General features: G+C 72.5%; 101 protein-coding genes, 3 tRNA genes and 2 pseudogenes (1 of these 106 cut by a window edge). 32 read left to right on the top strand and 74 right to left on the bottom strand.

Translation table 11 applies throughout. From position 1 onward, the window contains the following. Nucleotides 1-148 carry the 3' portion of a DUF3626 domain-containing protein gene (locus tag ACFV1W_RS07925; protein ID WP_380414135.1) on the top strand. Its footprint begins 713 nt before the window's first position, so the window shows 148 of its 861 coding nt (coding positions 714-861); its start codon lies beyond the left edge, outside the window; the stop codon is at nt 146-148. Nucleotides 149-275: 127 nt separating this feature from the next. Here the strand turns inward: ACFV1W_RS07925 and ACFV1W_RS07920 are convergent, their stop codons facing one another. The 4 genes from ACFV1W_RS07920 to ACFV1W_RS07905 all read right to left on the bottom strand — a co-directional run bounded on the left by ACFV1W_RS07920 (nt 276) and on the right by ACFV1W_RS07905 (nt 4,819). After that, nucleotides 276-1,691, bottom strand: coding sequence for a transglycosylase family protein (locus tag ACFV1W_RS07920; RefSeq protein ID WP_380414133.1), 1,416 nt, complete (start codon nt 1,689-1,691; stop codon nt 276-278). Nucleotides 1,692-1,814: 123 nt separating this feature from the next. Further along, entirely contained in the window at nt 1,815-3,926 is a 2,112-nt protein-coding gene (locus tag ACFV1W_RS07915; protein WP_380414131.1) for a hypothetical protein, read from the bottom strand. A 207-nt stretch (nt 3,927-4,133) separates the two neighbouring features. Next, entirely contained in the window at nt 4,134-4,316 is a 183-nt protein-coding gene (locus tag ACFV1W_RS07910; protein ID WP_380414130.1) for a hypothetical protein, read from the bottom strand. Nucleotides 4,317-4,462: 146 nt separating this feature from the next. Next, nucleotides 4,463-4,819 carry a hypothetical protein gene (locus tag ACFV1W_RS07905; RefSeq protein WP_380414129.1) on the bottom strand — a complete coding sequence of 119 codons (357 nt, stop codon included), beginning with the start codon at nt 4,817-4,819 and terminating at the stop codon, nt 4,463-4,465. Nucleotides 4,820-4,981: 162 nt separating this feature from the next. Between ACFV1W_RS07905 and ACFV1W_RS07900 the strand changes: the two genes are divergently transcribed. The 4 genes from ACFV1W_RS07900 (at nt 4,982) to ACFV1W_RS07885 (ending at nt 9,197) form a co-directional block, all read left to right on the top strand. Next, entirely contained in the window at nt 4,982-5,983 is a 1,002-nt protein-coding gene (locus tag ACFV1W_RS07900) for a LuxR C-terminal-related transcriptional regulator (protein ID WP_380414127.1), read from the top strand. Between the two features lie 98 nt (nt 5,984-6,081). Then, a complete protein-coding gene (locus ACFV1W_RS07895; RefSeq protein WP_380414126.1) occupies nt 6,082-7,212 on the top strand; it encodes a threonine aldolase family protein in 1,131 nt (376 codons plus the stop codon). Between the two features lie 73 nt (nt 7,213-7,285). Continuing rightward, nucleotides 7,286-7,864 (top strand): NADAR family protein, encoded by a 579-nt coding sequence (locus tag ACFV1W_RS07890; RefSeq protein ID WP_380414125.1) that lies wholly within the window; start codon nt 7,286-7,288, stop codon nt 7,862-7,864. A gap of 226 nt (nt 7,865-8,090) precedes the next feature. Then, complete coding sequence (locus tag ACFV1W_RS07885; protein WP_380414124.1) at nt 8,091-9,197, top strand: hypothetical protein; 1,107 nt, start codon at nt 8,091-8,093, stop codon at nt 9,195-9,197. Between the two features lie 90 nt (nt 9,198-9,287). Here the strand turns inward: ACFV1W_RS07885 and ACFV1W_RS07880 are convergent, their stop codons facing one another. After that, complete coding sequence (locus ACFV1W_RS07880) at nt 9,288-10,670, bottom strand: glycine--tRNA ligase (protein ID WP_380414122.1); 1,383 nt, start codon at nt 10,668-10,670, stop codon at nt 9,288-9,290. Between the two features lie 194 nt (nt 10,671-10,864). Between ACFV1W_RS07880 and ACFV1W_RS07875 the strand changes: the two genes are divergently transcribed. Genes ACFV1W_RS07875 through ACFV1W_RS07860 form a run of 4 tightly spaced genes read left to right on the top strand, consistent with a single transcriptional unit; the run spans nt 10,865 to nt 14,035 of the window. Further along, a complete protein-coding gene (locus tag ACFV1W_RS07875; protein WP_380414219.1) occupies nt 10,865-11,842 on the top strand; it encodes a metal ABC transporter substrate-binding protein in 978 nt (325 codons plus the stop codon). 14 nt (nt 11,843-11,856) lie between these two features. Continuing rightward, complete coding sequence (locus ACFV1W_RS07870; protein ID WP_380414120.1) at nt 11,857-12,621, top strand: metal ABC transporter ATP-binding protein; 765 nt, start codon at nt 11,857-11,859, stop codon at nt 12,619-12,621. Continuing rightward, nucleotides 12,618-13,589: a metal ABC transporter permease gene (locus tag ACFV1W_RS07865; protein ID WP_380414118.1), complete on the top strand. Its 972-nt coding sequence runs from the start codon at nt 12,618-12,620 to the stop codon at nt 13,587-13,589. Before ACFV1W_RS07870 ends, ACFV1W_RS07865 begins: the two co-directional genes overlap by 4 nt. A 35-nt stretch (nt 13,590-13,624) precedes the next feature. Next, on the top strand, nt 13,625-14,035 hold the full coding sequence (locus ACFV1W_RS07860) for a Fur family transcriptional regulator (RefSeq protein WP_030290780.1): 411 nt from the start codon (nt 13,625-13,627) through the stop codon (nt 14,033-14,035). Between the two features lie 88 nt (nt 14,036-14,123). Here the strand turns inward: ACFV1W_RS07860 and ACFV1W_RS07855 are convergent, their stop codons facing one another. From ACFV1W_RS07855 to leuA, 4 genes are all read right to left on the bottom strand, one after another. Beyond that, entirely contained in the window at nt 14,124-14,963 is an 840-nt protein-coding gene (locus ACFV1W_RS07855) for an isoprenyl transferase (protein ID WP_380414116.1), read from the bottom strand. 4 nt (nt 14,964-14,967) lie between these two features. Next, nucleotides 14,968-15,714 carry a DNA repair protein RecO gene (gene recO / locus ACFV1W_RS07850; protein ID WP_380414114.1) on the bottom strand — a complete coding sequence of 249 codons (747 nt, stop codon included), beginning with the start codon at nt 15,712-15,714 and terminating at the stop codon, nt 14,968-14,970. A 194-nt stretch (nt 15,715-15,908) separates the two neighbouring features. Next, the gene (locus ACFV1W_RS07845) at nt 15,909-16,610 is read right to left on the bottom strand and encodes a TerB family tellurite resistance protein (RefSeq protein ID WP_380414112.1); all 702 of its coding nucleotides are present in this window, start codon (nt 16,608-16,610) and stop codon (nt 15,909-15,911) included. Between the two features lie 238 nt (nt 16,611-16,848). Continuing rightward, on the bottom strand, nt 16,849-18,645 hold the full coding sequence (gene leuA, locus ACFV1W_RS07840; RefSeq protein ID WP_380414110.1) for a 2-isopropylmalate synthase: 1,797 nt from the start codon (nt 18,643-18,645) through the stop codon (nt 16,849-16,851). A gap of 330 nt (nt 18,646-18,975) precedes the next feature. Between leuA and ACFV1W_RS07835 the strand changes: the two genes are divergently transcribed. Beyond that, entirely contained in the window at nt 18,976-19,998 is a 1,023-nt protein-coding gene (locus ACFV1W_RS07835; RefSeq protein ID WP_380414108.1) for a M4 family metallopeptidase, read from the top strand. A gap of 79 nt (nt 19,999-20,077) precedes the next feature. Further along, a complete protein-coding gene (locus ACFV1W_RS07830; protein WP_030290773.1) occupies nt 20,078-20,344 on the top strand; it encodes a protealysin inhibitor emfourin in 267 nt (88 codons plus the stop codon). A 101-nt stretch (nt 20,345-20,445) separates the two neighbouring features. Here ACFV1W_RS07830 and era read toward each other — a convergent pair whose 3' ends face one another. The 15 genes from era to hrcA all read right to left on the bottom strand — a co-directional run bounded on the left by era (nt 20,446) and on the right by hrcA (nt 34,686). Beyond that, nucleotides 20,446-21,375: a GTPase Era gene (gene era, locus ACFV1W_RS07825; protein WP_380414106.1), complete on the bottom strand. Its 930-nt coding sequence runs from the start codon at nt 21,373-21,375 to the stop codon at nt 20,446-20,448. 60 nt (nt 21,376-21,435) lie between these two features. Further along, nucleotides 21,436-21,618: a hypothetical protein gene (locus ACFV1W_RS07820; RefSeq protein ID WP_380414104.1), complete on the bottom strand. Its 183-nt coding sequence runs from the start codon at nt 21,616-21,618 to the stop codon at nt 21,436-21,438. A gap of 54 nt (nt 21,619-21,672) precedes the next feature. Continuing rightward, nucleotides 21,673-22,026, bottom strand: coding sequence for a cytidine deaminase (locus tag ACFV1W_RS07815; RefSeq protein WP_380414102.1), 354 nt, complete (start codon nt 22,024-22,026; stop codon nt 21,673-21,675). Nucleotides 22,027-22,084: 58 nt separating this feature from the next. Then, on the bottom strand, nt 22,085-22,636 hold the full coding sequence (locus ACFV1W_RS07810) for a DUF4383 domain-containing protein (protein ID WP_380414100.1): 552 nt from the start codon (nt 22,634-22,636) through the stop codon (nt 22,085-22,087). A gap of 27 nt (nt 22,637-22,663) precedes the next feature. Then, nucleotides 22,664-22,900 (bottom strand): hypothetical protein, encoded by a 237-nt coding sequence (locus tag ACFV1W_RS07805; protein ID WP_380414098.1) that lies wholly within the window; start codon nt 22,898-22,900, stop codon nt 22,664-22,666. A 33-nt stretch (nt 22,901-22,933) separates the two neighbouring features. Then, nucleotides 22,934-24,259, bottom strand: coding sequence for a hemolysin family protein (locus ACFV1W_RS07800; RefSeq protein ID WP_380414096.1), 1,326 nt, complete (start codon nt 24,257-24,259; stop codon nt 22,934-22,936). A 19-nt stretch (nt 24,260-24,278) separates the two neighbouring features. Beyond that, nucleotides 24,279-24,773 (bottom strand): rRNA maturation RNase YbeY, encoded by a 495-nt coding sequence (ybeY, locus tag ACFV1W_RS07795; protein ID WP_189917985.1) that lies wholly within the window; start codon nt 24,771-24,773, stop codon nt 24,279-24,281. Between the two features lie 14 nt (nt 24,774-24,787). Then, complete coding sequence (locus ACFV1W_RS07790) at nt 24,788-25,915, bottom strand: PhoH family protein (protein ID WP_380414094.1); 1,128 nt, start codon at nt 25,913-25,915, stop codon at nt 24,788-24,790. Between the two features lie 198 nt (nt 25,916-26,113). Continuing rightward, on the bottom strand, nt 26,114-27,037 hold the full coding sequence (locus tag ACFV1W_RS07785) for a ribonuclease Z (RefSeq protein ID WP_380414093.1): 924 nt from the start codon (nt 27,035-27,037) through the stop codon (nt 26,114-26,116). Between the two features lie 6 nt (nt 27,038-27,043). Then, the gene (locus tag ACFV1W_RS07780; RefSeq protein ID WP_380414091.1) at nt 27,044-27,397 is read right to left on the bottom strand and encodes a histidine triad nucleotide-binding protein; all 354 of its coding nucleotides are present in this window, start codon (nt 27,395-27,397) and stop codon (nt 27,044-27,046) included. 54 nt (nt 27,398-27,451) lie between these two features. After that, nucleotides 27,452-28,147 carry an RDD family protein gene (locus tag ACFV1W_RS07775; protein ID WP_380414090.1) on the bottom strand — a complete coding sequence of 232 codons (696 nt, stop codon included), beginning with the start codon at nt 28,145-28,147 and terminating at the stop codon, nt 27,452-27,454. Between the two features lie 118 nt (nt 28,148-28,265). Beyond that, on the bottom strand, nt 28,266-31,520 hold the full coding sequence (locus ACFV1W_RS07770; protein WP_380414089.1) for a PDZ domain-containing protein: 3,255 nt from the start codon (nt 31,518-31,520) through the stop codon (nt 28,266-28,268). Nucleotides 31,521-31,591: 71 nt separating this feature from the next. Beyond that, nucleotides 31,592-32,341 carry a 16S rRNA (uracil(1498)-N(3))-methyltransferase gene (locus ACFV1W_RS07765; RefSeq protein ID WP_380414087.1) on the bottom strand — a complete coding sequence of 250 codons (750 nt, stop codon included), beginning with the start codon at nt 32,339-32,341 and terminating at the stop codon, nt 31,592-31,594. Between the two features lie 93 nt (nt 32,342-32,434). Beyond that, entirely contained in the window at nt 32,435-33,577 is a 1,143-nt protein-coding gene (gene dnaJ / locus ACFV1W_RS07760; protein ID WP_270147029.1) for a molecular chaperone DnaJ, read from the bottom strand. 74 nt (nt 33,578-33,651) lie between these two features. After that, nucleotides 33,652-34,686, bottom strand: coding sequence for a heat-inducible transcriptional repressor HrcA (gene hrcA, locus ACFV1W_RS07755; protein ID WP_380414085.1), 1,035 nt, complete (start codon nt 34,684-34,686; stop codon nt 33,652-33,654). Nucleotides 34,687-34,953: 267 nt separating this feature from the next. On the opposite strand from hrcA, the gene htpX reads away from it, so the two are divergent. From htpX to ACFV1W_RS07740, 3 genes are read left to right on the top strand one after another with little or no spacing between them, the layout of a single operon-like run. Continuing rightward, on the top strand, nt 34,954-35,874 hold the full coding sequence (htpX, locus tag ACFV1W_RS07750) for a zinc metalloprotease HtpX (protein WP_380414083.1): 921 nt from the start codon (nt 34,954-34,956) through the stop codon (nt 35,872-35,874). A 33-nt stretch (nt 35,875-35,907) separates the two neighbouring features. Further along, nucleotides 35,908-36,492: a hypothetical protein gene (locus ACFV1W_RS07745; RefSeq protein WP_380414081.1), complete on the top strand. Its 585-nt coding sequence runs from the start codon at nt 35,908-35,910 to the stop codon at nt 36,490-36,492. Between the two features lie 24 nt (nt 36,493-36,516). Next, nucleotides 36,517-37,350, top strand: a complete 834-nt coding sequence (locus tag ACFV1W_RS07740) for a DUF3097 domain-containing protein (RefSeq protein ID WP_380414080.1) — start codon at nt 36,517-36,519, stop codon at nt 37,348-37,350. Here ACFV1W_RS07740 and ACFV1W_RS07735 read toward each other — a convergent pair. From ACFV1W_RS07735 to ACFV1W_RS07725, 3 genes are read right to left on the bottom strand one after another with little or no spacing between them, the layout of a single operon-like run. Continuing rightward, complete coding sequence (locus ACFV1W_RS07735; RefSeq protein ID WP_033348982.1) at nt 37,341-37,898, bottom strand: Uma2 family endonuclease; 558 nt, start codon at nt 37,896-37,898, stop codon at nt 37,341-37,343. The genes ACFV1W_RS07740 and ACFV1W_RS07735 overlap by 10 nt on opposite strands. A gap of 41 nt (nt 37,899-37,939) precedes the next feature. Further along, nucleotides 37,940-39,169 carry a radical SAM family heme chaperone HemW gene (gene hemW, locus ACFV1W_RS07730; protein WP_380414077.1) on the bottom strand — a complete coding sequence of 410 codons (1,230 nt, stop codon included), beginning with the start codon at nt 39,167-39,169 and terminating at the stop codon, nt 37,940-37,942. Between the two features lie 56 nt (nt 39,170-39,225). After that, complete coding sequence (locus ACFV1W_RS07725) at nt 39,226-41,148, bottom strand: AMP-dependent synthetase/ligase (protein WP_380414075.1); 1,923 nt, start codon at nt 41,146-41,148, stop codon at nt 39,226-39,228. A 311-nt stretch (nt 41,149-41,459) separates the two neighbouring features. Between ACFV1W_RS07725 and ACFV1W_RS07720 the strand changes: the two genes are divergently transcribed. Both ACFV1W_RS07720 and ACFV1W_RS07715 read left to right on the top strand, forming a co-directional pair. Further along, the gene (locus tag ACFV1W_RS07720) at nt 41,460-43,193 is read left to right on the top strand and encodes an ABC transporter ATP-binding protein (RefSeq protein ID WP_380414073.1); all 1,734 of its coding nucleotides are present in this window, start codon (nt 41,460-41,462) and stop codon (nt 43,191-43,193) included. Continuing rightward, on the top strand, nt 43,190-45,214 hold the full coding sequence (locus ACFV1W_RS07715; RefSeq protein ID WP_380414071.1) for an ABC transporter ATP-binding protein: 2,025 nt from the start codon (nt 43,190-43,192) through the stop codon (nt 45,212-45,214). Before ACFV1W_RS07720 ends, ACFV1W_RS07715 begins: the two co-directional genes overlap by 4 nt. A 58-nt stretch (nt 45,215-45,272) precedes the next feature. Here ACFV1W_RS07715 and lepA read toward each other — a convergent pair whose 3' ends face one another. Next, entirely contained in the window at nt 45,273-47,141 is a 1,869-nt protein-coding gene (lepA, locus tag ACFV1W_RS07710; RefSeq protein WP_380414069.1) for a translation elongation factor 4, read from the bottom strand. A 190-nt stretch (nt 47,142-47,331) separates the two neighbouring features. Between lepA and ACFV1W_RS07705 the strand changes: the two genes are divergently transcribed. The 3 genes from ACFV1W_RS07705 (at nt 47,332) to ACFV1W_RS07695 (ending at nt 49,184) form a co-directional block, all read left to right on the top strand. After that, on the top strand, nt 47,332-47,637 hold the full coding sequence (locus ACFV1W_RS07705) for an antibiotic biosynthesis monooxygenase family protein (protein ID WP_380414067.1): 306 nt from the start codon (nt 47,332-47,334) through the stop codon (nt 47,635-47,637). Nucleotides 47,638-47,808: 171 nt separating this feature from the next. Beyond that, complete coding sequence (gene rpsT / locus ACFV1W_RS07700; protein ID WP_030283880.1) at nt 47,809-48,078, top strand: 30S ribosomal protein S20; 270 nt, start codon at nt 47,809-47,811, stop codon at nt 48,076-48,078. Between the two features lie 269 nt (nt 48,079-48,347). Beyond that, nucleotides 48,348-49,184, top strand: a complete 837-nt coding sequence (locus tag ACFV1W_RS07695; RefSeq protein WP_380414065.1) for a hypothetical protein — start codon at nt 48,348-48,350, stop codon at nt 49,182-49,184. A 97-nt stretch (nt 49,185-49,281) separates the two neighbouring features. Here the strand turns inward: ACFV1W_RS07695 and holA are convergent, their stop codons facing one another. Further along, nucleotides 49,282-50,280 (bottom strand): DNA polymerase III subunit delta, encoded by a 999-nt coding sequence (holA, locus tag ACFV1W_RS07690; protein ID WP_380414063.1) that lies wholly within the window; start codon nt 50,278-50,280, stop codon nt 49,282-49,284. 171 nt (nt 50,281-50,451) lie between these two features. On the opposite strand from holA, the gene ACFV1W_RS07685 reads away from it, so the two are divergent. After that, nucleotides 50,452-50,745, top strand: coding sequence for a hypothetical protein (locus ACFV1W_RS07685; RefSeq protein WP_380414061.1), 294 nt, complete (start codon nt 50,452-50,454; stop codon nt 50,743-50,745). A gap of 96 nt (nt 50,746-50,841) precedes the next feature. On the opposite strand, the gene ACFV1W_RS07680 is transcribed toward ACFV1W_RS07685, so the two are convergent. Continuing rightward, the gene (locus tag ACFV1W_RS07680) at nt 50,842-51,777 is read right to left on the bottom strand and encodes a LysR family transcriptional regulator (protein WP_380414059.1); all 936 of its coding nucleotides are present in this window, start codon (nt 51,775-51,777) and stop codon (nt 50,842-50,844) included. Between the two features lie 139 nt (nt 51,778-51,916). Here ACFV1W_RS07680 and ACFV1W_RS07675 point away from each other — a divergent pair, with 139 nt between their 5' ends. After that, nucleotides 51,917-53,215 (top strand): MFS transporter, encoded by a 1,299-nt coding sequence (locus ACFV1W_RS07675; protein WP_380414057.1) that lies wholly within the window; start codon nt 51,917-51,919, stop codon nt 53,213-53,215. Between the two features lie 56 nt (nt 53,216-53,271). Continuing rightward, nucleotides 53,272-53,871: a cysteine hydrolase gene (locus tag ACFV1W_RS07670; protein ID WP_380414055.1), complete on the top strand. Its 600-nt coding sequence runs from the start codon at nt 53,272-53,274 to the stop codon at nt 53,869-53,871. A 157-nt stretch (nt 53,872-54,028) separates the two neighbouring features. Here ACFV1W_RS07670 and ACFV1W_RS07665 read toward each other — a convergent pair whose 3' ends face one another. Beyond that, complete coding sequence (locus ACFV1W_RS07665) at nt 54,029-54,289, bottom strand: hypothetical protein (protein WP_380414054.1); 261 nt, start codon at nt 54,287-54,289, stop codon at nt 54,029-54,031. Nucleotides 54,290-54,436: 147 nt separating this feature from the next. Between ACFV1W_RS07665 and ACFV1W_RS07660 the strand changes: the two genes are divergently transcribed. Next, nucleotides 54,437-55,018, top strand: a complete 582-nt coding sequence (locus ACFV1W_RS07660; protein ID WP_380414052.1) for an Ig-like domain repeat protein — start codon at nt 54,437-54,439, stop codon at nt 55,016-55,018. A 232-nt stretch (nt 55,019-55,250) separates the two neighbouring features. On the opposite strand, the gene ACFV1W_RS07655 is transcribed toward ACFV1W_RS07660, so the two are convergent. The 8 genes from ACFV1W_RS07655 to ACFV1W_RS07620 all read right to left on the bottom strand — a co-directional run bounded on the left by ACFV1W_RS07655 (nt 55,251) and on the right by ACFV1W_RS07620 (nt 67,466). Continuing rightward, nucleotides 55,251-57,848: a ComEC/Rec2 family competence protein gene (locus ACFV1W_RS07655; RefSeq protein ID WP_380414050.1), complete on the bottom strand. Its 2,598-nt coding sequence runs from the start codon at nt 57,846-57,848 to the stop codon at nt 55,251-55,253. Between the two features lie 46 nt (nt 57,849-57,894). After that, nucleotides 57,895-58,644: a helix-hairpin-helix domain-containing protein gene (locus ACFV1W_RS07650; RefSeq protein WP_380414048.1), complete on the bottom strand. Its 750-nt coding sequence runs from the start codon at nt 58,642-58,644 to the stop codon at nt 57,895-57,897. Nucleotides 58,645-59,032: 388 nt separating this feature from the next. Beyond that, a complete protein-coding gene (locus ACFV1W_RS07645) occupies nt 59,033-59,878 on the bottom strand; it encodes a DegV family protein (RefSeq protein ID WP_380414046.1) in 846 nt (281 codons plus the stop codon). A gap of 123 nt (nt 59,879-60,001) precedes the next feature. Further along, complete coding sequence (locus tag ACFV1W_RS07640) at nt 60,002-60,784, bottom strand: hypothetical protein (RefSeq protein WP_380414045.1); 783 nt, start codon at nt 60,782-60,784, stop codon at nt 60,002-60,004. Nucleotides 60,785-61,080: 296 nt separating this feature from the next. Next, complete coding sequence (gene leuS / locus ACFV1W_RS07635) at nt 61,081-63,966, bottom strand: leucine--tRNA ligase (RefSeq protein ID WP_380414043.1); 2,886 nt, start codon at nt 63,964-63,966, stop codon at nt 61,081-61,083. Between the two features lie 391 nt (nt 63,967-64,357). After that, nucleotides 64,358-65,653, bottom strand: a complete 1,296-nt coding sequence (locus ACFV1W_RS07630; RefSeq protein ID WP_380414041.1) for a hypothetical protein — start codon at nt 65,651-65,653, stop codon at nt 64,358-64,360. Between the two features lie 97 nt (nt 65,654-65,750). After that, nucleotides 65,751-65,823: transfer RNA gene (locus ACFV1W_RS07625), tRNA-Ala, on the bottom strand. A gap of 203 nt (nt 65,824-66,026) precedes the next feature. Further along, nucleotides 66,027-67,466 carry an MFS transporter gene (locus tag ACFV1W_RS07620; protein ID WP_380414039.1) on the bottom strand — a complete coding sequence of 480 codons (1,440 nt, stop codon included), beginning with the start codon at nt 67,464-67,466 and terminating at the stop codon, nt 66,027-66,029. Between the two features lie 103 nt (nt 67,467-67,569). On the opposite strand from ACFV1W_RS07620, the gene ACFV1W_RS07615 reads away from it, so the two are divergent. Continuing rightward, on the top strand, nt 67,570-68,469 hold the full coding sequence (locus ACFV1W_RS07615; RefSeq protein WP_380414037.1) for a helix-turn-helix transcriptional regulator: 900 nt from the start codon (nt 67,570-67,572) through the stop codon (nt 68,467-68,469). 60 nt (nt 68,470-68,529) lie between these two features. Here ACFV1W_RS07615 and ACFV1W_RS07610 read toward each other — a convergent pair. The 8 genes from ACFV1W_RS07610 to ACFV1W_RS07575 all read right to left on the bottom strand — a co-directional run bounded on the left by ACFV1W_RS07610 (nt 68,530) and on the right by ACFV1W_RS07575 (nt 73,220). Then, nucleotides 68,530-68,602, bottom strand: a tRNA-Ala gene (locus ACFV1W_RS07610). Between the two features lie 57 nt (nt 68,603-68,659). Continuing rightward, nucleotides 68,660-68,732: transfer RNA gene (locus ACFV1W_RS07605), tRNA-Ala, on the bottom strand. 134 nt (nt 68,733-68,866) lie between these two features. After that, nucleotides 68,867-69,517, bottom strand: coding sequence for a histidine phosphatase family protein (locus ACFV1W_RS07600; protein WP_380414218.1), 651 nt, complete (start codon nt 69,515-69,517; stop codon nt 68,867-68,869). After that, nucleotides 69,514-69,972 carry a ribosome silencing factor gene (gene rsfS / locus ACFV1W_RS07595; RefSeq protein WP_380414036.1) on the bottom strand — a complete coding sequence of 153 codons (459 nt, stop codon included), beginning with the start codon at nt 69,970-69,972 and terminating at the stop codon, nt 69,514-69,516. The genes ACFV1W_RS07600 and rsfS overlap by 4 nt, the downstream gene beginning before the upstream one ends. Before the next feature lie 171 nt (nt 69,973-70,143). Next, entirely contained in the window at nt 70,144-71,994 is a 1,851-nt protein-coding gene (locus ACFV1W_RS07590; RefSeq protein WP_380414035.1) for a LytR C-terminal domain-containing protein, read from the bottom strand. Nucleotides 71,995-72,007: 13 nt separating this feature from the next. After that, on the bottom strand, nt 72,008-72,640 hold the full coding sequence (gene nadD, locus ACFV1W_RS07585; protein ID WP_380414033.1) for a nicotinate-nucleotide adenylyltransferase: 633 nt from the start codon (nt 72,638-72,640) through the stop codon (nt 72,008-72,010). 124 nt (nt 72,641-72,764) lie between these two features. Further along, nucleotides 72,765-72,920 (bottom strand): hypothetical protein, encoded by a 156-nt coding sequence (locus ACFV1W_RS07580; RefSeq protein ID WP_167344932.1) that lies wholly within the window; start codon nt 72,918-72,920, stop codon nt 72,765-72,767. Nucleotides 72,921-73,073: 153 nt separating this feature from the next. Then, nucleotides 73,074-73,220, bottom strand: a complete 147-nt coding sequence (locus ACFV1W_RS07575; RefSeq protein ID WP_380414032.1) for a hypothetical protein — start codon at nt 73,218-73,220, stop codon at nt 73,074-73,076. Between the two features lie 262 nt (nt 73,221-73,482). Here ACFV1W_RS07575 and ACFV1W_RS07570 point away from each other — a divergent pair, with 262 nt between their 5' ends. Continuing rightward, on the top strand, nt 73,483-74,553 hold the full coding sequence (locus ACFV1W_RS07570) for a M48 family metallopeptidase (RefSeq protein WP_380414031.1): 1,071 nt from the start codon (nt 73,483-73,485) through the stop codon (nt 74,551-74,553). Nucleotides 74,554-74,635: 82 nt separating this feature from the next. On the opposite strand, the gene ACFV1W_RS07565 is transcribed toward ACFV1W_RS07570, so the two are convergent. From ACFV1W_RS07565 to proB, 5 genes are all read right to left on the bottom strand, one after another. Continuing rightward, complete coding sequence (locus tag ACFV1W_RS07565) at nt 74,636-75,697, bottom strand: hypothetical protein (RefSeq protein ID WP_380414030.1); 1,062 nt, start codon at nt 75,695-75,697, stop codon at nt 74,636-74,638. Nucleotides 75,698-75,799: 102 nt separating this feature from the next. Further along, a complete protein-coding gene (locus ACFV1W_RS07560) occupies nt 75,800-76,381 on the bottom strand; it encodes a hypothetical protein (protein WP_380414028.1) in 582 nt (193 codons plus the stop codon). An 88-nt stretch (nt 76,382-76,469) separates the two neighbouring features. Continuing rightward, complete coding sequence (locus tag ACFV1W_RS07555; RefSeq protein WP_380414027.1) at nt 76,470-77,792, bottom strand: glutamate-5-semialdehyde dehydrogenase; 1,323 nt, start codon at nt 77,790-77,792, stop codon at nt 76,470-76,472. A gap of 64 nt (nt 77,793-77,856) precedes the next feature. Beyond that, entirely contained in the window at nt 77,857-78,381 is a 525-nt protein-coding gene (locus ACFV1W_RS07550) for a hypothetical protein (RefSeq protein WP_380414026.1), read from the bottom strand. A gap of 163 nt (nt 78,382-78,544) precedes the next feature. After that, the gene (proB, locus tag ACFV1W_RS07545; protein WP_380414024.1) at nt 78,545-79,681 is read right to left on the bottom strand and encodes a glutamate 5-kinase; all 1,137 of its coding nucleotides are present in this window, start codon (nt 79,679-79,681) and stop codon (nt 78,545-78,547) included. A gap of 309 nt (nt 79,682-79,990) precedes the next feature. Here proB and ACFV1W_RS07540 point away from each other — a divergent pair, with 309 nt between their 5' ends. Continuing rightward, entirely contained in the window at nt 79,991-80,758 is a 768-nt protein-coding gene (locus ACFV1W_RS07540) for a hypothetical protein (RefSeq protein WP_380414022.1), read from the top strand. Nucleotides 80,759-80,836: 78 nt separating this feature from the next. On the opposite strand, the gene obgE is transcribed toward ACFV1W_RS07540, so the two are convergent. From obgE to ACFV1W_RS07515, 5 genes are all read right to left on the bottom strand, one after another. Beyond that, on the bottom strand, nt 80,837-82,315 hold the full coding sequence (gene obgE, locus ACFV1W_RS07535) for a GTPase ObgE (RefSeq protein ID WP_380414021.1): 1,479 nt from the start codon (nt 82,313-82,315) through the stop codon (nt 80,837-80,839). 119 nt (nt 82,316-82,434) lie between these two features. Further along, nucleotides 82,435-82,692, bottom strand: a complete 258-nt coding sequence (gene rpmA / locus ACFV1W_RS07530; RefSeq protein ID WP_030058248.1) for a 50S ribosomal protein L27 — start codon at nt 82,690-82,692, stop codon at nt 82,435-82,437. Between the two features lie 14 nt (nt 82,693-82,706). Further along, nucleotides 82,707-83,024, bottom strand: coding sequence for a 50S ribosomal protein L21 (rplU, locus tag ACFV1W_RS07525; RefSeq protein ID WP_030233759.1), 318 nt, complete (start codon nt 83,022-83,024; stop codon nt 82,707-82,709). 230 nt (nt 83,025-83,254) lie between these two features. Next, on the bottom strand, nt 83,255-86,746 hold the full coding sequence (locus ACFV1W_RS07520; RefSeq protein ID WP_380414019.1) for a ribonuclease E/G: 3,492 nt from the start codon (nt 86,744-86,746) through the stop codon (nt 83,255-83,257). Nucleotides 86,747-87,181: 435 nt separating this feature from the next. Then, entirely contained in the window at nt 87,182-87,943 is a 762-nt protein-coding gene (locus ACFV1W_RS07515; RefSeq protein WP_380414017.1) for a TIGR03936 family radical SAM-associated protein, read from the bottom strand. Nucleotides 87,944-88,346: 403 nt separating this feature from the next. Here ACFV1W_RS07515 and ACFV1W_RS07510 point away from each other — a divergent pair, with 403 nt between their 5' ends. Next, nucleotides 88,347-89,960 carry a recombinase family protein gene (locus ACFV1W_RS07510; RefSeq protein ID WP_380414015.1) on the top strand — a complete coding sequence of 538 codons (1,614 nt, stop codon included), beginning with the start codon at nt 88,347-88,349 and terminating at the stop codon, nt 89,958-89,960. A gap of 172 nt (nt 89,961-90,132) precedes the next feature. On the opposite strand, the pseudogene ACFV1W_RS07505 reads toward ACFV1W_RS07510, so the two are convergent. The 6 genes and pseudogenes from ACFV1W_RS07505 to ACFV1W_RS07480 form a co-directional block, all read right to left on the bottom strand. Continuing rightward, a pseudogene (locus ACFV1W_RS07505) lies at nt 90,133-90,447 on the bottom strand (replication initiator); the annotation flags it as partial. Nucleotides 90,448-90,528: 81 nt separating this feature from the next. Then, the gene (locus ACFV1W_RS07500; RefSeq protein ID WP_380414013.1) at nt 90,529-90,792 is read right to left on the bottom strand and encodes a hypothetical protein; all 264 of its coding nucleotides are present in this window, start codon (nt 90,790-90,792) and stop codon (nt 90,529-90,531) included. Nucleotides 90,793-90,814: 22 nt separating this feature from the next. Continuing rightward, nucleotides 90,815-91,054 (bottom strand): annotated as a pseudogene (locus ACFV1W_RS07495) (transposase); the annotation flags it as partial. Between the two features lie 184 nt (nt 91,055-91,238). Continuing rightward, nucleotides 91,239-91,823, bottom strand: coding sequence for a hypothetical protein (locus tag ACFV1W_RS07490; protein WP_380414011.1), 585 nt, complete (start codon nt 91,821-91,823; stop codon nt 91,239-91,241). After that, nucleotides 91,820-93,580, bottom strand: coding sequence for an alpha/beta hydrolase (locus ACFV1W_RS07485; RefSeq protein ID WP_380414009.1), 1,761 nt, complete (start codon nt 93,578-93,580; stop codon nt 91,820-91,822). Before ACFV1W_RS07485 ends, ACFV1W_RS07490 begins: the two co-directional genes overlap by 4 nt. Continuing rightward, nucleotides 93,581-93,898 carry a hypothetical protein gene (locus ACFV1W_RS07480; protein ID WP_380414007.1) on the bottom strand — a complete coding sequence of 106 codons (318 nt, stop codon included), beginning with the start codon at nt 93,896-93,898 and terminating at the stop codon, nt 93,581-93,583. It lies immediately after the preceding gene. 334 nt (nt 93,899-94,232) lie between these two features. Between ACFV1W_RS07480 and ACFV1W_RS07475 the strand changes: the two genes are divergently transcribed. Together ACFV1W_RS07475 and ACFV1W_RS07470 are read left to right on the top strand one after the other, a co-directional pair. Then, nucleotides 94,233-94,946 carry a creatininase family protein gene (locus tag ACFV1W_RS07475; protein WP_380414005.1) on the top strand — a complete coding sequence of 238 codons (714 nt, stop codon included), beginning with the start codon at nt 94,233-94,235 and terminating at the stop codon, nt 94,944-94,946. Nucleotides 94,947-95,013: 67 nt separating this feature from the next. Further along, a complete protein-coding gene (locus ACFV1W_RS07470; RefSeq protein WP_380414003.1) occupies nt 95,014-95,583 on the top strand; it encodes a hypothetical protein in 570 nt (189 codons plus the stop codon). A gap of 344 nt (nt 95,584-95,927) precedes the next feature. Here the strand turns inward: ACFV1W_RS07470 and ACFV1W_RS07465 are convergent, their stop codons facing one another. Further along, a complete protein-coding gene (locus ACFV1W_RS07465) occupies nt 95,928-97,871 on the bottom strand; it encodes a TIGR03960 family B12-binding radical SAM protein (protein WP_380414002.1) in 1,944 nt (647 codons plus the stop codon). A gap of 451 nt (nt 97,872-98,322) precedes the next feature. On the opposite strand from ACFV1W_RS07465, the gene ACFV1W_RS07460 reads away from it, so the two are divergent. Beyond that, nucleotides 98,323-99,630 carry a M14 family zinc carboxypeptidase gene (locus ACFV1W_RS07460; RefSeq protein ID WP_380414000.1) on the top strand — a complete coding sequence of 436 codons (1,308 nt, stop codon included), beginning with the start codon at nt 98,323-98,325 and terminating at the stop codon, nt 99,628-99,630. A 79-nt stretch (nt 99,631-99,709) separates the two neighbouring features. Here ACFV1W_RS07460 and rodA read toward each other — a convergent pair whose 3' ends face one another. The 10 genes from rodA to ACFV1W_RS07410 all read right to left on the bottom strand — a co-directional run bounded on the left by rodA (nt 99,710) and on the right by ACFV1W_RS07410 (nt 112,178). After that, nucleotides 99,710-100,909, bottom strand: coding sequence for a rod shape-determining protein RodA (gene rodA, locus ACFV1W_RS07455; protein WP_380413999.1), 1,200 nt, complete (start codon nt 100,907-100,909; stop codon nt 99,710-99,712). Next, nucleotides 100,906-103,233: a penicillin-binding protein 2 gene (gene mrdA, locus ACFV1W_RS07450; RefSeq protein ID WP_380413997.1), complete on the bottom strand. Its 2,328-nt coding sequence runs from the start codon at nt 103,231-103,233 to the stop codon at nt 100,906-100,908. Before mrdA ends, rodA begins: the two co-directional genes overlap by 4 nt. Nucleotides 103,234-103,289: 56 nt before the next feature. Further along, a complete protein-coding gene (gene mreD / locus ACFV1W_RS07445) occupies nt 103,290-103,928 on the bottom strand; it encodes a rod shape-determining protein MreD (protein ID WP_380413995.1) in 639 nt (212 codons plus the stop codon). A 3-nt stretch (nt 103,929-103,931) separates the two neighbouring features. After that, nucleotides 103,932-104,876, bottom strand: coding sequence for a rod shape-determining protein MreC (gene mreC, locus ACFV1W_RS07440; RefSeq protein ID WP_380413993.1), 945 nt, complete (start codon nt 104,874-104,876; stop codon nt 103,932-103,934). Nucleotides 104,877-104,973: 97 nt separating this feature from the next. Continuing rightward, on the bottom strand, nt 104,974-105,999 hold the full coding sequence (locus tag ACFV1W_RS07435) for a rod shape-determining protein (RefSeq protein WP_030283777.1): 1,026 nt from the start codon (nt 105,997-105,999) through the stop codon (nt 104,974-104,976). 319 nt (nt 106,000-106,318) lie between these two features. Further along, entirely contained in the window at nt 106,319-106,732 is a 414-nt protein-coding gene (ndk, locus tag ACFV1W_RS07430; protein ID WP_030283775.1) for a nucleoside-diphosphate kinase, read from the bottom strand. A gap of 106 nt (nt 106,733-106,838) precedes the next feature. Continuing rightward, entirely contained in the window at nt 106,839-107,189 is a 351-nt protein-coding gene (locus ACFV1W_RS07425; RefSeq protein WP_380413991.1) for a DUF4233 domain-containing protein, read from the bottom strand. 1 nt (nt 107,190) lies between these two features. Next, a complete protein-coding gene (locus ACFV1W_RS07420) occupies nt 107,191-108,582 on the bottom strand; it encodes a bifunctional folylpolyglutamate synthase/dihydrofolate synthase (protein WP_380413989.1) in 1,392 nt (463 codons plus the stop codon). 117 nt (nt 108,583-108,699) lie between these two features. Further along, entirely contained in the window at nt 108,700-109,224 is a 525-nt protein-coding gene (locus ACFV1W_RS07415; RefSeq protein WP_380413987.1) for a hypothetical protein, read from the bottom strand. Nucleotides 109,225-109,541: 317 nt separating this feature from the next. Next, entirely contained in the window at nt 109,542-112,178 is a 2,637-nt protein-coding gene (locus tag ACFV1W_RS07410) for a valine--tRNA ligase (protein ID WP_380413985.1), read from the bottom strand. 189 nt (nt 112,179-112,367) lie between these two features. Here ACFV1W_RS07410 and ACFV1W_RS07405 point away from each other — a divergent pair, with 189 nt between their 5' ends. Then, complete coding sequence (locus ACFV1W_RS07405; RefSeq protein WP_380413983.1) at nt 112,368-113,186, top strand: hypothetical protein; 819 nt, start codon at nt 112,368-112,370, stop codon at nt 113,184-113,186. Nucleotides 113,187-113,277: 91 nt separating this feature from the next. Next, nucleotides 113,278-114,078: a hypothetical protein gene (locus tag ACFV1W_RS07400; RefSeq protein WP_380413981.1), complete on the top strand. Its 801-nt coding sequence runs from the start codon at nt 113,278-113,280 to the stop codon at nt 114,076-114,078. Nucleotides 114,079-114,130: the final 52 nt, after the last annotated feature.

Below are 114,130 nucleotides of genomic sequence, written 5' to 3'. Positions count from 1 at the left end.
GGAGATCGCCGTGGACGGTCTGCTCGATCCGCGCATCGTCGGCGCCGCTGCCGAGACCGGCCGGCACGACCCGCAGGCGGTCAAGAAGGTGTGGCACTACCTCGCCCGCTTCGGCGCACCCGCGGCGAGCGCCGTCGCGGGATCCTGACGGCCGCCCGCGACCACCCCGTGCCCCACCCGCCGCCCCGACGCGGCCACGGCCGCGCGGCCGGAACACCGCGTGCCCGGTACGGAAGGTCCGTACCGGGCACGCGTCACGGGCGGGCGGCGGATGGTCAGCCGGTGACGGTGGGGAGCTTGGCGGTCAGCGCGGCGGGGACCTTCACCACCTCGGCGGCGTTGTAGCTGCCGGCCGCGGCCGCCTGCTTGCCACCACCGACGACCCGCCACACGGTGGGGGCGTCGGGCGAGAGCAGCAGGGTGCCGTCGGCGGGGACGGTCTTGGCCGCGGCGGCGCCGAGCCAGCCGCCGGGCACGCCCATCAGGGACTGGGTGTCGTAGCCGAGGCCGGTGTAGTCGGCGCCGGTGAGCGGGACGGCCGTGCCGCCGGCCATCACGTAGACCGTGGCGTCCGCGCCGGAGGCGTCCTTGACGACGGTGCCGTTGCGCAGTGGCTTGGCGGCGGCTCCCTGCAGCCAGGCCTCGGGGACTCCCATCAGGGACCGCTTGTCGTAACCGTCGGCGGTCCACTCGTCGGCGGAGATGTGCAGGGCGGTGCCGTTGACCATGACGTAGATCGCGGGATCGGTGCCGCCCTGGCCGGTGACGACGGTGCCGGTGGGCAGGGTGGCGCTCACGGCGGTGGCCAGCCAGCCGCCCGGCACGCCCATGTCGGCACGGGTGTTGTAGCCGTCGGCGGTCCACTCGGCGCCGGAGATCGGCAGGGCGGCGCCGTCGACGATGACGTAGCGGGCGGCGCCGCCGGCCTGGTCGTGGACGACGAGCCCGGTCGGGAGGGTGGCTCCGGCGGCGCCCTGCAGCCAGGCGCTGGGCACCCCGAGGTCGGCCCGGGTGTCGTAACCGGCGGCCGTCCAGTCCGCGGCGGAGATCCGCAGCGCGACTCCGGCCACCACCACGTAGCGGGCGGCGCCGCCGGCCTGGTCGTGCACCACGGTGCCCGGCGGCGGGGTGGTGGGCAGGGCGTTGAAGCGGGCGTCGTCGACGGTGACGACCTTGCCGAGGTCGTAGCCGTCGGGCGCGACGTCGGAACCGGCGACCGGCACGCCCGCGCCGTTGATCAGGACCCTGACGTCCGGGCCGGCCGGGGACTTGACCAGGGTGCCGGTGGGCAGCGAGGCCGGGTCGGGGTAGGAGCTGGTGGCCGGGTACGGGTCGGCGTGGTCGTTGAGCAGCGGCCCGCGGCACTTGGCGGCCCAGGCGGTGGGGCCCTGGCCGGCCAGGACCTTCTCGCCGATCAGGATCTGCTGCTGCTTGGTGGCCTGGTTGGCGTAGGGCGCGTACTGGGCGCCGCCATAGGCGAGCCAGGTGCTCGGCGTGAACTGGAGGCCGCCGTAGTAGCCGTTGTGGGTGTTGATGCTCCAGTTGCCGCTGCTCTCGCACTGGGCGACCTGGTCCCAGCTGGCCACGGAGGCCGCGGAGGCCTGGCCGGTGCCGGGGACGAGCGGGGCGGCGAGGCCGAGCAGGACGGTGGCGGCTGCGAGTACGGGCTTCTTGCGGGCGGCGGCGGTCATGGTGGCGGAACCCCCTGGAGTGCGGGCGCGGGTCGGTGGTCGAGGAGGGCCGGGCGGCCCGGCCGGAGCGGCTCGGCCGGGCCGCCCGGGTGGCGGCGGAGTGGATCAGGTGGTCACGGCGGCTCAGGCGGTGACGGTGGGGAGCTTCGCGGTCAGCGCGGTGGGGACCTTCACCACGTCGGCGGCGTTGTAGCTGCCGGCCGCGGCTGCCTTCTTGCTGCCGCCGACGACCTGCCAGACGGTGGCGCTGTCGGAGGACTGGATCAGGGTGCCGTCGGCCGGGGCGGCCTTGGCGGCGGCGGCCTGCTCCCAGGTGCCGGGGACGGCGCGCAGCGGGAGCTTGTCGTAGCCGTAGCCGGTGTAGTCGGCGCCGCTGAGGAGGACGGCCATGCCGCCGGCCATGACGTAGACGTTCGGGTCGGTGCCGTTGACGTTCTTGACCACGGTCCCGTTGGCGAGCGGGCGGGCGACCTGGGCGGCCTCCCACTCCTCCGGGGCGCCCTGCACGGGCTGGTTGGCGTAGGAGGTGGTGAACTCGGCGCCGGTCAGGGGCAGGGCGGAGTTGTTGACGACGACGTAGACGCTGGGGTCGTTGCCGGCCTGGCCCTTGATCAGGGTGCCGTCGGCGACGCTCTTCCTGCTGAGGGGGCCGAGCAGGCTGCCGGGGGCCGCGGCGAGCGGCTTGCCGTTGTATCCGTCGGCGGTCCACTCGGCGCCGGAGATGTGGACGGCGGCGCCGCCGACCATCACGTAGCGGCCCGGGTCGGTGCCCGCGGCGTCCGCCAGGACGGTGCCGTCGGCGGGGCTCTTGGCGGCGGCGGTGCCCAGCCAGGCGCCGGGCACGCCCAGGACGGGCTGCTTGTCGTAGCCGTCGGCGGTCCACTCGTCGGCGGAGATCTGCACGGCGGCGCCGCCGACCACGACGTAGCGGGCCGGGCCGCCGGCCTCGTCCTTGACGACGGTGCCGTTGAGGGGGGCCTTGCCGGCGGCGGCGTTCAGCCACTGGCCGGGCACGCCCATCAGGGGCCGGAGGTTGTAGCCGTCGGCGGTCCACTCGTCGGCGGAGATGTGCAGGGCGGCGCCGTTGACCATCACGTAGCGGGCCGGGTCGCCGCCGGACTGGTCCATCACCACGGTGCCGGAGGCCAGCGAGCCGGCGGCGGCGTTCTTCAGCCAGTCACCGGGCACGCCCATCAGGGTCTGCTTGTCGTAGCCGTCGGCGGTCCACTCGTCGGCGGAGATGTGCAGGGCGATGCCGTTGACCATCACGTACCGGCCCGGGTCGGCACCGGACTGGTCCATCACCACGAGCCCGGTGGACAGGGTGCTGCCGACGGCGCCCTGCAGCCAGGAGGTGGGCACGCCCATGTCGGAGCGGGTGTTGTAGCCGTCGGCGGTCCAGTCGTTGCCGGAGATCGGCAGGGCCGCGCCGCCCACCACGACGTACCGGGCGGAGCCGCCGGCCTGGTCGTGCACCACGGTGCCCGGCGGCGGGACGGTGGGCAGGGCATTGAACGCGCCGTCGTCCACGGTCACGATCTTGTTGAGGTCGTAGCCGTCGGCCGCGACGTCGGAGCCGGCCACCGGCACGCCCGCGCCGTTGATGATGACCTTGACGGACGGGCCGTTCGGGGACTTGACCAGGGTGCCGGCGGGCAGCGAGGACGGGGAGACGCTGACGTCCTCGACGACGTTCCGGTAACGGCGGGCGTGGTACTCGCTGTTGGGGTGCGAGTCGAGGGCGCCGTTGATGGAGACGCCGGTGCGGTGCTTCACCGGGGTGGAGCCGAAGGAGTAGTAGGAGAAGGTGGTGCGGGCGTCGTCGTCCCACTTCTCGAACAGGATGACGTGGTTGTAGTAGCTGTCGAGGATGTCGCCCGGGCGCAGGTCACTGCGCGGGATCTCGTAGCTCTCGCTGTCCCAGAGCGACTGGGTGTTGGCGCTGTAGCCCAGGTGCCAGGCCATGGAGACGTAACCGGAGCAGTCCGTGCGGTAGCTGCGGCCGCTGGAGTCGCGGAACGTCCCGCCCTGGTTGTACGTCAGGCCGGGGTTCTGGTTGAACCAGTACTGGGCGCGGGAGAGGATCTCGGACCGGCTGATCTGGCCGCCCACGGTGGACGTGGTGGCCGCGCTGGCGACGGTGGTGGTGAAGGCGGTCGCGGCTATCGCGCCGGAGGCGGCGATGGAGGCGGCGAGGGCGATACGGGTGAGCTTGGACAGCTTGGACGAAGGCATGGCGGAGTGAGTCCTGACGGCGCGGAGGGTCCGGGGGTGGTGCTCGCGCGGACACCGGTGGTCGGCGCGGAAGTCGGTGGGGCGGGCGCCCGGCGGGACGGCTGCCCTGCAGGAGCAGCGGTCGGGTGGCCTGGGCGGCGCGGGGTGGAGCGGGCGGGCCTGGGGCCGCGCGGTGGGAACAGCGGCGGGTCTGCGGGACCCGGGCCGTCAGTCCCAGATGGTGTTCGCCGGGGCGGAAGCGCTGGGGGCGTCCCAGATGGTGTTCGCCGGGGCGGAAGCGCTGGGGGCGTCCCAGATGGTGTTGGCGGACGCCTGGCCCGCGAGCGGGAGCAGGGCGGTGAGGGCGAGGGCGGTGACCGCGGCGGCCTTGGCGAGGGAGGTGCGCAGCATGGTGGGGAAACCTTTCGGGAGCTGGAACGAAGGGCGGGTACGGCCGGTCTCGCGTCCCGCGGTTGACGCTCCACCGTGTCCTCCGGGTCGTGCTCCCGGCTGACGGGTACTACTTTCGTCGCAGCTCAGGGCGGGTGGAAGGGCTTTCAGATGGACGGAAACGGCAGTGACCGATTCCGTCCAGCCGGGCCGCTTCCGGACAGCAGGCGCTCGTAGAACGGCGCCACCAGCGGAGCCCCGACGCGCCCGACCGTCCACCCCCCGGAGGCCGGGAGGGTCGGCAGCGCGCGGCGGCAGAAGCCCGTGACGGCGGATTCGGCCTCGGCGAGCCGCTCGGCGACCACGTAGACCCCGAGCACGGCGCCGGGGCCGGTGTCCTCGTGCACGACGATGTGCTCGATGCGCTCGGCGGGCAGGGCAGCGGCCAGCAGGGCCCGGGCGAGGTCCGCCCCCAGGGCTGCGCCGCGGGCGGGGGCTCGGAGTTCGGCATGGATCAGGTACATGGGACGGACTCTGCCGAACCGGCGGCATCCCAGCATAGGGGGGCAACGCGGACGGTTCCGGCCGCTGTCCGGAACCGTCCACCGGCCGTCCTGGCCCGGTCGAACACCGTGTGGAATGATCGCGTGCGCAGTGGTCACGCTTTACACACAGGGGGAACGGGCATGCTCGCGGCGCTTGGGCTGGATGCCGTCTCGGAGTCCGTTTACCGCACCATGCTGGCGCATCCCGGCGACGGGGTACGGGCGCTGGCCCAGCGGCTCGGACACGGCGAGGACGAGATCCGCCGCAGCCTCGACCTGCTGAGCCAGCTCTCCCTGCTGCGCGCCTCCTACGAGCGCGAGGGCGAACTGCGGGCCGTGCCGCCCGAGGTGGGCATGGAGCTGTTGATGGCCCGGCAGCAGGCCGAACTCGCGGCCCAGCAGCTGCGGATCGAGGCCTCCCGCGCGGCGGCGGCCCAACTGATCGCGGAGTACGCGGACCTGAAGCCGGCCACCGCGCACGCCGGGGTGGAGCAGCTGGTCGGACTCGACCAGATCAGGGACCGGATCGCCTCGCTGGCGGGCGGGTTGACGACCGAGATCATGACCTTCGCGCCCGGCGGCGGACACAGCCCGGCCAGCATCGAGGCATCGCGCCCACACGACCGGGCGCTGCTGGCCCGGGGCGTACGGATGCGGACGGTGTACCAGGACAGCGTGCGCAACAGCCTGCCGACGGTGGCGTACGTGGAGTGGCTGGCGGAGCTGGGCGGGCAGGTGCGCACGATGCCGGAGCTGCCCACCCGGATGATCATCTTCGACCGGAAGGCCGCGCTGATCCCGGTCAGCGGGGAGGACACCCGCGCCGGCGCCGTGGTGCTGACCGGACACGGCACCCTGATGGCGCTGTGCGCCCTGTTCGAACACGTCTGGGTGCAGGCGCAGCCGCTGGGCGGAGCGACGGCCGCGACGAAGGAGGACGGCGCCCTCAGCGCTCAGGAGACCACCGTGGTACGGCTGTTGGCCCAGGGCCTGACGGACGACGCGATCGCCAAGCGGCTGGGGGTGTCGCCGCGCACGGCCCGGCGGGTGGCGACGGAGCTGATGGACCGGCTCGGGGCGCGCAGCCGCTTCGAGTTCGGGGTGCGGGCGGTCCAGAGCGGCTGGCTGCCGGCCCGGCCCTGACGGCCCGACGGTTCCGGGAGGCGATCTGCCGGGTGAGGGACAGCCCGCCGTAGGAAATGCGGTGGCCCGCGGTCCCTTCCGAGCCCGACAATCACCGGATGACCGATGACCAGATCGACTGGGACCGCTTCCGGGCCGCCCGCCGGGCCTGCACCCGCCTGCTCTCCGGCAGCCGCCCCCTCACCGTCCACGAGCGGCTCACCGCCCTCATCGCCGCGATCGAGCCGGACGTCCGCCCCGACTTCTACGGCGACGGCGGCCCGGTCGGCGAGCTGGAGGAGCGCACCGCCGCGCTCCTCGGCACGGAGGACGCGGTTCTCTTCCCCACCGGCACCATGGCCCAGCAGGTGGCCCTGCGCTACCACGCCGAGCGGACCGGCAACCGGGCCGTCGCCCTCCACCCGCTCAGCCACATCGAGCGGCACGAGCGCCACGCCCACACCCAGCTCACCGGCCTGCGCGGCCTCTGGCCCACCACCGAACAGCGCCAGCCGACGCCGGAGGAACTCCGCGCCCTCGGCGAGCCCTTCGGCACCCTGGTGGTCGAACTCCCCCTGCGGGACCCGGGCTACCTGCTCCCCACCTGGGACGAGCTGACGGAACTCACCGCCGCGGCCCGGGACTTCGGCGCCCGGGTGCACTTCGACGGCGCCCGGCTCTGGAACACCACGGCCCACTTCGGCAAACGGCTCGACGAGATCGCCGCGCTCGCCGACAGCGTCTACGTCTCCTTCTACAAGGACCTCGGCGGCATCAGCGGCGCCGCCCTGGCCGGGGACAAGGCCCTCACCGCCTACGCCCGCACCTGGCGCCACCGCTACGGCGGGCAGCTCTACCAGCAGTGGCCGGCCGCCCTCTCCGCGCTCTCCGGGCTGGACACCGAACTCCCCCGGCTCGCCGGCTACACCGCCCACGCCGCGGCACTCATACCCGCCCTGGCCGCCCTCCCCGGCGCCCGCGTCCACCCGGCCGCGCCGCCCACCCACGAGTTCCAGCTCTGGCTGCCGCACTCCGCGAAGGCCCTGAACGCCGCCGCCCTCGCCCTCGCCGAGCAGGAGAGGACCTGGTTCCTGGAGTGGACCGACACCGCCCCCGGCCTCGCCATGGCCGAGGTGAGCCTGCAAGGGCCGGCGCAGGACTGGACACCGCAGGAGGTGACCGAACTCGGGCTTCGCTTCCTGGAGTTGGTCGCGGCCGAGAACGGGAGCCCCGCCGCCCCGCAGACCTGAGCGGCGACATCACCGGAACCCCCGCCGGCAAAGGGTTGGCGGGCGTCCGACCCTTTGTGTCAGAATGACGATTATGAGCGAGCAGCATGTGGGGGACTTCGCCGACGTCCGCGACCGCGAGGAGCTGGCGGCCCTGATGGCCACCGGGGCGCGGCCGAAGTGGGTGATGTTCTGGGGGCACACCGTCCGCAGGGGCGGCGCGGTGCGGCACGAGTGCCTGAGCCAGTGGTGGCCCGGGCAGTTCACCGTCGACGGGGTGACGTACGCCTCCGCCGAGCACTGGATGATGGCCGGGAAGGCCCGGATGTTCGGCGACGAGGACATCGAGCAGCGGGTGCTGGGGGCCCGCACGCCCGCCGAGGCGAAGAAGCTGGGCCGACTGGTCAGGGGCTTCGACGACGAGACCTGGGTGGCGGGCCGGTTCGACCTGGTGGTCGAGGGGAACGTCGCCAAGTTCGGCCAGGACGAGGCCCTGCGGGAGTACCTGCTGAGCACTGGCGGGCGCGTCCTGGTCGAGGCCAGCCCGCTGGACCGGATCTGGGGCATCGGGCTCGCCGCGGACGACATCCGGGCCGAACGCCCGCTGGAGTGGCGGGGATCGAACCTGCTCGGCTTCGCCCTGATGGAGGCGCGGGCACGGCTGGCCGGCTGAGGCCGGTCACCGTGCCGTGCCGCAGTGCCGTGCCGCGACGCGCCACGGGGGCGACCCTGCCGAGGAGCGCGCAACCGGCGCACTTCACGCAACGGCCGCCCCCCTGCAAGCTCCTTGACACCACTCGGGCCCGACTGGTCGTGCTGCCGTAACTCCTTCGCCACATTCCGACGCCAGGATGGCCCGCAGTCAGGGTTCAGATGGACAGGTTGGGGCGATCATGCGCATGCGGTCGACGGAAGAATCCGCAGGCCAGCAGCCGGAGGGCGAGCAACGGTCCGCCGAACTCCGCGCAGAACTGGATGAGTTGCTCAGTGCGAGCCGCTACGCGGGCCAACGCGAACGGCGGCTGAACGAGGCGATACGGGCGGCCCCCGGGCGCCGGCGCCCGGACGGCGACCTGCTGCGGCAACTCGCCCAGGCCCGCACCCTCCGCGAGGGCCTGGGCGCACGATGCCTCCAACTGAGCGACGAGCTGAACGAGTTGGAGGCCGGCCTCAGACAGCGGCAGCACCCCCATCCCCCACCGCACCCCCAACCGCCGTACCCGCACCCCCGCCACACCCCGCCGCCCCCACCACCGCCGCCCGCCCGGCCCGACCTCGGCACGCTCACCGAGCGGATCGCCGGCCTCCACCGGCGCGGTGCCATCCCCGAAGCCGAGGAGCTGCTGGACCAGGCCGCCGCCCGCCTCGACCCCGCCGACGCGGCGTTACTGGCCGGGTTGCTCTCCCGGCACGGCCCGACCGGCGCCTCGCTCCACCTGGCCCGCACCGCCGCCGACGGCACCCCGGACCACGCGGTCGCCGTGCTGACGGAGCTGCGCGAACTGGGCCTGGCCGAGGAGGCCGCCGAACTGTTCCACGCGTTCTGGACCTACCCGGCACCCGCCGTCCCGGCCCTGCTCACCGCGCTGGAGCGGGCCGGCCAGCACGCCGACTGCGCCACCCTGCTCTGGGAGTGGGGCTCGGCCCCGACGCCGGAGCTGACCTCCCTCACCGCCCACCTCCAGCAGCACGGCCGCCCCGCCGACGTCCGGGCCCTGCTGCGACAGGCCGCCGGGCGCCCGACCGGCGACCTCGCCGACCTCGCCACGGAGCTGCCGCCCGCGCTGGCCAGCCTGCTGCTGCACGAGCTGGCCACCCTGCGCCCGCCGCTCGAACTGGTGCGGCTGGCTTCCGCGTTGGACGGCCGCCCGGACCTCTACGGGCAGCTGCTGGGCGCGCTGCTCGCCGACGGCTCCCGCCACCGCACCACCCTGGCCGCCCTGCGCAGCGCCGGACTGCCGACCACCCCGCCGGGCGCCCAGCGGTCCCGCTGGGGCCGACGCTGAAGCCCGCCGAGCACAGGGAGCCCGCCGAAAGCAGGGAGCCCCCGGCCGCCTCCACGGAAGAGGCGGCCGGGGGCTCCCGGAGCTCCGGACTCAGCAGCCGATCAGGCGGGCCGCCAGGTAGCCCTTCACCTGGTCCAGCGACACGCGCTCCTGCGACATGGAGTCGCGGTCGCGAACGGTCACCGCGTTGTCCTCAAGGGTGTCGAAGTCGACCGTCACGCAGAACGGCGTGCCGATCTCGTCCTGGCGGCGGTAGCGCTTGCCGATCGCGCCCGCGTCGTCGAACTCGACGTTCCACGCGGCGCGCAGGTCGGCGGCCAGGCCGCGGGCCTTCGGGGAGAGGTCGGCGTTGCGCGACAGGGGCAGGACGGCGACCTTGACCGGGGCCAGGCGCGGGTCGAGCCGCATGCCGACGCGCTTCTCCATGACGCCCTTGGCGTTCGGCGCCTCGTCCTCGAAGTAGGCGTCGAGCAGGAAGGCCAGCATGGCGCGGTTGAGGCCGGCCGCCGGCTCGATGACGTACGGGAAGTACTTCTCGCCGGACTCCTGGTCGAAGTACTTCAGGTCCTGGCCGGAGGCCTCGCTGTGCACCCGCAGGTCGTAGTCGGTGCGGTTGGCGACGCCCTCCAGCTCGGAGAACTCGGAGCCGCCGAAGTTGAAGCGGTACTCGATGTCCACCGTGCGCTTGGCGTAGTGGGACAGCTTCTCCTTCGGGTGCTCGAAGAAGCGCATGTTCTCGGTGCGCAGGCCCAGGTCGACGTACCAGTCCCAGCGCTGCTGGAGCCAGTACTCGTGCCACTGCTCGTCCTCGCCCGGCTTGACGAAGAACTCCATCTCCATCTGCTCGAACTCGCGGGTGCGGAAGATGAAGTTGCCGGGGGTGATCTCGTTGCGGAAGCTCTTGCCGGTCTGGGCGATGCCGAACGGCGGCTTCCTGCGCGAAGTGCTCTGGACGGACTTGAAGTTGGTGAAGATGCCCTGGGCGGTCTCCGGGCGCAGGTACGCCAGGCCGGCGGCCTCCTCGGTGACGCCGAGGTGGGTCTTCAGCATGCCCGAGAAGTCCTTGGGCTCGGTGAACTGGCCCTTGGTGCCGCAGTCGGGGCAGTTGACGTCCTTGAGGCCGTTCGGCGGCGGGAAGCCGTGCTTGGCCTCGTACTTCTCCTCCAGGTGGTCGGCCCGGTGGCGCTTGTGGCAGGACATGCACTCGGTCAGCGGGTCGTTGAAGGTGGCGACGTGGCCGGAGGCCTCCCAGACCTCGCGGGCCAGGATCACCGACGAGTCGAGTCCGACGACGTCCTCACGGGCCTGGACCATCGCGCGCCACCACTGGCGCTTGATGTTCTCCTTGAGCTCGACGCCCAGCGGCCCGTAGTCCCAGGCGGCACGCGTGCCGCCGTAGATCTCGCTGCAGGGGTAGACGAAGCCACGGCGCTTGCTCAGGCTGACGATCGTGTCGATCTTGTCGGCGGCCACAGTGCTCTCTTCAGTACGTACGGCACGGTCAGGGCACGGCTGGTTGCGCGTACCCGAATACCTCAGGTTACCGGCCAGACGGGTACGGGGTTCAAATCGGTATCGCCCGGCCCCCTCCGACCGCGACCGCCCTCCGTTCATCCGTCCGAGTGATTTGACAATCATTTCCAATTCAGATGAGAATGATTGTCATGATGATCGGACTGTCTGGACGCCGGACCCGCACCACCATCGCCCTGACCACCACCGCCCTCGCGGCCTCTCTGGCACTCACGGCCTGCGGCGGAAGCACCAGCGCCAAGGGCACGGACGGCAAGCTGAACGTCGTCGCCTCCTTCTACCCGATGGAGTACCTGGCCCAGCAGATCGGCAAGGACCACGTCTCGGTCACCGACCTCACCGCGCCCGGCGTCGAGCCGCACGACCTGGAGCTCACCGCCAAGCAGGTCGCCGGCGTCCAGAAGGCCGACGCGATCGTCTACCTCAAGGGCCTGCAGCCCACCGTCGACCAGGCCGTCGACCAGTCGTCCGCCAAGGCGAAGGTCGACGCCACCGCCGCCAGTCCGCTGGTCGACCACCACCTGGACGAGGGCACCGGGGGCGGGGACGGCCACCAGGACAAGGGCCCGGCCGGCGACCCGCACATCTGGCTCGACCCGGCCCGCTACGCCGCGATCGCCAAGAGCGTCGGCGACGGCTTCGCCAAGGCCGACCCGTCCCACGCCGAGGACTACAGGAAGAACACCGACGAGCTGGTCACCAGGCTCACCGCCCTGGACCAGGAGTTCCGGGCCGGGCTGAAGGACACCAGGACCAGGACCTTCGTCACCAGCCACGCCGCCTTCGGCTACCTCGCCGACCACTACGGCCTCACCCAGGTCGCGATCAACGGCGTCGACCCGGAGTCCGAGCCGACCCCGGCCCGCCTCGCCGAGGTGCAGAAGGCCGCCAAGGACCACGGCGTCACCACGATCTTCTTCGAGACCCTGGTCAGCCCCAAGCTCGCCGACACCGTCGCCAAGGACCTCGGCCTCCAAACCGCCGTCCTGGACCCGCTGGAGGGCGTCAAGGACCCCGCCAAGGACGACTACCTCACCGTCATGAAGCAGAACCTGGCCAACCTCCGGGCCGCCCTCGGCGCGCCGGGCACCACCCCCACCCCCGCGAGCTGACGGGACACGCCACCATGACCGACCCGATCCCCCCGGCCGTCCGCCTCCGTGGCGCCGTCGCCTCGCGCGGCGGCCGACCGGTGCTGCGCGGCGTCGACCTCACCGTCCGACCGGGTGAGGTCGTCGCCCTGCTCGGCGCCAACGGCTCCGGCAAGTCGACCACCGTCAAGGCCGTGATCGGCTCCGTGCCGCTGGAGCAGGGCACCCTGGAGCTGTTCGGCACCCTGTACGACTCCTTCCGCGCCTGGCACCGGATCGGGTACGTCCCGCAGCGCACCACCGCCGCCTCCGGCGTCCCGGCCACCGTGCGCGAGGTGGTCTCCACCGGGCGGCTGGCGCAGCACCGGCTGCTGCCCTTCCGCCGCAGGGACCGCGCCGCGGTCGACCGCGCACTGGACGCCGTCGGCATGCTGGACCGGGCCGGGGACGGCGTCGCCGACCTGTCCGGCGGCCAGCAGCAGCGGGTGCTGATCGCCCGCGCCCTGGTCGGCACCCCCGACCTGCTGATCATGGACGAGCCGATGGCCGGCGTGGACGCCGCCAGCCAGCAGGTGCTCGCCGACACCCTGCGCACCGAGGTCGGGCGCGGCGCCTCCGTCCTGCTGGTCCTGCACGAACTCGGGCCGCTGGAGCCGCTGATCGACCGCGCCGTGGTGCTGCGGGACGGCTGCGTCGCGCACGACGGGCCGCCCGTGCCCGACACCGGCCTGCACGCGCTGCCCGGCCACGACCACGTCCACCCCCACGCCGACCTCACCCCGCCGAGGCTGCTCGCATGACCGAGATGCTCTCCTACGACTTCATGCAGCGCGCCCTGCTCGCCGCCGTGCTGGTCGGGATCACCGCCCCCGCCGTCGGCATCTACCTGGTGCAGCGCCGCCAGGCCCTGATGGGCGACGGCATGGGCCACGTCGCGATGACCGGCGTCGGCCTCGGCTTCGTCTTCCGGACCAGCCCGATCTGGATGGCCGTGCTGGTCTGCGTGCTCGGCGCGGTCACCATGGAACTCGTCCGCTCGCGCGGCAACCAGCGCGGCGACATCGCCCTCGCGATGCTCTTCTACGGCGGCATGGCCTGCGGCAAACTGCTGGTCTCGATGTCCGCCCAGGCCGGAGCCGGCTCGCTGGAGAGCTACCTGTGGGGCTCGATCCTCACCGTCGCCCCGGAGGACCTGGTCACCATCGCGGTGCTCGGCACCGTGGTCATCGCGGTGACCGTCGGCCTGCGCCGCCAGCTCTTCGCGATCTGCCAGGACGAGGACTTCGCCAGGGTCACCGGCGTGCCGGTGCGCACGCTCAACCTGCTGCTCGCCGTGATGGCCGCGGTCACCGTCACCGTCGCCATGCGGGTGGTCGGGCTGCTGCTGGTCAGCGCCCTGATGGTGGTCCCGGTGGTCGCCGCCCAGCAGCTCACCCGCTCCTTCGCCGCCACCCAGGCCGCCTCGATCGCGCTCGGCGTGGTGGTCTCGCTGGCCGGCGTCACCGGCTCCTACCAGCTCGACGTGCCCTCCGGCCCGGCCATCGTGCTGCTCGCCATCGCGGTCTTCGCGGTGTTCGGCGTGATCGCCGCCCCGCTCGCCCGCCGCCGCCACCGCCACCGCCACCGCCACGGCGACACCGAGCCGGGACCGCAGGTCTGCGACGTCCGGCTCCCGGATGACGCCCGGAGCCGGATCCCCGGCCAGGCCCCGGGAAGGACTTCCTCCGACGCGACCAACCCGGAGCGGCGGGCCGGGCTGGCACAATGAGGTGCGTGACGCCCACGACCCCAGGAGGACCCACGGTGACCACCGCAGGCCCGTCGCCGCGCGCCCGCTCGACCCGGCAGCGTGCCGCCGTCTCGGCGGCCCTGGACGAGATCGCGGACTTCCGCAGCGCGCAGGAGCTCCACGACCTGCTCAAGCACCGCGGGGACTCCGTCGGTCTGACCACGGTCTACCGCACCCTGCAGTCGCTCGCCGACGCCGGTGAGGTGGACGTGCTGCGCACCGCCGACGGCGAGGCCGTCTACCGCCGGTGCAGCAGCGGGCACCACCACCACCTGGTCTGCCGGCACTGCGGTGCCACCGTCGAGGTCGAGGGCCCGGCGGTCGAGCGCTGGGCCAACGCGGTCGCCGCCGAGCACGGGTTCAGCGACATCGCCCACACCCTGGAGATCTTCGGCACCTGCGCGGACTGCGCGAAGAAGGACTGACACCCGCCCCGGGGCAACCGGTACGGACGAACGGAAGGGGCCCGCAGGAATCGTTCCTGCGGGCCCCTTCCTGGTGCCTGGACGGCCGTCAGCGCTGGGCGGGCAGCACGCCGGGCGCGGGGAGCTCGTTCGGGATCGCCCCGCCGAAGCGGCGGTCGCGCATCGCGAACTGCTCGCAGGCGCGCCACAGGTCGCGGCGGTCGAAGTCCGGCCAGAGCACGTCCTGGAACACGAACTCGGCGTACGCGGACTGCCAGAGCAGGAAGTTGGAGGTGCGCTGCTCGCCGCTGGGGCGCAGGAACAGGTCCACGTCCGGCATGTCCGGGTGGTACATGTAGCGGGCGAGGGTCTTCTCGTTGACCTTCTTCGGGTCCAGCTTCCCGGCGGCGACGTCCCGGGCGATCGCCTGTGCGGCGTCGGCGAGTTCGGCCCGGCCGCCGTAGTTGACGCACATGTAGAGCGTCACGGCGTCGTTGCCCTTGGTCTGCTCCTCGGCGACCTGCAGCTCCTGGACGACGCTCTTCCACAGCTTGGGCATCCGGCCCGCCCAGCGGATCCGCACGCCCATCGCGTCCATCTCGTCCCGGCGGCGGGCGATGACGTCCCGGTTGAAGTTCATCAGGAACTTCACCTCGTCGGGCGAACGCTTCCAGTTCTCGGTGGAGAACGCGTACAGCGAGATGTTCTTGACGCCGAGCTCGATCGCGCCCTTGAGGACGTCCAGCACGACGGACTCGCCCACCTTGTGGCCCTCGGTGCGCGGCAGCCCGCGCTCCTTGGCCCAGCGGCCGTTGCCGTCCATCACGATGGCGACGTGCTCGGGGACCAGCTCACCGGGGATCTTCGGCGGCTGTGCGCCGCTGGGGTGCGGGGTCGGGGGAACGTAGTTCCGCTGCTTGCCGCCGCCGAAGAGCCGTCGCGCTGCCATGTGCTCACTTCTCCACGTATCTCATCGAGCGGATGCCCCGCTCCAGGTGCCACTGCAGATAGGCCGCGACCAGGCCGCTGCCCTCCCGCCAGTACCGCGGCTCGCAGGCGTCGGCCGTCCGCCAGTCCCCTGACAACAGCGCCCCGAGCAGTACCAGTGTCTCAGGGGAGGGTACGGCACATCCGGGCACTCGGCAGTCCGAGCACAGCACCCCCCCTGCGGGGAGCGAGAAGAAACGGTTCGGGCCGTCCAGGCCGCACTTGGCGCAGTCGGTGAAGCTCGCGCCGTACCCGTTCACCGCGAGCGAGCGCAGCAGGAAGGCGTCCAGCACCAGGTGAGACTCGTGCAGCCCGGCCGCCAGCGTGCGCAGCCCGCCCACCAGCAGCAGGTACTGCTGGACGGCCGGCTCGCCCTCGTTCTCGGCGAAGCGCTCGGCCGTCTCCAGCATCGCCGTGCCGGCGGTGTAGCGGCCGTAGTCGGTGACGATCGAACCCCCGTACGGGGCGATGGTCTCCACCTGGGTGCACAGCGGCAGCCCGCGGCCGACCAGCTCGCTCCCCCGGCTGAAGAACTGCACGTCGACGTGCGAGAACGGCTCCAGTCGGGCGCCGAACTTGGACTTGGTCTTGCGCACCCCGCGCGCCACCGCGCGCACCTTGCCGTGCTGGCGGGTCAGCAGGGTGATGATCCGATCGGCCTCGCCGAGCTTCTGCGCCCGCAACACGACGCCGTCGTCCCGGAAAAGACTCATGGGAACCATTGTCCCCCAGCCACCGACACCCACGGACAGCCGCGGACGGCCCCGGACGGCCACGGACAGCCGTGTTGCCCGCACCGGGGGCCGTGGGGGAGACCACTGCGGTGCGGGTCACGGCGGGCCCGGAGGGGGGATCGGGCCCGTTTGTGGGGGATGCGGAAAGTCCGCGGGCGCCCGGCGCCCGGTCCTTACAGGTTCTCGTACGGGGCCCGGGTCGCCGCCTCCAGCAGCGCCGGCACCTGGCTCTTCGGCAGGCCCAGGCAGTTCCCGACCGCGGCCAGCGCCTCGCGCTCCTGCGGCAGGTAGCGCCCGTCCGCCAGGGCGATCGCGGCGCCCTGCAGCAGCAGCCGCTCCCGGCCCTGCTGGGCCAGGTGCGGGGCGAGCGGTTCGAGCACCGCGTGCAGCTCCACGGCCAGGCCGTCGGCCTCCCCCAGCCGTTGTTTGGGAGGTGCCCCCAGTTCGTGGGCGTCGTGGAGCTCGCCGCCGAGCCCGGACAGCGCGGCGAGCGCGGCCAGCACCTGGGCCTCGCCGCAGTCCTCGAACCCGGCCTCGCGCACCGCCGCGCAGGCCGCCTCGCGGGCCGCACGGTGGGCCGTGCCGCCGGCCGCCAGCAGGGCCAGCGCGATGGTGTACTGGGCGTCCCGCAGCATCACGCCGAGGCGCACGCTGGTGGGCTGCTCCAGCGCTTCGACGCCGTAGCGCCCGTGGCAGCCGGTGCACTGCACGCTGCCGATCACCGGCCCGAGCGGGAGGACGGGCGCCCCCAGCAGCCGCAGCCACCGCCGGCCGTGCTGCCGCCGGTAGTTGCGGTCCCCGCCGCAGCCCGGGCAGAAGAAGTCACCGAGAACGTCAGTCCGCCACCTCGGGCGAACACCCCACAACCTGGTCACGGCGCCACTCCCCAGACATGGCAGGCGGCCTGCACAACTATGGACAGGTCACGCGTCCGGACACCGGGCCGTCCCACCGACCCCGGCTCTCCGGTGGATCGATGTTGCCATGGTTACCGGCACGTGTCAGTACCTCGAACGGCTTCCGATCCGAAAAAGTGTGGCGCAGGCCACAATCGGCGTCGCGCACGGCGAAGGGCCGCCGCGGGGACGGCCCTTCGCGTACCACCCGTACGAGTCAGCCGCGCTGCGAGCGGTTGACGGCACTGATCATCGCCTTCAGCGAGGCCAGCACGGTGTTGCCGTCGATGCCCACGCCCCACAGCACCTTGCCGTCCACCGCGCACTCCACGTACGCGGCGGCCTGGGCGTCGCCGCCCTCGCTCAGCGCGTGCTCGGCGTAGTCCAGCACCCGTACGTCCACGCCGATCCGGGCCAGCGCGTCCGCGAAGGCCGAGACCGGGCCGTTGCCGGTGCCGGACAGGGTCACCGGGGCGCCGTCCACCACGGCCTCGGCGGTCAGCGCGTCCCGGCCGTCCTCGGTGGTCAGGCTGCGGGAGCCGGCCAGCGACAGCCGGCCCCACGGGTTGTCCGGGGTGGGCAGGTACTCGTCCTCGAAGACGCGCCAGATCTCGGCCGGGGTGACCTCGCCGCCCTCGGCGTCGGTCTTGGCCTGGATGATCCGGGAGAACTCGATCTGCATCCGGCGCGGCAGGTCCAGCTTGTGGTCGTTCTTCAGGACGTACGCGACCCCGCCCTTGCCGGACTGGCTGTTGACCCGGATGACCGCCTCGTAGGTGCGGCCGACGTCCTTCGGGTCGATCGGCAGGTACGGCACGCCCCAGGTGTGCTCCTCCACCGGGACCCCGGCCGCCCTCGCGTCCGCCTCCAGGACCTCGAAGCCCTTCTTGATCGCGTCCTGGTGCGAGCCGGAGAAGGAGGTGTACACCAGGTCGCCGGCGTAGGGGTGGCGCGGGTGCACCTCCATCTGGTTGCAGTACTCGGCGGTGCGGCGCACCTCGTCGATGTCGGAGAAGTCGATCTGGGGGTCGATGCCCTGGGAGAACAGGTTCATCCCCAGCGTCACCAGGTCGACGTTGCCGGTCCGCTCGCCCTGCCCGAACAGGCAGCCCTCGATGCGGTCGGCGCCCGCCATGTACGCCAGTTCGGCGGAGGCGACGGCGGTGCCGCGGTCGTTGTGCGGGTGCACCGACAGGCAGACGAACTCGCGGCGGGACAGGTTGCGCGACATCCACTCGAACTGGTCGGCCTGTACGTTCGGAGTGGCCCGCTCGATGGTGGCCGGCAGGTTCAGGATGATCTCACGGCCCTCGCCCGGCTGCCAGACGTCCATCACCGCCTCGCAGACCTCCAGCGCGAAGTCCAGCTCGGTGTCCACGAAGATCTCCGGCGAGTACTGGTAGCCGAAGACGGTGTCGTCGCCCAGCAGCTTCTCCGCGTACTCCATCACCAGCCGGGTGCCGTCCACGGCGATGGCCTTGGTGGCCGCCCTGTCGTTGCGGAACACCACCCGGCGGAACAGCGGCGCGGTCGCGTTGTACAGGTGGACGGTCGCCCGCGGGGCGCCGACCAGCGCCTCCACGGTCTTCTCGATCAGCTCCTCGCGGGCCTGGGTCAGCACCGAGATGGTGACGTCCTCCGGGATCGCCCCCTCCTCGATCAGCGACCGCACGAAGGCGTGGTCGGTGGCGCCGGAGGACGGGAAGCCGACCTCGATCTCCTTGTAGCCCATGGCGACCAGCAGGTCGAACATCTTCCGCTTGCGGGCCGGGGACATCGGGTCGATCAGCGCCTGGTTGCCGTCCCGCAGGTCGGTGGAGAGCCAGCGCGGCGCCTTGGTGATCACCTTGTCCGGCCAGGTGCGGTCCGGCAGGTCGACGGTGCCGAACGGCAGGTAGCGCCCGTGCCGCATGCCCGAGGGCCGCTGGCGGACGGAGGCGGCGGTGATCGGGGTCGGCCGGTCGACGAAGGCGCGAGCGGCGGGAACGGACGCGGCGGAGGTCTGCTCGGTCATGGAGGTGACTCTCGGCTTCCTGTGGATGCTTAGGCGGGTCGGGAGGGATCAACACCGACTGGCCGGCCTCTGCTGCCGCTCGCGATACGCCCTTGGATCGCCGATTCCGCGCACAGCTCGTTCCCCGCGGCGAGGGAGCCGGCCCCAGTGGACTACAGGCCCTCGACGCGGCAGCTAAGAAGAAGCAGTCCGTTGCGCATGATGGGACCCAGCGTAACCCAGCGCCGCGCGCCCCCGAAGTGATCCGGGCTTCCGTTCCACTCCTTGAGACGTCGACCGGTCACGCCGAACCTGGTGACAAAGGGTCATCTAAGCCTCACCCTGGGCAACATGACTGGAGCAGTACCGATCTGCGCGATCGTCCCGCCGTACGTCCTGGACCGCCTCGCCGAGGCCGGTCACGAGCCCGCCGTCCACTCCCTCGCCCTCGACACCGCACACCGCGCGGCCCGCCTCGCCGCTCCCCCGCCGACCGCCGGCGCCCCCGGGCTGAACCGGGTGATCTCCGACGCCGGGCACGGCCAGCGGCTGCCCGGGCGCACCGTCCGCACCGAGGGCCACGCCCCGGTCGCCGACGCCTCCGTCAACCACGCCTACGACGGCCTCGGCGACACCTTCGCGCTGTACTCCGAGGTCTTCGGCCGCGACTCGATCGACGGCCGCGGGCTGCGCCTGGACGCCAGCGTCCACTACGGCCGGAACTACGACAACGCCTTCTGGAACGGCCAACGGATGGTCTTCGGCGACGGCGACGGCGAGATCTTCGGCGACTTCACCGCCTGCGTCGACGTCATCGGCCACGAACTCACCCACGGCGTCACCCAGTTCACCGCCAACCTGGACTACCGGGACCAGCCCGGCGCGCTGAACGAGTCCGTCTCGGACGTCTTCGGCTCGCTGGTCAAGCAGTACGCGCTGCACCAGAGCGCCGCGGACGCCGACTGGCTGATCGGCGCCGGGCTGCTCGCCCCCGGCATCCAGGGCGCGGCGCTGCGGTCGATGAAGGCCCCCGGCACCGCCTACGACGACCCCCGGCTCGGCAAGGATCCGCAGCCCGCGCACATGCGGGACTACGTGAACACCACCGGGGACAACGGCGGGGTGCACATCAACTCCGGCATCCCCAACCACGCGTTCTACCTGCTGGCCACCGCCCTCGGCGGCCAGGCCTGGGACCGCGCCGGACGGATCTGGTACGACGCCCTGACCGGCGGCGGACTGTCCGCCGGCGCCGACTTCACCGCCTTCGCCCGGGCCACCGTGGCCGCGGCCAAGGCCCGTTACCCCGACCAGTCCTCGATCGCGGACACCGTGACGGCCTCGTGGGCCCAGGTCGGCGTCAGTCCCGGTTGAGAGCGGGTTGAGTCGCACTTAAGGTCACGGTCCGGGAAAAGTGCCGCAAAAGCCTTCCCTGCGTAGCACCATGGACACCATGCGCATCCAGGTGACCCGGACCGGCGGCCTTGCCGGAATCGTCCGCCACGCGGAGCTCGACACCGTCGACCGCACGGACGCCCCGCACGTCCACGCGCTCGCCCGCGAAGCCGTCGCGGGCGGGCTGCGCGCCCCCTCGTACGGCGTGCCGGACGGCTTCCACTACGAGATCACCGTCGACGGGCGGACGGTGCACTGCGCCGACCCCAAGCTCACGGACTCCCAGCGGGAGTTGGTTTCACTGGTGCTGCGCGAGGGCGCCTAGGTGCGTGTCCTTCGGACCACGCCCCGGCCCCCGCGCCGCACCGGCGACTCCGCCCCGGGGCGGCCCGGGGCTTCCCGACTCCCCTGCGGAGGCGGAACCCGTCAGAAGCCGAGCTTGCGCAGCTGCTTGGGGTCGCGCTGCCAGTCCTTGGCCACCTTGACGTGCAGGTCCAGGTAGACCGGCGTGCCGAGCAGCGCCTCGATGTGCTTGCGGGCGGTGGTGCCGACGTGCTTGAGCCGCGCGCCCTTGGCGCCGATCACGATCGCCTTCTGGCTCTGCCGCTCGATGTAGACGTTGGCGTGGATGTCCAGGAGGGGGCGGTCGGCGGGTCGGCCCTCGCGGGGCAGCATCTCCTCGACCACGACGGCCAGCGAGTGCGGCAGTTCGTCCCGCACGCCCTCCAGGGCCGCCTCGCGGATCAGCTCGGCGACCATGATCTGCTCGGGCTCGTCGGTGAGGTCGCCCTCGGGGTAGAGCTGGTCGCCCTCGGGCAGCAGCTTGGTGAGCAGGTCGGCGACCAGCTCGACCTGCTTGTCGCCGACGGCGGAGACCGGGATGATCTCGGCCCACTCGAAGCCCAGCTCGGCGCCGAGCTGCTGGATGGCGATGAGCTGCTCGGCCAGCCGCTTGGAGTCGACCAGGTCGGTCTTGGTGACGATGGCGACCTTGGGGGTCTTCTTGATCCCGGCGATCTCCTTGGCGATGAACTTGTCGCCGGGGCCGATCTTCTGGTCGGCGGGCAGGCAGAAGCCGATCACGTCGACCTCGGCCCAGGTGGTGCGCACCAGGTCGTTGAGGCGCTCGCCGAGCAGGGTGCGCGGCTTGTGCAGACCGGGGGTGTCGACCAGTACGAGCTGGGCGTCCGGGCGGTGCACGATGCCGCGTACGGTGTGCCGGGTGGTCTGCGGGCGGTCGGAGGTGATCGCGACCTTCGTCCCCACCAGGGCGTTGGTCAGGGTCGACTTGCCCGCGTTGGGACGGCCGACGAAGCACGCGAACCCGGAGCGGTACGAGGAGGAAGGGGCATTCATGGGCTCCATTCTCCCTGATCACCGGAGCCCCGCCGTCCCGGCCCGGTCGTCACGCTCCGCTCACGCCTTGCGGCCGCCCCGGCCGACCAGGGAGAACAGCACCAGCAGCACCAGGAAGGCGAGCGAGCCCCAGAGCCAGTAGACCGTGCCGGTCTCCTGCCACTTCCCCATCCCCATCACGAACAGCACCAGCCCGGCGACGAACGCCAACGCCCCCATGCCCCAGCCCCTCACCGAGTCCACTCCCCAGGTGAGATTATCGGCTGAATGCATGGGGGCAAGCGCCGCAGCGGCCCCTCAGCGGGCCTCGGCCGACACCCGCAGCGCCCCGTCGGGACCGGCCAGCAGCACCGGCGTCCCGGCCCCGCCCAGGTCCCGCACGGCCGCCAGGTCGGCCTCGGCCGGCTGCTCGGCCTCGCTCACCACGGCGGCCGCCTCCAGCGACTTCGCGCCGCTGGCCACCGCCATCGCCACCGCCGTCTGCAGGGCGCTCAGCCTCAGCGACTGCAGCGCGACCGTCCCGGCCACATAGGTGCGGCCCGTCTCGTCACGCACCGCGGCCCCCTCGGCCACGCCGTTGCGGGCGCGGGCCGAGCGGGCCAGGGTGATGATCTTCTTGTCTTCGGGGTCCAGTTCGACGATGTCACTCATGCCGCCGAGCATAGGCGGCCCGTCCACCCGCCCCGGAGGCGAGCGGGCGAGTCACGGCTCAGTGGCCGACCGGGTGGGTGCGCCCGCGGTTCGGGTTGATCACCTTGACGAAGGTCTTCGCGGCCCCGGACGGCAGCGCCTCCTCGTCCGAGATCCGCTTGCGCCAGAACGGGTTGTCGTGCGGCAGGTGGCTGCTCACCCGGCCGTACATCCCGAAGGTGGTCAGGACGATCCCGAAGACGAACGCGAACAGCACGTTCGACATCCGGAAGTTGAGGATGTTCGCCTCCGGCCGGCCGAGCACCGTCAGTCCGTAGAAGCCGGACAGGACGAACAGCACGCCGACCACCATGTTGAGGTTGGACGCGAAGTTGCCGCCGATCACCGCCCCGAGCACCAGGATCGCGCCCGCCACGATGGACAGGATGCTCAGCGCCCCGTTGGTGGACAGCCCGGAGATCCGGTCACCGTGGGTGGCCAGGAAACCAGGGTGGTCCGCCAGCCCCAGGATCCCGAACACGATCAGGAAGATCCCCCCCGCAGCCGCCCCGACCCGCCACACCAGGGCGAGACGGCGATCGACGGTCGGCAGTTCGTCGTGCAGCTTCATGGCGACCTCCAGAGCTCCGGGAGCTCCCTAGCTGTACGGATGGCTCCCCTGCAGGTGCGGCGTCTCGTGCATGTAGAGCGAACCACACTGCTGGCAGCAGCGCAGCCCGGTGCCCCACTCCTGCTCGGGCCGCGTCTCGGCGTCGTCGGGCATCGTCCGGCCGCAGAGCGCCGTCGACGGGTCCTCGTCCCGCACCACGTGCCAGGACCTGACCCCGCCGGCCGGCCCCTGCGGGCCGTACTCCGCGCGCAGTTTGTGCGTCATGCCCTCCATGGTCGCGCGGCGACCGCCCACCCGCTACTCGCCCGGTGCCTGCGCCGCCGCCTCCGCCCCGCGCACCGGCGAGGCGACCATCGAGCCGATCCGGTTGCGGCGCCCGGCCGAGGACTCGGCGGTCAGCAGGATGCCGGTCAGGCCGTCCGCGACCGGCTCGGGCAGCGGGATCTCGCAGGAGGAGCCGGGGATCGGCACCCGGCCGAGGTGCTTGGCCAGCAGCCCGCCGACGGTCTCGACGTCCTCGTCCTCCAGCTCGATGCCGAACAGCTCGCCCAGGTCCTCCACCAGCAGGCGGGCGGTGATCCGGTACGAGCCGTCGCCGAGGTCCTCGATCGGCGCGATCTCCCGGTCGTACTCGTCGGTGATCTCGCCGACGATCTCCTCCAGGATGTCCTCGATGGTGACCAGGCCCGCCGTGCCCCCGTACTCGTCGATCACGATCGCGACGTGCGAGCGGCGCTGCTGCATCTCGCGCAGCAGGTCGCCGGCCGGCTTGGAGTCCGGGACGAACACCGCCGGGCGCATCACCGCGCCGACCTCCTCGGACTCCGCCTCGCGGTTGATGTGCGTGCGGCGCACCAGGTCCTTGAGGTAGACGATGCCGACCACGTCGTCCTCGTTGTCGCCGACCACCGGGATCCGCGAGAAGCCCGAGCGCAGCGCCAGGGTCAGCGCCTGCCGGACGGTCTTGTGCCTCTCGATCATCACCAGGTCGGTGCGCGGCACCATCACCTCGCGCACGATGGTGTCGCCCAGCTCGAAGACCGAGTGCACCATCCGGCGCTCCTCGTCCTCGATCAGGTCGTCCTTCTCGGCGAGGTCGACCAGCGCCCGCAGTTCCGCCTCGGAGGCGAACGGCCCCTCGCGGTAGCCCTTGCCCGGGGTCAGCGCGTTGCCCAGCAGGATCAGCAGCCGCGGGATCGGGCCGAGCACCGCGGCCAACGGCAGCAGCACGAAGGAGGCCGCGGTCGCGGTGGAGATCGGGTGCTGGCGCCCGATCGTGCGCGGCGAGACGCCCACCGCGACGAAGGACACCAGCACCATCACGCCGAAGGCCAGCAGCACGGCCTGCCAGGTCGGGTGGATGTTGCGCACGCACACCGCGGTGACCAGCACCGCGGCCGCCATCTCGCTGGCGACCCGGATCAGGGTGGCCAGATTGAGGTAGCGGAACGGGTCGGAGGCGACGGCCAGCAGCCGCGCGGAACCGCGCCGCCCGTTGCGCACGGCCTCCTCCGCCCGGAACCGGGAGACCCGGGAGATGCCCGCCTCGGCGCACGCTGCCAGCCAGCCGAGCACGACCAGGGCCACGGCGCCGAGGATGAAGCTCGTACTCTCACCACTCACAGGGGTTCGGGCTCCGCGCTCAGTGGGTGGTGGGGGCCGGCGAGATGCCGCCGAGGCCGCGGCCCGCCCGCCAGTCGTCCAGGATGCGCTTCTGGAGGGCGAACATCTCCTCCTCCTCGTCCGGCTCCTCGTGGTCGTAGCCGAGGACGTGCAGCACGCCGTGGACGGTGAGCAGCTGCAGCTCCTCGTCCATCGAGTGCTTGGAGGGGGCGGCCTTGCCCTGCTGCTCGGCGACCTCGGGGCAGAGCACGATGTCGCCGAGCAGGCCCTGCGGCAGCTCCTCGCCCTCCTTGCCGGGACGCAGCTCGTCCATCGGGAACGACATCACGTCGGTCGGGCCGGGCAGGTCCATCCACTGGATGTGCAGCTCCTCCATCGCCGCACCGTCCACCAGGATCACGGACAGTTCGGACTGCGGGTGGATCCGCATCTTGTCCAGGGCGAAGCGGGCGACGTCGAGGATGGCTTCCTCGTCGGCGTCCCAGCCGGACTCGTTGGCGATGTCGATCGACATGACGGGCTGTGTGCTCAGCTTTCGGTGCGATGGGACTGTCGGGGTGCGCGCCCCGCGGCGGTCTTGCCGGGGCGCCGCTGGGCGGGCTTGCGGGCGGCCGGGGCGTTCTCCTCGGCCTCCTGCCGGGCGTCCCAGCGCTCGTAGGCGTCCACGATCCGGCCGACCAGCTTGTGGCGGACCACGTCGGTGCTGGTGAGGACGGAGAAGTGGATGTCCGGGACGTCGGCCAGGATCTCCTGGACGACCTTGAGGCCGCTGCGGGTGCCGCCCGGGAGGTCGATCTGGCTGGTGTCGCCGGTGACCACCACCCGGGAGTTGAACCCGAGGCGGGTGAGGAACATCTTCATCTGCTCGGGCGAGGTGTTCTGGGCCTCGTCGAGGATGATGAAGGCGTCGTTGAGGGTGCGGCCGCGCATGTACGCGAGCGGGGCGACCTCGATGGTGCCGGCCGCCATCAGTCGCGGGATGGAGTCCGGGTCCATCATGTCGTGCAGCGCGTCGTACAGCGGGCGCAGGTACGGGTCGATCTTCTCGTAGAGGGTGCCGGGCAGGAAGCCCAGCCGCTCGCCCGCCTCGACCGCCGGGCGGGTCAGGATGATCCGGTTGACCTCCTTGGCCTGGAGGGCCTGGACGGCCTTGGCCATCGCCAGGTAGGTCTTGCCGGTGCCGGCCGGGCCGAGGCCGAAGACGATCGTGTGCTTGTCGATCGCCTCGACGTAGCGCTGCTGGTTGAGCGTCTTGGGGCGGATCGTGCGGCCCCGGTTGGACAGGATGTTCGCGGTGAACACCTGGGACGGCGCCGGGCTGTCCGGGTCCTCCTCACGGAGCATGGCGATGGAGCGCTCCACGGAGTCCTCCGTCAGGGGCTGACCGGTGCGCAGCACCAGCATCATCTCGTTGAAGAGCTTCTGCACCAGGGCGACCTCGGCGCGCTCCCCGGTGGCGGTCACCTCGTTGCCGCGGACGTGGATGTCGGCGGCGGGGAAGCCCTGCTCGATCACGCGCAGCAGCGAGTCCGCCGTGCCGAGCAGGGTGACCATCGGGTGCTTCTCGGGGATCACGATCCGGGCGCTCACCCGGCCGTCGTCGGCCGGTTCGGGGCGCGACTGCCCGTCGGTACGGGTCTGCGATGTGTCACTCATAGGTCGGCGCTGGGGCCTGCCTCATCCCATCCGTGGTCTCGTGTGCCGCTCGGTCTCCGGGGCACCAGGGTACGCCGCGAGCGTGATCGCTGCGGCGGGCGGCGGGGCCGCACCCGACGATGCTGCGGCAGATCGCGGGGCGGCGCGAACCCTTTTTCCGTCGGCCCCGGGCACCGGTCCCGGGTGGTGGCGCGCCGGTCACGGGTGGCGGCGGGCCGGGACGGGAACCCGGGCGAGGTCCTCGGCGAGCACCAGATCCCCGTCGAAGTGCTTGCGGGCGTCGGCCAGGTGCTGGCCCAGGTCCGGGTAGCGCTGGGAGAAGTGGGTCAGCACCAGGGTGCGCACCCCGGCCTCGGCGGCGGCCTTGGCGGCCTGGCCGGCGGTGAGGTGGCCGTGGTCCTCGGCGAGCTGGGCGTCGGCGTCGGCGAAGGTGGCCTCGACCACCAGCAGGTCGGCGCCTTCGGCGAGTAGGTGCACCCCCTCGCACAGCCGGGTGTCCATCACGAAGGCGAACCTCTGGCCCGGCCTCGGCTCGCTGACCTCGTCCAGGGTGACGGTGCGGCCGTCCACCTCGATCGCGCCCTCGTGCTGGAGCCGGCCGACGGCCGGGCCGTGCACGCCGTACGCGGCGAGCCGCTCGGGCACCAGGCGGCGGCCGTCCGGCTCGGACAGCCGGTAGCCGAAGGACTCCACCGGGTGGTCCAGCCGGACGGCGTCCAGTGCGAAGCGGGCGCCGGGCGCGGGCAGCGGGCCCGGCTCGTCGATCGGGCGGGGCCGCAGCACGGCGGTCTCGTGGTAGGCGGTGGCGTGCCGCAGCCGCTCGAAGTAGACCTCGCCGGAGGCCGGGAAGTAGACGTCGACCGGGTGCGGGACCCGGTCAAGGTTGATCCGCTGGATCACCCCGGCGAGGCCCAGGCAGTGGTCGCCGTGGAAGTGGGTCACCGCGATCCGGGTGATCTGGGTGGCCGAGACCCCGGCGTGCAGCATCTGCCGCTGGGTGCCCTCGCCGGGGTCGAACAGCAGGCCCTCGCCGTCCCAGCGGAGCAGGTAGCCGTTGTGGTTGCGGTGCCGGGTGGGCACCTGGCTGGCGGTGCCCAGGACGACGAGTTCGCGCTGCGACACCTGGGATCAGACCATGCTCTCGGTCATGTGCCTGCCGCCGAGCACGTGCACGTGGGCGTGGAAGACGGTCTGTCCGGCGCCCGCGCCGGTGTTGAAGATCAGCCGGTAGTCCTCGATGCCCTCGTCCCGCGCCACCGCGCCCGCCTCGGCGAGCAGTTCGCCGGCGAGCGCCGGCTCGGCGGCGGCCAGCTCCGCGGCGTTCGGGTAGTGGGCGTGCGGGATGACCAGGACGTGCACCGGGGCCTTGGGGGCGATGTCGCGGAAGGCGAGGGTGCGCTCGGTCTTGCGCACCACGGTCGCCGGGACCTCGCCCGCCACGATCTTGCAGAACAGGCAGTCGGACTGCGGCTCGCCGGCCATCGGCTTCTCCTCGGGTCGCTGGACTTCGTTGACGTGGGGCCGTACGGGCGCAGCCTAGCCGAGCCGCCCGACCGCCTGCTGGTACTCCCGCAGGTGCTTCCAGCGCACCGCCCGCATCCCGACGATGTCCCCTTCGGACACCTCGACGTCCTCGGAGATGAACATCACCGCCAGGTAGACGAAGCCCAGCAGCCAGCGCCGGGTCAGCCGCCACGTGTTGGGCCGCATCACCCGCTTGCGGCGCACCACCCGCATCGCCATGATCCCCTTGCCCACGCTGAAGCCGGTCAGCCGGGCCAGCACCACCTGGTTGAGGAACGAGGCCAGCAGGCCGACGCCCAGCAGGGTCACGAAGTACGGCACCGGGCCGCCGCCCTGCTGGACGGCGTGGCCTGCCGCGCGGGCCGCCGCGTGCGCGACCGGCTTCGGGCGGCTCGCGGCCTCGGCGGCGCGCGCGGCGGCGAAGCCGAGGCCGACGGCGAGGACGAAGTCCAGCACGATCGCCAGGAACCGCCGTCCGCCGCCCGCCTCCTTGGGGCACGGCGGCAGCGCGGGCCGCGCCTGCGGGGACGGGGCCCGGTCGTAGGGCTGCGGCGGTTGGGCGTACTGCTGGGCCGGCGGCTGGGCGTACGGCTGCGGCTGGGCGTACGGCTGCTGCGCCTGCGGCGGCTGCGCGTACGGTGCCCGGGCGTACGGGTTCGCCCCGTAGCCGTTCTGCGGGTACTGCGGCGATGGATAGCCCTGAGCCATGGTGCGCTCCCCCGTGAGCTGTCGATCAGACCAAGATCGCGATCAAGAACAGCCCCGCATCCTACCCACGCCCCGGGGCGGGAGGCCGGCCCCGGCCACCCGCCCCGGACGCCGGCCGCTACGCCCAGGGCAGCCGCGGCCCCGAGCGGGCCGGGGTGCCGGCCAGGGTCTCCAGGGCGATCCGCACGCCCTCGGCCAGCTGGGGGTCCTCGCCGGCCGCCCAGTGGTGCGGGGCGAACGGCACCTCGACGTCCGGGTCGACGCCGTGGTTCTCCACGCCCCAGCCGTAGTTCTCCAGCCACATCGCGTACTTGGGCTGGGTGACCAGGGTGCCGTCGACCAGCTGGTACTTGCTGTCGATGCCGATCACCCCGCCCCAGGTGCGGGTGCCGACCACCGGGCCGATCCCGAGCGCCTGGATGGCGGCGTTGACCACGTCGCCGTCCGAGCCGGACAGCTCGTTGGCGAGCGCGACCACCGGCCCGCGCGGGGCGTCCATCGGATAGGGCACCGGGTGGTCGGCGTCCCGGATCGCGTACCAGCCGACGATCCGCCGGGCCAGCTTCTCGATCACCAGCTGCGAGGTGTGGCCGCCGCGGTTCTCCCGGACGTCCACGATCAGGCCCTCCCGGGCCATCTCGGTGGACAGGTCCCGGTGCAGCTGGGCCCAGCCGGCCGTCTGCATGTCGGGGATGTGCAGGTAGCCCAGCCGGCCGCCGGACAGCTCCCGCACCGCGGCCCGCCGCCCGGCCACCCAGTCGTGGTAGCGCAGCGCCTCCTCGTCGGCGAGCGGGACGACCACGGGGTGGCGCTGGTCGGTGCCGTCCTTGCCGGCCACCGTCAGCTCGACCGGCTGCCCGGCCGTGCCGGCCAGCAGCGGGGCCGGGCCGGTGACCGGGTCCACCGGGCGGCCGTTGACGGCCAGCACGGCGTCGCCCGGGCGGATCGCGGCGCCGGGCGCGGCCAGCGGCGAGCGGGCCCGGGGGTCGGAGGACTCGCCGGGCAGGATCCGGGCGATCCGCCACCGCTCGCCGTCCTTGACCAGGTCGGCGCCGAGCAGGCCCTGGCGCCGGGCCGGCTCGGTGTAGCGGCCGTAGGGGACGACGTAGGCGTGCGAGGTGCCGAGTTCGCCGTGCACCTCCCAGAGCAGGTCGACCAGTTCGTCGTGCGAGCCGACCCGCTCGACCAGCGGCCGGTAGCGGTCCAGGATCCCGGCCCAGTCGAGGCCGCCGAGGTCCGGGCGCCAGAAGTTGTCCCGCATCAGGCGGCCGTTCTCGGCGTACATCTGCCGCCACTCGGCGGCCGGGTCGACGGTCACCCGCAGCCTGGTGAGGTCGACGGCGGTCTCGTCGTCCTCGCCGCCCGCCTTGTGGTCCGCCGGGACGATCCGCAGCTCGCTCCCGTCCAGCACCGCCACCCGGGTGCCGTCCCCGCTGATCGCGAACCCGTCGACCCCGTGCACCAGCTGCTCGGCCCGGCGCTTCCTGAGGTCGAAGCGCTCCAGCACCGGGCGGGGCCGCTCGTCGTCCAACGAGGCCGCCTCGTCGCCGAGTTCGCCCAGCAGCGGCGCCCTGGTCCACAGCACCCCGTCCTTGGCGGCGTGCAGCGCGTGGAAACGGCCGCCCTCGACCGGGAACGGCAGGATCCGGTCGGCGATGCCGTCCAGGTCCACCCTGGTGGCCGGCGCGGCCCCGTCCGCACCCTCCTCGCCGTCCGCCTTCCGGGCCCTGGGCTCGTCCTCCTCCCCGCCCGGCGGGCGCCCGGCCCGCTGCGGCCCGAACGGGGACGGCGTGTCGGCGGCGAGGGTGACGAGGTACGGGCGGCAGCCGTTCGGGAAGGACAGGTCGAAGGCGTGCGCGTCGTAGACCGGGTCGAAGTCGCGCACCGACAGGAAGGCCAGGTAGCGGCCGTCCGCGGTGAAGGCGGGCGAGGTGTCGACGAAGCGCTGCTGGGTGACCTCGCTGACGGTGCGGGTGGCCAGGTTCGCCAGCACGATCTGGCGCAGCGAGTACGGGCCCATCCGGTGCACCGGGCGGGACCACGCCAGCCAGGCCGAGTCCGGGCTGAACGCCAGCCCGCTGACCTCGCCGTCGGTGCTGCGCTCCAGCTCGTGCACGGCGCCGTCGGCCAGCGCGACCAGCAGCACCCGGCCGTCGTGCACGCCGAGCGCCGCCTGCTTGCCGTCCGGGGAGACCACCAGCGAGTTGACCCGGCCCAGCTGCCCGGCGGCCAGCCGGCGCCGCTCGGGGTCGTGGACGGCGGGGGCGTACTCCAGGGCGTCCTCGCCCTCGGCGTCGGACACCCAGAGCACGCCCTGGGCGCCGTCCTCCCCCGGCACCACCCGGACCAGCCGGGCGCGTACGCCCGGGGCCTCGTCCATCACCCGGGCCGGGCCCTCCCGGTGGGTCAGCCAGTGCACGCTGCCGCGCACCACCACGGCGCTGGCCCGGCCGGTGCGGTCGGGGGCGGCGGACTCCAGCCAGTGCGCGGCGGGCACCGGGTGGGGGCGGCGGCCGGCGCGCGGCCCGGCCAGCCGGATGTCCAGGCGGCGGGGCGCGGCGGTGTCCAGGTCGTCCAGCAGCCAGAGGTCGCCGGCCCGGTGGAAGACGACCCTGGTGCCGTCGGTGGCGGCGTTGCGGGCGTAGAAGCCGTCCGGGTCGGTGCTGTGGCGGCGCAGGTCGGAGCCGTCCGGGCGGCTGGACCACAGCTCGCCGACGCCCTCGTGGTCGGACAGGAAGGCGATCCGGCCGTCCCGCGCACCCTCACCGGCCACCCACAGCGGGGAGTCGAGCTGCCCGTCCAACTCCTCGTGGATGCGCGTGAACCGGTCCTGCCCGATCCACAACTTGCCCGCCCGGCCGCCCCGGTAGCGCTTCCACCAGGCCGGCTCGCGGTTGTTGACGGTCACCAGCAGCGCCCGCCCGCCGTCCGGCTCGAAGGCCAGTCCGCCGACCGGCCCGTACGGCAGCCGCACCGCCTCGCCGCCGTCCAGCGGGACGGCGTGCGCCCAGGTGCGCCGCACACCGGACTCGCCCGCGCCGGTGGTCGCGATCGGGTGCCCGTCGGCGGTCCAGCCCTGCACCCGGGTCTCGCCGTTGCCCCAGTACGTCAGCCGCCGGGACGGCCCGCCGTCCACCGGCACCACGTGCACCTCGGGGGCGCCGTCCCGGGTGGAGGTGAAGGCGATGAGCCGCCCGTCCGGGGAGAAGCGGGGGTGGTGCACCGGCAGGTGATCGGCGGTCAGCCGCCAGGCGCGGCCGCCGCCCAGCGGGGCGAGCCACAGGTCGTCCTCGGCGACGAAGGCGACCAGGTCACCGTGCAGATGGGGATGGCGCAGATAGGCGCCCGGAGAGGTGCTCAGGGAGTCCGTCACCCGGTCAGCGTAAGCAGGTGCGGGTACGATCCGCTCCGATTTCCCGAGAACTCCGGTCGGGCGCGCGGGAGTTACGCCCAGCGGCCGGTGCGCCCCAGCAGCAGCGCCCCGGCGGCCACCCCGGCGGTCGAGGTGCGCAGCACCGAGGGGCCCAACCGGTACGGCGCCGCGCCCGCCTCGGCGAAGGCCGCGAGCTCCTCCGGGGAGACCCCGCCCTCCGGGCCGACCACCAGCACGATGTCCCCGCCGGCCGGCAGCGCGGCCTGCGCCAGCGGCTCGGCGCCCTCCTCGTGCAGCACGGCGGCCAGGGCGGCCTGCGCCAGCAGCGGCGCCAGCTGCCGGGTGGTCACCAGCTCGCGCACCTCGGGGAAGCGCAGCCGGCGGGACTGCTTGCCCGCCTCCCGGGCGGTGGCCCGCCACTTGGCGAGCGCCTTGGCGCCGCGCTCGCCCTTCCACTGGGTGATGCACCGGGAGGCGGCCCAGGGGACCACCACGTCCACGCCGACCTCGGTCATGGTCTCCACGGCCAGCTCGCCGCGGTCGCCCTTGGGCAGCGCCTGGACCACCACGATCCGCGGTGCCGGCTCCGGCTCCCGCCGTACGGCGTCGACGGTGACGTCGATCGCGTCCTTGCCGAGCACCTCGGCGACGGTGCCGTCCACGCCGAGGCCCAGCCCGTCCGCCAGGGTCACCGCCTCACCGGCCGTCAGCCGCTTCACCGCCGCCGCGTGCCGCCCCTCCGCGCCGTCGAGCCGCACCACGGCCCCGGGCGCGGCGGCGGCGATCCGCTCGGTCTCGACGACGAAGACGGGCGCGGTCATGAGGGGGACCTTTCCAGGAAGGGGCCGGCGGCCGAGTGGGGACAACGCGAAAGGGGTGCCGGGGAACTGCCCCCGGCACCCCTTCCCGGACGACTACCGGCCGTTGAAGGCGTCCTTCAGGCGCGAGAACAGGCCCTGCTGGCCCGGCGCGAACTGGCCGGACGGCCGCTCCTCGCCGCGCAGCATGGAGAGCCGGCGCAGCAGCTCCTCCTGCTCGGCGTCGAGCTTGGTGGGCGTCTGCACCTCGACGTGCACTATCAGGTCGCCGCGGCCGCCCCCGCGCAGGTGGGTGATGCCCCGGCCGTGCAGCGGGATCGACTGGCCGGACTGGGTGCCGGGCCGGATGTCGACCTCCTCCAGCCCGTCCAGGGTCTGCAGCGGCACCTGGGTGCCGAGCGCGGCCGCCGTCATCGGGATGGTGACGGTGCAGTGCAGGTCGTCCCCGCGCCGCTGGAAGACGCTGTGGGTGGTCTCGGCGATCTCCACGTACAGGTCGCCGGCCGGGCCGCCGCCGGGGCCGACCTCGCCCTCGCCGGCCAGCTGGATCCGGGTGCCGTTGTCCACACCGGCCGGGATCTTGACCGTCAGGGTGCGGCGGGCCCGCACCCGGCCGTCGCCGGCGCACTCGGGGCACGGGGTCGGCACGACGGTGCCGAAGCCCTGGCACTGCGGGCACGGGCGGGAGGTCATGACCTGGCCCAGGAAGGAGCGGGTGACCTGGGAGACCTCTCCCTTGCCGCGGCACATGTCGCAGGTCTGGGCGGAGGTGCCGGGGGCCGCGCCCTCGCCGCTGCAGGTGGTGCAGGTGACGGCGGTGTCGACCTGGAGTTCCTTGGTGGTGCCGAAGGCGGCCTCCTCCAGGGTGATCTCCAGCCGGATCATGGCGTCCTGGCCGCGGCGGGTGCGCGAGCGCGGGCCGCGCTGGCCGGCCGCGGCGCCGAAGAAGGCGTCCATGATGTCGGAGAAGCCGAAGCCCGCCGCGCCGGCGCCGAAGCCGCCCGCGCCACCGCCGCCGCCGGGCGACAGCGGGTCGCCGCCGAGGTCGTAGACCTGGCGCTTCTGCGGGTCGGAGAGCACCTCGTAGGCGGCGTTGATCTCCTTGAACCGCTCCTGCGTCTTCGGGTCCGGGTTGACGTCCGGGTGCAGTTCGCGTGCCAGGCGCCGGAACGCCTTCTTGATCTCGTCCTGCCCCGCATCCCGTCGGACGCCGAGTACCGCGTAGTAGTCCGTGGCCACCAAATGCTCCGCTTGTTCCGCCTGTAGTAGTGCGACTGGACACCGCCGCCGGACATCCGGCGACGGTTTGCTTGCTACGACTCGGCCAGGATCTGGCCCACGTACCGTGCCACCGCTCGCACCGCCCCCATTGTGCCCGGGTAGTCCATCCGGGTCGGACCGATCACACCCAGTTTGGCCACGCTCTCGTCGCCCGAACCGTAGCCGACCGAAACGACCGAGGTGGAATTCAGCCCTTCGTACGCGTTCTCCCGCCCGATCCGGACCGTCATCGCGGCGTCCGCGGTCTCACCCAGGAGGCGGAGCAGGACGACCTGCTCCTCCAGGGCCTCCAGCACCGGCTGGATGGTGAGCGGGAAGTCGTGCCCGAAGCGGGTCAGGTTGGCCGTGCCGGCCAGCATGATCCGCTCCTCGTTCTGCTCGGCGAGCGCCTCGAACAGCGTCGCCAGGACCGTACTGACGGTCGGCCGGTCGGCCTGCTCGAAGGCCCCCGGCAGCTCCTCCAGCAGCCCCGGGACGTCCGGCAGCCGCTGACCGGCCGCCCGCGCGTTGATCCGCGACCGCAGGTCCGCCAGCACCGTCTCGCCGACCGTGCCCGGGCAGTCGATCATCCGCTGCTCGACCCGGCCGGTGTTGGTGATCAGCACCAGCATCACCTTGGCCGGGGCCAGCGCCACCAGCTCGATGTGCCGGACGGTGGAGCGGGTGAGCGAGGGGTACTGCACCACGGCGACCTGCCGGGTCAGCTGGGCGAGCAGCCGCACCGTGCGCCTGACCACGTCGTCCAGGTCGACGGCGCCGTCCAGGAAGTGCCGGATCGCCCGGCGCTCCGGGGAGCTCATCGGCTTGATCTCGGCGAGCTTGTCGACGAACAGCCGGTAGCCCTTGTCGGTGGGGATTCGCCCGGCGCTGGTGTGCGGCTGGTGGATGTACCCCTCCTCCTCCAGCGCCGCCATGTCGTTGCGGACCGTGGCCGGGGACACCCCCAGGTTGTGCCGCTCCACCAGGGCCTTGGAGCCCACCGGCTCCTCGGTGCCCACGTAGTCCTGGACGATCGCGCGCAGCACGGCGAGCTTGCGGTCGTCCAGCTGGCGGACCTCACCGGCCATGGGGCACGCACCTCCGTCTTCGCACGTTGTCCGTCTGTGATGCTGCGAGCCGCTCCTCGGACGGCCCCGACCCTGGCACTCTGCACACCCGAGTGCCAAAACCGTACCTGCCAGTGTACGGCCCGGGTCCTACCGCAGGAACGGCCCGGCCGGGGTGATCCTGCCCGCAGTTCCGGACGGCCGCCACGACACTCCGCGTGCGGGGGTGGTGCCCCGGGGCCGTCCGGGTGGCAGCATCGGAAGCGACGGCGAACGGAGGAGCAAGAGATGTCGAGCTCGGGCCAGCACACCCGTTTCGCGCCCGACCGCGGCCTGACCGGCCGCATGGTCGCGACGATGTTCGTGATCGGGCTGCTGTACGTCGGTTTCACGGGCCTGCTGATCGCGCTGCTGCGCGGGGCCTGGCCACTGATCGTGCTGATCTCCGGCGGGCTGTTCGTGGCCCAGTTCTGGTTCAGCGACAAGATCACCGAGCGGGCCATGGGCGCCCGGCCGGTGACCGAGGAGCAGTTCCCCCAGCTGCACGGCACGGTCGACCGGCTCTGCGCCCTGGCCGACATGCCCAAACCCCGCGTGGCGGTCGCCGACAACGACATGCCCAACGCCTTCGCCACCGGCCGCAACCCGCAGAACGCCGTGGTCTGCGTCACCACCGGCCTGCTGCGCCGGCTCGAACCGGAGGAGCTGGAGGGCGTCCTGGCGCACGAGCTGTCGCACGTCGCCCACCGGGACGTCGCGGTGATGACCATCGCCGGCTTCCTCGGCGTGCTCGCCGGGGCGATGACCCGGATCGCCGTGTACGGCGGGTTCATGGGCGGCAACCGCAACAGCAACGACCAGAACGCGGCCATCGTGGCGCTGGTCATCCCGCTGGTGTCGATGGTCGTCTACGCCATCAGCTTCCTGCTCACCCGGCTGCTCTCCCGCTACCGCGAGCTGGCCGCCGACCGGGCCGCCGCCCAGCTCACCGGCCGGCCCAGCGCCCTGGCCTCCGCCCTCACCAAGGTGACCGGGCAGATCGCTGCCATCCCCACCGAGGACCTGCGCCGCTCCCAGCCCTACAACGCCTTCTACTTCGCCCCCGCGCTGAGCGCCCGGGAGACCGCCTCCCAGCTGTTCTCCACCCACCCGACGCTGGAGAAGCGACTGGCCCAGCTGGCGAAGATCTCCGAGCAGCTCGGCCGCTGACCCGTTCCGCCCCCCGTTCACGAAAGGACCGACGTGGGATTCCTGGACGCCCTGTTCGGCCGCACCAAGCCCGTCAAGCCCGACCTCGACCAGCTGTTCGGCGTGCCGTCCGCCGCGCTCACCCTGGAGGCCGGGGCCGGCTTCCTGCCCACCGGGCTCGGCTCGGTCTGCTTCGCGGCCGTCGAGGGTGCGGCGTTCGTCCAGGTGGAGCAGCAGGTCCGGGCGCTGCTGGACGCCGACACCGAGCGCGGCGGCGTCCCGGTGGAGGCCTCCAAGGACGGCTACGGCTACTCCTGGCTGCTCGCCCGGCACACCCCCGAGGAACTGCCGGAGCTGGTGAACGACCTGCACGCGGTCAACAGCGAGCTGGAGGCCAACGGCTTCGGGCCGCAGCTGCTCTGCTCGCTGGTTGGCTTCCGCAATCCGGAGGGGCAGTCGCTGGCCCTGGTCTACCTCTACAAGCGCGGCACCTTCTACCCCTTCGCCCCGATGCCCGGCGGCGGGGAGCGGCGCAACAGCCCGCTGGAGCTGCAGGTCAACGCGATGCTGGGGAACGACCTGCGGCTGGAGAAGGACCTGAGCCGCTGGTTCCCGGTCTGGGGCGCGCCGGGCCTCTGACGGGCCGTCCGTATAGTCGCCTCCATGCGCAGCCACCAGTACGGACCCGACCTCACCCCGCCGTGGAAGAAGCAGCAGCCGGCACCCGAGGTGCCGGCCGAGCGGGACCTGGTGGTCGAGGAGGTGGCCACCGGCTTCTGCGGGGCGGTGGTGCGCTGCGAGAAGACCGCCGAGGGCTTCACCGTCACCCTGGAGGACCGTTTCGGCAAGCACCGGGTCTTCCCGATGGTCCCGCGCGGCTTCCTGCTGGAGGGCAGGGCCGTCACCCTGGTCCGCCCGACCGCCCCGGCCGCCCCCCGCACTCCGGGGCGTACGGCCTCCGGCTCCGTCGCCGTCCCCGGCGCCCGCGCCCGGGTCGCTCGCGAGTCCCGGATCTACGTCGAGGGCCGGCACGACGCCGAACTGGTCGAGCGGGTCTGGGGCGACGACCTGCGCATCGAGGGCGTCGTCGTCGAGTACCTCCAGGGCATCGACGACCTCCCCGCGATCGTCGCCGACTTCGCCCCCGGCCCGGGACGGCGCCTCGGGGTGCTGGTCGACCACCTGCTCCCGGGCACGAAGGAGCACCGCATCGCCGCCCGGGTCACCGGCGAGAACGTACTGGTCGTCGGGCATCCCTACATCGACATCTGGCAGGCCGTGAAGCCGTCCTCCGTCGGCATCCCCGCCTGGCCCGCCGTCCCCCGCGGCGAGGACTGGAAGGAGGGCACCTGCCGCCGCCTCGGCTGGCCGGTGGACACCCCGGCCGCCTGGAAGCACATCCTGTCGAAGGTGAACAGCTACAAGGACCTGGAATCCGAACTCCTGGGCCGGGTCGAGGAACTGATCGACTTCACGGCCCTGCCGGGTCAGGAGTAGGTCTGGAACTCCGAGGTGTCCAGGGTGATGTCGAGCAGGTCCACCCGAATCGGGTCACCGAATTTGGTGGTCCGCTCGGACCAGTACACCGGGAGTCCCGACGGCGTGTCGGTGGTCAGGTCCGTGAGGAGCACGCACACGCCCTTGAGCGGATCGACGATGAGGTACGCCGGAATGCCACCCTGGGCGTACATCTCGCGCTTGATCCGGTAGTCCCGGTGCACGCTGGTCTTGGAGACCACCTCGACCACGAGGGTCACCGCGGAGGCGGACAGCAGACGGCCCGCCTCCGGGACGACACCACGCTCGAAGACGACCAGATCCGGTTGGGGTTCGCTGGCCTCACCGGAGATGATCAGGTCCTGGGTCTGGAGTGCCCGCCACCGGGCGTACGGAGTCTGGTGCTGAATCGCGGAGACGATGAGGTTGTGGACCATGTCCGGCCCGGCCATCATCACGATTTCCCCCCTGATGAGTTCGGCCTTGACGCCTTCCGGCACCTCCAGGTTCTCGAAGATCCCGGTCATCCGATCATCGATGGCGGTCATCGCACGCTCCCTCCGACGGCTGACGCCCACGTTAACGAATGTCAGTCCACGAGGTCACGCACGACCGCGTCCGCCAGCAGCCTGCCCTGCAGGGTGAGGGCGGCACGGCCCCGCGCGTACGGCTCCTCGGCGAGGAGGCCGTCCGCCAGGGCCCTGGCGGCGGCCTTGCGGCCCACGTCGGTCAGCAGGTCGAGCGGGACTCCCTCCACCAGGCGCAGTTCCAGCAGGATGCGTTCGACCCGGCGGTCCTCGTCACCGAGCACCTCGCGGCCCTGGGCCGGGGTGCGGCCCTCGGCGAGGGCCCGGGCGTAGGCGGCGGGGTGCTTGGCGTTCCACCAGCGGACGCCGCCGACGTGGCTGTGGGCGCCGGGGCCGGCGCCCCACCAGTCGGCGCCGGTCCAGTAGAGCTCGTTGTGGCGGCAGCGGCCCTCGGGGGTGGTGGCCCAGTTGGACACCTCGTACCAGCCGTAGCCGGCCGCGCTGAGCGCCTGCTCGGCGATGAGGTAGCGGTCGGCGTGCACGTCGTCGTCGATCATCGGCAGTTCGCCGCGCTTGACCCGGGCGGCCAGCCGGGTGCCCTCCTCGACGATCAGGGAGTACGCGGAGACGTGGTCCGGCCCGGCGCCGATCGCGGCGTCCAGGGAGGCCCGCCAGTCGTCGTCGGACTCGCCGGGGGTGCCGTAGATCAGGTCGAGGTTGACGTGCTCGAAGCCGGCCGCGCGGGCCTCGGCCACGCAGGCCTCGGGGCGGCCCGGGGTGTGGTGGCGGTCGAGCAGCTGGAGGACGTGCGGGCGGGCGCTCTGCATGCCGAAGGAGATCCGGTTGTAGCCGCCCTCGCGCAGCTCGGCCAGGTACGCCGGGTCGACGGACTCCGGGTTGGCCTCGGTGGTGACCTCGGCGTCCGGGGCGAGCCCGAACTCCTCGCGCAGCGCGGCGAGCATCTTCACCAGGTCGCGGGCCGGCAGCAGGGTCGGGGTGCCGCCGCCGAGGAACACCGTCCGCACCGGCAGGTCGACGGCACCCAGCACCTTGCGGGCGAGCCGGATCTCGGCGACCACGTTGTCCGCGTAGGTCTCCTGCGAGGCGACCGCCCCGGAGGAGCGCAGCTCGGTGGCGGTGTAGGTGTTGAAGTCGCAGTAGCCGCAGCGGCTGGCGCAGTACGGCACGTGCAGGTAGAAGCCGAACGGCCGCCGGCCCAGCCCGGCCAGGGCGTCGGTGGGCAGGGAACCGTCGGACGGCACCGGTTCGCCGTCGGGGAGTGCGGAGGGCATGACCCCATTGTCCCGTACGGCCCGCGAACCCCGCGCGGACCGTACGGGAGCGGGGATCAGGCCTCGTTGGCGCCCGCGTACATGGCCGCCACGGCGTCCGCGTAGGTCCGCTCGACCACCGGGCGCTTGATCTTCAGGCTGGGGGTGAGCTCCCCGTGCTCGATGTCGAGGTCGCGCGGCAGCAGGTGGAACTTCTTGATCGTCTGCCAGCGCTGGAGATCGCCGTTGACCCGCTTGACGAAGCCCTCGATCAGCTGGTGCACGGCCGGCTCGGCGGCCAGCTCGGCGTAGCTCTTCCCGGCCAGGCCGTGCTCGGCGGCCCACGGCATCAGCACCGACTCGTCCAGGCCGATCAGCGCGGTGCAGTAGTTGCGGCCGTTGCCGATCACCAGGATGTTGCTGACGAACGGGCAGACCGCCTTGAACTTGCCCTCGACCTCGCTGGGCGCCACGTACTTGCCGCCGGAGGTCTTGAACAGGTCCTTCTTGCGGTCGGTGATCCGCAGGAAGCCGTCGGGGCTCAGCTCGCCGATGTCCTCGGTGTGGAACCAGCCGTCCGGCTCCAGCACCTCGGCGGTCTTCTCCGGCAGGTCGTGGTAGCCGCGCATGATGCCGGGGCCGCGCAGCAGGATCTCGCCGTCCTCGGCGATCCGCACCTCGGTGCCGGGCAGCGGGCGGCCGACCGTGCCGATCCGCACGTCCTCCTTGCGGTTGACGCAGGAGCCGGCGCTGGTCTCGCTCAGCCCGTAGCCCTCCAGGATCGGCACCCCTGCGCCGAGGAAGAAGTAGCCGATCTCGGGGGCGAGCGCGGCGCTGCCGGAGACGGCGCCGCGCAGCCGGCCGCCGAAGGCCGCCCTGATCTTCGCGTACACCAGCTTGTCGGCGAGCGCGTGCTGCAGCCGCAGGCCGAGCGGGGCGCTCTCGGCGCCGGTGGCGATCCGGCTCTCCTGGACCACCCGCGCGTACTCGCGGGCGACCCGCGCGGCCCACATGAAGATCTTGTACTTGGCCCCGCCCTCGGCCCGGGCCCGGCCGGCGATGCCGTTGTACACCTTCTCGAAGATGCGCGGCGCCGAGGCCATCACGGTGGGCCGGATGACCGGCAGGTTGTGGATGATCCGGTCGACCCGGCCGTCCACCGCCATCACGTGGCCGGTGGCGATCTGCCCGGAGATCAGCGTCTTGCCGAAGACGTGCGACAGCGGCAGCCACATGAACTGGACGTCGTCGGGCCCGAGCAGGCCGCTGGCCTCCTGGGCCTTGCCCTCGTACGCCCAGCAGTCGTGCACCAGGCGCACGCCCTTGGGGCGGCCGGTGGTGCCGGAGGTGTAGATGAGGGTGGCGAGCTGCTCCCGGTCGAGCGCGGCCACGGCCTTCTCGACGGCGTCCGGGTGCTGCTCCAGGTACTCGGCGCCGCGCCGTTCCAGCTCGGCCAGGGTGATCAGGTCGAGGCCGGCCGTCTCGGGGGCCTCGGCGGGGGCCTCGAAGAGGATCACGGTGCGCAGCTCGGGCAGCTGGTCGATGTGGTCGACGGCCTTGGCCAGCTGGGCGGCGTTCTCGGCGAACATGGCCCGGGACCCGGAGTTGGAGAGGATGAAGGCCGTCTCGTCCCCGTTGGTGCTCGGGTAGATCGTGGTGATGGCCGCGCCCGCGCACATCGCGCCGAGGTCGGTGAGGATCCACTCGAGCCGGGTCGAGGCGGCCAGCGCGACCCGGTCCTCCGGCTGGATGCCGAGCGCCATCAGGCCGGCGGCCACCGCCTTGACCCGGACGGCGGTCTGCGCCCAGGTGAGCGAGCGCCACTGCTCGGCACCCGGCGCGCCGTCCGCGGCCTGGTCGTCGACCGTCACGGGGTGGCGGTAGGCCTCGTGGTTCGGGGTCGCGGCGACGCGTTCCAGGAACAGGTGGGCGACGGAGGCCGGACGCCCGGCGACGATGTCGGCTTTGCCGGAGTCGATCAGGGACTGCGCGGAACTCAACGAGGACCTCCGGGGGCGGGTGGCCGTCTGAGGGATTGTCGCGGCGTCCGTGGGGGCGGCCGCCGGGCCCGTTAACGTGAGCGGTACCGGTCAGTAACAAGGGCGTAGTCAGCAGCCTAGGGGGAAACCGGTCATTCCGTAAGGGGGCGAATCCAGCTGGCACGCCCCCGCGCGACCGGTGCCCGCGCCCGCGGGGGCGATGGCAAAGGCCCGGCAAACCTCGGTCGGACAACCCCCGAATCGTCTGTGCGACGCTACAGAGCCACGAGAATTGGGGTGCGAACCCGACCGGCGACGACAAGAGTGGGCCAGTGCTGATCAGACTGCTCCGGGCGTACCTGCGCCCATACTCCCGACCGATCACCATGCTGGTGATCCTCCAACTGGTGTCCACCCTCGCGGCGCTCTACCTGCCGACGCTCAACGCCGACATCATCGACAAGGGCGTGGTCAAGGGCGACACCGGCTACATCCTGCGCCTGGGCGCCGTGATGATCGGCGTCACCCTGGTGCAGGCGCTGTGCTCGATCGGCGCCGTCTACTTCGGCGCCCGCACCGCGATGGCCTTCGGCCGCGACGTCCGCGCCGCCGTCTTCGAGCGGGTGCAGAGCTTTTCCTCCCGCGAGGTCGGCCAGTTCGGAGCCCCCTCCCTGATCACCCGCACCACCAACGACGTCCAGCAGGTCCAGATGCTGGCCCTGATGAGCTTCACCCTGATGGTCGCCGCCCCGATCATGTGCGTCGGCGGCATCATCATGGCGCTCAACCAGGACGTCCCGCTGTCCGGGCTGCTGCTCGCCGTCATCCCCGCGCTCGGCGTGGTCGTCGTCCTGCTGGTGCGCGCCCTGCGGCCGAAGTTCCGCAGCATGCAGGTGAAGATCGACACCGTGAACCGGGTCCTGCGCGAGCAGATCACCGGCATCCGGGTCATCCGCGCCTTCGTCAAGGACGGCCACGAGCAGAGCCGCTTCGCCGACGCCAACGAGGACCTCACCCACACCGCCCGCCAGGTCGGCCGGCTGATGTCCGTCATGTTCCCGGCCGTGATGCTGGTCGTGAACGTCTCCAGCGTCGCGGTGCTCTGGTTCGGCGCCCACCGCATCGACAGCGGCGACATGGAGATCGGCGCGCTCACCGCGTTCCTCTCCTACCTGATGCAGATCCTGATGAGCGTCATGATGGCCACCTTCATGTTCATGATGGTGCCGCGCGCCGAGGTCTGCGCCGAACGCGTCCAGGAAGTCCTCTACACCTCCTCCAGCGTCGTCCCGCCCGCCGCCCCCGTCACCGAACTGCTGCGCCGCGGCAACCTGGAACTGCGCGACGTCGACTTCCGCTACCCCGGCGCCGAGGCCTCGGTGCTGCGCGGCATCGACATCACCGCCCGCCCCGGCGAGACCACCGCCATCATCGGCTCCACCGGCAGCGGCAAGTCCACCCTGCTCGGCCTCGTCCCCCGGCTCTTCGACGCCACCTCCGGCCAGGTCCTGCTCGACGGCGTGGACGTGCGCGAGCTCTCCGCCGACGCCATCGCCGACAGCATCGGCATCGTCCCGCAGAAGCCGTACCTCTTCAGCGGCACCGTCGCCAGCAACCTGCGCTACGGCCGCCCCGACGCCACCGACGAGGAACTCTGGCACGCCCTGGAGATCGCCCAGGCCAAGGAGTTCGTCGAGAAGCTCGCCGAGGGCCTGGACGCCCCCATCGCCCAGGGCGGCAGCAACGTCTCCGGCGGCCAGCGCCAGCGCCTGGCCATCGCGCGGGCCCTCGTCCGCAAGCCCGACGTCTACCTCTTCGACGACTCCTTCTCCGCGCTCGACTACGCCACCGACGCCAAGCTGCGCAAGGCCCTCGCCCGCGAGACCGCCGACGCCACCGTCCTGATCGTCGCCCAGCGCGTCTCCACCATCCGCGACGCCGACCGGATCATCGTCCTCGACGAGGGCGCCGTCGTCGGCACCGGCACCCACCACGAACTGATGGCCGAGAACCCGACGTACCGGGAGATCGTGCTCTCCCAGCTCACCGAGCAGGAGGCGGCGTGACCACCCCAGGAAAGTCCGCCGCGAGCCCCGCCGGGAAGCCCGCCGGGAAACCCCAGGACCGGCTGCCCAGCGACTCCCAGGCCGCCGCCGCCCGCCGCGGCCCGGCCGGACCGGGCCGCTTCATGGGCGGCCAGGGCGCCGAGAAGTCGATGGACTTCAAGGGCTCCGGCAAGCGCGTCCTCGGCCTGCTGCGCCCCGAGCGCAAGCTGCTGATCGGCGTCCTGGTGCTCGGCGTCCTCGGCATCGGCTGCGCCGTCACCGGCCCCAAGGTCCTCGGCGACGCCACCGACCTGATCTTCGCCGGCGTCGTCGGCGCCCGCTTCCAGCCCGGCACCTCCAAGACCGAGGTCGTCGAGGGCCTGCGCGCCCACGGCCAGGGCGGCGTCGCCGACCTGCTCTCCGCGGTCGACTTCACCCCCGGCCAGGGCATGGACTTCGGCGCCATCGGCTCCGTCCTGCTCTGGGTGCTCGGCATCTACGTCGCCTCCGCCGGCTTCGGCATCCTCCAGGGCCGCCTGGCCACCAAGGCCATCCAGTCGGCCGGCTACCGGCTGCGCCAGGACGTCGAGGCCAAGCTCGCCCGCCTGCCGCTCAGCTACTTCGACAAGCAGCCCCGCGGCGAGGTGCTCAGCCGGGTCACCAACGACATCGACAACATCGGCCAGTCCATGCAGCAGACCATGGGACAGGTCGTCAACTCGCTGCTCACCGTGGTCGGCGTGCTGGCGATGATGTTCTGGATCTCCTGGCTGCTGGCGCTGATCGCCCTGGTCTCGGTGCCGCTGTCGGTGGTCGTCGCCGCCAAGGTCGGCAAGCGGGCCCAGCCGCAGTTCGTCCAGCAGTGGAAGTCCACCGGCCAGCTCAACGCCCACATCGAGGAGATGTACACCGGCCACACCCTGGTCAAGGTGTTCGGGCGGCAGCGCGAGTCCGCCGAGACCTTCCGCGAGCACAACGACGCGCTGTTCCACGCCAGCTTCCGCGCCCAGTTCATCTCCGGGATCATCCAGCCCGCGATGATGCTGATCGGCAACCTCCAGTACGTGCTGGTCGCGGTCGTCGGCGGCCTGCGGGTGGCCAGCGGCTCGCTGTCCATCGGCGACGTCCAGGCCTTCATCCAGTACTCCCGGCAGTTCAGCCAGCCGCTCACCCAGGTCGCCAGCATGGCCAACCTGGTGCAGTCCGGGGTCGCCTCCGCCGAGCGCGTCTTCGAACTCCTCGACGCCCCCGAGCAGAGCCCCGAGCCGGCCATGCCCGAGAAGCCCGACGCGGTCCACGGCCGGGTCGCCTTCCAGGACGTGTCCTTCCGCTACGACCCCGACAAGCCGCTCATCGACGACCTCTCGCTCAAGGTCGAACCCGGCCAGACCGTCGCCATCGTCGGCCCCACCGGCGCCGGCAAGACCACCCTGGTCAACCTGCTGATGCGGTTCTACGAGGTCAGCTCCGGCCGGATCACCCTCGACGGCGTCGACATCGCCGCGATGTCCCGCGAGGACCTGCGCTCCGGCATCGGCATGGTCCTCCAGGACACCTGGCTGTTCGGCGGCACCATCGCCGACAACATCGCCTACGGCGCCGGGTCGGCCACCCGCGAGCAGGTCATCGAGGCCGCGAAGGCCGCCCACGTCGACCGCTTCGTCCGCACCCTCCCGGACGGCTACGACACCGTCATCGACGACGAGGGCACCGGCGTCAGCGCGGGCGAGAAGCAGCTGATCACCATCGCCCGGGCCTTCCTCGCCCAGCCGTCGATCCTGGTCCTGGACGAGGCCACCAGCTCGGTCGACACCCGCACCGAGGTGCTCATCCAGCGGGCCATGGCCCGGCTGCGCACCGGCCGCACCAGCTTCGTCATCGCGCACCGCCTCTCCACCATCCGCGACGCCGACGTCATCCTGGTGATGGAGAACGGCTCCATCGTGGAGCAGGGCTCGCACGACGAGCTGATCGCCACCGGCGGCGCCTACGCCCGGCTCTACCAGGCGCAGTTCGCGGAGGCCGTGGCCGAGGTCGACTGACCGGTCCGGGTACGCGTAAGGGCCCCGGGGCGACCGCCCCGGGGCCCTTGCGTCGCTGCTACTTCTTGTCCTTCGGCGACTCGGAGTCGGTGGACAGCGCCGCGATGAAGGCCTCCTGCGGGACCTCCACGCTGCCGACCATCTTCATCCGCTTCTTGCCTTCCTTCTGCTTCTCCAGCAGCTTCCGCTTGCGGGAGATGTCACCGCCGTAGCACTTGGCGAGGACGTCCTTGCGGATCGCGCGGACCGTCTCGCGGGCGATCACCCGGGAACCGATGGCGGCCTGGATCGGCACCTCGAACTGCTGGCGCGGGATCAGCTTCTGCAGCTTGCCGGCCATCATGACGCCGTAACTGTAGGCCTTGTCCTTGTGCACGATCGCGGAGAAGGCGTCCACCGGGTCGCCGTGCAGCAGGATGTCGACCTTGACCAGCTGGGCGCTCTGCTCGCCGATGGGCTCGTAGTCGAGCGAGGCGTAGCCGCGGGTCTTGGACTTCAACTGGTCGAAGAAGTCGAAGACGATCTCCGCGAGGGGCAGGGTGTAGCGCAGCTCGACCCGGTCCTCGGACAGGTAGTCCATGCCCTGCAGGCTGCCGCGGCGGGACTGGCAGAGCTCCATGATCGCGCCGACGAAGTCGTTGGGCGCCAGGATGGTGCCGCGCACGACCGGCTCGTAGACCTCGGAGATCTTGCCGGACGGGAACTCGCTCGGGTTGGTGACGGTGTGCTCGGTGCCGTCCTCCATCACCACCCGGTAGATCACGTTCGGGGCGGTGGAGATCAGGTCGAGGTTGAACTCGCGCTCCAGGCGCTCCCGGATGATCTCCAGGTGCAGCAGGCCGAGGAAGCCGCAGCGGTAGCCGAAGCCCAGCGCGACCGAGGTCTCCGGCTCGTACACCAGGGCGGCGTCGTTCAGCCGCAGCTTGTCCAGGGCGTCGCGCAGCAGCGGGTAGTCCGAGCCGTCCAGCGGGTAGAGGCCGGAGAACACCATCGGACGCGGGTCCTTGTAGCCGCCCAGCGGCTCGGTGGCGCCCTTGTGCTGCGAGGTGATCGTGTCACCGACCTTGGACTGCCGGACGTCCTTCACACCGGTGATGATGTAGCCGACCTCGCCGACGCCCAGGCCGTCGGCGACCTTCGGCTCGGGCGAGATGACGCCGATCTCCAGCAGCTCGTGGGTGGCGCCGGTCGACATCATCTGGATGCGCTCGCGCTTGTTCAGCTGGCCGTCCACGACACGGACGTAGGTGACCACGCCGCGGTAGGCGTCGTACACCGAGTCGAAGATCATCGCGCGGGCCGGGGCGTCCGCCACGCCGACCGGGGCCGGCACGGTGTTGACGATGTGGTCCAGCAGGTCCTCGACGCCCAGACCGGTCTTGGCGCTGACCTTGAGCACGTCGCCCGGGTCGCAGCCGATGATGTGGGCGATCTCCTCGGCGTACTTCTCCGGCTGGGCGGCCGGCAGGTCGATCTTGTTGAGGACCGGGACGATCGTGAGGTCGTTCTCCAGCGCCAGGTACAGGTTGGCGAGGGTCTGCGCCTCGATGCCCTGGGCCGCGTCGACCACCAGGATGGTCCCCTCGCAGGCCGCGAGGGAGCGGGACACCTCGTACGTGAAGTCCACGTGGCCGGGGGTGTCGATCATGTTGAGGATGTGCGTCGTCCCGGCGGCCGGCCCGGTCTTCGGGGCCCAGGGGAGGCGGACCGCCTGCGACTTGATGGTGATGCCGCGCTCGCGCTCGATGTCCATGCGGTCGAGGTACTGGGCACGCATCTGCCGGGGGTCGACGACACCGGTGATCTGCAGCATCCGGTCTGCGAGCGTCGACTTGCCGTGGTCGATGTGGGCGATGATGCAGAAGTTGCGGATCAGCGCCGGGTCGGTACGGCTGGGCTCTGGCACATTGCTGGGGGTCGCGGGCACCTTGGTCCGATTCTCCGTTGGTCCGGGGCCGGGGGTGTCCGGATCATCGCTGACCGGCTATCCCGGGGACCGGACGGTCTCGTCCGATCGAAATAGTTCCTCCCATCTTCCCACGACCGCGGCACCGGACACCGTTCGGGCACCCCGCAGCGTTCCGTCCGCTGGTCCCGGAGGGGCAGGATGGCCTCCCGTGATCCTGGAAAGCGCCCTGCTCGACGTCCTGCCCGGCCGGGAGGACGAGTTCCTCGCCGCCTTCGCCGAGGCCCGTCCGCTGATCGCCGTCCAGCGCGGCTTCCGCTCGCTCCGGCTCCACCGCTGCCTGGACGAGGGGCGCGGCTCGCGCTTCCTGCTGCAGGTGGAGTGGGAGACGCTCGCCGACCACACCGAGGGGTTCCGGGGCTCGGAGGAGTACCGGCGGTGGCGTGAGCTGCTGCACCGGTTCTACCGGCCGTTCCCGGAGGTCGAGCACTACGGGGAGCCGGTGCTGAGCGCCTGATCCGCGCGGGGCCGGCGGCCGGGCCGGCGACCGGCGGCGGCCGGTTTGGGGCGGGCGGCGGGCCCCTGGTAGCGTGGTCAGCTGCACCTGGCCCCGGCATGCCCTCTCAGCTGGTCCGACGGCCTTCGGGTGCAGCCCGTTCAAACCTTTAGACAAGACTGAGGCTCCTTCGTGGCGAACATCAAGTCCCAGATCAAGCGCAACAAGACCAACGAGAAGGCGCGCCTGCGCAACAAGGCCGTCAAGTCCTCGCTGAAGACCGCTCTGCGCAAGGCCCGCGAGGCCGCTGCCGCCGGTGAGACCGAGAAGGCCGCCGTGCTGGCCCGCGCCGCCTCCAAGGCGCTGGACAAGGCCGTGAGCAAGGGCGTCATCCACGCCAACCAGGCCGCCAACAAGAAGTCGGCCATCACCAAGCGCGTCAACGCGGCCGCCCAGGCCTGACGCCTCCGGGGGCTCCGGCCCCCACCGCCTCCGGACGAACCGGCCCTCTACCCGGACTCCAGAGGCGTGCGAGTCTCGCACCGCACGCGGCCTGCGTTCGCCACGCGGGTGCGGTGCACAGCAGCTGTACGGCAGGCGCCGCAGCCGGTCCCCTCCCCAGGGGCCGACTGCGGCGCCTGCCGCGTTCCGCGCCTCGGCCGCTATGGTCGATCACGCGCGACCGAGGGTGCGGGGGGCATCCCGGCGCCAGTCCCGAGGGGGGAACATCCATGACGACGCCACCACCGCCGCAGCCGTCCCCGGCACCGAACGGGCCCGGGTACGGGTTCCCGCAGCAGGCCCCCGGTGCGCCGGGCTTCGGCCCGCCGGCCGGCCTGCCCGCCTCGCCGGGCGCGGGCGGTCCCGTCGTCACTCCCGGCGCCGGTCCGGCGGGCGGGGCGTCCGGGGGCCGTTCCGGCGGCAACCTGCGGCGCAACGCCGTCTGGGCCTTCGTCGGCGCGCTGCTCGCCTCGGCCGGCTGGACCACCGCCGTGCTGGTCATCCCGGGCATGGTCGGCAGCAGCGGCGGCGACTCCGCGCCGCGCAGCCTCGGCAGCTACCACGTCTCGGACGACTTCTGTGCCGTCGGGAAGCCCGCCCGGCTGCTGGAGAAGTACTCGGTCAACACGACCAGCACCTCGCCCAGCCACCACACCGACCGCAACCCGGCCCTGGACAGCATGAACTGCTCGATGTCCCTCAAGCGGACCGGCGGCAACAGCGACAGCGAGTACGCCTCGGTCTACCTGCGCGCCGACCTGCACAGGGCGGTCAACCCCGCGCCCGAACTGTCGGCCAACAAGGAGACCTACCGGTCACGCGGCTACCAGATCTCGAACCTCACCGGAATCGGCGAGGACGCGTACTTCGTGTACAAGGACGACGGCTCGTCGGACAAGTACCGCGACATCTACGCCGAGGTCGACGTCCGCGACGGCGGGATGACCTTCTACATCACCTACAGCGCCAGCTACACCCAGGGGAAGACCACCCCGCCGTCCATGGACGAGCTGCGCACCATGCTGCAGGCGGACGCCGACAACGCCGTACGGGCCATGCGCCAGTAGGGCGGGGCGGGTCGCCCGGGCGCCGGTGGACGAGGCGGCGGCAGGCGGGGCGGGGCGTCGGCAGGCGGGACCGGACCGGGCAGGAGCGGGCCGGGCGTCAGTAGGCGGGGCGGGAGCCGGCCCGGGCGGCCCTGGCGACGGCGACCACCGCACGCTCCAGGGCGAAGGCCGGGTCGTCCGAGCCGCCCTTGACGGCGGCGTCGGCCTGGGCGATCGCGGTCAGCGCGGCCGCCACCCCGTCGCCCGTCCAGCCGCGCATCTGCTGGCGGACCCGGTCCACCTTCCACGGCGGCATGCCCAACTCGCGGGCCAGGTCGGCCGGGCGCATGTTCCGCCCGGTCGTGGCCAGCCGCCCGATGCTTCGCACGCCGGAGGCCAGCGCGTAGGTGATGCCGGTCGGCGGCTGGCCGACGGCCAGCGCCCAGCGCAGCCGCTCCAGCGCCTCCGCCGCCCGTCCGGTGACCGCCAGGTCGGCCACCTCGAAGCCGGTCGCCTCGGCCCGGCCGCTGTAGTAGCGGGCCACCACCGTCTCGTCGATGGTGCCCTCGACGTCCGAGGTCAACTGGCTGCACGCGGCCGCCAGTTCGCGCAGGTCACTGCCGAGCGCGTCCAGCAGCGCCTGGCAGGCCTCCTGCGTCGCGGAGCGGCCCAGGGCGCGGAACTCGCCCTTGACGAAGGCCAGCCGCTCGCTCGCCTTGGCCAGCTTGGCGCAGGCCACCTCGCGTCCGCCCGCCTTGCGCCCGGCGTCCAGCAGGCCCTTGCCCTTGGCCCCGCCGGCGTGCACCAGCACCATGATCACTTCTTCGGCCGGCGCCTCGATGTACGCCTTGACCTCCTTCACCGAGTCGGCGGAGAGGTCCTGGGCGGCCCGGACCACGATCACCTTGCGCTCGGCGAACAGCGAGGGCGTGGTCAGCTCGGCCAGACTGCCGGGCTGCAGCCCGCCGGGGGGCAGGTCCCGTACGTCGGTGTCCGGGTCGGCGGCCTTCGCCGCGGCCACCACCTGGGCGACCGCGCGGTCCAGCAGCAGCTCCTCCTGGCCGACCGCGAGGGTCAGCGGGGCGAGCAGGTCGTCGGGTGCACTCTTCCTGGCCATCGCCTACCAGCATCCCACGCGCCGCGGACACTCCCGCCCGGGCCCGCAGCCGGCCGGGCCAGCAGCCGGCCGGCCCCGCTGCCGTAGGGGCCGGAGGGCGCGTAGGACGCGCAGGGCCGTAGGGGCCGACCGCGCCGCCGGACCGTTCCGCGCGACCTGGAGAATGGCCCGGTGACCGAGAACCACACCCCCGACCTCCCGGACGTCGACGACCCGTTCGTCCGCCAGCTGCTCGTTCTGCCCGACCGCGACGCCGCCGACGAGGCCGCCGAGGAACTCCGCGCCGCCCACCCGGACCTCGGCGAACCGGAGATCGTCCGCGACGCCCTGGCCGGCGAGGACGACGCCGAGGACGCCCAGTGGCTCGTCGTCCTCGACCCGCCGTCCACCGGCTGGACCGCCGCCCTGCTGCATGCCCTCGACACCCTCGCCACCTCCTACGACGGCTGGCGCGAAGAGGCCTGACCGGCGCTTTCCGTCGCCTCCACGCCGCCCTCGCCCGTCGGCCCCGGCCCCGGTCCCGGCCCCGGTCCTGGCCCCGGCCCCGGCCCCGGCAGCCGTTCAGCGCGGGAGCACCCAGCCCGGCCGCCAGGTGCCCGGGGCGTCGAGGGCGGGCCGGGTCGCAGCGAGGTGGGCCCGGAGGGCGGCCAGGGCCGGGTGGGGGTTGTCCCGGTGCCACAGGAGCGAGTGCGGGTACACGGGCGTCGGGTCGGTCACCGGGATGCGGCGCAGGCCGTGGCCGGCGGGCCAGACCACGCGGGTGTGCTCGCTCATGAAGGTGGCCAGGGCCGGGGTGTCGGCGACGGTGTCGAGGAGCGCGTCGGAGCCGAAGTTGGGGCCGGTCACCTCGATCCCGAGGCCGAACTCGGCGACGAGGTCGTCGTAGTAGGCGGCCCACTCGGTCCCTGGCGCGATGCCGGGCATCCAGATCCGGTGCCCGGCGAGCTGGGCGACGGTCACCGAACGGGCGCCCGCCAGCGCGTGGGCGGGGCCGGTGAGGAGCTGGAGCGGCTCGTCGAGCACCCGGACGGACTCGATGTCCTCGGGAAGGGGCCGACCGGGCGCGGCGACGGCGCGGAACGACGCGTCGACGGCGCCCGAGCGGATGGCGCCGACGGCCGCCTCCACGTCGAACAGCATCACGACGTCGAGGTCGATCTCGGGGTGCGCGCGGTGGAAGTCGCGCATCAGGCCCGACGGCGCGACCCGGGAGGCGATCACGTCGACCCGCAGCGGCCGCCGCCCGGTGCCCACGGACGCCACCGCACGCTCGGCGGCGCGCAGCAGCTCGCGCGCATGGGGCAGGAAGGCCTGCCCGTCGATGGTGAGCTCGGCCCCGCGCGGGGTGCGGGTGAACAGCCGGACACCGAGGTCGCGCTCCAGGGTGGCGACGCGCTTGGAGACGGCCTGCTGGGTGACCGCCAGGTCGGCGGCGGCCTTCTGGAACTGGCCCGCTTCCACGACGGCGGCGAAGGTGCGTACGGCTTCGAGGTCCATGCCGATCCACCTTAGTGAACAACACGTGGTTGTGGCGTGGCGGCGGACTGGTTGTTTGACCTGCGGATGTGCCGCTCGATTAGCTCTCGCCGGACAACATTGATTTGTTCGAACGGGACGTCGAGGGAGCGAGCCGGGCATGGTGGGCAGGGTGAACGGGACGGGCGGGGTCGGCAGGGTCGGCGGGGTCGGCGGGGCGGGCAGGAAGCGGCTGGGGCGGCAGTTCGGCTGGCTCTGGGCGGCGTACGCGGTGAGCGCGTACGGGTCCGGGCTGGGATTCGGGGCCCTGCCGCTGATCGCCGTACTGGCGCTGCACGCCGGACCGGCCGAGGTGTCCGCGCTGTCCGCGGTGGGCCCCGCGGTGGGCGCGCTCATCGCGGTGCCGCTCGCACCGTGGGTGGAGCTCCGGCGCAAGCGCCCGGTGATGATCGCGATGGACCTGGTCCGGTTCGCGGCCATGGCCACCGTCCCGCTCACGTACGCCCTCGGCCTGCTGGGTTTCGTCCAGCTGCTGGTGGTCTCGGCCGTGGTCGCCGCGGCCAAGATCGCGTTCAACGCGGCCAGCGGCGCCCACCTCAAGGCCCTCGTCCGGCCGGACGACCTGCTGGTCGCCAACGCCCGGTTCGAATCCACCAACTGGAGCTCCATCGCGGTCGGACCACCGCTCGGCGGGGCCGCGATCGGCCTGTTCGGGCCGGTCGCCACGATCGTGGCCGACGCCCTCAGCTACCTGCTCTCCGCCCTCGGCATCACCGCGATCCGCGGCCGGGAGGAGGCCCCGCAGCCCACCGGCAAGGCACCGGTGCGGGCAGGCGCGCTGCTCGACGGCTGGCGGCACATCCTGGGCGACCCCGGCCTGCGGCCGCTCTACCTCAACAACCTGCTCGTCAGCGGCCTGATCATGGCCACCGAACCGCTGCTGGCCGTACTCCTGCTGCGCCAACTGCACTTCCCGGCCTGGCAGTACGGCCTCGCCTTCGCCGCTCCCTGCCTCGGCGGGCTCGTCGGCTCCCGGCTCGCCCGGCGCGTCGTCGCCCGTTACGGACCGCACCGGGTCTTCCGGACCGTCGGCACCCTGCGCGCCGTCTGGCTGATCGGGCTGGTCCTCGTCCGCCCCGGCGTCGTCGGCCTGGTCACCGTGATGGCCGTCGAGCTGGCGATCATCGTCAACATGAGCCTCTACAACCCGGTGCTCGCCACCTTCCGGCTCGAACGCACCCCCGAGCACCTGGTCGCCCGCACCCTGTCGGCCTGGTCGATCGGCCAGCAGGCGTCCATCGCCGTCTGCACCGCCCTCGGCGGCCTGCTCGCCGACGTCACCGGCCCGCGCACCGCCCTCACCGTCGCGGGGCTGCTCATCCTGGCGACCCCACTGCTGCTCCCCCGGCGCGAGCAGGCGCCGGTGCAGGAGCCGGAACCGTCCCTCAGCCACTCCTGACGCCACCGGCGGCCGGTCACCCCCGGTCGCACACCACCCACAAGGAGGACCGCCGCGTGAACACCGCCGCCGCACTCGGCCCCGCGCACACCGCTCTTCTCGTCCTGGACTGCCAGCCCGCCGTCCTGGCCGCCCTTCCCGAGGACGGCACCCGCGAAGCCCTCCTCGGCCGCATCGAACGGGCCGTCGCCGGCGTCCGGGCCGCCCGCGGCACCATCGTCCACGTCCGCGTCGCCTTCACCGAAGCCGACTGGGACGCCGTCCCGGACACCAACAAGTCCTTCGCCGCGCTGGCCCGGCACCGCGCCATGCACGACGAGGACGCCGCCACCGCCGTCCACGAGCGCCTGGCCCCGCTCGGCGACGACATCGTCGTCCGAAAGACCCGCTACGGTGCCATGTCCACCACTGACCTCGACCGGCGGCTGCGCGAACGCGGCATCACCAGCCTGGTGGTCTCCGGCACCAGCACCAGCGGCGCCGTCCTGTCCACCGTCCTCGACGCGGCCGATCGCGACTACCTGCTCCACGTCCTCTCCGACGCCGTCGCCGACCCGGACCCGGAAGCCCACGACACCCTGCTCCGCCGGGTCCTCCCCACCCGGGCGCACCTCGTCGACACCGCCGGACTGCCCGAGCTGCTCCGGATCCGCTGACCCGCCCGACGGCCGGGACCGCACACCACCGGGGTGAATCGACGGTGCGCCAGGGCGCCGTCGCGATCGACTCCCTGGCCTCCTGATCCACAGTGGCGGACGGCAATCGACTGCCGAAGCATCCCCCTCCGCCTTCCAGGAGCAGCTCGTGAAGATCTCACCGCCGGCCGCCGCCGGTCAGCCGGGCCCAGCCGTCGCCAGGGGACGTGCCGGTTCGGCCGCCCGCCGTGGACGGGCACTGGCCGTCGCGGCCGGCCTGCTGGGAGCCGCCGGACTCGCCCCGGTCGCGCTGCCCGGGACCGCCCACGCGCAGGAGCACGTGCACCGCCTCGGGCCCCACCACCACCTGCACGTTCGCCTTCACCGGCGCCGAGCAGACCTTCACCGTCCCGAACGGCGTCACACAGGTCGACGTCACGGCGATCGGTGCGGCCGGCGGCCTGGAGGGGGGCAACGACACGCCCGGCGGCCGTGGTGCTCAGGTTTCGGGCACTCTCACCGGACTGTCCGGCGGACAGACCCTCATATCGAAGTCGGCGGCAACGCCACCAACGATGGATCCTGTTTGCCGACGTCCCACTGCACCGGCGGCTTCAACGGCGGCGGCAGCCCCGGTACGCTCGGCACCGGCGGCGGTCCAGGACCCAGCCTGACGGGGGGCGGAGGCGGCGGCGGCTACTACGGCGGAGGCGGCGGCGGCAACATCAACCTCTCGGTGACCCCGGCCGGGAACGCGGGTGGAGGGGGCGGTGGTTCGTCCCTCGTACCCGCCGGCGGCACCGGCCCCACGGTGACCAGCGAGGCCGCGAGCATCACCATCAGCTACCTCACCCCGGGTAAGCCGGTGAACACCCGCCTGATCGCGATCCCCCATCAGGTCCGGCTCGGCCGACCGGTGGTGCTCGATGACCTGGTCTGCCCGGCCGGCACGGGCGCCACGACCCCGCCCACCGGCACTGTGACGTTCACCGACACCACCACCGGCACGACCCTGGGCACCGCACGCCTGGTCCTCGACCTCGGAAACTGCGCCGCCGCCGGGCGTGTGGTCTTCTTCCGGACCCCCGGCCCGCACGTCATCACGGCCGTCTACAGCGGCGACTCGGTCTACCAGGGCAACAGTGCCACCCGGAGACCCTCACCGTGACGGTCAACCCCTGACTCCGGAGGGAACGCCGCGGCACAACCGCCGAGCAGCTCCGCGAGGGCCCCGCCGGGTGGTCGGCGGGGCCCTCGCCGTCTCCGTCTCCCGTACGTCCCCGCACCCAACGCTTGACGGCCGCGGAGCACCGGATCGTCGCAATCCGCACGGCACAGCCAATTCGGGTGAAGGTTCGCCCTGCCCACCCCACATGGTGGAGGGAAGAGGAGAGCGGGCGTCACAGGGGCGGGGCACGGGGCCTGCGGGGGGAGTGGCCGGAGCCGGAGTGGCCGGCGCGGGCGCCGTGGTCGGGCCGGGGGTGCACGGCGACGGCGACGGCGGACGGGGAGTCGCCGGTCACGGCGATGTCCCCCACCCGGTCGGTGCGCAGGACGGTGGCGCCCAACGCACGCAGCCGGTCGACCGTCCGAGGTGACGGGTGCCCGTACGCGTTGCCCTCGCCGCAGGAGATCAGGGCGAGCCGGGGCCGTAGCGCACCGGTCAGGCCCCAGTCCTGGTGGGCCGAGCCGTGGTGGGCCACCTTCAGTACGTCGACCGGGCCGATGCGGCCCAACAACGCCGACTGGGCGGGCGGTTCGAGATCCCCGAGCAGTGCCATCCGCAAACCTCCGCCCAAGGTCACCAGCAGGGCCACGCTCGCGTTGTTCGCGCCAGGCGCCTCGACGGCCGCCCCCGGCTCGGGCCACACCACGTCCCAGGACAACTCCGCGCCGGCCGAACGGCGTTCCCCGCGGCCCGCACGCACCAGCGGCACGCCGGCCCCTGCCGCCCAGGCCGACACCCGGGCAGCCTCGCCCGGCGGGTCGTCCAGCACCGTGCCCTCGACGGCACCCACCTGACGGCCGCGCAACACCCCTGGCACGCCCTCGACATGGTCCGCGTGGAAGTGCGTCAACAGCAGCAGCGGTACCGTCGTGACGCCGAGTTCGCGCAGGCACCGGTCGGCCGCTTCGGGATCCGGCCCGGTGTCGATCACCACCGCGCTGTCCGGCGCACCGGTCGCAAGGGCCAACATGTCTCCCTGTCCGACGTCGCACATCGCCAGCCGCCACCCCGGCGGCGGCCAGCCCGTGGCGATCCGGGCCAGCTGCGGCGGGCGCAGCAGTACGGCCAGCAACACCACCAGCAGCGTGCCCGTCACCAGGGCCCGGGCCCAACGGCGCCGGGGGCGGGCGTGCCGGCCGGTCTCCGCCCGCCGGGGCAGCAGCAGAGGCGCCGCCCAGCAGGCGGCCAGGGTCGCCAGGGCGACCGTCACCACCCCGAACCAGCCTCCGGGCCACGTCAGTTGGCCGCCGGGCAGTTCCGCCCCGCGCCGTCCGACGAAGGCCAGCCAGCCGGCCGGCACCCCGGCCGGCTCGGCCAGCACCCGCGCCAGGGACGGGAAGAACGGCTGCAGCACGAGCACCCCGAAGCCGAGCAGCGTCGCCGGGGCGACCGCCAGTTCGGCCAGCAGGTTGCACGGGACCGCGACCAGGCTGATGTGCCCGGACAGCACCACCGTCACCGGGGCGCAGAGCGCCTGCGCGGCCGCCGTCGCCGCCAGCGCGCCCGCCAGGTGGTGCGGCCAGCGCCGGGCGCGCAGGGACTCGGCCCAGTGCGGCCCGAGGACGAGCAGCCCGGCGGTGGCGAGCACCGAGAGCAGGAAACCGAAGGAGCGGGCCAGGAACGGGTCCAGCAGGACGAGGACCAGAACGGCCCCGGCGAGCGCCGGTACGGCCTGCCGGGGGCGGCCGGTGGCCAGGGCCAGCATGCCGATCAGTCCCGTCCCCGCCGCCCGCAGCACACTGGGCTCGGGTCTGCAGACGGTCACGAAGGCCAGCGTCAGCCCCGCGCCGAGCAGGGCGCTGGTACGCAGGGACAGCCCCAACAGCGCTGCCAGTCCTCGCCGTTCCGGGGTGCCTGCCTGGCCCGGGGAGCCCAGCAGCACGCCGAGGACGATCGCCAGGTTGGCCCCGCTGACCGCCACCAGGTGCACCAGGTCGGTGGCCCGGAAGGCGTCCACCAGGTCGTCGGGCAGCCGCGAGGTGTCGCCGACGACCAGCCCGGGGAGCAGCCCCCGCGCGTCCGGGGGCAGTCCGTCGCTGGCCGTGCGCAGGCCCTCGCGCAGTCGGCCGGCGATCCGCTGCGGCAGGCTCGGCGGTGCGAGCTGCCGGGGCTGCCCGTGGACGGCCAGCAGCGCCGCGGCCTCGGTGTCGTAGCCCTCCCCCGCCGGACGCACCTCGGCCTCCACGGCCAGCCGCTCCGACGGGAGCAGTCGCAGCCAGGAACCGCTCTCCGGCCCGCGGACCATCACGGTCACCGGGGTGTGCGTGCGCGTCGACCGCCCGTCCGGGAGGAGGGCGGCCCGGTCGGCCACGGCCTTGACGGTGAGCAGGCTCTGCCCGCCGGTGGTGCCGCCCCGGGAGGTGTGGACCTTCGGGTCTCCCGTGACGGTCAGCTCCACCTCCACCACCCGGGCGGGCGTGCCCGGGGAGCGCGGCGGCGCGTGCTCGGCAGCGCGGGCCAGCTCCGGCAGCAGCCCCCGGTGCAGGTCGGCGGTGTGCAGCGGGGTCGCGATCGCGGCCGCGGCGCCGCTGAGCAGGACGGCCGCCAGCGCCACCGCGGCCCCGCGCCGGCGCAGCAGGCCCGGCCGGCTGAGCAGCAGCACGGCCGCGAGCACCGCGCCGACCGCCAGCGAGAAGATCAGCGCCTCGGACCCCGGTTCGATGGGCAGGAGCACCGCCGTGACCAGCCAGGCCGAGACGGCGGGCAGCAGCAGCCGGAAGTCGGCACCCGAGGAGCGGGTGTTCGGGACCGGCGCGGTGGTGGCGGACATGGCGGCACCTCCCTTCAGGGGTCGGCAAGCGGAAACGGAACGGGTGTCAGAGCGTGAGGAACGGGCGGAGTTCCGCGAACGTGCGGGCGCCGATGCCGCTGACCTGGCGGAGCTGGTCGATCGAGCGGAACGAGCCGTGCGAGGCGCGGTAGGCGAGGATGCGCTGGGCGAGGGTCGGGCCGACGCCTGGCAGGGCGTCGAGCTGTTCGAGGGTGGCGCGGTTGAGGCTGACGGGTGGTCGGGGCGCGCCGGCCCCGGGAAGTCCGCCGGCGCCTCCGGGAACCTGGACGGGGACCGGGGCCTGTGCCGGCTCGCCGACCAGGATCTGTTCGCCGTCGGTCAGGACGCGGGCCAGGTTGAGTCCCCGGGTGTCCGTCTCCGGCAGCGGACCGCCCGCCGCCCGCAGGGCGTCGGCCACCCGCGAGCCGCCGGGCAGGGTGTGCAGGCCCGGCACGTGGACCCGGCCGCCGATGTCGACGACGACCGCGGGCCCGGCGCCCGGCCCCGAGGAGGTCTCGGGTGGACCGGCCCCGCTGCCGGGTGGGGCGTCGGCGGCGGACGGACCGGACTCCGGCAGGGCGGAGGCCGCCACCAGCGCCGGGACGGCCACCGCCTCCGGCCTGGCCAGCCAGAAGTGCTGCACGGCGTACCCCACCGCGAACAGCAGCAGGATGGCCAGCCCGGCCACCGCGCGCCGGTCGAGCGCCAGCACCGAGGCGAACCGCAGCCGCGCGCCGGCTTCCGGCGGATCGGGTACGTCGAGCGCCCCCGGAGGCAACGCCGCCGGCTTCCGCACCGCTCCGGCAGTCGTCGGAGACGGAGCCACGGACGGCGGGGCCGGAGAAGGCGAGGAGACCGGAGGAGGCGGAGAGGATGCGGAAGGCGGCGCAGGGGGGACGGCAGGCACAGCAGGGCCCACCGGCCCGTCGTCCGTCGGCAGCAGCGCCGCCATCCGCAGCCGCACCGTCTCGTTGATCGCTTGGCGCTTCGCCGCGCCCAGGCCCCTGGTCGTCATGGCGAGGACGCTAGGAGCCGTCCGACGAGCACGCAGGAATTACCGAATGCCTGTGGACAACCCGGGGGTTGTGGATAAAAACGGTCACTCACGCGAGTGGTCGACCCGTGCCCAAGTTGACCGGACCGGGCGGGACAACACCCACCCCCCAGCCGCGACCGCCCCCGCCTCAGCGCGGAGCGACCACCACCGCGAGCAGCCCCGGCCCGACGTGCGCACCGATCACCGCCCCGACCTCGCCCACGTACAGGTCCCGGAGCCCCGGCACCCGCGCCCGCAGCCGCTCCGCGAGCGGCTCGGCCCGCTCCTCGGCCGCGAGGTGGTGGACGGTGATGTCCACCTCGCCCTCCCCCGACCGCTCGACCGCGATCTCCTCCAGCCGCGCGATCGCCCGCGACGCCGTCCGCACCTTCTCCAGCGGCTCGATCCGCCCGCCGTCCAGGTGCAGCAGCGGCTTGACCGCCAGTGCCGACCCGAGCAGCGCCCGCGCCGCCCCGATCCGGCCGCCGCGGCGCAGGTGCTCCAGGGTGTCCACGTAGAAGAAGCCGCTGGTTCCGGCAGCCCGCAGGGCGGCCGCCTCGGCCACCTCCGGCAGGCCCCGGCCGGCCGCGATCGCCCCGGCCGCCGCCAGCACCCCGTACCCGAGGGCCATGCCGACCAGTCGGCTGTCCACCACCCGCACCGGTACGGGCGCCTCGGCGGCCGCCAGCCGGGCGGCCTCGACCGTGCCGGACAGCTCGCCCGAGATGTGCACCGAGACGATCCCCTTCGCCCCCGCTTCGGCGGCCGCCCGGTAGGCGGCCGCGAAGGCCTCCGGGTTGGGACGGGAGGTGGTCACCCGCTGTTTGGCGCGCAGCGCCTCGGCGACGTCCTTGGGAGAGATCTCGACGCCCTCGCAGAGGACCGAGTCACCGACCGCGACGCTCAGCGGAACCACCGTGATCCCGTGCCGGTCGATGGCCTCCTGCGGCAGATAGGCCGTGGAATCGGTGACGAGTGCGAGGTCGGAGGGCATGAGGCGGAGGTTACTCCCCGTTCGTCCGGGAAGACAGCGTCCGTCCCAGCGCTCCGCCGGGGCTCCTGCGCGCCCGACGGAGGCCCCGGCGCTCCCGGGAACGGCCCCGACCCGGACCGGGGCTCAGCCCGCCGAGGGCCCCGTCGAGGGCCCCGCCGACGTCTCCGCCGACGGCTTCCGCAGCCGCTGCGCCAGCTTCGCCAGCGGGTCGGCCAGCCCGAGCAGGTCCTCCGCGCTCGGCCGCCCCTTCCCGTCCGTCAGCCCGGCCCGAGCCGCCCCGCCATCGGACGAACCGGCCGCACCGGCCGCACCGGCCGCACCACCCGCAGCGGACCCGGTACCCGGTGCGGACCCGGTGTCCCAGTGCCGCAGCGCCCCCGCCTCGCTCTCGCACTCCTGGCTCAGCCGGCTCAGCTCGTCGTCCGCGAACCGGTGCATCCGGTCCTGCGCCGCCCACCGCATGGTCTCCGCCGCGTGGGTGATCCGCTCCGCCCGCTCCCGCAGTTCCGGCAGCTTGGCCGCGATCCGCGCGGTGTCCGGTTCGCGTTCCAGAAGCCGCAGTTCGCCGTCCAGATCGGCCGCGTGCGCGTCGAGCCGGGTCAGCAGCGCGAGGGACTCGCCGAGCTGGCCGTCCTGCTCCCGTCCGCCCTCCAGCACCTGCCGGGTGCCGTCCAGCGAGGTCCGCAGCTTGAGCCGGACGGTGGCGATCTGGGCCGGCGGGCCGACCTTGGTGTACGTCTTCGCCTTGAGAGTGGCGGTCTCGACGGCGCGCCGGGCGTTGGCCTCGTGCTTCTCGACCTTCGCGGCAACGGCCTTGGCGGCCTTGACCGTACCGACCACCGCCAGTACGAGCGCCGCGATCCCGAAGAGCAGGACCAAGCCGATCATCACGCCGAAAACGTCCATCGCGCGCCACCTTCCGCCACCGTTCCGCCCCCACCGGGCCCAACGCGGATCGCAATGCCCAGGGTTCCACGGTAGCCGCCGCACCGGGCGCGAGGAGCTCCGAACGGGCCCGGCCGCCGGAGATCAGGGACAGATCGGGGATCTCCCCGGGGGCACGCCCCCGCCCGACCCCCGCCCCTCAGCCCCCACCACCCACCCCCACCTCCCCCGGGAAACGCATCGGGCGGGTGCCCCGGAGGACACCCGCCCGATCAATCACGCACTGACGAAGTCACGAACCACGAACAGCCCCGACCTCACCCGGTCACGATGTTGACCAGCTTCGGCGCCCGCGCGATCACCTTCCGCACCGCCGCGTCACCGATCGCCGCGACCACCGCCGGGTCCGCCAGCGCCAGCGCCTCCAGCTCCGCGTCCGTGATCCCGGGCGCGACCTCCAGCCGCGCCTTGACCTTGCCCTTGATCTGCACCACGCAGGTCACGCTCTCGTCGACCACGTACGCCGGGTCGGCGACCGGGTAGTCGGCGTGTGCCAGCGACTCGCCGTGGCCCAGTCGGCGCCACAGCTCCTCGGCGATGTGCGGGGCCAGCGGCGCGACCATCAGCACCAGCTGCTCGGCCACCGCCCGCGGCGTGGAGCCGCGCTTGACCAGGAAGTTGTTCAGCTCGATCGCCTTGGCGACGGCCGTGTTGAACCGCAGCCCGGCCATGTCGCCGCGGATGCCGTCGATGGCCTTGTGCAGCGCGCGCAGGGTCGCCTCGTCCGGCTCCTCGTCGGTGACGACCAGCTCGCCGGTGGCCTCGGACACGATGTTGCGCCACAGCCGCTGCAGGAAGCGGTACGAACCGACGACGGCCCGGGTGTCCCACGGACGGGAGACGTCCAGCGGGCCCATCGACATCTCGTACAGGCGCAGCGTGTCCGCGCCGTACTCGTCGGCGATGTCGTCCGGGGCGACGGCGTTCTTCAGGGACTTGCCCATCTTCCCGGCCTCGCGCTTGACCGGCTCGCCCTGCCAGAAGTACTTGCCGTCGCGCTCCTCGACCTCGGCGGCGGGCACCGGGAAGCCGCGCTCGTCGCGGTAGACGTCCGCGGTGATCATGCCCTGGTTGAACAGCTTGTGGAACGGCTCGACCGAGGAGACGTGGCCCAGGTCGTGCAGCACCTTGTGCCAGAAGCGCGCGTACAGCAGGTGCAGCACGGCGTGCTCGGCACCGCCGACGTACAGGTCGGCGCCGCCGCCCGGCTTGGTCTCCGTCGGGCCCAGCCAGTAGCCCTCGTTGGCCGGGTGCACCACGGCCTCGGTGTTCGTCGGGTCGACGTAGCGCAGGTCGTACCAGCACGAACCCGCCCAGTTGGGCATGGTGTTGGTCTCGCGACGGTACCGCTTGACACCGTCGCCCAGGTCCAGCTCGACGTTGACCCAGTCCTCGTTGCGCGACAGCGGGGTCTCCGGCGAGGAGGCGGAGTCGTACGCGTCGTAGGTGCGCGGCGAGTAGTCGTCGACCTCGGGGACCTCGACCGGCAGCATCGACTCGGGCAGCGCGTGCATCACGCCGTCCTCGTCGTAGACGATCGGGAAGGGCTCGCCCCAGTACCGCTGGCGGCTGAACAGCCAGTCGCGCAGGCGGTAGTTGACGGTGCCCTCGCCGATGCCGCGCTCGGCCAGCCACGCGGTGACGCGGGCCTTGGCGTCGACGACGCTCAGCCCGTCCAGGGACAGATCGCCCTGCTCCCGCGTGGAGTTGACGATGACCGAGTCGTAGGTGTCGAAGGCGTCGTCCCACGCCGCCGGGTCCGAGCCGCGACCGTCGGTCGGCTCGACGACGCAGCGCATCGGCAGCCCGAAGGCGCGGGCGAAGGCGAAGTCGCGGTGGTCGTGGGCGGGGACGGCCATGATGGCGCCGGTGCCGTAGCCCATCAGCACGTAGTCGGCGATGAACACCGGCACGGACTCGCCGCTGACCGGGTTGACGGCGTAGGCGCCGGTGAAGACGCCGGTCTTGACCTTGGCGTCGACCTGGCGCTCGACGTCCGACTTGGCGGCGGCCGCGGCACGGTAGCCGGCGACGGCCTCGGCCGGGGTGGCGGCGCCGCCGGTCCACTCGGCGGGCACACCCTCGGGCCAGGCGGCGGGGACGATCGAGTCGACCAGGCCGTGCTCGGGCGCCAGCACCATGTAGGTGGCGCCGAACAGGGTGTCGGGCCGGGTGGTGAAGACGGTGATCTTCCCGCCGTCAACGGCGAAGTCCACCCGGGCGCCCTCGGAGCGCCCGATCCAGTTGCGCTGCTGCAGCTTGATGGCCTCCGGCCAGTCCAGCAGGTCCAGGTCGGAGATCAGGCGGTCGGAGTACGCGGTGATGCGCATCATCCACTGGCGCAGGTTGGACTTGAACACCGGGAAGTTGCCGCGCTCCGAGCGGCCGTCCGCGGTGACCTCCTCGTTGGCCAGGACGGTGCCCAGGCCCGGGCACCAGTTGACCGGCACCTCCTTGGCGTACGCCAGGCGGTACTCGCCCAGCACCTCGTCGCGCTCGGCGGCTGACAGCGCGGCCCAGGCGCGGCCGCCCGGCACCTCACGCGTGCCGGCCTCGAACCGGGCGACCAGCTCGGCGATCGGACGGGCCTTGCCGGCCGCCTCGTCGTACCAGGAGTTGAAGATCTGCAGGAAGATCCACTGCGTCCAGCGGTAGTACTCCGGGTCGATCGTGGAGATCGAGCGGCGCGGGTCGTGGCCCAGGCCCAGCCGGCGCAGCTGCTGGCGCATGTTGGCGATGTTGGCCTCGGTGGAGACCCGCGGGTGGGTGCCGGTCTGCACCGCGTACTGCTCGGCGGGCAGGCCGAAGGCGTCGTAGCCCAGCGTGTGCAGCACGTTGTGGCCGGTCATCCGCTGGTAGCGCGCGAAGACGTCGGTGGCGATGTAGCCCAGCGGGTGGCCGACGTGCAGGCCCGCGCCCGAGGGGTACGGGAACATGTCCATGATGAAGCTGTGCGGCTTCGCGGCGACGTCACCGGCGGACGGGTCGGCCAGCTCACCGATGGGGTTGGGGGCGTGGAAGGTGCCCTCCTTCTCCCAGATGTCCTGCCAGCGGGACTCGATCTCCGCCGCCAGCGCGGCGCTGTACCGGAACGGCTCGGTCGCGGTCTCGGCCGCGCCGGACGCAGGGGTCGTCTCGCTCATGGTCCTTCAAGCTCCATCGGTGTCAGTTGGCGAACCGCGCGACGCGGCCGACCGTGGACCCGTCCCACGACGCGGGCGGGGGCGGAAAACAAAAAATCCCCTCGCAGGAGGGGACGCCACGCCGACTCCGGCACCGCCCGAGGGCGCAGCCGGTCCTGGTCAGCGCGGCCGGCTAAGGAGCAGGCGCACGGTTCGCATGGGCTCAGGGTACCGCAAGCGGGTCAGGGCGCTCCGGACCGTCCCCCGGCGCACCCGGCCCCGCACGCCGCACACCCCGCCCCGCACGCCGGCCGGGAACCGGCCTCTCATCGCGCCCCACCCGGGAACCGGCCCCCTCACCCAGCACCCCCGGGAACCGGCCCCCTCACCCAGCACCCCCGGGAACGGCCCCTCACCGCGCCGCCGCCCGCCCCGCCGCCTCGAAGTCCCGCAGCGCCCTGGCCAGCCGCTCCGACTGCATCCCCGCCGCCAGCGACCGCGCCAGCCCCGCCGTCCGAGCGGCCTCCCGCTGGTCGCCGAGGCGCCGGTGGGCCTCGGCGAGGCGGACCATCAGCATCGCCTTGGCCCGGGCCCGCCCCGGTCCGAGCCCGGCGACGGCCTCGGCGAGCAGCCCCTTGGCCATCCGGTGCTGGCCGAGCGCGAGCCGCCCCTCGCCCACCATCCCGGCCAGGTCGGCCCGGGCCTCCTCCGCGCCGGGCACGCCGTCGAGTTCGGCGAAGGCCCGGGCGGCGGCCGCCTCGGCCTGCTCGGCCTCGCCCCACCGGCCGTGGGCGCGGGCGATCCGGCCGAGCTGCCGGGCCCGGCCGGCGGGGCTGAGCGCGGGGCCGTGGGCGTCCAGGGCGGTGCGCAGCGCGGTGACGGCGTCCAGGCCGCGCCCGCCGGTGCCCTGGGTGGCGAGCACCACCAGCGCGCCGAGCCCGGCGACGCCGAGCCGGGGGTCGCCGCTGACGTGGGCGGCGCGCAGCGCGGCGACGAAGGCCCGCTGGGCGGCGGCGTCGTGGCCGAGGTCGTACGCGGCCCAGCCGGCCAGGCGGGCGAGCCTGCTGGCCGTGCCGTAAAGCTCGCGGCCGAGCCGTTCGTCGTACGCGCCGAGCTCCAACAGCTTGGCCAACATGGCGAGTTCGGCCCGGGTGGGGCCGAGGACGAGGCCGCCGCCGCAGGAGCGTTCGAGGCGCTGCTTGCTGCGGTAGGACAGGCCGAGTTCGCCGGCCAGCGAGGGGTCGACGCGCAGCGCGCCCTCGCCGCCGCCGACCGGTGGCGGCGGCGAGGAGAGCCGTTCGGCGGCGTGGTCGAGGTCGGCGCTGCGGAACAGGTCGGTGAGGCGCACCGGTCCGGCGTCGGTGGCGGCCTCGCGCAGCGCGGTCTGGGCGGTGTCCGCGGTCCACGGGTCGGTGAGCAGCCGGGGCGAGAGGATCTTGGCGCCGCGGTGGCCGCCCATCCGGCCCCAGAGCTGCTCGTAGGTGACGGCCATGCCGAGGGTGCGGCTGAGCACCTCGCAGACGGCCTGGTCGTGCGGGCTGCGCGGCACCATGCCGCGGTCGCGCCACTTGTACGGGGCGGTGGAGCTGATCGCCAGGCCCGGTGGCAGGGCGAGGCTCACCTCACGGGCGAGCCGTTCCGGACTCCAGCCGAGCTGGTGCAGTATCCGGGCCAGTTCCTCGTTCCGCCTTCGCTGCAGATCGGCCATGGCACGACGGTAGCGGTCTTTGCGGCCCGCCCGCCGATGGCATGCACACAACGGCGAAGAGCCGCCCCCCGAATCGGGAGGCGGCTCTCAACCACTGTGGAGCTATGGGGAATTGAACCCCAGACCTCTTGCATGCCATGCAAGCGCTCTACCAACTGAGCTATAGCCCCTTGACCTGCGATGTCACCGGGTCTCCCGTCGTTTCCGTCCGGTTTCCCTCGGCGACATCGACTACTTTACACGGTCCGGGGCGTGCTCCTGAAATCCGTTTCCCGAGGCCGCCGGGCCACGCAGCCCCGCCGGGCGGCCGCCGCGCAGCTGCCGACCGTACTGCCTCCGCGCGGCAGCCGTCCGGCGGCCGCGAGCGCTCCCGTCAGCGCACCACCCGCCGGCTGCGCTCGGCGAAGGCCGCCCCGACGAGGACCGTCACCGCGTTCACCCCCAGGGTGACCAGCAGCGCGTGCCCCGAGTCGGCGGCCGGCGCCGGCAGGTCCACCTGCCCGAGGAACACCGAGCCCACCACCGCGACCCCGATCACCTGCCCGAGCTGGAGGACGGTCACCGTCACACCGCTGGCATCGGCCGCGTCCTCGGGCGCCACCCCCGCGAGCGCCCGGGCGAACAGCGGCGCGTACGCGAAGCCCGCCGCCAGGCCGAGTACGGCCGTCTCGGCCAGCACCACCGCCCCGATCCCGGCGCCGTCGCCGAGCAGCACCCCCAGCAGCAGGTAGCCGCCGCCGAGCAGCACCCCGGCGACCGACGGCAGCACCCCGTGCAACCGGCCCGGCAGCCGGTGCCAGCGCAGGCTGGCCAGGCCGAAGCCGATCGCGACGGGCGCCGAGCAGAGCCCGGCCCGCAGCGCGCTGTGGCCGAGGGCCGCCTGCTGGTGCAGGGCGAAGGCGAACATGAAGCCCGCGTAGGCCGCCATGATCGTGAACAGTCCGGCCGCCGCCGGGCGCAGCCCGGGCGCGCGCAGCACCCGCCCGGCGATCAGCGGCTGCCCGCCGCGCCGGGCGACAGCGCGCTCGACCACGACGAACAGCCCGAACAGCAGCACGCCGGCCGCGATCATCGCCCAGCCCCAGAGCGGCCAGCCGAGCTCGTTGCCGAGCACCAGCGGCACCACCAGCAGGCCGAGCGCCGCGCCCAGCACCACCAGGCCCGGGACGTCGAAGCCGCGCGAGGCGTCGCCGGGCAGCTTCGGCAGCAGCCGGGCGCCCGCGGCCAGCAGTACCAGCCCGATCGGCACGTTGACCAGGAACACCGGCCGCCACCCGGTGCCGAACAGGTCGGCGCTGACCAGCACCCCGCCAAGCACCTGCCCGAACGCGACGCCGACGGCCAGCACCGCCGAGTAGAGCCCGATCGCCCGGGTGCGGGCGGCGCCGGTGAAGGTGCGCTGCAGCAGGCTCGTCACCTGCGGCACCATCAGCGCCGCGCCCGCGCCCTGGAGCAGCCGGAAGGCGATCAGCCAGCCGGTGGTCGGGGCGAGGCCGCAGGCCAGCGAGGTGGCGGTGAAGCCGGCCAGGCCAAGCTGGAACAGCCGGCTGAAGCCGTAGCGGGCGCCGAGCCGGGCGCCGGTGATCAGCAGTACGGCGTAGGAGATGGTGTAGCCGGCGATCACGAGCTGCAGGGCGGCCCCGGAGGCGCCCAGGTCGGTGCGGATGGTGGGCGCCGCGACGTTGACGATGGAGCCGTCGAGCACGGCCATGAACTGCCCGCACAGGACGAGCGCGAGGAGCAGCCCGGGCCGTACGGCCGGGGCCCCGGTGGTGCCTCCGGCCACGCCGGGCCGGGTCTGAAGGTCCGTCATGGGCACCAGCCTGGGGCCGCGCCGGTACTGGTGGTTAGAGCCTGCCGATCCTGGTACTGGCAGCACCTGTATCGCCCGGGCGTGCTGCGGCACGATGGACGGCATGACCGTCCTGGAGGAAGTCCCGACCGCGGCGGGCGACCGCGGGCGCCGCCGGACCGAGCTGGCCCGCTTCCTGAAGGCCTGCCGGGCGCGGGTCGCCCCCGAGGACGTCGGCCTGCCGCCCGGGCTGCGCCGCCGTACGCCCGGGCTGCGGCGCGAGGAGGTCGCGCAGCTCGCCGGGGTCGGGGTCACCTGGTACACGTGGCTGGAGCAGGGGCGGCCGATCAACGCGAGCGAGCAGGTGCTGCTGGCGGTGTCCCGGGCGCTGAGGCTGGACGGCACCGAGCGCGAGCACCTGTTCCGGCTGGCCGGGATGTCGCCCTCACCGCTGGCGCAGCCGGCCCCGCCGGAGCTGAGCCCGTCGATCCAGGTGATCCTGGACTCACTCGCCCCGCTGCCCGCGGCGGTCTCCAACACCCGGTTCGACGTGCTGAGCTTCAACCGGCCGTACCGCTCGCTGTTCGGCACGGAGCGGATGCGCCCTTCCCACGGCGTCTTCTTCAACAGCCTCTGGTGCATGCTGACCGCGCCGGCCTGCTGCAACCCGTGCGAGAACCCGGAGGAGACCCTGCCGCGGATGGTGGCGGTGCTGCGCTCGGCGTACGGAAAGCACGTCGGCGAGCCGGCCTGGGAGGAGCACGTGCAACGGCTGTCGGCCGGCAGCGAGCTGTTCCGGAAGCTGTGGGCCCGCCAGGAGGTCTCGCCGCCGCGCACCCTGCGGCGGACCTTCCGCCATCCGGAGCTCGGCGTGATGCGGCTGAACGCCACCTACCTGACGATGCCGGGCGTCCCGGAGTGCTACATCGTCGTGTACGTCCCGGAGAACCCGGAGGACCGGGAGCTGGTCGAGCGGCTCAACTCGCTGCCGCCGGGCGGCTGGACCCACACCTGCACGCCGTGAGGACGGTCGGGGAAACCCGAGAGGCCGCCACCCACCGGGTGACGGCCTCTCGAACTGCTGTGGAGCTATGGGGAATTGAACCCCAGACCTCTTGCATGCCATGCAAGCGCTCTACCAACTGAGCTATAGCCCCGCGACACGGACGACCCCGGCCCCGGAATTCCTGCTGGCCACGACCGCCGATGCGGAGTGGAGCTATGGGGAATTGAACCCCAGACCTCTTGCATGCCATGCAAGCGCTCTACCAACTGAGCTATAGCCCCGCACTCACCGGATCTCCCGCTTCCCTTCCGGGCCGCGTTCCTTCCCTGCGAACGAGGAAGACTCTAGCTGGTCAGGCCCGGAACTGCGAAATCCGCTCTTCCGGGCCCCCGCGTAGCCCCGTCACCGAGTGCCGTCAGGTGTCGTCGCCGATCACCGGCTGCGGGAGCGTGCCCGCGTTGTGCTCCAGCAGTCGCCAGCCGCGCGCCCCCTTGCCGAGCACCGACCAGCAGCAGTTGGACAGCCCGCCGAAGCACTCCCACAGGGGAGGCTCCAGACCCAGCAGCCGCCCGAGCATGGTCCGGATGGTGCCGCCGTGGCTGACCACGACCAGCGTGCCGTTCTCCGGCAGCTTGGCGACGGCCTCCAGCACCACCGGCACCGAGCGGTCGGCGACCTCGGTGGACAGTTCGCCGCCGCCGCCGCGCCGCACCGGCTCCCCGGCCGCCCAGGCCGCGTACTCCTCCGGGTACCGCTCGCGGATCTCGGCGTTGGTCAGCCCCTGCCAGGAGCCCGCGTACGTCTCCCGCAGGCCCTCGTGGTGCTGCACGTCCAGCCCGGTGACCGCGGCCAGCTCCTCGGCGGTGCGCCGGGCGCGCTTGAGGTCCGAGGAGATCAGCAGGTCGGGGCGCAGGCCGGAGAGCAGCCGGGCCGCCCGCTGGGCCTGCAGGACGCCCTGACCGGTCAGCTCGATGTCCGTGGTGCCCTGGAACCGCGATTCGAGGTTCCAGGAGGTCTGACCGTGCCGCCAGAAGACGATGCGCGGGCCCCGCGCGTCCCTGCTCAGTGCAGGTCCTCGGGCTTGCCGAAGTCGTCGGCCGGGGCGACGGCGTTGCCGGCCGCGTCGGTGATGGCGTCGGGGCGGTTGCGCGACTCCATGGCGTCCGCGGGCAGCGGCAGCTCGGGGCAGTCCTTCCAGAGCCGGTCCAGCGAGTAGAAGGAGCGCTCCTCGGAGTGCTGGACGTGCACGACGATGTCCAGGTAGTCGAGCAGGATCCAGCGGCCCTCGCGCTCGCCCTCGCGGCGCACCGGCTTGATGTCCAGCTGCTCGCGCAGCTGGTCCTCGATCTCCTCGGCGATCGAGCGGACCTGGCGGTCGTTGTTCGCGGAGGCGATCAGGAAGGCGTCGGTGATCGACAGCACCTCGCTGACGTCGAAGGCGATGATGTTGTGCGCGAGCTTGTCGGCCGCCGCCTGCGCGGCGACGGTGATGAGCTGCTGGCTGTGGTCGGTGACGGTCACGGTGTTCTTCCGGCTCGGCGGCTTGGGGCGGCCCCGGCGCGCGGCCGGGGTCGCCTTCCAGGATCTCACGCCGCCCCGGCGGCCCCGGAACGCATTTCCGGGGCCGCCGGGGCACGCGGGGCCGAACCCGGCGGCCGGCCGGTCACCGGCCGCCGGTGACCGGCCGGGCGGCTACTGGTTCTTCGACGGCTGGTAGTCCTTGCCGAGCACGACCACCAGGTCCGCGTTCTGGGCGTCGCCGACCTTCTTCACCGCCGTTTCCGGCAGCCCCAGGCTGGCCGCCAGGGACTTCGCCGCGGCCTGCCGGGCGTCGTCGGTGTAGCGGATCTCACTGGTGGACTGCGGCGCGGTCCTGGAGCCGCCCGGGATGAACGTCAGGCCCGAGTTGACGATCTGGACCTGCGCGGCGGCGCCCGCCGCGTCGTTGCCGGAGGCGTCCTGCAGCGCGACCCGGGCGGGGGCGTCGCCGGCCGCCGCGGACTTCACGGTGCCGCCGAGCACCTCCTTGACCTGCTTGCCCGCGGTCGCCTCGTCCAGCGTCCCGTCCGGCTTGACGGTCAGCGCGGTGGTGCTGAAGTGGCCGTCCTTGGCCTGCTGGGCGAGCTGCGCGAGCACCCCGGCCAGGGCGTCCTCGGGCAGCGAGGGGTCGAGCACCGCGTTCATCCGGTGCACGTCGTCCTTGGCGTCCTTGAACCCGGTCGGCATGGTGCGCACCACCGCGTCCATCACCTGGCCGAACCGGGCCAGCTGGGCGTCCCGGTTCTCGCCGGGTGCCTGGAGGGTGGCGTACGCCACCGCGGCCTTGCCGCTGAGCAGGGTGTTCTTGCCCGCCGGGGACAGCTCCTTGCCGTCGGGCTTGCCGCCCTCGCGGGTCGCGGCGTTGGTGTCCACCCGGATGCCGCCGAGCTGGGAGACCAGCAGTTCCAGGTACGGGGTGTCCAGTCGCCAGGTGCCGGCCACCGGGGCGCCCAGCACGGTGGAGAGGCCGTCGCGGGTCGCCGAGGCGCCGATCGCGTCCATGGCCTGGCCGACGGTGGTCACCGGCGGGTCGCCGGGGCCGGGCAGCCGCAGCACGTCGGGCAGCAGCAGGACCGTGCCCTTGTGCCCGGAGGCGTCGTCGACCAGCAGCGCGCTGGACACCTTGCCCTGGAGGTCGCGCAGGTGGACGACGTTGACCTGCCGCCCGCCGGCCGCTGCGGCCGCGGTCGGCTTGTCGCCGGTGAACCACAGGTAGCCGCCGACGCCGCCGGCCGCGAGCGCCAGCACCACGCCGAGGCCGATCAGCCGGTTCTTCAGCTTGCGGCGCCGCTCGGCGCGCACCTCGCTGCGGGACTCGGCGAACTTCAGCCAGTCGATGACGTCCTCGGACTCCTCCGCCTCCTCGTCGACGAAGGTGAACTCGCCCGTGGCGTAGCCGTCCTTGGGCGCCCGGCCGCCGGTCCTGCCGGACCGGGCCCCGGCGACCTGCTCGGACGGCGGCTCCGCCTCGGCCGGGGCCGCCGCCCCGGAGGCCGGCCGGGGCGCGCGGCGGCGCGGCGGCGGCACGGCGGCGGGGGCGGAAGCCGCCGGAGCGGGCGCGGAGGACTCGGGAACGACGGGCGGCTCGGGCTGCTGCGGCTGGGCGATCACCGGGGCCGCCGGGGCCGCCGACGCGGCCTGGTACGGCTGCTGGTAGCCCTGGTATCCCTGCTGCTGGTAGCCGTACGGGTCCTGGGCGTACACCGGCTGACCGTACTGGTCGTACTGGTGGTCGAACTGCTGCTCGTACCGGTCGTGCTGCCCGTACGACTGCTGCTGCGGGAACTGCCCGGTCCGCGGGCCCTGCTGGTGGCCCTGCTGCTGGTAGCCGTACGGGTCCTGGGCGTACACCGGCTGCCCGTACTGGTCGTACTGCTGGTCGTACTGCTGCTCGTACGCCTGCGGCTGCGCCTGCTGGTACTCGTGGCCCTGGTACGGCTGCTGGTACTGCCCGGTGGACCACTCCTGCGGCTGCTGCCCGCCGCTGCCGTTGCGATCGCTCACGCCCGCTCCTGGCTCAGGTCCCGTGCGGCGCGTACAGCGCCCGCTTGTCGATGTAACGGACCACGCCGTCCGGAACGAGGTACCAGACCGGCTCGCCCTTGGCGACCCGGTTGCGGCAGTCCGTGGAGGAGATGGCCAGTGCCGGGACCTCCATCAGGGACACCCCGCCCACCGGGAGCCCGGCGTCCGACAGGGTGTGCCCCGGGCGGGTGCAGCCGATGAAGTGGGCCAGCGAGAAGAGCTCGTCGGAGTCGTGCCAGGACAGGATCTGGGCGAGCGCGTCGGCGCCCGTGATGAAGAAGAGGTCCGCGTCCGGGTGCAGGGCGTGCAGGTCGCGCAGGGTGTCGACGGTGTACGTCGGGCCCTGGCGGTCGATGTCGATCCGGCTCACCGAGAACTGCGGGTTCTCGGCGGTGGCGATGACCGTCATCAGGTAACGGTCCTCGGCCGGGGTGACGTGGCGGTCGCTCTTCTGCCAGGGCTCCCCGGTCGGGACGAAGATCACCTCGTCCAGGTGGAACGCGCTCGCCACCTCGCTGGCGGCGACCAGGTGGCCGTGGTGGATCGGGTCGAAGGTGCCGCCCATCACGCCGAGGCGCTTCTTCACCGGTTCCGGTCCGCCGGGATTCCCGGCCTGCTCTCCCATGCCGCCACACCTTACGCGACGCCCGTCACGGTGCGGGAACGGCCGTGTGGGGGTTGTCCGCAGATGCGTGAGGGAGCGGCCGGCCCGCTGGCCGGACGCTCCCCGAGCGGTCCGTGGTCCCGGCTCAGCGGTCCCGGTTGAAGCGGGTGACGATGAAGAGCAGGAGCATCAGGATGAACAGCGCGGAGCCGCCCGTCAGCAGCGGGTTCAGGCTGTCGTGGTTTCCCCCCTCGCCCTCGGCGAGCAGGTTCAGGACGGGGAGTGCGGCAGCAGTGCTCATGGTCGGCGGGACCTTCTCGGCTCGGTGAACGGACCAGGGGGTTTGTTCCGGGCCGGTGAGGGCCCACCCGTCATCGTACGGGGGGTCACACGGCAACCGCTCGGCGGCCCACCGCCGCTGACCGGCCGTGAGTCCTGACGACGAACGGGGGGCTCACCGGCCCCGGAAGGCGCGGGCCATGACCCAGACCAGCAGGCCGATCCCGATGAAGGATGCGACCACGATGATCCGCAGGAACAGTCCCGGGCCGGGCTCGTCGGAGATGGGTGCGGCCAGGCTGACCAGCGCTTCGGTGGACATCTGAGGGGCTCCTCGAACTGCTCGGTACCGCGGCCGGGTCCGGTCCCGGTTCTCCAGGGCATTCAGGGTAAACCGGCCTCACACCGGCGCCGCCCACCGGCCCCCGGACCGCACCGGGTGCCGCACGTACGCCGACTCCGGGGACGAGTACGCAACCGCGGACGTTGCACAGGCAGTCGTTGCAGACGAGTCGTTGCAGGCGAAGACCAGCGGGGGGCCGGCCACTGCGCCGGAGCCGCCGTCGACAGGAGGCACTCACACCATGACCGACACGACCGCGAAGGCCCCGAGCCGGCGCCGCCAGCGCTTCCCCGAGATCTCCACCCGGGCCTGGGAGCACCCGGCGGACCGCTCGGCGCTGGTCGCCCTGCGCAAGCTGTCCGGCTTCGACGACATCCTGAAGAAGCTCGCCGGGCTGGTGTCCGAGCGCTCGATCCGGCTGATGTTCCTGGCCACGGCCGTGAAGACCTCCGAGCGGCAGTTCCCCGAGCTGTACGACATGGTCCGCGACGCGGCCTACCTGCTCGACCTGGAGCAGGTCCCGGACCTGTACGTCACCCAGGACCCGACGGTCAACGCGTTCACCATCGGCATCGACACCCCGATCATCGTGATCACCAGCGGCCTGGTCGAGCTGCTGGACGAGGAGGAGCTGCGCTCCGTCATCGGCCACGAGGTCGGCCACGCGATGTCCGGCCACGCCGTCTACCGGACGATGCTGATGATCCTCACCAACATCGCCACCCGGATCGCCTGGGTGCCGCTCGGCAACCTGGCGATCATGGCCCTCGTCACCGCGCTCAAGGAGTGGTTCCGCAAGGCCGAGCTCTCCAGCGACCGGGCCGGCCTGCTCGCCGGGCAGGACCTCCAGGCGTCCATGCGGGCCCTGATGAAGCTGGCCGGCGGGCACAACCTGGCCGAGATGAACGTCGACGCCTTCCTGGAGCAGGCCGAGGAGTACGAGAAGGCCGGCGACCTGCGCGACGGCGTGCTCAAGCTGCTCCAGCTGCTGCCGCAGACCCACCCGTTCGCGGTGGTCCGGGTCGCCCAGCTGAAGAAGTGGGCGGAGAGCGACGAGTACCGCTCGATCATGGCCGGCGCCTACCCGCGCCGCACCGACGACCGGGACACCTCGGTCAGCGAGCAGTGGAAGGCCGCCGCCGACCACTACACGACCTCGGTCAAGGAGAGCAAGGACCCGCTGATGGGCCTGCTGCGCGACGTGGCGGGCGGCGCCGCGACCGTCGGCGGCAAGCTGCGCGACACCTTCACCGGCGGCGGCCGCGGCGGCTCCCCGACGGACCACGGCTCCGCTGAGCGCACGGACGGCTGATCCCGGCGACCGAGCCCGACGGTACGGGACGGCCGGTGCCCCGCCCGGGGCGCCGGCCGTCCCGGGCGCGCGAGCAGCCGCCTCAGCTCCCCGCCAGCACCCCGCACACCTGCCAGGCCGGCCGGGCGTGGTTGCCCGGGTCCACCGCCGCCGGCGGCGCCACCACGGTGCCCTGCCCGGTGGCCAGCACCGGCTGCAGGAAGCCCGCCATCGAGGCGGTGCACGGCTCCGGCCCGGCCTGCACCACCGAGTCCACCAGCCGCAGCTGCGCCGAGGCCAGGTCCACCCGGTCGAACTGGAAGGTCAGCTCGCGCCGCACGGTCTCCAGGGTCACCGGTGCCCCGGCCGGGGCAGCGGCCGGCTTCAGCGCGTAGACGAAGGTGTGGTCGGTGGTGACCTGCAGCGTGCCGCTGTCCGCCTCGTCGACCCGCATCGCGCCGACCACCTTCACGGTGTCGGAGGCCAGCGCGGCCTGCGCCGGGTCGAAGCGCACGATCCAGCCGGTCACCGCGTGGTGCCGGTCGTCCGCCGGCTGGCTGACGGAGGCGTCGAACTGGGCCTGCTCACCCGGCGTCACGAAGGTCCGCACGTCGGCGGTGGCGCCCTGGACCAGCGCGGCCGGCGCCAGTGAGGACGCCACCAGGTAGCGCTGCACGGTGTCCAGCGCCTTGGTCACCTCGACCTTGCTGAAGTGCTCGGTGGCGGCCCCGCCCGGGGTGTTCAGCCCGGCCGTCCCCTCGCCGTACCCCGGCGGCAGCGCCGCGAACGGATCCGCCGGGTCGGCCACCGGGCGGACGGCCGAAGCCGGGCTCAACGCCACCAGGCTGACGGTCAGTTGGCTGCCCTCCGGGCGTTCCGGGAGGCCCTTGGGCGAGTTCACCCCGAAGTACACCGCGGCCCCGAAGGCCAGCAGGATCAACAGCAGCAGGGCGAGCGCCTGGCGCGGCACCGTCCCCAGCGGCCCGAGCCGCACCCGCGGCCGGGTGGCCTTGCCGAAGGAGCCCGCGAGGCGCTCCCGGGCGGACAGCTCCTGGATCCGGGCAGCCCGGACGAACGACTCGTCGAAGACGACGGACCGGAACTCGTCCTCGTTGCCGGAACCGCCCTCGGGCGTACCCTCAGGAGGCTCGCGTGGGTCACCCATAACACCAGGGTAGGCGGAGGACAGCCCCGCCACGAGGGCCCTTGCGCAGATTGCCGGGAACGCTCCGTGACCACCCGCCCCGGGCGTACGCCCCCGACCCGGTCAGCCCGCGCGCGCCGTGACCACCGACGACGGCTCGGCCGGTGCGGACCGCGGGTCCGTCCCCGGGCTGCTGCTGCCGGACTCCGGCCGCCGGGGCGCGCCGGAGGAGCCGCCCACGCCCTGGTAGATCGCCGCGACCGCCACCGCCACCAGGCTGACGCCCATGATCACGGCCAGCACCCAGGCCACCGGCCGGTGCCACCGCTGCTGGGCCACGTACCGCCCGCGGGCGCGCACCGGGTCGTAGCGCCGCCCCCAGCGCCGGCCCCGGTGGCCGGTCGCCCGGTCCGGGCCCGACCAGGGGTCGGGGTACAGGTGGTCCTCGTCGAGTCCGCTCGGGTACGGGCGCAGCTCCAGCGGCAGCCCGTCCCCGGCCGGAACGTCATAGCTCCAGCCCGGTCCCGCGGTGTCCGGCTCGAACCGCACCTCGGCGGCGGCGAGCTGCCGCTCCTTGGCCGTCGGCTCGTGCACGGCAGCGGACCGGACGAAGGCCTCATCGAAGACCACGGTGGCGAACTCGTCGTCCGCACCACCGTGGTCGGCGCCGTCGGGGTACGGCAAGCCCCCCACATCCTCAGCCACGGATTCAGCGTATTACCGGCCGGGCGATTTGTCTGTGGCTCCCGGCAGTTGGTCCGTCACAGGTGTGACGGACCCACGCGCCCCGCGGTCAGCGGGCGTCCGCGCCCCCGCCGACGGTCTGCGTCTCCTCGCCACGGACGTGCCCGTCACCGGTGACGATGTACTTGGTGCTGGTCAGCTCCGGCAGGCCCATCGGGCCGCGGGCGTGCAGCTTCTGGGTGGAGATGCCGATCTCCGCGCCGAAGCCGAACTCACCGCCGTCGGTGAACCGGGTGGAGGCGTTGACGGCCACCGTGGTCGAGTCCACCAGCTGGGTGAAGCGGCGGGCGGCGGCCTGCGAGGTGGTCACGATCGCCTCGGTGTGGCCGGAGGACCAGCGCCGGATGTGCTCCACGGCGGCGTCCAGCGAGGGGACCACGGCCGCGGCCAGGTCGTACGAGAGGTACTCGGCGCCCCAGTCCTCGTCGGTGGCCGGCACCACGGTGGCGCCGCTGCCCTCGGCGGCCTTGAGCACCGCCTCGTCGCCGTGCACCGTCACCCCGGCCTCGCCCAGGGCCGCCAGCGCGAGCGGCAGGAAGGCGTCCGCGACGTCCTGGTGCACCAGCAGCGTCTCGGCGGCGTTGCAGACGCTGACCCGCTGCGCCTTGGAGTTCAGCAGGATGCCGACGGCCATCGCCAGGTCGGTCTGCGCGTCCACGTACACGTGGCAGTTGCCGGTGCCGGTCTCGATCACCGGGACGGTCGAGCCCTCGACCACGGTGCGGATCAGCGAGGCCCCGCCGCGCGGGATCAGCACGTCGACGTAACCGCGGGCGCGCATCAGCTCCTGCACCGAGTCCCGGCGCTCCCCCGGGACGAGCTGGACCACGTCGGCCGGCAGCCCGGCCGCCTCGACGGCGTCCCGCAGCACGGCGACCAGCGCGGTGTTGGAGCGGTACGCCGAGGCGGAGCCGCGCAGCAGCACCGCGTTGCCGGACTTCAGGCAGAGCGCGGCGGCGTCCACCGTGACGTTCGGCCGGGCCTCGTAGATGATGCCGACCACGCCGAGCGGCACCCGCACCTGGCGCACGTCCAGGCCGTTCGGGAGGGTGTAGCCGCGCACCACCTCGCCGACCGGGTCGGCCAGACCGGCCACGTCGCGCACGTCGGAGGCGATCGCGGCGATCCGCTCGTCGGTCAGGCTCAGCCGGTCGATCACCGACTCGGCCGTCCCCGCCTCGCGGGCCCGGGCCACGTCCTCGGCGTTGGCCGCGACGATCTCGGCGCTGCGGGCGACCAGCGCGTCCGCGATCGCCAGCAGCGCGGCGTCCTTGGCCCGGCGCGGCAGCGGGGCGAGCACGGCGGCGGCCTCCCGGGCTCGGCGCGCTACGGCGAGGACGGGGCTGTCGGCGGTGGTGAGGTCGCTGGTCATGCCGCCAAGGGTAGCGACTTCCCCGGCGCCGCCGGTCGCCGTTTCGCCATCCGAACAGGGCCGGTCAGTACGGGTACACGCCGCCCAGGCGCGGCGGCGGACCGCCGAAGCCCTCCGCCACCCGCTTGTGGTACGTCGCCCGGTCGACCACCTCCAACCCGACGATCTCCCACGGCGGCAGGTTCGCCGTCACCTTGTGCTCGCCCCACAGCCGCAGCGCGATCGCCGCCGCGTCGTGCAGGTCCCGGGCCTGCTCCCAGTACCGGATCTCGGCGTGGTCGGCCGCGTAGCGGGCGGTCAGGAAGAACGAGTGGTCGTGCGCCAGCCGCTCCAGCGAGGCCCGTAGCGAGGACAGCGGGGTGGCCTGCCCGGCCACGCTCAGCACCACGTGCCACAGCCGTGCCTGCTCCGGCACTCCGGGCGGTTCCGCCGCCTCCGTGCGCCTGGGCCCCAGCCCGCGCGCCCCGCCTGGCCCCTGCGTCGGCGGACCGGCCGGCTCTGCGGGGCCGTCCCCGCGTCCGCCGTCGATACTGGTCAGCCGCCGGCCCGCCGTCCCTCCGGTCAGCGCTGCCTCGCGCCTGCGTTCCACCGGCGGCCTCCTGTTCGGCGATCTCGTGTCGTCCCCACCGCCCCCGTCGGCCCTCGGCCGACCGGTACGGCTGCGCCCCTCCTCGACCGCGGCCGGGCCGCTCCCGGTACGGAGCGGCCCGCCGACCGCACTGCGCCGTCGACCGGTGCCGACCGACGACCGGTCAGCCGCGCAGAACGACCAGGTCGTCGCGGTGGACGACCTCGCGCTCGTACGCGGCGCCGAACTCCTGGGCCAGGTCGCGGGTGGACCGGCCGAGCAGGCGGGGCAACTCCCTCGCATCAAAGTTGACCAGCCCGCGAGCCACGATGTGGCCGTTTTCGGCAAGAAGGTCCACTGGATCACCCGCGGCGAACTCCCCGTCGACCTTGGTCACCCCGGCCGGCAGCAGCGACGCGCCGGCCGAGACGACCGCCTCGACGGCACCCGCGTCCAGGTGCAGGGCCCCGCGCGGGCTGCTCGCGTGGGCCAGCCAGAGCATCCGGTCGGAGGTGCGGCTGCCGGTGCGCAGGAAGAGCGTGCCGGTGGGCCGCCCGGTCAGCGCGTCGGCCGCGTGGCTGGCCGCGGTGAGCACCACCGGGATGCCCGCGCCGGTGGCGATCCGGGCCGCCTCGACCTTGGTGACCATGCCCCCGGTGCCGACGCCGGCCTTGCCCGCGCTGCCGATCTCGATGCCGTCCAGGTCGTGCGGGCCGCGCACCTCGGCGATCCGGCTGGTGCCGGGCTTGGCCGGGTCGCCGTCGTAGAGGCCGTCCACGTCGGAGAGCAGCACCAGCAGGTCGGCCCGGACCAGGTGGGCGACCAGCGCGGCCAGCCGGTCGTTGTCCCCGAACTTGATTTCGGCGGTGGCGACGGTGTCGTTCTCGTTGACGATCGGCATCGCGCCCATCGCCAGCAGCTGGTCCAGCGTCCGGTAGGCGTTGCGGTAGTGGGCGCGGCGGCTGGCGTCCTCGGCCGTGAGCAGCACCTGCCCGACCCGGATGCCGTACCGGGCGAAGGAGGCCGTGTAGCGCGCGACCAGCAGTCCCTGGCCGACGCTGGCGGCGGCCTGCTGACGGGCCAGGTCCTTGGGCCGTCCGTCCAGGCCGAGCGGGGCGAGGCCGGCGGCGATGGCACCGGAGGAGACGAGGACGACCTCGGGGGCGTCCGGGCGGCTGCGCACCTTGGCGAGCGCGTCCACCAGGGCGTCGACCCGGTCGGCGTCCAGGCCGCCGGCCGCCGTGGTGAGTGAGGAGGAGCCGACCTTGACCACGATCCGCCGTGCGGTCAGCACCTCCTCCCGCAGTGAGTCCTCGCTCATCTCGCTGTACGCCCTTCCGGTGGTGCGGGTACGACGGGGCCGGGCCCGGCCGCCATGTCCGAAATCTACGCGATCCGCGCAGGTCGCTCCCAAGGGGTTTCACCGGCTGGACCCGGCCCGGCCACGGGCTCGCCACAGCCCGCCCGCCGATCCGGATGGCTGGTATGGTCCCTGACCGAAAGCCAGATCGGGGGACGGCTTCTTGCCCGCTGTACCCACTCGTCTTCGACGTTCCTGTCACACGGGGCGGCGCCGCAACGGGCAGGCCGGCAACGGTTCGCGGTCGCGCGCCCAGGAGAAAAGCGCACCATGCGTTCGTACACCACGAAGCTGACCGTCGCCGCGCTGGCGGCGGCCACCGCCCTCTCGCTCGCCGCCTGCGGTCCGGACAACTCGGACCCGGCCGGCACGGGCGGCGCCACCGGAGCGGCTCCGGCCCAGACCGGCGCGGCCACCGGCGGCGCGGCCAGCGGTTCGACCGCCGCCCCGTCGGGCGCGGCCACCGGCGGTGCCGCGTCGGGCGGTTCGGCCACCGGCGGCGCCGGGGCGACCGGCGGCGCGGCGACCGGCGGCGCCGGTGGCAGCGGTTCGGGAGGTGCGGCGGGCGGCGGCAAGGTCCCGCAGGCCGCCACCGCGGTGAAGGTCGGCCAGCCGGCCACCGTCGACTTCGCCGACAAGTCCGCCAACGTCTCCACCAAGCTGCAGATCACCGTCACCGGCATCGAGGTCGGCTCGCTGCAGGACCTCACCGCCGCCAAGGTCCCGACCACCGGACTGGACGGCCGCACGCCGGTCTACGTCAGCTACACCGTCAAGAACCTCGGCGACGCCAGCCTGTCCTTCACCGCCCCGGACTCGAAGTTCGTCCTCTTCGACGCCGCCGGCAACAAGGGCCTGCCCGTCCTGAACGCCACCAACCCGCTGCCCAAGTGCACCGGGGCCAAGTTCCAGGGCGTCGCCAAGGGCGCCGAGACCAAGGGCTGCGACATCATCTCGATCACCGGCACCACCCCGGTCGCGGTCGGCTACACCGACCTGAACGACCTGCTCAAGCTCCAGGCCTCCTGGGCCAAGTGACGCCGCGTCACCCCTGAGCACGGGCGAAGGCCCCCGCCACCGGTCGAGGTGGCGAGGGCCTTTCGGACCGGTCCCGGATCAGTGCTCCTCGTCGTCGCCCTCGATGGCGGACTGCCGGCCGCTGGAGAGCGCCTCGAAGGCGAGGAACTCGGCCTCGGCCGCGTCCCGCCCCTTCTGCTTCTCGCGGCGGCGGTCGACCGCCGGGCGCGGGCTCTCGAAGCGGTGGTCCTCACCGCGGCGGCCGAGCATCTCGGCACCGGCGGCCATGGTCGGCTCCCAGTCGAAGACGACGGCGTTCTCCTCGGGGCCGATGACGACGGTGTCGCCCTCCTGCGCCCCGATCTTCCACAGCTCCTCCTCGACACCGAGGCGGGCCAGCCGGTCGGCGAGGTAGCCGACGGCCTCGTCGTTGCTGAAGTCGGTCTGGCGGACCCAGCGCTCCGGCTTGACGCCGCGGATGTGGTACGCGCCGTCCTCCTCGGTGATGGTGAAGCCCGCGTCGTCCACGGCCTTGGGCCGCAGCACGATCCGGGTCGACTCCTCGGCCGGCTTGGCGGCCCGCGCCTCGGCGACGATCTTCGCCACCGCGAAGCTCAGCTCGCGCAGGCCCTTGCGGGAGGCGGCCGAGACCTCGAACACCTGGTAGCCGCGCTCCTCCAGCGAGGCGCGGGTGAGGTCGGCGATGTCCTGGCCGTCCGGGACGTCCACCTTGTTGAGCGCGACCAGGCGCGGACGGTCCTCCAGACCGCCGTACTCGGCGAGCTCGGCCTCGATGGTCTCCAGGTCGCTCAGCGGGTCGCGGCCGGGCTCCAGGGTGGCGCAGTCCAGCACGTGCACCAGCACCGAGCAGCGCTCGACGTGCCGCAGGAACTCCAGGCCCAGACCCCGGCCCTGGCTGGCGCCGGGAATCAGGCCGGGCACGTCGGCGATGGTGTAGACGGTGTCGCCCGCGGTGACCACACCGAGGTTGGGGACCAGGGTGGTGAACGGGTAGTCCGCGATCTTCGGCTTGGCGGCGGAGAGCACCGAGATCAGCGAGGACTTGCCGGCGCTCGGGTAGCCGACCAGGGCCACGTCGGCGACGGACTTGAGCTCCATCACGATGTCGCGGGCCTCGCCGGGCTCGCCGAGCAGCGCGAAGCCGGGGGCCTTGCGGCGGGCAGAGGCCAGCGCGGCGTTGCCGAGGCCGCCGCGGCCGCCCTGGGCGGCGACGAAGCTGGTGCCGTGGCCGACCAGGTCGGCGAGCACGTTGCCCTTGCGGTCCAGCACCACGGTGCCGTCCGGCACGAGCAGGACGAGGTCCTCGCCGTCCGCGCCGGTGCGGTGGCCGCCCGCGCCGGGCTTGCCGTTGGTCGCCTTGCGCTTGGGCGAGTGGTGGTACTCCAGCAGGGTGGTGACCTGCGAGTCCACGGTGAGGATGACGCTGCCGCCCTCGCCGCCGTTACCGCCGTCCGGGCCGCCGAGCGGCTTGAACTTCTCGCGGTGCACGGAGGCGCAGCCGTGGCCTCCGTTACCCGCGGCGACGTGAAGTTCGACGCGGTCCACGAAGGTGGTCATGGTTGTGCCTCCAGTGCGGATGAGTCTGCTTGCTTGCTGCGTAAAGCCGAAGGGTGGACCGGAACATTCCGGCCCACCCTTCAGTGTGAGTCTGGTGCGACTCGCGAGTCCGCTGGGACTCAGGCCTCGACGGCCACGATGTTGACGACCTTGCGGCCACGACGGTTGCCGAACTGAACCGCACCGGCGGTCAGCGCGAACAGCGTGTCGTCGCCACCGCGGCCGACACCGGCACCCGGGTGGAAGTGGGTGCCGCGCTGGCGGACGAGGATCTCGCCGGCGGAGACGACCTGGCCGCCGAAGCGCTTCACGCCAAGGCGCTGGGCGTTCGAGTCACGGCCGTTGCGGGTAGAGCTTGCGCCCTTCTTGTGTGCCATATCTCGCTAACCCCTTACTTGCTGACCGAGTCGATGCTGGTGATGCGCACCGCGGTGTGCTTCTGACGGTGACCCTGACGGCGGCGGTAGCCGGTCTTGTTCTTGTAGCGCAGGATGACGATCTTGTCGCCCTTGGTCTGGTCGACCACCTCGGCGTGAGCCTTCACGCCGGCCAGGACCCACGGGTCGGAGGTGACGGCGTCACCATCGACGACCAGGATGGTCGAGAGCTCCACCGAGTCACCCGGCTTGGCCTCGATACGGTCGATCTCCAGCACGTCGCCGACGGCGACCTTGTGCTGGCGGCCGCCTGCGCGAACGATCGCGTACATGCGGTACCTACTTTCCCAACTCGGTCGGAACTCCCGACGCCAGCCGCCTGGGTACGGACACAGGGGCCTCTTCCCGACCGCTCCGCGCTGGGCGCGGTGCTCTCGGGAAGGTGATGTGCTCGGGAGCGCGGCGTAGACACGCCGATGGTCAAGAATACGGACCGGCCGCCCCGGGGGCAAACCGGCCCGTACGGCCCGGGGCGGGATCGCTCCCGCCCCGGGCGTGGGCACTACTCGGCCGCCGTATCACCCTCGGCGGCCGCGGCCTTCTTGGCCGCCGCGCTCGTCCGCTTGGTCGCGGTCTTGCGGGCGGTGGTCTTCTTGGCCGCCGTGGTGGTCTTCTTGGCGGCGGTCTTCTTCGCGGCAGTCTTGCGGGCGGCCCGCTTCTTGGGCGCCGGAGCCTCCTCGGCGGGCGCCTCCTCCGCGGGGGCCTCCGCCTCGGCGGGCGCCTCGGCCTCCGCGGCCGGAGCCTCGACGACCACGGCCTCCTCGGCGGCCTCGGCGGCCTCCTCGACAGCCGGGGCGGCGGCCGCCAGGGCCGCCTCCAGGGCCGCGTCGGCCTTCGCCTGCAGCACCACGATCTCGGCGGCCTGCGGCGAACCCGCCGGAGCCGTAGCCTTGCGCACCGCGCGGCGGCGCGGACGGCCCGCCGGAGCGGCAGCCGGGGCCTCGGCCACCGGTGCCTCCGCGGCCTCCGGAGCCTCGGCCGGCGCGGCCTCGACGGCCTCCGCCTCGACGCCCGGGACCTCCAGGGCCAGCTGGCCCTCGATCTCCTCGCGCACCGGCTCGGCGGGCTCCACGACCGCCTCGACGACGGCCTCGGCCACCGGCGCCCCGGCCTCGACGGCCTGCGGCTCCTCGTGGCCCGCGCCGCCCTTGCCCCGGCGACGGCGCTTGCCGCCGCCCGAGCCCGCCTCGGCGGTCGCGGCCGCCGGGGCGTGCACGTGGGCGCTCGGCTGCTCCATGTGGACGATCACACCGCGGCCGTTGCAGTGCACACAGGCCTCGGAGAAGGACTCCAGCAGGCCCTGGCCGACCCGCTTGCGGGTCATCTGGACCAGGCCCAGCGAGGTGACCTCGGCCACCTGGTGCTTGGTCCGGTCCCGGCCCAGGCACTCCAGCAGACGGCGCAGCACCAGGTCGCGGTTGGACTCCAGGACCATGTCGATGAAGTCGATCACGATGATGCCGCCGAGGTCGCGCAGCCGCAGCTGGCGCACGATCTCCTCGGCCGCCTCGATGTTGTTCCGGGTGACCGTCTCCTCCAGGTTGCCGCCCTGGCCGACGAACTTCCCGGTGTTGACGTCGATGACGACCATCGCCTCGGTGCGGTCGATCACCAGCGAACCGCCGCTGGGCAGCCAGACCTTGCGGTCCAGCGCCTTCATCAGCTGCTCGTCGATCCGGTAGGTGGCGAACACGTCCACCTCGGAGGTCCACCGCTGGAGCCGCTCGGCGAGGTCCGGGGCCACGTTGGAGACGTACTCGTGGATGGTCGTCCACGCCTCGTCGCCAGAGACGATGACCTTGGTGAAGTCCTCGTTGAAGATGTCGCGCACGACCCGGACGGTCATGTCCGGCTCGCCGTACAGCAGCGCCGGGGCGTTGCCGGTCGCGGCCTTCTTCTGGATGTCCTCCCACTGCTGCTGGAGGCGCTGGACGTCGCGGGTCAGCTCCTCCTCGGAGGCGCCCTCGGCGGCGGTGCGCACGATGACGCCCGCGTCGTCCGGGACGATCTTCTTGAGGATCTGCTTCAGGCGGGCGCGCTCGTTCTCGGGCAGCTTGCGCGAGATGCCGGTCATCGAGCCCTCGGGCACGTAGACCAGGTAGCGGCCGGGCAGCGAGATCTGGCTGGTCAGGCGGGCGCCCTTGTGGCCGATCGGGTCCTTGGAGACCTGCACCAGCACGGACTGGCCGGACTTCAGCACCGACTCGATCCGGCGCGGGCCGCCGTGGCCCAGGGCACCGAAGTTGACCTCACCGGCGTACAGCACCGCGTTGCGGCCCTTGCCGATGTCGACGAACGCGGCCTCCATGGACGGCAGCACGTTCTGGACCTTGCCCAGGTAGACGTTGCCGACGTACGAGGTGGCCTGCTCCTTGTTGACGTAGTGCTCGACCAGCACGCCGTCCTCCAGCACGCCGATCTGGGTGCGCTGGCCGTTCTGGCGCACCACCATGACGCGCTCGACCGACTCCCGGCGGGCCAGGAACTCGGCCTCGGTGATGATCGGCACCCGGCGGCGGCCCAGCTCGCGGCCCTCGCGGCGGCGCTGCTTCTTCGCCTCCAGACGGGTCGAGCCCTTGATGGACTGCACCTCGTCCGGGTCGAAGGACGGCTCGGTGGAGCGGCGGCGCGGCTCGCGCACCTTCACCACCGTGCGGACGCCGTCCTCGGTGGTCTCGGCGGTCTCGACCGCGTCGGCCTCACCGCTGCGACGGCGACGGCGGCGACGGCGACGGGACGAGGACAGGCCGGCGGCCAGGTCGTCCTCCTCCTCGTCCTCCTCCTCGGCGGCGGCCGGGACCGGCTCCTCGGCGGCGGGCTGCTCGGCCTCGACGGCCTCGGCGGCCTCGAACTCCTCGGCCTCGCCACGGCGACGGCGGCGGCCGCCCCGACGACGACGGCGGGACGGACGGCCGTCCTCCTCCCACTCGCCCTCGGTCTCCGGACCGGCGGCGGGGGCCTCAACGGCGGGCGCCTCGGCGGCCGGGGCCTCCACGGGCGCCTTGGCCGGAGCCTTCACCGGCGCCTCGGCGGCCGACTTGCGGCGGGTCGGCTCGACCCGGGTGCGGACCCGGCGGCGGCGGCCGACACCGCTGTACTCGTACTCGTCCTCCTCCGCGCGCTGCTCGGCGGCGGCCGGGGCCTCGACCTGGGCCGGGGCCGCGACGGGCTGCTGCGCCGCAACCGGAGCGACGTAGGGGGCGGGCTCCTGGAACACCGGGGCCTGGAAGACCGCGGTGGCCGGGCGGACGGCGCGACGGCGCACCCGGTGGTGCGGCTCGGCCTCGGCGGCCGGGGCCGGAGCGGGGGCGGCGGCCGGCTCGGCGGCCGGAGCCTCCGCGGCGGCCTCGACGGCCTCCTCCTCGGCCTCCTCGACGGCGGGCTCCTCGGCCACCGGCTCCTCGACCACGGGCGCGGCCTCGACCGCGCGACGGCGGCGGGTGCGGCGGGCGGGGGCGGCCGGGGCCTCCTCGGCCACGGGCTCGGCGACGGGGGCCGGGGCCTCGACAACCGTCGGCTCCTCGGCGACCGGAGCCTCGGCCGCGGGCGCCTCGGCCCGCTTGCGGGTCCGACGGGCCCGGGCGGGCTTCTCCGCCGCCTCGTCCTTCTTCTCGTCCTTCTTCTCGGCCTTCACGGCGGCCGGCTCCTCGACGGCGGCCGCTGCGGCCCCCGGCGCGGTCACGACGATCGCGCTGGCCTCAGGCGTACCCGCCGGGGCCTCGGCCCGCTTGCGGGTCCGGCGGGCCCGGACCGGCTTCTCCGCCACCGGGGCGGCCTCGGCCGCCGGGGTCTCGGCGGCGGGCGCCTCGTGCGCCTCGACCGGCAGGACCGTCTCGGCCGCCTCGGCAGCGGCACCCTGCGGGGTGCCCGCCGGGCGGGACACCGCCCGGCGACGACGGCGCGGCGGCGCGGCGGACGCGCCCTCGCCACCGGTCCCGGCGGTTCCGTTCTGTTCCGTGGCCGCAGACTGCTGCGGATCGGTGTTATCGAGCATGCGGGTGGATCTCCCGTCAGGCCCCCGGGCTCCACATCCGGGCACGGCGCGGCACCACTGGGCGGCCGGCATCGCGAGGATGCTCGGGCCTGACCCTTTGACGGTGCCGCCGTGCGGACGCGAGGCCGCACAGGGGCTCGTAGTCTCGCTCGGCGCCCCGCGTTGCGCGGGGTGTCGAAAGTCTTCTGGTCTGACCAGTCTTCTGAGGTTTTCCCAAGCTGATCCGTCCCCCAACCCCGGGTGGCTCCCGGAAGGGGTCCCGGGCCCACCGACCGTCCTGGTCGGCGGGCCCCGAGAGGCCGGCCTGTGCTGCGACGACGCTCGCTCCCCTGGGGAGCCGCGGGAACCCTGGAGGACCGTCGGATCCAGTGAGGCACTGGATCCGGCCTCCGCCCCCTAGGCGGACGCGGTAGCGCGCGGCCCGGCGGCCGCTTCTCAGCCGGCCGGGGCCGCGGCGCGGTCGAGCGCCAGCGGGTCGGTCACCGTGCCCGACTCCTCGTCGAGCGGCCCCTGCGCCAGCCTGGTCACCTCTGCGGGGACCGGCGGCGCCAGGTCGGCCGTCGCACGGAGACCGGACAATACGTCGTCGGGTCGTACGGCGGGTGTGGCGTGTCGTACTACCAGGCGCAGTATCGCACAGGGACGGCCGGTCCGAACATCGCGGTCGGTTCCGGCTGCCGTGTCCGTACCACCGTCGACCTGCGGCTCGACGGCTTCGAGCGCCGCCACCGCACCGCGCGCGTCGAAGACCCGCACGCCGTTCTTGGTCCGGCGCTCGACCTCGACCTTCTCCTCGGCGAGGAACGTGCGGACCGCCTCGACCGCCTCGGCCGGCTCCACACCGTCCAGGCGCACCAGCCACTCGGAGGCCTCAAGGCGCTCCACGAAGTTCGGCGTCCGGACCTCGACCGCGTCGATCACGTCCAGGCCGGCGGGCAGCGACCCGTCCAGCTGCGCCCGCAGCTGCTCGGGATCGCGCACGTCGGCGAGGCCGATCTCCAGGTACTCCGCCTCACTCGCCACCCCGGTCGGGGCGGCGTTGGCGTAGGACACCTTCGGGTGCGGGGTGAAGCCGGCCGAGTAGGCCATCGGAACGGCGGACCGGCGCAGGGCGCGCTCGAAGGCGCGCTGGAAGTCACGGTGGCTGGTGAAGCGGAGCCGGCCGCGCTTGGTGTAGCGGAGACGAATCCGCTGCACCGTCGGCGCGGGCGGCGGACCGTCGGGCGTACGGCGTGCCAGGGTCGCTCAGTCCTTTAGTCAATTGTCCCCGTCCGGCGCGGCGTGTTCCCGCCACTGCCCGGACTCTGTCACCTCAAAGGGTACGCGCCCCGCCGCCCCCCTCGCTCCGCCCCTGGTCAGCCCCCACCCGGAACCCGCCCCGGCACCGCCGCCCCGCCCACAGCACGAGAGCCCTCCCCGGCGACACCGGGAAGGGCTCCGCACCGACCCCGAACATCCGGGGCCGTGAACTAACTCACACAGCAGCTCGCCTACTTGTTCACGACCGTCAGCGGCAGCAGCTTCTTGCCCGTCGGACCGATCTGGATGTGAGTGTCCATATATGGACACGGCCCTAAAACCGTCGATAGGGGTTCCCGCCATGGCGAGACGCTCCCGTACCGCCCGTGCCGAGCAGCAGAAGGCGTACACCGTCGAAACCGAGTGGACCGCAGCGGACCTGGCGCTGCTGGAAGAGCTGAAGAGAGCCGAGGCCGCCCTCCCGACGGACGCGCCCCGGGCTCTGCTCTCGGTCCGGCTGTCCGTACTGACCGAGGACACCACCTCCCCCGTCCGCCAGGAGCTCGACCTCCGCCGCGAAGCCCTGAACCGCGGCTGCCGTGTGGTCGGCGTCGCCAGCGACCTCAACGTCTCGGCCACGAAGGTGCCGCCGTGGAAGCGGAAGCAGCTGGGCAACTGGCTGAACAACCGGGCGCCGGAGTTCGACGTCCTCCTGTTCTGGAAGCTCGACCGCTTCATCCGCCGGCTGTCCGACCTGAACACCATGATCGACTGGGCGCTGAAGTACGGGAAGAACCTGATCTCCAAGCACGACTCGATCGACCTGAGCACGGTCGTCGGCAAGATCATGGTCACTCTGATCGGCGGCATCGCGGAGATCGAGGCCACCAACACGAGCACGCGCGTCGCCAGCCTGTGGGACTACGCGAAGACCCAGTCCGCCTGGCTGGTCGGCAAGCCGCCGTTCGGGTACGCCACCGAAGAGGACAAGAACGGGAACATCCTCCTTGTAGTAGAGGCCGACGCCCGCAAGGCTCTGCACTGGTGCCGCCGCATGGCCCGGCGCGGTGTTTCCGCCCGCCGCATGGTCAGGCTGTTGAAGCGCGCCGGTCTCGCCAGCGACGGTCTCACGCCGAGCACCCTCCTCCGCCAGCTGCGCAACCCCGCACTGATGGGCTACCGCGTGGAAGAGGACAAGATCGGCGGCATCCGTCGATCCAAGCTCGTACTGGACAGGGACGGGAATCCCATCAGGGTTGCCGAGGCGATCTTCGAGGACGACGACTTCTATGAGCTCCAGGCCGACCTGGACAAGCGCAGCAGGAACCAGCCGCAGCGCCAACCGGGCGGCGCCACGAAGTTCCTCGGCGTCCTCATCTGCGTCGACTGCACGACGAACATGACGGTGCAGATCACCCGCGTCAAGGACCGGGTGTACGCGTACCTGCGGTGCCAGGGGTGCAAGGCCGGGGGCGCGGGATTCCCCAACCCGGACGCGGTCCACGCCAAGCTCGTCAGCGACGTACTGTCCGTCCTCGGCGATGAGCCCGTGCAGGTCCGGGAGTACGCGCGAGGCGCCGAGGCCCGGGCCAAGGTGACGCACCTGGAGAAGTCCGTCGCGTACTACATGAAGGAGCTCGAACCCGGGGGCCGGTTCACGAAGACCCGGTTCACCCGCGAGCAGGCCGAGGCGACCTTGGACAGGCTGATCGCCGAACTCGGGGAGATCGACCCCGAGACCACCGAAGACCGGTGGGTGAACGTCGCCAACGGAAAGACGTTCCGGCAGCGCTGGGAGGAAGGCGGCGTCGAGGCCATGTCGGCCGACCTGCTCCGGGTGGGCGTCCGGTGCGAGATCACCCGCACCAAGATCCCGGGCCAGCGCGCGCCGGAGGTGAAGATGCGGCTCATGATCCCCAAGGACTACCGAGAGCGCCTGGTCGTCAAAGAGGACGACTTCGCGGGCAAGCTCTGACTCGAGCAGCCGACCATGCGGTAGCCGCCGGTCACCAAGGCCGGGGGCTACCGCCATCAGTGCTTGGCGGCGTCGTACGGTTCCTCATTGCCGTCGTCGTCCACGATGACGATCTCGCTCTCGACGACCGGTGCAGTCGTCCGGGTCGTGCCCTCGTCCGGGCAGGCCGCCTTCACCGCGGCTCCCAAGGCCGGTCGGAGCAGGCCAGCTCTTGGCGTGCGATCTCGCGATTGGTGGCGATGTCCTCGGCGAAGCCAGCGGCGATGAGCGCTTCACCAGGAGTATGACCTGCTCCCACGAAGCGCCAGGCACCTTCGACCACGGTCTCGCTGTCCCAGTCGGCATGCAGGTCTTGGACGCTGGCCATGGTGCGGGCGTGTTCGGCCCGGTCGGCTCGGAGCCGGCCATAGGTAGTGGAGTACGCCCGCGTCTTGGTGAGGCAGTGTCCCCGGTAGCCGAGCATGTGGGCCCAGGCGCGAAGGCGCAGGTGTCGCGCTAATTGCTTAGCCTGCATCCAGGCAGAGCAGCTTACTGGTGCTGGCTGCTGCATATACAGACACCAGCCCGGTCACCGCAACTCACGCCGCGCATAGGCGGCCAGGCACAGCAGCCTTTCGAGGCATAGCCACCCTTCGGCAATACCGTCAAGCCGGACTACCGGAGCACCCTGGGCGTCGGTGTCGGCGATGGCCCGAAGCTGCGCACGGGCCACGCCACACGCAGCGAGCAGGCTGTTCAGCTCGTCGGCCGTCTGTCTCGCTACCCGCCAGCAAGCGGCGTAGTCCACCCCCGGCAGCCACATCCACGAGTCAGGGTCGAGGTTCGCCGCCAACTCCGCACCGAAGTCGTCGTCCCCGCAGCCGGCGCCACGCCGTCACGCCCGAGCAGCCTGCGACCTCAGGGGGCAACCCGCCAAGGCCACAGCAGTTCGCAGCACGTACCCGATGCCCGCGAGCGCCGTTCGATCCGACACACGCAACCGGCCCGTAGCGATGGCTACATCCGGGAGCAGGCGGCAACAGCGGAGCCACACGCTCCCACAGATCCTCCCGAACAAGATCGACAGTCACTCGAACACCCTGGCCGAGCAAGATCGCCGAACACCCGGCCCAGTGCTCAACTCATTCCGAAACGATCAGTTAGGCAGATGCTGGCTCCAGCCGCCCCCACTCGTCATTCGTCAAATCGCATCGCCCCACCCCACGACCAGAACAACGATCCGACCAAATGAAGGTCACATGATCCACCGGACGGAACCTAACTGGACCTCCTGGCGGATCAGCGCGACCAGTACGGGTCCTCTGTCAGTGCCACCGCTTCGGTGGTCGATCCGTCAGGGGCCCCATTCGGACGGGTGAAGGGCGAGTTTCGGAAGTACTGGCCCAGGTCGACCTGGACGGTCGCCCGTCCGTCTGCCGAGATGTCCAGCTCCAGCTCACTGCCGTCCCCGGTCGTGGCCTTGACGGTCGACGCCGACCCCGCGGGACGCGTCGTCGAGTAGCCAAGCTGCTTCCAGCGGGCCTCAACCCGGTTCGACAACTCGACGGCTCTGGCTGGCGAGATCCGGGTCACGATCTGGCCGGTCTCGCTGATGTGGTATTTGTCCACCTCGTCGTTGAGCCCGGTGTCGTACTGCTTGGAGTGGATCAACCCGTAGGCCATCCGGACCGGTGGTTCGATACCCGCCGTGGTGCTCTCCAGCATCCGGTCGAGCCTCGGCACCCCTTCGCGCATCGGCGTCTCTGCAGGCTGCCGCACGTCCCACCAGCCGTACACGAGCCAGGCGACGAACCCCGCCACCACCAACACGCCCACCCCCAGCACCCGCAGGCATCCGCGGCGCACGCCGCTTTCCCCGCTCATCGGGGCGGCACCGTCACGACCTGGTCACCGTGACCGCTAACCACCTGGGCGATGGCCTGCAGAGACTCGTTCGGCTCGATCGTCCCGTCCGGGTGGCGAACGACTTCCGAGCTCCTGGAGCCGTCCTGATGCGTAACGTCCTCCTCACGGGCGTCGAAGTAGCTGGAGTGCGCCGGGATGTCACCCCCGACGGCGCCCCACCAGCCCTTGTCAGGCCCGTCCGGAGCGCCGAACCGCTTCGCTCCGAAGGCAGCACTGGCCGGGTCTGTACCGAACCAAAGGGTATTGGGGTCGGGGGTGAAGTCGGGGAGCTGTGCCACCTTGTCGTTCTTGGCCGCGGCCGCGAAAACGTGCCCGTCCTGGACACCGAGATCGGAGGCCTTACCGACATCCATCCCCGGGCTGCCGATGATCACCACGTCATCGGAGTACAGGCCGCCTGGCTGCTTGGACGCCTCGCCGGCGGTCAGGGAGCCATAGCTGTGCGCCACCGTCGTGACATGGGCGGGTACCGCGCCCTCGTGCGTGGCACGCAGGCTCTGCATGAACGCGCTGTACGTCTTGCCGCCCGCCTTCGCATTATCCGTGCCCGTGACCTTGAGGTCATTGGTGGGGTCGTTGCCGTCGATGTTGATCTGGGGCGCGTCATAGTCGAGCCAGACGATGGATGCGTTCTTCTTCGTCGGGTCGTTCTGGGTGGCCGCGTCGTAGATGTTGCGCGCACGCTGGACGTCGTTGTTGACGAAGTGCCCGTCGAGCCTGGTGTTAAGGCCCGGCACATACGCCGATACGTTGTCCGCAGTGTCCGGATTGCCGTAGGAGACGATCGCCCGACCGTGGGACTCCATGCCGACCCCGAGAAGGAACATCGGAGGCTGCTTGGTCCTGGGGTCGGTGTCGTTGAGATGGGCGCCGTTGGCGGCGAGCTTGTCCCGGAGCGCCTTGAGGCCCTCCAGCTTGCTGTCGTCGTAGCCCGACCGGTGCGGCTTCTCCTCCAGGTACTTGATCATCCCGTCCAGCTGCACCCGGTTGGCCTTGTCCCGCACCTCGGCGGGGATGCCGTTACGACCGCCGAGCAGGTCGGGGTGCAGGGTCAACATCTTCTGCTGCTCGTCCGGGGTCAGCCCCTTCCACCAGGCGTTGACCTCGGCTGCGGTGGCGTCCTTGCCTGGCCACCCGAGGCTCCTCAGCCCCTCGTCAAGAGAGTTGACGGCGTCGAGCTGGATCTGCGCGGCCTCGGGGTTGAGCCCGTCGAAGGTCGCCAACTGCGCGATGGCGTTGAGGCGTAGCGCGACCTTCTGATCGACCGCGTCCGCCTCGGCTATCGCCTTGCTGATCCGCTCGGCCAGGGCACTGGCCCTCTTCGGGGCGTCGTAATCGGGGTCGTTCTGCTCCGCCTTACTCGGCTTGGGATACGTGATCGACCCGTCGGCGCCGACCGTGAACTCCGCCTTCCGAGCCTCCGCCAGCGCTTCGGTCAGCTTGGACTGCGCGAGCTCGAACGCCTCGGCGGCATGGCGCAGCAGCGCGCTCGTCGCCTGCATCGCCACGTACGAGCCGTCCAGCGCGTTGTTCGTCTGCTTCAGCTTGCTGCTCGCGGCCTTCCCGGCGGTCCCCGACCAGTTGGTGCCGACCCAGCGGGAAGTCTCCTTCACCGCCTCGAAATGGGCGTGGTTGGCCTTCCCGAGGGAGTCGTAGGCGTTGGCGAGAGCGGCCAGACGCGAGGGCTGCGCGTTTTCCAGCTGGTACAGATCCATCTACCGGCCCCCGTAGACCAGGCTCTTGTGTACGGCGTCATCCACGCCGTCATAGTTGTCCGCCGCGGTGATCATGTTGTTGCCGTTGTCGCCGATGTCCTTGGCGAGTTGGCGCTGCCCCTTCTCCCACGCCTCCGTGCACGCCGTGATCGCGGCGCCGGAGAGCCAGCCGCTCAGACCGGTCGCAGCCTCGTCTGAGGGCTTGTGCACCCGGGCCAGTTCGGCCGGCATCTGCTCCGCGATGTCATGGCACTGCTTTCCGACCTTCTTCAGGCCGTTGGTATCCACCTTCACCGCGTCGTCGCTCTTACCGCTCACTCGTCACATCCAGTACGTGTGGGATCGATTGCTCCGTTCGGAGTCGATCGAACCAAGAGTCGGATGATCACACCAGAGTACGAATACTCAACTGTCGCGAGATACGACGGACGACGCGGGAACCTCCTGCACGGCGTCACTGAGTTCGGGGACTGCCGCGGCGTGGTCCTCGAAGTTGACACCTGCGTGGTCGCCGACCTCCACGAGCGGCTGCTGCCAGCGCGGGCGGTCGTGTTCAGCTTTAGGCGGACCACCAAGCAGCCCTTGGGTCCGCCCCACGACAACCCAATGGACCCTCTCGACCGCTGACGACCTGATGAGAGAGGCTGAGTCCATGGACGCTCTGATCACGGCCGCCACCTCCGCAGACGAACGCCAGCGCGGCGCGAAGATCGCCGTACTGCCGGTCGGCAGCTTCGAACAGCACGGCGATCACCTGCCCCTGACCACCGACACCGTCGTCGCCAGCCTGATCGCCCAACGAATCGCCACCGACTACGACCTGTTCCTCCTGCCGCCCATCACCGTGTCGTGCTCCCACGAGCACGCCCACATGCCAGGCACCGTCAGCATCAGCGCCGGCACGCTCTACGCCGTGATCAACGACGTCCGGAAGTCCCTCCAGGCCTCCGGCGTCCCCGGCCTGCTCATCGTGAACGGCCACGGCGGGAACTACGTCCTCTCGAACGTGGTCCAGGAGGCCAACACCGAGGGCCCCCGCGTCGCCCTCTTCCCCGTCCGCGAGGACTGGCACCGGGCGCGCGAAGCCGCCGCTCTGGAGAGCTCAGGCTCCGAGGACATGCACGGCGGCGAACTGGAGGTGTCGCTCCTCCTCCACGGCGCCCCGGAGCTCATCCGCGAAGGCATCGACCAGGACGACCACGACGCCCCGGAGCGCCCCCACCTCCTCGCCCTGGGCATGGCCGGCTACACCCAGAACGGCATCATCGGCCGCCCCTCACTCGGCACCGCCGAGAAGGGCAAGGCCATCCTGGAGAGTCTGTCAAAGTCAGCCGCCGCCCACCTGTCACTCATCAGCGGTAGCTGAAGGCATCAGCCTTCACTCATTGGTGGGACAGTGCGGGCCCTCCGAGCCGAGGCGACCACCGGTGGTTGTGTCGGAGATCAGCGGGCACCTCACTGGCATGGATTCAGGGATAGCGGCCGTGGTCGGAGCGGCCATCGGCATGCTCGGTGGCGCCGGGGGTGGGTGGCTCACCGTCATCGGCCAGGCCCGATATCAGGAGCGCCAGCAACGCATAGATCAGCGACACCGGCTGGAGGAGGTGCGCCGAGAGGCGTACAGCGCCTGCATCAGTGCGTCGAAGCAGTTGTCGGCTCGCTGGTGGCGGGTCGCGGACCGGCTCCGCACGAACGGCACCACCCCGGATCAGTGGGACTCAGAGGTTGCTGAGGCGCATGCAGCTTGGGTTCCATTCAGCGCAGCGGTCTCCACCGTTGCGGTCGTGGGGCCAGGTCCCGTAGCAGAGGCGGCCGAAGTCCTCCGCCGCGCCATGTACGCGCTGGACCAGGCAGCAATCGCATGGCACGAAGCGGCCCGCGAGGTAGGGCACGGCCATCTACCCGACTTCGATGATCGCTACATGGCCGCTGTAGCAGGGAAGAGGGGACCCGGACGGATCTTCCAGCAGGCGGCGCGAGAAGCGCTCAATGCCGACACGTGATCCGGCGCAGCGACGGTCAAGCCCTGCAGTCAGTCCGTAGAGCGGCACCTCCCGGCCGCCCGGACCGCACAACACAGGAGCCCTCCCCGATCGGATCGGGGAGGGCTCCATGCGTCGCTCAAGGGGTCAGACCCACTCGATCGAGGACTCGATACCCGGGGCACTCCGGGCGGCGGGCAGAGGGGTCCTCCGGCCGCCTTGCCTGGCCTCCCCGGAGGGGGCGGCGGACCCGCCCCGGGCGCGCATCATGCCGAGTGCGCCTAGGACGAGTTCCCGCTCACGCTCCGGGAGGCCGTGAAGTAAGTCACACAGATCGCTCACCGTGTCACTCACGTCGTCGCCACCTACTTTTGCTGGTCAGCGCCGTTGACTACAGTCAGCGGAAGCAGCTTCTTGCCCGTAGGGCCGATTTGTATAGCCGTCTGCATCTGGGGGCACACGCCGCAGTCGAAGCACGGCGTCCAGCGGCAGTCGTCGACCTCGACCTCCTCCAGGGCGTCCTGCCAGTCCTCCCACAGCCAGTCCTTGTCGAGGCCGCTGTCCAGGTGGTCCCAGGGCAGCACCTCCTCGTAGGAGCGCTCGCGGGTGGTGTACCAGTCGACGTCGACGCCGGTGCCGGCCAGGCCCTTCTCGGCGGAGGCCATCCAGCGGTCGTACGAGAAGTACTCGCGCCAGCCGTCGAAGCGGCCGCCGTCCTCGTAGACCGCGCGGATGACCGCGCCGACGCGGCGGTCACCGCGGGAGAGCAGGCCCTCGACGATGCCCGGCTTGCCGTCGTGGTAGCGGTAGCCGATGTTCTTGCCGTACTTGCGGTCGCCGCGGATCGAGTCGCGCAGCTTGGCCAGGCGGGCGTCGGTGGCCTCGGCGGACAGCTGCGGGGCCCACTGGAACGGGGTGTGCGGCTTGGGCACGAACCCGCCGATGGAGACGGTGCAGCGGATGTCGTTCTGGCCGGTGACCTCTCGGCCCTTCTGGATGACGTTCTTCGCCATCTCGCCGATCTGGAGCACGTCCTCGTCGGTCTCGGTGGGCAGGCCGCACATGAAGTACAGCTTCACCTGGCGCCAGCCGTTGCCGTAGGCGGTGGCGACGGTGCGGATCAGGTCCTCCTCCGACACCATCTTGTTGATCACCTTGCGCATGCGCTCGCTGCCGCCCTCGGGGGCGAAGGTGAGCCCGGAGCGGCGCCCGTTGCGGGACAGCTCGTTGGCGAGGTCGATGTTGAAGGCGTCGACGCGGGTGGACGGCAGCGACAGGCCGATCTTGTCCTCGGTGTAGCGGTCCGCCAGACCCTTGGCGATGTCGCCGATCTCGGTGTGGTCGGCGCTGGACAGCGACAGCAGGCCGACCTCCTCGAAGCCGGTCGCCTTGAGCCCGCGCTCGACCATCTCGCCGATGCCGGTGATGCTTCGCTCCCGCACGGGGCGCGTGATCATGCCGGCCTGGCAGAAGCGGCAGCCGCGGGTGCAGCCGCGGAAGATCTCGACGGACATCCGCTCGTGCACCGTCTCCGCCAGCGGGACGAGCGGCTGCTTCGGGTACGGCCACTCGTCGAGGTCCATCACCGTGTGCTTGGACACCCGCCACGGCACACCCGGGGCGTTCGGCACGACGCGGCCGATCCGGCCGTCGGCCAGGTACTCCACGTCGTAGAACTTGGGCACGTACACCCCGCCGGTGCGGGCCAGGCGCAGCAGCAGCTCGTCGCGGCCGCCCGGCCGGCCCTCGGCCTTCCAGGCGCGGACGATCTCCGTGATGTCGAGCACGGCCTGCTCGCCGTCGCCGATCACCGCGCAGTCCAGGAAGTCCGCGATCGGCTCCGGGTTGAAGGCCGCGTGGCCGCCGGCGAGGACGATCGGGTCCTCGTCGGTGCGGTCCCTGGCCTCCAGCGGGATGCCGGCCAGGTCGAGCGCGGTCAGCATGTTGGTGTAGCCGAGCTCGGTGGAGAAGGACAGCCCGAACACGTCGAAGGCCTTCACCGGCCGGTGGGCGTCCACCGTGAACTGCGGGACGCGGTGCTCGCGCATCAGCGCTTCGAGGTCCGGCCAGACGCTGTAGGTGCGCTCGGCCAGCACGCCCTCGCGCTCGTTCAGCACCTCGTAGAGGATCATGACGCCCTGGTTGGGCAGCCCGACCTCGTAGGCGTCGGGGTACATCAGCGCCCAGCGGACGTCGCAGGCGTCCCAGTCCTTGACGGTCGAATTGAGCTCGCCGCCGACGTACTGGATCGGCTTCTGGACGTGCGGGAGGAGTGCCTCCAGGCGTGGGAAGACCGATTCGACAGTCATGTACTAGGAACCCTTACGACGTGATTCGGTGCCGCGAGCCGGCACGGGAGGGGTGACCCTCAAGGGTAGCCCAATCCGGGGATCGACCCGTCTGCGCCGGAGGCGGCCACCGCACGCTCCGGTGCGGCCCGTCTCCGCCGGTGACCGCCCTGGCACGCGCGGTGCGCGCCCACCGCCCGGCGCCGTCCGCCGTTGACACGCCCGGACGGCCCGTGCGGTACTGACAGGGCCCTGTCCAAGGCCCTGCACCTCTTCCCGAGACGGGAGTTGGGTCGTACGCTCGGCCAACGCCGACTCCCCCGGCGGCCCGCTCGCCCCAGCACGCCCTCCCCCGTCCCCCGCGAGGCCGCTGCCCCCGGCCCCGCAGAGCCCGTCCCCGGCCCGCAGGCCGCGGTCGGCGGCGCAGCACGCCCGCGCCCCGGCGGCCGTGGGGCCGGTCGCAAGGAGAACCATGACCGACACCGGTCGGCGGGTCCGGCCCCTGTCCCCGCGGACCCTCGACGCCCGGCCTGCCCGCTACCCCACCCCGGCCCAGGCCGAGTGCGCGGCCCGGCGGCTCGCCCTGCGCCACCCGGACCGCTGCCGGCTGCGCGAGGTGGGCCGCTCCCGGGCCGGACGCCCCCTGCTCCTGCTCTCGGTCGACCGAGGGCCGCGCGCCGTGCTGGTGGTCGGCGGCCCGCACCCGAACGAGCCGATCGGCACCGCCGCCGCCGTCCGGCTCGCCGAGGTGCTGCTGGAGCGCTCCGCCCGGCCCGGCCTGTCCTGGCACCTGCTGCTGTGCCTGGACCCGGACGGCGCCGCGCTCAACGCGGGCTGGCTGGACGGACCGCTCACCATGCGCCGCCACTACGAGCACTTCTTCCGCCCCGCCTTCGAGGAGCAGCCCGAGCTGCTGCCCGCCCCCGGCTCCGGCCGCCCGCCGATGCCGGAGAGCGTGGCGCTGACCGGACTGATCGACGAGCTTCGCCCCTTCCTCCAGTGCTCGCTGCACGGGGTGGACTTCGGCGGCGCCTTCGTCCAGCTGACCGGCCCGGTCCGCGGCCTGGCCGAACGCTTCGCCCGCTCCGCCGACCGGGCCGGCATCCCGCTCGACGTGGACTCCTACGACGCCGTCGGCTGGACCAGCCCGGCCCCCGGCACCTATCTGATGCCGGCGCCCGGCGGCCCGGGCACCCCGCGGGCGCTGCCGGACGAGCCCGAGCTCTCCACCTGGGCCTACGCGGCCCGGTACGGCGCGGTGACCGCCGTCCTGGAGGTCCCGATGTGGGCGGTGGACGCGGTCGGCGACGCCCGCGCCCACCCGGCCGGGCCGCAGGCCGTCGGCGACGCGGCCCGCGAGCTCACCGCCCTCGCCGAGGAGCTCACCGCCCTGCTCGCCCGCGTCCCGGCGCAGGCCCGGGAGGCGTACGGTCCGCTGGCGCGCACCGCCGAGTTCAACCTGGCGGTGGCCCCGCGGGTGGCCGCCGAGTGGCTGGAGCTGTGGTGCACGGGGCCGCTGAGCACCGCGCGGGCGACCACCGCCGGACTGGTCGCGGCCCGGCTGCCGCTGCGGGTCGCCTCAGTCCTGCTGCGGCTGCTCGCCGACGCCCGCGGCCCGGCCGCCGAGGCCGCCCGCGAGCGCGCCCGCGCCGTGGTGGCGGACAGCCTGGACCGGCTGCGCAGCCGTTTCGGCGCCCGCTGGGTCCCGGTCCAGGAGCAGCTGGCCCACCAGACCCGGGCGGCCCTCACCGCCGCCGACTGCCTGCTGCAGTCGACCTGACGCTCCGTCAACTCATCGAAGTGGCAGAGAAAAGGGCCGGTCCGGGAGTAGCCCGGACCGGCCCTCTGCCGTCGAACGCTCAGGCCGCTATCGGCCGTTGGCTGCGCACCGCCTGGAGCAGCCCGATGCCGACCCAGACCGCGAACATCGACGAGCCGCCGTAGGAGACGAAGGGCAGCGGGATGCCGGCGACCGGCATGATGCCCAGGCACATCCCTATGTTCTCGAAGGCCTGGAAGGAGAACCAGGCGATGATCCCGGCCGCCACGATCGTCCCGTACAGGTCGGTCGCCTGGCGGGCGATCCGGCAGGCGCGCCACAGGATCACGCCGACCAGCGCGATTATGGCGAGCGCCCCGACGAAGCCGAGTTCCTCACCGGCGACGGTGAACACGAAGTCGGTCTGCTGCTCCGGCACGAACTGCCCGACGGTCTGGGTGCCGTGGAACAGCCCCTTGCCCGTCAGCCCGCCCGAGCCGATCGCGATGCGGGCCTGCGCGGTGTTGTAGCCGACGCCGTTGGGGTCGAGCTGGGGGTTGGCGAAGGCGGCGAAGCGGTCGATCTGGTACTGGCTCAGCAGCCCGAGCTTCCAGATCGCGATGCTGCCGCCGACGCCGAGCGCGAGGATGCCGAGCACCCAGCGGTTGGCGGCGCCGGAGCCGAGCAGGATCCCCAGCACGATCGCGGACATCACCATGACCGACCCGGCGTCCGGCATCAGCAGGACCAGGCCCATCGGCACGCAGGCCCAGAGCAGGCCCCGGAACACCGACCGGTGCGAGGGGAACTCCCGCTCCCCCGCGTCGACCTGGTCCGACAGCACGACGGCCATCGCCAGCAGGATGGCGATCTTCGCGAACTCGGCCGGCTGGACGGAGAAGCCGCCGCCGAGCTGGATCCACGAGTGGGCGCCGTTGACGGTCGAGCCGATCGGGCTGAGCGTCGCCAGCAGCAGCAGGATCACGCCGACGTAGACGAAGGGCACCAGGGTGCGGAACCGCCGGGCTCCTATCCCTATCACCAGGGCGCACAGCACCAGGCCGATGACGAAGTTCGTCAGGTGCCGGTAGAGGAAGTACTGCGGATCCCCGTGGGTGAGGTTGTCCCGCCCGCGGGTGGCCGACCACACCAGCAGCGAGCTGCCGGCCGACAGGGCCAGTCCGGCCAGCAGCAGTATCCAGTCCAGCCGCCAGATCGGGGAGTCCTTGGCCAGGGCCTTGGAGACCCCGCTGCGCTGGGGGGTCAGCCGCAGCTGTCGGTACGAGCCGTAGGAGCTCATGCCCGTCCCCTTCCCTGGCGGCCGGCCGGTTCGAGCGCCGCGTCGGCGGCGGTGTAGGAGGCGGAGCTGCCGGCCGGCGGTGCCGGATCGAGGAAGGTCGCCGAGGGGTCGTAGCCCGCCGCCGTGACCGCGCCCGCCTGCGCCGGGGGGGCGTCCGGCAGGGCCGGAGCGAGCGAGGCCGGAGCCGGGGAGACGGAGCCCTGCGCCGGGTCGACGGTGTACGCGGCCGGCTTGATGATCGCGGTGCCGTCCGGGTTGAACTTCGGCAGGTCGCCCTGCGGCGTCGGCAGCAGCGCCTTGCCGTTGTCGATGTTGCCCTTGTCGTCCACGCCGTACAGCGCCTGGTAGATCCGGCGGATGGCGTCGCCGGAGCCGCCGGAGCCGGTGCCGCCCTGACTGATCGTCATGATGACCGCGTAGTCCTTGCTGTACGTGTCCAGCCAGGAGGTGGTCTGCTTGCCCTCGACCTCGGCGGTGCCGGTCTTGGCGTGCAGCGCGATCTTGTCCTGCGGCCAGCCGTTGAACTTCCAGGCGGCGGTACCGCTGGTGATGACGCCCGCGGTGGCCTGGTCGATGTAGCTGAGCAGCTTCTGGTCGCCGGGGAACTTGGCGTCCGCCTGCGGGGCGATCTCGCGGACGAGGTCCCCGCTCGGGCTTATCACGGCCTTGGCGATGGTCGGCCGGTAGAAGGTGCCGCCGTTGGCCAGCGCCGAGTAGATCCGGGCCATCTGGATCGGGGTGACGAGGGTGTCGCCCTGGCCGATCGCGTAGTTGACGGCGTCACCGGCGCGCATCTGGTAGCCGTCGACGCAGTTCTCCTTGGCGATCTGGTCGGAGAAGCTGTTGCCGCCCTTCTGCGCCTGCGCGCACCAGGCGTCCTTGTTGTTGTCGTAGAAGGACTGCTTCCACTGCCGGTCCGGCACCCGGCCGGGGACCTCGGAGGGCAGGTCGATACCGGTCTTGGCGCCGAGGCCGAACTCATGGGCGGTCTTGAAGAACCAGTCGGCCGGGTCCTTCTTCGGCTTGATGCCGCCGTCCTTCATCCACTGGTCGTACGCCAGGCCGTAGAAGACGGTGTCGCAGGAGACCTCCAGCGCCTTCTCCAGGGAGATGGAACCGAAGCTCTCGCTCTCGAAGTTCTTGAACTCGCGGCCGCCGATGGTCATGGCCTTCGGGCACGGGTAGGTGCCGTCCAGCGAGTAGCCGGCCTGCACGGCGGCGGTGGTGGAGACGACCTTGAAGGTCGAGCCGGGGGCGGACTGACCCTGTATGGCCCGGTTGAGCAGCGGGAAGTTGGAGTCCTTGCTGGTCAGCGCCTGGTAGTCCTTGCCGCTGATGCCGCCCACCCACAGGTTGGGGTCGTAGGTCGGGGCGCTGGCCATCGCGATGATCCGGCCGGTGTGCACGTCCATCACGACGGCTGCGCCGGAGTCGGCCTCGTAGTTGCGGTTGGTGACCTTGTCGAAGGTCTTCCGGGCGTCGGCCATGGCCTGCGCCAGGTTGTCCTCGACGACCTTCTGCACCCGGGCGTCGATGCTGGTGACCAGGTTGTTGCCGGTCTGCGGGGCGACGGCGCCGGCGGTGCCGATCACCCGGCCGAGGTTGTCCACCTCCAGCTTGGTGATGCCGGCCGTGCCGCGCAGGTCGCGGTCGTACACCGACTCCAGGCCGGCCCGGCCGATCTGGTCGGCCGGCAGGTAGCGGTCCAGGCCGCTCTTGTCGGCGGTCCTGCTGACCTCCTCGTCGGTGACCGGCGAGAGGTAGCCGAGCACCTGGGCCATGTTGGCGCCCTCGGCGCCGGTGTAGTGGCGCACGGCGGTGGGCTGCGCGGTGACCCCGGGGAAGTCCTCGCGGCGCTCCATCATCTGCATCGCCTGCTGGGTGGTCGCCTCCTTGGTGACCGGGATCGGCTGGTACGGCGAGCCGTTCCAGCACGGCTGCGGCGTCTTGGCGTCGCAGAGCCGGACCTTCTCCTGGACGTCCTTGGCGGGCATCCCGAGCACCTCGGCCAGCCGGCCCAGCACCGCCTTGCCGCCGTCCTTCTGCTGGAGCAGCGAGGTGCGGCTCACGGAGACCACCAGCCGGGTCTCGTTGCCGGCCAGGACCCGCCCGGAGGCATCCAGGATCTCGCCGCGGACGGCCGGTTCGACCACCTCGCGGATGTGGTTGCCGGTCGCCTTGGCGGTGTACTCCTTGGCGTTGCGGATCTGCAGGTACCACAGCCGTCCGCCGAGGGTGGCGAGCAGCGACAGCACCAGGATCTGCAGCACCACCAGACGGATCGTCACCCGCCGGGTGCGGCCGGTCTCGGGGATGTTGCTCACGTCTCGTGCGCTCCAGGGATGCGGGAGGATCAGGAGGTCGGGGGCTGGACGGGCCGTTACGGGCGCCGGGCGAAGCCGGGGATGCGCCGCTTCTTGTAGGACGGGCCGGCCGAGACCTCGCGGGTGGTGCGGTAGCGGGCCAGCGTGCCCAGTCCGGGGCCGCTCTGGTCGTCGTCGCTGGCGGCCACCGGGTCGCGCCCGAAGCGGCGGCCGAGCAGCATCACCAGCGGCACCACGAACGGCGCCAGCAGCAGGTCGTACAGCAGGGCGCTGATCACCAGGCCGCCGAGGCCGACGTGCCGGGCCGCGGTGTCGCCGACCAGGGCGCCGACCATCGCGTACAGCAGGGTGGAGGCGATCGCCGCGGCGCCGACCACCATCAGCGCGCTGGAGACGGAGCGCTGGCGGCCGTGCTCGGGGCGCAGCAGCCCGGCGGCGTAGCCCATCAGGCAGAGCACCAGGGCGTAGCGGCCGATCGCGTGGTCGGAGGGCGGTGCGAGGTCGGCCAGCAGGCCGCCGGCGAAGCCGACCAGGCAGCCGCCGGTCGGTCCGTAGACCATGGCCAGGCCAACCACGATGAGCAGCAGTATGTCCGGGGTGGCTCCCGGGAGCTGGAGCCGGCCGAAGACGCTGACCTGGAGGATCAGGCCGAGCAGGACCAGCGCGGCGGCGACGGGGATGCGGGCGAGGCGCATGGCTCAGTTCCCCCCATTGGGCTTGGCGGGCGGGGCGGCGGGCGCGGTGGCCTGCGGCTGGGCGGGGGCCTGGCTCTGCCCCGGGGTGGGGGCGGGCGGCAGCACGGCGTCGCGCGGGTCGGTGCGCGGCGGCACGACCACCACGCCGACCAGGTCGAGCCGGGTGAACTGGACGAAGGGCTCGACCAGGACGGTCTTGGTCAGCTGGCCGGCGTTGGCCTGGACCTCGACGACCTTGCCGACCGGGACGCCGGGCACGAAGGGGCGGCCGCTCTGCGACCCGAAGGTGACCAGCCGGTCGCCGTTCTTCACCTGGGCCTTGCCGTTGAGCAGGGAGACCTTCATCGGGCTGTCGCCGCCGCCGGAGGCGAAGCCGATCTCGCCGCTGCCCTCCAGTCGGGTGCCGGCCGAGAAGCCGGGGTCGGAGGCGAGCAGCACGGTGGCGGTGGTCGGAGCGACGGTGGTGACCCGGCCGACCAGGCCCTGGCCGTTGATGACCGTCATGTCGCGGGTGAGGCCGTCGTCGCCGCCGGCGTCGATGGTGATGGTCCAGGAGAAGCCCTGGGCCGGCCCGATCGCGATGACCTGGGCGGCCTTGACGGTGTATCCGCCGGCGCCGGCGGTGCGCAGCAGGTCGTCCAGCTGCTTGGTGCGCCCGGTGGCCATGTCGGAGGAGGCGAGCTTCTGCCGCAGTTCGGTGTTCTCGCGGGCGAGCTGGTCGGCGCGGCCGCTGTCGGTGGCGGCGTCGCGGAAGGCTCGGACGGTGTTCGCGACCGGGTCCACCAGGGTGGCGGCGCCGCGTTCGACCGGGCCGAGGACGCCGGCGGCCGCGTGCCGGGCCGGGCCGAGCGGGGAGTCCTCACCGCCCTTGATGTCCACGGTGATCAGCGCGAAGGCGACGGCCACCAGCAGGATGAGCAGCAGCCGGCTCTCTCGTGTGTCCCTCACGGTGCTGGTACTGCCCCTTCGTACCTGGCTGCCGCCCGGGGCCGTGGGGCCCGGGCGGCAGCCCGTTCAGTTGAGTGTCGGAATCTTCGCTGTGGTGCTAACGGCGCGGCGAGGCGTCCAGTACCTGCTGGAGCGCCTCGAACTCCTCGACGCACTTGCCGGAGCCGAGTGCGACGGAGTCGAGCGGGTTCTCGGCGATGTGGATCGGCATGCCGGTCTCGCGGCGAAGCCGCTCGTCCAGGCCGCGCAGCAGGGCGCCGCCGCCGGTGAGCACGATGCCGCGGTCCATGACGTCGCCGGCCAGCTCGGGCGGGCACTGGTCGAGGGTGGTCTTGACGGCGTCGATGATCGAGTTGACCGGCTCGTCGATGGCGGCGCGGACCTCGGCGGCGGAGATGACCACGGTCTTGGGCAGGCCGCTGACCAGGTCGCGGCCGCGGATCTCGGCGTGCTCGTCCTTCTCGCCCTCAAGGCCGTAGGCGCTGCCGATGCTCATCTTGATCTGCTCGGCGCTGCGCTCGCCGAGGAGGAGGGAGTACTCCTTCTTGATGTGCTGGACGATCGCGTTGTCCAGCTCGTCGCCGGCCACCCGGATGGACTGGGCGGTGACGATGCCGCCGAGGGAGATGACGGCGACCTCGGTGGTGCCGCCGCCGATGTCGACGACCATGTTGCCGGTGGCCTCGTGGACGGGCAGTCCGGCGCCGATCGCGGCGGCCATCGGCTCCTCGATGATGTGCACCTGGCGGGCGCCGGCCTGCGAGGAGGCCTCGATGACGGCGCGGCGCTCGACGCCGGTGATGCCGGAGGGCACGCAGACCACGACGCGCGGGCGGGCGAGGTAGCGGCGCCGGTGGATCTTGAGGATGAAGTAGCGCAGCATCCGCTCGGTGATCTCGAAGTCGGCGATCACGCCGTCCTTGAGCGGGCGGATGGCGACGATGTTGCCGGGGGTGCGGCCGATCATCTTCTTGGCCTCGGCGCCGACCGCCAGGATGCCGCCGGTGTTGGTGTTGACCGCGACGACGGACGGCTCGTTGAGGACGATCCCCTTGCCCCTGACGTACACCAGCGTGTTGGCTGTTCCGAGGTCGATCGCCAAGTCGCGGCCGATGAACGACAGGTTGCTCGCCATGGGGTGTGGGTGCCTTCCCGGGCTCGGAGTTCATGGGGGTGGACGGATGCGCGCGCCCACGCTTGGGCGGAGACCAGCTGAGCTGCCTTACCGGGCCCTTGAGTCGCGTCCATCGTAGTCACGCCGCGCGGTACGGACGTCGACGTGGGGCATGACGTCCATTGTCCGGAGCGTGATCGCTTCTCCCAGGATTGGGACGCCGTGTCGGCCTCCCCAGTTCCCTATTTCACGATAAGAATGCCCCGGCCGGGCCAATGGACCCGACCGGGGCGGTACGAACGTCCTACCGGGCGCGCCGCCCGCGGGATCAGGCGTGCGCGGGGAAGAAGATCTTGATCTCGCGCTCGGCGGACTCCGGGGAGTCGGAGGCGTGGATCAGGTTCTCGCGGGTGATGGTCGCGTAGTCGCCGCGGATGGTGCCGGAGCCGGCCTCCAGCGGGTTGGTGGCGCCGGCCAGCATCCGGATGCCCTTCACGACCTCCTCGCCCTCGACGATCATCGCGATCGACGGGCCGGAGGTCATGAACTCCAGCAGCGGCTCGTAGAAGGGGCGCCCGACGTGCTCGGCGTAGTGGTGCTCCAGGGTCTCCCGGTCGAAGGTGCGCAGCTCGACGGCGGTCAGCTGCCAGCCGGCCTTGCGCTCGATGCGGCTGATGATCTCGCCCGCCAGGCCGCGGCGGACGGCGTCGGGCTTAAGCAGGACGAGAGTGCGCTGGGACACGGTGCGTCTCCTGGGTATTCGGTACGGCATGCGGTATGGGGCAGAGGTTACCTTGCGTGAACGACCGGTCGGTTGCGCCGGTGCCGGCGGACGACCGGCCGGCCCGTCAGGCGGCCTGGGCCCGGGCCTCGGCGGCCGCGCGGGCGGCCTTGAACTCGTCGACCTTGCGGCCGTAGTGCACCGAGCACCACCACAGGCCGGCGAAGACCACGCCGAGGCCGAACATCGTCGGCAGCACGAAGCCGCTGGCGATCAGACCGATCTGCAGCGCCCAGCCGATCTGCACCGCGCCGGGGCGGTTGATCATGCCGCAGAGCGCGACGCACAGCGCCATCGCGACGCCGCTGACGATCCACACCGTGGCGGTCGAGACGTGGGAGAGCTGCATCGCGACCAGCGCCGCGAACATGATCAACAACGCCTCGCCGATCAGCGTCGAGGAGCAGAGCGTCCTCATGTCACTTCCTCCCGAGCAGCAGGCGGGCCTCGCCCACCGTGATGACCGAACCGGTGACCAGCACCCCGGCACCGCCGAGGTCGCCCTCCTCCTCGGCGAGGGTGACGGCGGCGGCGATGGCGTCGTCGAGCCGGGGCTCGACCTGGACCCGGTCCTCGCCGAAGACCTCGACGGCCAGGGCGGCGAGCGCGTCCACGTCCATCGCGCGGTGGGTGGAGTTCTGGGTGATGACGACCTCGGCCAGGATCGGCTCGAAGGCCTCCAGCACACCGGCCACGTCCTTGTCCCCCGAGGTGCCGATCACGCCGACCAGGCGGGTGAAGCCGAAGGACTCGGAGATCGCGGCGACGGTGGCCCGGGCGCCGTGCGGGTTGTGCGCGGCGTCCAGGATGATCGTGGGGCTGCGGCGGACGACCTCCAGGCGGCCCGGCGAGGAGACGCCGGAGAAGGCCTGACGGACCTTGTCGGCGTCCAGCTGCCCGCCGCGGGCGGCGCCGACGCCGAAGAAGGCCTCGACCGCGGCCAGTGCCAGCGCCGCGTTGTGCGCCTGGTGCTCGCCGTGCAGCGGGATGAAGACGTCCTCGTACTCCTCACCGCCGAGTCCGCGCAGCGTCACCAGCTGGCCGCCGATGGCGAGCTCGCGGCGGATCACACCGAACTCCATGCCCTCGCGGGCGACGGTGGCGTCCACCTCGACGGCCCGGCGCAGGATGGCCTGGGCGGCGTCCAGCTGCTGCTGGGCGACCACGGCGACGGCGCCGGACTTGATGATCCCGGACTTCTCGACCGCGATCTCGCCGGTGGTCTCGCCGAGCTTGTCGGTGTGGTCCAGCCCGATCGGGGTGATCACGGCGACGGCGGCGTCGATGACGTTGGTGGCGTCCCAGGAACCGCCCATGCCGACCTCGACCACCGCGACGTCCACCGGGGCGTCGGCGAAGGCCGCGTAGGCCATGCCGGTGAGCACCTCGAAGAAGGACATCGGCACCGGCTGGGCGGCGTCGACCATCTGCACGTAGGGCTCGATGTCGCGGTAGACCTCGACGAAGCGCTCGGGGCTGATCGGGGCGCCGTCCAGGCTGATCCGCTCGGTGACGGTCTCCACGTGCGGGCTGGTGTAGCGGCCGGTGCGCAGCTCGAAGGTGTTGAGCAGCTGCTCGACCATCCGGGCGGTGGAGGTCTTGCCGTTGGTGCCGGTGATGTGGATGGACGGGAAGGCCCGCTGGGGCTGGCCCAGGATGTCCATCAGCGCCTCGATCCGGTCGAGCGAGGGCTCCAGCTTGTTCTCCGGCCAGCGCTTGGAGAGTTCGAGTTCGACCTCACGCAGGGCGTCGCCGGTGTCGCCGTCGGCGGGGCGGAGGGTGTACGGATTCGGGTCGGCCTTGTCGCTCACGACCACAGTCTACGGAGCGGTGGCGGCCCGGCCCCACAGGGTGAGTGTCATGGCGCGAACACGATGGGTGCCGGGGCGGGAACGGCCGCTTTGCCCCGGCTTCGCCCGGGAAGGGCCTCAGGCCCCGGCCCGGGCCTCCGGGACGTGCGCGGCGCCGCCGTGCCGACGGCGCAACTCGGCTGTGATCTCGGACAGTTCGCCCTCGGGCAGCAGCGGCAGCATCATCGCGACGCCCTGCAGCAGGCCGCCGAGCAGGTAGGTGGTGTCCGCCGTCGCGGCGACCAGGCCTCGGACCTCGGCCACCCGGCCGCCCGCGACCGCCTCGATCAGCTGGGCGGCGTTCGCGCTCTCCTCGTCCACCTGGACCGCCGCGCTGTCCTGCGGGGCCCGGCGGGCCATCGCCCGCAGCACCCGGTCGCCGACCTCCGGGGCGTACGCCTTGCGCACGGCCTCGGCGGCGATCCAGGCGAGCAGGGTGGTCACCTCCCGCTCGACGTTCTCCGCCAGCAGCAGGTCCAGCTCGTGGTCGAAAGCGAGCTGGTTCCCGTGCCGGAAGGCGAGCAGCAGCGTCGCCGCCCTGGCCTTGGCCTCCTCGACCGCCTCGGCAGGCAGTTCCTGGGCCAACTCCTCGGTCACCACCACGCCATGCCCTCCCGTCCGCCGCTCAGCAGAAAGCTCAGCAGAAACGCCTTCGGAAACTCCGAACACACCGTACACATCCGACCTGGAAACTTCCGCGAACGCGCGCGGGCAAGACCGGAATCAATTCGCTCGGAATAGGACCTCACCCGGTCCAGGATGAATATTCGCCGGAAGGGAGCAATGTTGCTGCTCTATTAGACGTAGCAGCTTCCCCATTGGCCGCGGGAAGAAGACACACCGGGCACGCGCGCCGGAAAGCCCGAAGGGCCGCACCCCGCGCGTCGCGGGGTGCGGCCCTTCGTCGGGCTACGGCCGGCTCAGCCCTGCGGCAGGGCCGCGAGCTGGGCGGTGATCCGGGCGATGTCGGCCTCCGCGGCCTCCTGGCGGACGCGGATCTTGGCGACCACCTCGTCCGGCGCCTTGGCCAGGAAGGCCTCGTTGCCGAGCTTGGCGGTCGTCTGGGCCTTCTCCTTCTCGGCGGCCGCGAGGTCCTTGGCGAGGCGCTTGCGCTCCGCCGCGACGTCGATGGTGCCGGAGAGGTCCAGCGAGACGGTGGCACCGGCGACCGGCAGCGAGGCGGTGGCCGCGAAGCCCTCCTCGGGCACGGTCAGCCGCAGCAGCGAGCGGATCGCGTCCTCGTGGACGGCCAGCACGGTGCCGGCCAGCTCCAGCTGGGCCGGCACGCGCTGCGCGGGCTGCAGGCCCTGGTCCGAACGGAACCGGCGGACCTCGGTGACCACCTGCTGCAGCGTGGCGATCTCCGATTCGGCGGCGGCGTCACGGTAGCCGCTGTCCTTCGGCCACTCGGAGACGACCAGCGACTCGGCGCCGGTGAGCGTCGTCCACAGGGCCTCGGTGACGAACGGGACGATCGGGTGCAGCAGCCGCAGGGTGACGTCCAGGACCTCGCCCAGCACCCGGCGCGAGGCGTCGGCCTGCGGGCCGCCCTTGGCCAGGGTGGTCTTGGAGAGCTCGACGTACCAGTCGAAGACCTCGTCCCAGGCGAAGTGGTACAGCGCGTCCGAGACCTTGGCGAACTGGAAGTCGTCGTACAGCGCGTCCGCCTTGGCGACGGTGGCGTTCAGCCGCGACAGGATCCAGCGGTCGACCGCGGTCATCTCCTCCGGCGCGGGCAGCGGGCCCTCGACGGTGGCGCCGTTCATCAGCGCGAAGCGGGTCGCGTTCCAGATCTTGTTGCAGAAGTTGCGCGAGCCCTTGACCCAGTCCTCGCCGATCGGCACGTCGGCGCCCGGGTTGGCGCCGCCAGCCAGGGTGAAGCGGACGGCGTCGGCGCCGTAGGCGTCCATCCAGTCCAGCGGGTCCACGGCGGTGCCGGAGGACTTCGACATCTTCTTGCCGAACTCGTCGCGCACCAGACCGGTCAGGGCGACGGTCTTGAAAGGCGCCTGACCGTCCATCGCGTACAGACTGAACATCATCATCCGGGCGACCCAGAAGAAGATGATGTCGTGGCCCGTGACCAGGACGTCGGTCGGATAGAACTTCTCCAGGTCGGCGGTCTTCTCCGGCCAGCCGAGCGTGGAGAACGGCCACAGGCCGGAGGAGAACCAGGTGTCCAGGACGTCCGGGTCCTGGTGCCAGCCCTCGCCGGTCGGCGGCTGCTCGTCCGGTCCGACGCAGACGACCTCGCCCTCGGGGCCGTACCAGACCGGGATCCGGTGGCCCCACCAGAGCTGGCGCGAGATGCACCAGTCGTACATGTTGTCGACCCAGTCGAAGTAGCGGCGCTCCAGCTCCTTCGGGTGGATCTCGACCTTGCCGTCGCGGACGGCGTCGCCGGCGGCCTTGGCCAGCGGCTCGACCTTGACCCACCACTGCAGCGACAGGCGCGGCTCGACCACGGTGTGGCAGCGCGAGCAGTGGCCGACGGCGTGCATGTACGGGCGCTTCTCGGCGACGATCCGGCCCTGCTCGCGCAGTGCGCCGACGACGGCCGAGCGGGCCTCCAGCCGGTCCATGCCGAGGAAGGGGCCGTGCACGGTGATCGCGCCGTGGTCGTCCATCACGGTCAGGTTCGGCAGGTCGTGGCGCTGGCCGATGGCGAAGTCGTTCGGGTCGTGCGCGGGCGTCACCTTGACGGCGCCGGTGCCGAACTCCGGGTCGACGTGCTCGTCCGCGACGACCGGGATCTCCCGGTCGGTCAGCGGCAGCTTGATGGTCCGCCCGACCAGGTGCCTGTACCGCTCGTCCTCCGGGTGGACCGCCACCGCGGTGTCGCCCAGCATCGTCTCGGCCCGGGTGGTGGCCACGACGATCGAGTCCTCGCCCTCGCCGTAGCGGATCGAGACCAGCTCGCCGGGCACCTCCTCGTGCTCCACCTCGATGTCGGACAGCGCGGTGAGGCAGCGCGGGCACCAGTTGATGATGCGCTCGGCGCGGTAGATCAGGCCGTCGTCGAACAGGCGCTTGAAGATGGTCTGGACGGCCTGGGACAGGCCCTCGTCCATGGTGAAGCGCTCGCGCGACCAGTCCACGCCGTCACCGAGGCGGCGCATCTGGCCGAGGATGCGGCCGCCGTAGCTCTTCTTCCACTCCCAGACCTTCTCGACGAAGGCCTCGCGGCCCAGGTCGTGCCGGGACAGCCCGGCCTCGGCGAGCTGCTGCTCGACCTTGTTCTGGGTGGCGATGCCGGCGTGGTCCATACCGGGCAGCCAGAGCGTCTCGAAGCCCTGCATGCGCTTGCGGCGGGTCAGCGCGTCCATCAGCGTGTGCTGGAACGCGTGGCCCAGGTGCAGGACGCCGGTGACGTTCGGCGGCGGGATCACGATCGTGTAGGCGGGCTTGTCGCTCTTCGCGTCCGCGGTGAAGTAGCCACGCTCTACCCAGCGCTCGTACAGCTCGCCCTCTACGTCCGCGGGGGTGTAGGTCGTCGGGAGGGTTGCCGCATCGTCCCCGGTGGTGCTCACGGGGCGCTGGTTCGTCGTGTCGGTCACGACGCACAGTTTACGTAACCGGGGGCGCTGGTTACGAACCGCTTTCGGTCCGCGGACTCCCCCCGCCCGGACACCGCCGGGGCGGGCGCCGTGCGGTAGCGTGCCCGGGCACTCGTCCGGGTGACCGGACGTGCACGGAACTACCACCACCAGATCGGCCGCGGGCGCGGCGGGGGAGCACGAGGACTGATGTACGGCCAGGGACAGCAGCAGTATCCGCAACAGGGACAGCCCTACGGTGGCCAGCCTTACGGCGCCCCGCCGCAGCAGCCCTACGGCGCCCCGCAGCCCCAGTACGGCTACCCGCCCCAGCAGCCCTACGGCCCGCCCCAGCCCCAGTACGGCGTGCCCCCGCAGGGCCCGTACGGCCAGCCGGGCTACCCGGCGCCGCCGCGCAAGGGCAAGGGCGGCCTGGTGATCGGCCTGGTCATCGGCGCCCTGGTGCTCGGCGGCGGCGGTTTCGCCGCGTGGAAGTTCCTCGCCGGCAGCGACTCGGGCGGCACGTACAAGATCTCCACGCCGCAGACCCTCCCCGACGGCTACACCCAGAAGACGGCCAAGGAGGAGGCGGTCGACACCTCCACGCCGGAGGCCAAGGACGCCGACAAGTACGGCAGCAACCTGACCGTCGTGGTCGCCACCTACTCCAAGGGCGGCGACGTGACGACCGGCCTCTCCGTGGCCGGCTTCTACGGGACGATCAACAGCCCCGACCAGATCATCGAGGACTCCAAGAAGGGCGGCGAGGGCCTCAGCTGGTCCACCCCGCTGGCCGACTTCCCCGCCCAGGACAGCCACAGCTCCTCGGGCCGGCTCGCCTGCGGCGTCTACTCGCTGCTCGGCGGCAAGGCCCAGTCCACCGTGTGCATCTGGGCGGACAAGTCCACCTACGCCCGCGTGACCTTCACCAACACCAGCCTCACCGGAGGCGGCGGCGCCGCCCTCACCCCCGCCCAGGCCGCGGACAAGGCCCGCGCCGTCCGCGACGCCATGAAGGTCGCCAGGTAACCCGGGCCCGCACCCGGGGCATGCCGCAGCACCACCACACCGCCGGAGCTTCCGGCGGCATCCACGCGTGACGTCCCAGAAAGGGCCTCGCATGTCCGATCAGAACCCGTACGGGCCCCCGCCGCAGCCCGGCTACCCGGCGACGCCGCCGACCGCCCCCGGCTACGGCGCCGTCCCGCCGCAGGCCCCGCCGCCCGGCTACCCCGCGCCCGGCGCGCCCGAGGCCGGCGGCTACCCGGGGTACGCGGAGGCGGCGCCCGGGACCTACCCCGGCTACGGCGGGTACGCGCCGGTGCCGCCGCGCAAGTCCCGCAGGACCCTGTGGATCGTGCTCGGCACCATCGCCGCCGTGCTGGTGATCGTCGGCGGAGCCCTGGGCTACTTCGTCTGGGACACCACCAGCAACGCCGGCACCGAGAAGATCGCCTTCCCGGCGACCTTCAAGGACCTCAAGGCCAACGACGACCCGGCGGTCACCGGGAAGATCCAGGACGAGCTCACCTCGAAGATCGGCCAGGGCGACGGCAACTGGAAGCCCACCGGCGTCGCCGGGGTCTACCAGGACTCCGACTCCAACCCCCAGCTGATCGCGGTGGGCGTCTACGGCAAGGTGCTGCTGCCCAAGCAGGAGCTGGACCAGATGTTCAGCGGCTTCACCGGCGCGGGCGCCACGGTCACCGGCCGGCACTCGGTCGACCCGGGCCCCAAGGGCGGCCAGATGGACTGCGCCACGTCCGAGGACGGCGAGAGCAAGCTCGCCCTCTGCGCCTGGGCCGACAAGAGCAGCGTGGTCATGGTGCTGAAGGGCTCCGACGACGGCACCCAGCCCGACGTGGACAAGCTCGCCGCCGACACCCGCGACCTTCGCGCGGTGGCCGAGGTGCCGAAGTAGGCAGCGGCCCGCGGTCGTACGGAAGGGGCCCCGCACCGGATCCGGTGCGGGG

The organism is Kitasatospora sp. NPDC059648 (genome assembly GCF_042734825.1).
Lineage (GTDB): Bacteria > Actinomycetota > Actinomycetes > Streptomycetales > Streptomycetaceae > Kitasatospora.
The sequence above is the reverse complement of the archived record's forward strand: the minus strand, read 5'-3'. Positions and strand labels throughout refer to the sequence as shown.

Bases quoted from the DNA above. Each gene is read 5' to 3' on its own strand.
- ACFV1W_RS07900 (WP_380414127.1), top strand. From the start codon at position 4,982: ATGCTCGCGGCGCTTGGGCTGGATGCCGTCTCGGAGTCCGTTTACCGC.
- ACFV1W_RS07640 (WP_380414045.1), bottom strand. From the start codon at position 60,784: ATGGACGTTTTCGGCGTGATGATCGGCTTGGTCCTGCTCTTCGGGATC.
- ACFV1W_RS07905 (WP_380414129.1), bottom strand. From the start codon at position 4,819: ATGTACCTGATCCATGCCGAACTCCGAGCCCCCGCCCGCGGCGCAGCC.
- ybeY (WP_189917985.1), bottom strand. From the start codon at position 24,773: ATGTCGATCGACATCGCCAACGAGTCCGGCTGGGACGCCGACGAGGAA.
- ACFV1W_RS07615 (WP_380414037.1), top strand. From the start codon at position 67,570: ATGACCGTCCTGGAGGAAGTCCCGACCGCGGCGGGCGACCGCGGGCGC.
- mreD (WP_380413995.1), bottom strand. From the start codon at position 103,928: ATGCGCCTCGCCCGCATCCCCGTCGCCGCCGCGCTGGTCCTGCTCGGC.
- ACFV1W_RS07895 (WP_380414126.1), top strand. From the start codon at position 6,082: ATGACCGATGACCAGATCGACTGGGACCGCTTCCGGGCCGCCCGCCGG.
- ACFV1W_RS07835 (WP_380414108.1), top strand. From the start codon at position 18,976: ATGACTGGAGCAGTACCGATCTGCGCGATCGTCCCGCCGTACGTCCTG.
- ACFV1W_RS07790 (WP_380414094.1), bottom strand. From the start codon at position 25,915: ATGAGTGACACATCGCAGACCCGTACCGACGGGCAGTCGCGCCCCGAA.
- htpX (WP_380414083.1), top strand. From the start codon at position 34,954: ATGTCGAGCTCGGGCCAGCACACCCGTTTCGCGCCCGACCGCGGCCTG.
- ACFV1W_RS07645 (WP_380414046.1), bottom strand. From the start codon at position 59,878: ATGCCCTCCGACCTCGCACTCGTCACCGATTCCACGGCCTATCTGCCG.
- ACFV1W_RS07805 (WP_380414098.1), bottom strand. From the start codon at position 22,900: ATGACGCACAAACTGCGCGCGGAGTACGGCCCGCAGGGGCCGGCCGGC.
- ACFV1W_RS07555 (WP_380414027.1), bottom strand. From the start codon at position 77,792: ATGACCAGCGACCTCACCACCGCCGACAGCCCCGTCCTCGCCGTAGCG.
- ACFV1W_RS07815 (WP_380414102.1), bottom strand. From the start codon at position 22,026: ATGAGTGACATCGTCGAACTGGACCCCGAAGACAAGAAGATCATCACC.
- ACFV1W_RS07475 (WP_380414005.1), top strand. From the start codon at position 94,233: ATGGACGCTCTGATCACGGCCGCCACCTCCGCAGACGAACGCCAGCGC.
- ACFV1W_RS07580 (WP_167344932.1), bottom strand. From the start codon at position 72,920: ATGAGCACTGCTGCCGCACTCCCCGTCCTGAACCTGCTCGCCGAGGGC.
- ACFV1W_RS07885 (WP_380414124.1), top strand. From the start codon at position 8,091: ATGCGGTCGACGGAAGAATCCGCAGGCCAGCAGCCGGAGGGCGAGCAA.
- ACFV1W_RS07510 (WP_380414015.1), top strand. From the start codon at position 88,347: ATGGCGAGACGCTCCCGTACCGCCCGTGCCGAGCAGCAGAAGGCGTAC.
- ACFV1W_RS07520 (WP_380414019.1), bottom strand. From the start codon at position 86,746: ATGCTCGATAACACCGATCCGCAGCAGTCTGCGGCCACGGAACAGAAC.
- ACFV1W_RS07920 (WP_380414133.1), bottom strand. From the start codon at position 1,691: ATGACCGCCGCCGCCCGCAAGAAGCCCGTACTCGCAGCCGCCACCGTC.
- ACFV1W_RS07870 (WP_380414120.1), top strand. From the start codon at position 11,857: ATGACCGACCCGATCCCCCCGGCCGTCCGCCTCCGTGGCGCCGTCGCC.
- ACFV1W_RS07890 (WP_380414125.1), top strand. From the start codon at position 7,286: ATGAGCGAGCAGCATGTGGGGGACTTCGCCGACGTCCGCGACCGCGAG.
- ACFV1W_RS07570 (WP_380414031.1), top strand. From the start codon at position 73,483: ATGACCGACACGACCGCGAAGGCCCCGAGCCGGCGCCGCCAGCGCTTC.
- hrcA (WP_380414085.1), bottom strand. From the start codon at position 34,686: ATGGCCGGTGAGGTCCGCCAGCTGGACGACCGCAAGCTCGCCGTGCTG.
- ACFV1W_RS07465 (WP_380414002.1), bottom strand. From the start codon at position 97,871: ATGACTGTCGAATCGGTCTTCCCACGCCTGGAGGCACTCCTCCCGCAC.
- era (WP_380414106.1), bottom strand. From the start codon at position 21,375: ATGAATGCCCCTTCCTCCTCGTACCGCTCCGGGTTCGCGTGCTTCGTC.
- ACFV1W_RS07575 (WP_380414032.1), bottom strand. From the start codon at position 73,220: ATGTCCACCGAAGCGCTGGTCAGCCTGGCCGCACCCATCTCCGACGAG.
- holA (WP_380414063.1), bottom strand. From the start codon at position 50,280: ATGGCCAGGAAGAGTGCACCCGACGACCTGCTCGCCCCGCTGACCCTC.
- ACFV1W_RS07630 (WP_380414041.1), bottom strand. From the start codon at position 65,653: ATGGCCGATCTGCAGCGAAGGCGGAACGAGGAACTGGCCCGGATACTG.
- ACFV1W_RS07680 (WP_380414059.1), bottom strand. From the start codon at position 51,777: ATGGACCTCGAAGCCGTACGCACCTTCGCCGCCGTCGTGGAAGCGGGC.
- leuA (WP_380414110.1), bottom strand. From the start codon at position 18,645: ATGACCGAGCAGACCTCCGCCGCGTCCGTTCCCGCCGCTCGCGCCTTC.
- ACFV1W_RS07810 (WP_380414100.1), bottom strand. From the start codon at position 22,636: ATGAAGCTGCACGACGAACTGCCGACCGTCGATCGCCGTCTCGCCCTG.
- ACFV1W_RS07655 (WP_380414050.1), bottom strand. From the start codon at position 57,848: ATGTCCGCCACCACCGCGCCGGTCCCGAACACCCGCTCCTCGGGTGCC.
- ACFV1W_RS07740 (WP_380414080.1), top strand. From the start codon at position 36,517: ATGCGCAGCCACCAGTACGGACCCGACCTCACCCCGCCGTGGAAGAAG.
- ACFV1W_RS07915 (WP_380414131.1), bottom strand. From the start codon at position 3,926: ATGCCTTCGTCCAAGCTGTCCAAGCTCACCCGTATCGCCCTCGCCGCC.
- ACFV1W_RS07695 (WP_380414065.1), top strand. From the start codon at position 48,348: ATGACGACGCCACCACCGCCGCAGCCGTCCCCGGCACCGAACGGGCCC.
- ACFV1W_RS07485 (WP_380414009.1), bottom strand. From the start codon at position 93,580: ATGGATCTGTACCAGCTGGAAAACGCGCAGCCCTCGCGTCTGGCCGCT.
- ACFV1W_RS07775 (WP_380414090.1), bottom strand. From the start codon at position 28,147: ATGGCTCAGGGCTATCCATCGCCGCAGTACCCGCAGAACGGCTACGGG.
- ACFV1W_RS07780 (WP_380414091.1), bottom strand. From the start codon at position 27,397: ATGGCCGGCGAGCCGCAGTCCGACTGCCTGTTCTGCAAGATCGTGGCG.
- rpmA (WP_030058248.1), bottom strand. From the start codon at position 82,692: ATGGCACACAAGAAGGGCGCAAGCTCTACCCGCAACGGCCGTGACTCG.
- rodA (WP_380413999.1), bottom strand. From the start codon at position 100,909: ATGAGCTCCTACGGCTCGTACCGACAGCTGCGGCTGACCCCCCAGCGC.
- ACFV1W_RS07910 (WP_380414130.1), bottom strand. From the start codon at position 4,316: ATGCTGCGCACCTCCCTCGCCAAGGCCGCCGCGGTCACCGCCCTCGCC.
- recO (WP_380414114.1), bottom strand. From the start codon at position 15,714: ATGAGTCTTTTCCGGGACGACGGCGTCGTGTTGCGGGCGCAGAAGCTC.
- ACFV1W_RS07735 (WP_033348982.1), bottom strand. From the start codon at position 37,898: ATGACCGCCATCGATGATCGGATGACCGGGATCTTCGAGAACCTGGAG.
- ACFV1W_RS07620 (WP_380414039.1), bottom strand. From the start codon at position 67,466: ATGACGGACCTTCAGACCCGGCCCGGCGTGGCCGGAGGCACCACCGGG.
- ACFV1W_RS07400 (WP_380413981.1), top strand. From the start codon at position 113,278: ATGTCCGATCAGAACCCGTACGGGCCCCCGCCGCAGCCCGGCTACCCG.
- ACFV1W_RS07765 (WP_380414087.1), bottom strand. From the start codon at position 32,341: ATGACCGCGCCCGTCTTCGTCGTCGAGACCGAGCGGATCGCCGCCGCC.
- ACFV1W_RS07565 (WP_380414030.1), bottom strand. From the start codon at position 75,697: ATGGGTGACCCACGCGAGCCTCCTGAGGGTACGCCCGAGGGCGGTTCC.
- obgE (WP_380414021.1), bottom strand. From the start codon at position 82,315: ATGACCACCTTCGTGGACCGCGTCGAACTTCACGTCGCCGCGGGTAAC.
- proB (WP_380414024.1), bottom strand. From the start codon at position 79,681: ATGAGCGAGGACTCACTGCGGGAGGAGGTGCTGACCGCACGGCGGATC.
- hemW (WP_380414077.1), bottom strand. From the start codon at position 39,169: ATGCCCTCCGCACTCCCCGACGGCGAACCGGTGCCGTCCGACGGTTCC.
- ACFV1W_RS07875 (WP_380414219.1), top strand. From the start codon at position 10,865: ATGATCGGACTGTCTGGACGCCGGACCCGCACCACCATCGCCCTGACC.
- ACFV1W_RS07865 (WP_380414118.1), top strand. From the start codon at position 12,618: ATGACCGAGATGCTCTCCTACGACTTCATGCAGCGCGCCCTGCTCGCC.
- ACFV1W_RS07830 (WP_030290773.1), top strand. From the start codon at position 20,078: ATGCGCATCCAGGTGACCCGGACCGGCGGCCTTGCCGGAATCGTCCGC.
- ACFV1W_RS07855 (WP_380414116.1), bottom strand. From the start codon at position 14,963: ATGGCAGCGCGACGGCTCTTCGGCGGCGGCAAGCAGCGGAACTACGTT.
- ACFV1W_RS07675 (WP_380414057.1), top strand. From the start codon at position 51,917: ATGGTGGGCAGGGTGAACGGGACGGGCGGGGTCGGCAGGGTCGGCGGG.
- rplU (WP_030233759.1), bottom strand. From the start codon at position 83,024: ATGTACGCGATCGTTCGCGCAGGCGGCCGCCAGCACAAGGTCGCCGTC.
- ACFV1W_RS07540 (WP_380414022.1), top strand. From the start codon at position 79,991: ATGCGTTCGTACACCACGAAGCTGACCGTCGCCGCGCTGGCGGCGGCC.
- nadD (WP_380414033.1), bottom strand. From the start codon at position 72,640: ATGGGAGAGCAGGCCGGGAATCCCGGCGGACCGGAACCGGTGAAGAAG.
- ACFV1W_RS07490 (WP_380414011.1), bottom strand. From the start codon at position 91,823: ATGAGCGGGGAAAGCGGCGTGCGCCGCGGATGCCTGCGGGTGCTGGGG.
- leuS (WP_380414043.1), bottom strand. From the start codon at position 63,966: ATGAGCGAGACGACCCCTGCGTCCGGCGCGGCCGAGACCGCGACCGAG.
- ACFV1W_RS07405 (WP_380413983.1), top strand. From the start codon at position 112,368: ATGTACGGCCAGGGACAGCAGCAGTATCCGCAACAGGGACAGCCCTAC.
- ACFV1W_RS07460 (WP_380414000.1), top strand. From the start codon at position 98,323: ATGACCGACACCGGTCGGCGGGTCCGGCCCCTGTCCCCGCGGACCCTC.
- ACFV1W_RS07425 (WP_380413991.1), bottom strand. From the start codon at position 107,189: ATGAGGACGCTCTGCTCCTCGACGCTGATCGGCGAGGCGTTGTTGATC.